Genomic DNA, 112,805 nt, shown 5'->3' on the forward strand with positions numbered 1-112,805 from the left:
CGTCCGGGCAGATCCAGCCCGCCGTCCACATCGTCCGCAGCGCCCGCTGCACGGTGCTCTTCGGCATCCGCAACCGGCGGGCGAGGTCGCCGACCCCGGCGGGCTGGGTGTGCGCGACCTCTTCGAGCACCCGGAAAGCGGAGAGCACGGTGCGCATTCCTTCGCTCATCCCGAAATCCTAGCCGGTCCGCCCCGCCGCTCCGGTGCTCACCGCGCCCGCCGATCACAGCACGCCGGGCAGCACGAACAGTGCGCAGGACACCACCGGGCCGACCGCGATCATGCTCAGCCCCCAGATCATCAGCCGCCGGAACACGGTGTCGCGCAGCTCCGCCGGAGCGCCCGCCACGACCAGCGCGCCGCTGGTGGAGAACGGCGAGGAGTCCACGACGGACGAGGACACCGTCAACGCGATGATCATTCCGATGGCGCCGACCTGACCGGTGAGCAGGAACGGCACCGCCAGCGGGATCAGCGCCCCGAGGATGCCGGTGGTGGAGGCGAACGCGGACACCGCGGCCCCGATCAGGCAGATCACGAAGGCCGCCAGCAGCGGGGCACCGATCCCGGCCACGCCTGCGCCGAGGAACTCGATGGTGCCGACCCGTTCCATCATGCTCACGTACGTCACCACGCCGCAGATCAACAGCACCGTCGGCCAGGCGACCTCGGCGACCGACGACTTCGCGGTGCCCGGGTGCAGCACGCACAGCACGGTGGCGATGCTCAGCGCCAGCAATCCCACGTCGAATTCGAGGGCGAGGGCGCCGACCGCGAGGAACAGCAATCCGGTGAGCGTGAGCACGCGCTGGGAGTCGAGCTGAAGATCGGTCTCGCTGGTCTCGGATTCGGATTCAGGATCGATTTTCCTGCCGAGCAGTTCACGTCCGCCGAACAGGAAGAACACCACCACGCTCAACATCAGGTTGAACCCGAATTGGCTCGCCCACAGCAGCGGTGGATTTCCGGGCAGGCCGCTGCGCTCGACGACGCCGTTGGTGATTCCGCCGAAGATGCTGATCGGCGAGAACCCGCCCGCGGTGGCGCCGTTGATGATGAGCAGCCCCATCAGCATCGGGTTGATCCGGTAGCGGGCGGCGAAGTTCAGCCCGATCGGAGCCATGATCGCCACCGCACCGGGCACCACCGCGCCGACCATCGTCAGCAGGCTCGTGACCAGGAACATCACCCACGGGACGAGGGCGATCCGGCCGCGCACGGCGCGGACTCCGGCGTGGATCAGCCAGTCGACGGTGCCGTTCGCCTTGGCGATGGCGAACAGCATGGTGACCCCGACGAGCACCGCGAACAGGTCGCCGGGGAATCCGCCGAACAGCTCGTCAGCGCTGTCGCCGACCAGGAAAGTGCCGATGAGGAATGTTCCGAGGAAAGCCACTGCTCCCATGTTCACCGAGCGCAGCGTGGCGAGGAGGAATATGAGGACGAGCCCGATGATGGACCAGATCTGTACGGACATGGTGCTCCTGAATTCGAGGCGGTCGTCGGCTCGGGAAGGGAGCTGAATTCATTTCCGTGAAGCGAGATCAACGTCTCGTGCCGGGAGAGTATGACCCCGCGCACATTTGACGGTCAAGAGTTCTGAATAGACCAGGGGAGAATCCGATGGCGCAGCCGATCGGCAGGCACTTCCTGCACGTTCCCGGCCCGACGAACGTTCCGGATCGCATTCTGCGGGCCATGTCCGCACCCACCATCGACCACCGCGGACCCGAGTTCGCCGCCCTCGCCGCCGAGGTGCTGGCGGGGTTGCGGCCGCTGTTCGGCACCACCGGCCCGGTGGTGGTCCACCCGTCCTCGGGCACCGGGGCGTGGGAGGCGGCGCTGGTGAACACGCTCAGCCCCGGCGACCGGGTGCTCGCCTTCGAGACCGGGCACTTCGCCGCGCTGTGGCGGGAGATGGCGGAGAAGCTCGGCCTGCGCGTCGACTTCGTCCCGGGCGACTGGCGGCGCGGCATCGACCCGGAGGTGGTGCGGGAGCGGCTGGCCGCCGACCCGGACGGCGAGATCCGCGCGGTGTGCGCCGTGCACAACGAGACCTCCACCGGCGTGACCAGCCGCATCGCCGAGGTGCGGCGGGCGCTCGACGCGGTGGGGCATCCGGCGCTGCTGCTGGTGGACGCGATCTCCTCGCTGGGTTCGGTGGACTACCGGCAGGACGAGTGGGGCGTGGACGTGACGATCGCCTGCTCGCAGAAGGGGTTGATGCTGCCGCCGGGGCTCGGCTTCAACGCGATCAGCGCGAAGGCGTTGCGCGCCACCGAATCCGCGGGGCTGCCGCGGTCCTACTGGGACTGGCGGCCGCAGCTGGCGGCGAACGAGCGCGGGTTCTTCCCGAGCACTCCGGCGACGAACCTGCTCTACGGCCTCCGCGAAGCGCTGGCGCTGCTCGACGAGGAGGGCTTGCCCGCGGTGTACCGGCGGCACCTGCGGCACGCCGCGGCGACGCGGGCGGCGGTGCGCGGCTGGGGGCTGGAGGTGCTGTGCCTGGACGAGCGGGAGCACTCCCCGGCGCTGACCGCGGTGCTGCTGCCGGACGGGTTCGACGCGGACGGGTTCCGGCGGGTGGTGCTGGAGCGGTGCAACACCTCGCTGGGCGCGGGCCTGGGCAGGCTCGCGGGGCGGGTGTTCCGCATCGGCCACCTCGGGCACCTCAACGACGCGGGGCTGGCCGGGGCGTTGTCCGCGGTGCAGCTGGGTTTGGCGGCGGCGGGCGTCCCGTTCGACGAGCGCGGCATCACCGCCGCGCTGGCGGCGCTGGGGGAGGCGTGATGGGCGACCTGGAGCGGCGGCTGAAGGCGGACGTGGCCGGGGAGGTGGAGTTCGACGACTACACCCGGCACCTGTTCTCCCGCGACGCCAGCATGTACTCGATCACCCCGCTGGGCGTGGTGTTCCCGCGCGAGGCGGCCGACGTGTCCGCGGTGGTGGCGGCCGCCGCCGAGCACGGCGTGCCGGTGGTGCCGCGCGGCGCGGGCACCAGCCTCGCCGGGCAGACCGTGGGGCCGGGCATCGTGCTCGACTTCTCCCGACACCTGCACCGCATCGTGGAGCTGGACCCGGAGGCGCGGGTCGCGCGGGTGCAGCCGGGCGTGGTGCAGGACCAGCTGAACCGGGCCGCGGCCCCGCACGGGCTGATGTTCGGGCCGGACACCTCGACCAGCAACCGCGCCACGCTCGGCGGCATGATCGGCAACAACTCGGCGGGCAGCGGTTCGGTGCGGCACGGCATGACGATCGACCACGTGCGGGAGCTGTCGGTGGTGCTCTCGGACGCCTCCACCGCCCGGTTCGGCCCGGTCGACGAGGCGGAGCGGCTGCGGCGCGCGGCGGGTTCCGGGCTGGCGGCGCGGCTGCACCGGGAGCTGCCGGACATCGTCGCGGACGGGGCGATCACCAGCGGTTTCCCCGAGTTCTGGCGCCGCGCCGGCGGCTACCGGCTGGACCGGCTGGCCGCCCCGGGCCCGTTCGACCTCGCCGAGTTCGTGGTGGGTTCGGAGGGCACGCTGGTGATCGCCACCGAGGCGGTGGTGGGGCTGGTGCCGAAACCGCGGCGCACGGTGATCGCCGTCGGCCACTTCACCTCCACGCAGGCCGCGATCGCCGCCACCGGCGACGCGCTGTCCTGCGACCCGTCCGGGGTGGAGCTGATGGACCGCACGATCCTGGACCTGTCCCGGCAGCGCATCGAGTACGCCTCGCTGGGCACCATCCTCGACGGCGATCCGGACGCGCTGCTGTTCGTCAGCTTCACCGGCGACGACGAGGACGAGCTGGTGGCGAGGCTGCGGCGGCTCAGCGCGCGGTGGCGCAGGCACGGGCACGGCTACCACACGCTGGAGGCGGTCACCCCGGCCCAGCAGGAGTCGCTGCTGAAGGTCCGCAAGTCCAGCCTGGGCCTGCTGATGGCCGCGGGCGAGGGCACCCGGCGGCCGCTGGCGTTCGTGGAGGACACCGCCGTCGCGCCCGAGCACCTGCCGGAGTACACCGCGAAGTTCGCGAAGATCCTCGACCGGCACGGCCTCACCGCCGGGTTCTACGGGCACTGCTCGGTGGGCTGCCTGCACATCCGGCCGTTCGTGGACCTCGCCGAACCCGGCCAGGTGGCGACGATGCGCGCGGTCGCCGAAGAGGTGAAGTCGCTGGTCGCCGAGTACGGCGGGGTGAACTCCAGCGAGCACGGCGACGGCCTGGCCCGCAGCGAGTTCAACCGCGAGCTGTTCGGCGAGGACCTGTACGCGGCGATGTGCCGGGTGAAGCACTTGTTCGACCCGGCGGGCACCCTCAACCCCGGCAAGATCGTCGAGGCGCCGCCGATGACCGAGCACCTGCGCGACGCCGAGCAACCGGTACCGGGCCCGTTCCGCACCCGGCTGTCCTTCGAGGTCGTCGGCGGGATGCGCGGCGCCGCGGACCGGTGCATGAACATCGGGTTGTGCCGGAAGAGCACCACCGGCGTGATGTGCCCGTCCTACATGGCCACCACCCGCGAGCAGGACGCCACCCGCGGCCGGGCGAACGCCCTGGTGAAGGCGCTGTCCGAACCCGATCCGAAGGCGGCGCTGGGCGACGAGCGGCTGCACGAGGTGCTCGACCTGTGCCTGATGTGCAAGGCGTGCAAGAGCGAGTGCCCGCTGGGCGTGGACATGGCCAAGCTCAAGAACGAGACCTTGTCGCACCACCACGACCTGCACGGGGTGCCGCTGCGCTCGCGGGTGTTCGGCTCGATCCGGGCGTTGAACCGGCTGGGTGCGGCGACGGCACCGCTGTCGAACCTGCCGGGCCGGATCCCGCTGCTGCGCAGGCTGGCGCGGCGCGCGCTGGGCATCACCGAGCACCGGCCGCTGCCGCGGTTCCACCGCCACCACCTCGCCTCCTGGTTCCGCGGCCGGGGTGCGGCGGGTCCGGCGCCGCGCGGGCCGGTGCTGTTCCTGGCGGATTCGTTCACCACGTTCACCGAGCCGGGCATCGGCCGGGCGGCGGTGGAGCTGCTGGAGCGCGCGGGCTACGAGGTGCACCTGGTCTCGGAGGGCTGCTGCGGGCGGTCCAGCCTGTCGAAGGGATTGGTGGACGACGCGAAGGCGAAGGCCCGCGATCTCGTCGCCCGGCTGTCCACTTCGGACGCGCCGATCGTCGGGTGCGAACCGTCCTGCGTGCTGACGCTGCGGGACGAGTCGCTGTCGCTGCTGCCGGACGATCCGGCCGCGCGGGCCGTCGCCGGCCGGGTGCGGCAGCTGGAGGAACTGCTGTCGGAGGCGATCGACGCGGGCGACCTGGTGCTCTCCGCCGACACCTGGCCCGCGGGCCGCCGGATGCTGTTCCACGGCCACTGCCACCAGAAGGCCGAGGTCGGCACCGCCGCCACCGTCGGACTGCTGCGCCGCATCCCCGGGGCGGAGGTGGTGGAGCTCGACGCCGGGTGCTGCGGCATGGCGGGCTCGTTCGGCTTCGAGGCCGAGCACTACGAGCTGTCCATGGCGGTCGGCGCCGACCGGCTGTTCCCCGCGGTGCGCGCCGAACCGGACACCACGCTCATCGCCGCCACCGGGGTGTCCTGCCGCCAGCAGATCGCCCACGGCACCCCGCGCGCCGCGCACCACCCGCTGGAACTCGTCCGCGCGGCGATCACCGGCGGCTAGGCTGTTCGAGTGATCGACCGGCGTTCCCGGCCATCGGGAAGATGCGCCTGCGACGCTGGTCGGCGAGCGGTGTCGAACGTGTCCGGAGGAGTGGCCGTGGCGATCGGAGTGGTCCAGCGATGAACGAGGACGTCCTCGACCCCGACGCCGCCCGCGAACGGCTCGCCGCGTGGCGGCAGCGCGCCGAGCAGGTCGCCGCGAACACGCAGGCGATGAGCGAGCGGATCGGCGAGATCCGGGTGACCGCGGGCGATCCGCAGGGCCTGGCGCAGGTCACCGTCGACTCCACCGGGTCGATGGTGGACCTGCGCTTGACCGACGAGATCAAGCGCAAGTCCCCGGACGTCGTGTCCCGGGCGGTGCTCGCCGCCCTCGCGGCCGCGCGCAACCAGGCGGCGGATCGCTCGCAGGAGATCGTCACCGACACCCTCGGCGCGGATTCCGCCGCCGGGCGGGAGATCGCGCAGCGGCTCGGCGACCGGCTGCGCAGCGGACCGGACCCGGCCGAGCCCGCCGAGCGGCCCGCCCGGCCCCCGCGCGACGACTACGACGACTACGACGTGACGAAGGACTTCCGGAGCTGACCATGGGGGACGGGTTCGGCGTTGAGGCCGATCAGTTGCGCGCGCACGCGCAGAAGATCGAGGCGATCCAGGCGCGGTTCGGGGCGGTGAAGTCGGCGAGCGCGAACATCGCGCAGGACGACCAGGCCTACGGCGTGCTGTGCTCCTGGATCCCCGCCGTGCTGGAGGGTCGGCACACCCAGCAGGACGAGCTGCTCGCGTTCGTGGAGGAGAACCTCGCGCAGGCCGCGCAGGCGCTGCGCGACACCGCCGAGGACTACGACCGCCGCGAAGCCGAGACCGGGGACGACCTGCGGGCCGCCGGAGGTGGCCTGTGAGCGACGATTCCCTGGTCGCGCCGGTCGAATCGACGCAGAAGGCGTGGACCGGGGCGAGCACCGCCGACAGCATCGAGGGCCTGGTCACCTCGATCCAGAGCGGCGACTGGACCAGCGGAGTGCTGTCGGGCGTCGGAGTCGGCCTGGAGGTCGCCTCCGCCGTGCTCGACCCGTTCGGCACCTTGCTGTCCAACGGCCTGGGCTGGGCGATGGAGCACTTCGAGCCCTTGCGGGAAATGCTCGACGAACTCACCGGCATGCCCGACGTCGTCGCCTCCCACGCCGGCACGTGGACGAACATGGCCGCGGAACTGGCCTCGATGTCCGAAGACCTGAAGGCGGACCTGGAACGCGACCTGCCCGGCTGGGAAGGGGAGGCCGCCGACGCCTACCGCGACATGATGGGCGCGAACGTGGACGCGGTCGGCGGCCTCGGCGCCACCTCCGCCGCGATGGCCGCCGCGACCGAGGGCGCCGGCGGCCTGGTCCAGATGACCCGCGACATGGTGCGGGACCTGATCGCGGACCTGGTGGCGCGGGTCATCGTGTGGGCGGCCGAGGCGATCTTCGTGGTGACCATCCCGGTCGTGGCCGCGCAGATCGCGTCCGCCGTGGTCAAGTGGGTCGGGAAGATCACCGGCTACATCGGCGACCTGATCGACAGCTTGACCAACCTCACCAAGCTCATCGACGGCTGACCGGGATTCGCACCGGACCTACGTTAAGGCGGGATTGTGGCCAGGAGACCTCGCGGTGGGAACGGCGATGGCGGTGGTGATGCGCCGAGCAGGCCGTCGCAGCGGCACGGGAACATCGACGCGAGCAGCAGCGTCTCCGGCGCGCAGGACAGCATCCGGCAGACGGCGCAGGCCGGGCGGCCGGGGGGCTCCGGCCCGGCGTCCACCGGCAGCGCCAGCGCACCGCCGTCGAGCAACGGGCACCAGACCGGCCCGGACCTCGGCGGTTCCGGCCCGGACAGCACCAAGCCGTCCGGCGCCGACACGCCCGGCGGTCCGAGCGGAACATCGCCGTCCGGCCGCACCGGCTCCCCCGGCGACTCGTCGATCCAGGGCAACAACCGCGGTGCCGACGCCGAACGCGTGCCGGACAAGGACAAGAACACCTGCGGCGACCCGATCGACGTGGCCAGCGGCGACATGGTGCTCGCGCAGACCGACGTGGAGCTGGCGGGCGTGCTGCCGCTGGTGCTGCACCGGACGCACCTGTCGTCGTACCGCGTGGGGCGGCACTTCGGCCCGAGCTGGTCGTCCACAGTGGACCAGCGGCTGGAGGTCGACGGGAACGAGGTGTCGCTCGCCGCCGACGACGGCACGCTGCTGTTCTACCCGCTGCCCGCCGACGACTCGCCGGTGCTGCCGCGCACCGGCCCGCGCCGCGCCCTGACCCGCACCGCGGACGGATTCACGATCACCGACGTCGAGCAGGGCCGCACGCTGCACTTCGGCGTCGGCGTCGGGCGCGCGGTGCTGCCGCTGCTGGCGATCACCGACCGCAACGGGCACCGCATCGACTTCGACCGCGACGCGGCCGGAACTCCGCTGGAGATCCGGCACAGCGGCGGCTACCGCATCCGCGTCGACTCCGAGGACGGCCTGATCACCGCGCTGCACCTGCGGGAGGCGGCCGACGGCGACGACCTCCAGCTGGTGCGCTACGGCTACACCGGCCGCAGGCTCACCGAGGTCACCAACGCCTCCGGCACGCCGCTGACGTTCACCTACGACGACACGGGCCGGATCACGAGCTGGACCGACCGCAACGGCGCCTGGTACCGCTACGGCTACGACCACGAAGGCCGCGTCGTGCAGGCCGACGGCTCCGGTGGTTTCTTCAGCGGCACCATGTCCTACGAGGACGGGGTGACGAGCTGGACGAACTCGCTGGGGCAGCGGACCACCTACCACCTCAACGAACGCGGCCAGACGATCCGCGAAGTGAACCCCGCGGGGCACGAGGTCCGCTCCGAGTGGGACGAGTTCGACCGGCTGCTGTCGCGGACCGATCCGCTCGGGCGCACCGTGCGCTACGAGTACGACGAGATCGGCAACCTGCTGGCCGCGACCCGCCCCGACGGTTCGCAGACCCGCTTCGAATACAACGAGCTGCGGCTGCCGACCACGGTGATCGCCCCGGACGGCACGGTGTCCCGCCGCGAGTACGACGAGCGCGGCAACCTGACGCGGCTGCTCGACCCGCTGGGCGCGGCGACGACCTACACCTACGACGAGCACGGCCACCTCACCGCGATCACCGATGCGCTGGGCGGAGTGCGCCGCATCGAAACGGACGCGGCCGGGCTGCCGCTGTCGATCATCGACGCCGCGGGGGCGACGACCCGGTACGAGCGGGACGGTTTCGGCCGGGCGTCGGCCGTGGTCGATCCGCTCGGCGGCACGACCCGGTTCGGCTGGACCATCGACGGCGAACCCGCGTGGCGCACCTTGCCGGACGGCGCCACGGAGCGGTGGCTCTACGACGGCGAAGGCAACCTCCGCACCCACGTCGACGCGCTCGGCCAGGCCACCCACACCGAAGTCACCCACTTCGACCTGCCCTCGGCGGAAGTGCGGCCCGACGGCACCCGGCTGGAGTTCGGCTACGACACCGAACTGCGGCTGACCAGCGTCACCAACGAGCAGGGGCTCGTCTGGCGCTACGACTACGACGAAGCCGGGAACCTCGTGCGCGAGACCGACTTCAACGGCCGCCAGGTCGGCTACCGGCACGACGCGGCCGGGCAGCTGCTGGAACGCACCAACGGCGTCGGCGAGACCACCACGTTCGTGCGCAACGTCCTCGGCGACGTCATCGAACGCCGCACCCCCGGCGCCACGACGACGTTCACCTACGACCTGGCCGGGCGACTCGCCGAGGCGATGGACTCCGACACCCAGATCCGCTTCCAGCGCGACGCCGCCGGGCGGGTGCTGGCGGAGAGCGTCAACGGACGCACCGTGCACTCCGCCTACGACGCGCTCGGTCGGCGCGTGCGGCGGAGGACGCCGTCCGGCGCGGAGAGCACCTGGGAGTTCAACACCGCCCACCAGCCCACCGCGCTGCACGCGGGCGGCCGGACGCTGCGCTTCGACTACGACGCCGCCGGGCACGAGACCTCCCGCGCGCTCGGCGCGAACGCCGTGCTCACCCAGCACTGGGACGCCAACCACCAGCTGCTGGCGCAGCACATCACCGGAGCCACCGGGCACCAGGTCCAGCAGCGCTCCTACCGCTACCGGGCAGACGGCCTGCTGACCGGCGTCGACGACACGCTCACCGGCCCCCGCACCTTCGAACTCGACCGCGCGGGCCGCGTCACCACCGTGCAGGCCGGCGGCTGGACCGAGCGCTACACCTACGACGCCGCCGGGAACGTCACCGATGCGGCGTGGCCGGTGCCCGCGGGTTCGCCCGACGCCGACGCCGTCGGAGACCGCGAGTACTCCGGCACGCTCGTGCGCCGGGCCGGTTCGGTGCGCTACGAGCACGACGACCAAGGCCGCATGATCCTGCGCCAGCGCCGGCGGTTGTCGCACAAGCCCGACACCTGGCGGTACTTCTGGGACGCCGACGACCGGCTGACCGGAGTGCTCACCCCCGACGGCTCGCGCTGGCGCTACCGCTACGACCCGCTGGGCCGCCGCGTCGCCAAGCAGCGCCTCGGCCCGGGCGACCGGGTGCTGGAACAGGTCGACTTCACCTGGGACGGCGTGGTGCTCGCCGAACAGGCCCGCAGCGGTGGAGCCGGTCCCGGTGGCGTCGGCGGCCCGGAGTTCGCCGACCTGCACGTGACGGTCTGGGACTACGAACCCGGCTCGTTCCGCCCGCTGGCCCAGCGGGAACGCGCGCCGTTGCGTCATGCGCCGCAGCAGTGGGTGGACCAGCAGTTCTACTCGATCGTCACGGACCTGGTCGGCTCTCCGGCGGAGCTGATCAACGATCAGGGTGGCGTGGCCTGGTTCCACCGGACCACGCTGTGGGGCCGCACCCTCGACCACAGCCGCACGGGCGCGTACACGCCGCTGCGCTTCCCCGGCCAGTACGCCGACCCGGAAACCGGCCTCAACTACAACTTCCACCGCCACTACGACCCGGCTACGGGGCGGTACGGGAGCATCGACCCGCTCGGGTTGGCGGCAGGGCCGAACCCGCACAGGTACGTCGAGAACCCGCACGAAGCCATGGATCCGCTTGGCCTAGCGGTCGACTGCAAGAAGGCTGGCAAGCGCGCGGATAAAATCAGTTCGAACGCGGAGCAAGGGACCGTTCGCCGTGCACCCAACTACCACGGCAGGCTTTCCGCGGAGCTGGAGCAACAGATTCTGGCTAGACCGGATGCTGTCTACGCTTCAACCGGAACGGGCAACCGATTCATCTTTCGGGGAGACGGAGATGTTGTCATCACAGAAGGCAGTGGTGCTCGAACTGGTCAGGTCGTGACCAGCTACGGCCCCTCAGGGCCACGAGGGGAAAGCGGGGCTAGCATTTACGGTGGAGAGCCGAGCGATCCAGGAATTCCGATCACGCACGAGGCGCTTGTGAACGGTAGCGTTCCACGACCTGATGGAGGAACGCTGGCTCCTGCTATCCAGATTCGTCCGGGGAGCTGACATGCTAATACTTCCAGGTGATGCCACGAATTCCATCGAGTTTCGGCTAGAGGGGCCGTTGCCTCAGTTGCCGAAGTTCTTTGTTTCCAGTCTTTCCGTTTCAGTGGGGCCGTATTATTCTGCGAGTGAACATGAGTCCCATTTCCTTGAAACTGCTGGGAGTGGGCAATGGTATCCGGGTGAAGGAGACGAGGTTCGCTTCGATCCGTCGACCGGAGTCTTGTCGAGCCTGATCCTCAGGTTGCCGGATAACAATTCTGCGGAAGGTTATTGCTGGAGCGGCAGCTCCGCTTCGCGGAGTTCCCAGGCTGATCTCTCGATTCCAGCTGAAGGGCGGGTATGTAATATGCCTTCTGCTTCCCTTCGTTGCATATCTCCCTCTGGTGATCTATTGGCGGGCTTGTGGCGGACTTCTCTCGAGTTCAAGAGTATTGATCAAGAACTGGTCGTCACTCCTTCGCTTTCCTTGGTTGCTTCGCGCGGAAGTGTCGTAGGCTGGTCGTTGTCCAATCCGGAGCGGTATATTGCTGATAGTTTTGAGTCGACCCCTGACGAGGGGCCTGATTCGACGCTGGCGAATGTTTTGGCCCGTTACCTCTCTTTGGTGGATGAGGCCGCTGCTGATCAAATGCTTGATGGGGATACCTTTATTCGGTCGGAGTTGCTTCGGATGATAGAAGATCTGGATGTCAGACAAGGCGCTGCAGGCCGAAGGTTGATATTGATCGATGCCATACAGGAGTTGCTTGATTTCTACTACTGAACATTGCGGAGAAAAATATCTTGATGTCCTCTCGAGCCGTCTAGGAATCATTGAGGTTTCGGCGGATCTCGGTTTCGGTGCGGGACTCGAAGGGATCGGCGGGGCCGGTCTTGCGCATCGATGTGTCCGCGTTCGCGGAGGCGGCGAAGCAGGGTTGCTTTGACCGGCATGATCGGAGTCGGGTGATTCGTGCGCCTGGAGTCCGCCTCGGTTTCCGAACGCCCCGACTCAGTCCGCCGGACTTCCCCCGGGAAAACAGGTGGTACGTGCCGGAGCCGCCCGGCTGCCGGTAGCGGAATGCCGTCCGTGTCGGAGGCGTTGCGCCGGGCGTGGCTGAATGGGATGCGGCTGCGGCCCTGTCCGAGGCCCGGGCCGAGGTGGAAGCCCGGATCGGCGCGTTGCGGCGGCAGCTGGGGGAGATCCGGGAGGTGTCGTCGTGGACCGGCGCCGATGACGAGCACGACCCGGAGGGGCAGACGATCGCGTTCGAGCGCGCCCAGGTGCAGGGGTTGCTCGACGACGCCCGGCGCGAGCTGGTGGAGCTGGACCGGGCGGCCGTGCGCGTCGAGGACGGCACCTACGGCTGCTGCGAGCGCTGCGGTGCCCCCATCGGCGACGAACGCCTCGCGGCCCTGCCCGCCGCCGCAACCTGCATCGGCTGCGCCTCCCGGGCGAGGAAGTAGCAGCGGATCGGGTTCGGTCGCGGCGACGGCGCGTATTCCACGGCAGGTGAGTGGCCCATTCGACCAACCGCGTTGGGCGGGTGGGCCACTCACCTGGAGGGGTCGTCGGGTGAGTAGGCCACTCGCCCAGTGCGGTGGGGCCGGTGGGCCACTCACCTGGGCCCGGCGGCGTCGTGGCCGGGCTCGCGGGTGAGGCGGGCGGTGGAACCTCGGCGGCCGCGTCGTGTCGAGTCGTGCGCGGTTCGTCGCTGGAATCGTTGCGAGCACAGGAGAGTTCGGTGATCCGCATCACTTGATCCGCACATTCCGCGGCGATGATGTGCTGTGTTGGCGGCATGGAATTCGACGAGATCCGTGCCGTGCTGGCCGGTTTCCCGGGGGCGAAGTTGCTGGCGGCGAACGGGGATCTGTTCGCCGTGCACGACCCGGACGGCGACTACGACGAGAACCCGACGTTCCCGTGGGCGACGCTGGTGACCTCGGACGCGTACGACTCGGCGTCGGAACTGGACCGGCCGGGCGTGCACCGGCTCAACATCGGGTTGCCGAAGGCGCGCTTCCGCGAACTGGTCGACGTCGACGCCGCGCACGACCTCACCGCGCTGGACGTGCTGCTGCCGCACCCGGTGTACGCGGGGCAGCACTGGCTGTGCGTGCTCAACCCGGACCGGACCTGGCCGGTGGTGCGGGGGCTGCTGGGCGAGGCGCACGAGTTCGCGGTCCGCAAGCACGCCAACATCGCGCGCCGCCGGGAGCGGTGAACGTTCGGCCGGGGCGGGGTGGCCGATCGGCCGAGGCCCGTGGACCGTCGGCTGCGGCAGGCTGATCCGCCGAGGGGGCCGGAACCGCGCGGCCCGCCGCCCGCTGGAGGATTCCCGTGCTGCGCAAGAGCTTCCGCACCGCCCTCGTCGTGCTCCTCGCCGGGGCGCTGCTGGTGGTGCTGGCGGTGGTCCTCATCGGACCGTCGTCGATCTCCTTGCACGAGCGGGTGCTGCACGAGGAGCGATCCCAGGATGCGGGGATCACCTACGAGTATGGCGGCGGGCGCTACTCCAGCGACCTGCGGTTGCTGCGGGTCGTGCGGCCCACCGGGGTGGTGCACGAGCTGCGCCTCGGACCGAACGCCACGGACTACTACTACCCGGTGGTGCTCGAACTCGGTGCCGGCCGGGAACCGCGGGTCCGCGCGGTGGACTGGCTGCCGGACCGGGTGGTGGTCCGGTTCGAATCGGGCGAGTCGCTGGACGTTCCCGCCGACAACTTCCGCAGCGTGCGTTAGGAACCCGCGGCGAGGAAGTCGCGCACCAGCCCGGACGCCGCCACGCGGAACTCGTCGAAGTAGGCGTGCCGCGCGCCGGGCAGCACGTGCAGGGTCGCGTCCGGGATGCGCTGCGCCAGCAGTTCCGCGTTGACGACCGGGGCCAGCAGGTCCTCGTCGCCGTGCAGCACGAGGGTCGGTGCCGCGATCTCCGGCAGCCGGTCCCACGCGTCGTGCCGCGCGCTGACCCGCAGGTGCCGCCGGGTGGCGGCGGCCGTCATGGTCGGGTCGCCGAGCACGGTGCTCTCCTCCGGTGAGCCGGTCCACGCGTCGGTGTACATCAGCTCGAACAGCGCGCGCCGCCGCTCCGCGGAATCCGGGTTCAGCAGCGAGCGCCGCACCTGCTGGTCCCGTTCCACGGCGTGCTCCCCGCCGGGCGTGGTGCAGCCGAGCACCAGGCGATCCACCAGCTCGGGCCGGTCGATGGCGAGCCACTGCGCGATCCGGCCGCCCATCGACGTGCCGTACACGTGCGCGCGGGAGAACCCGGCCGCCTGCACCACGGCGGCGGCGTCGGCGGCGAACGAGCGGGTCGTCCAGTCCGCATCCGCCGCGGTGCTGGACCCGGTTCCCCGGTAGTCGAAGGTGATCGTCCGGTAGACGTCCTCGAAGTCGGTGCGTACCCCGTCCCACCACCGCTGCGAGTTCGCCTGCCCCTGCAACAGGAGCAGTGCCGGTCCGTCGGGGTTCCCGCCGAGCCGGTAGTGCAGGCGGGCGTCGGCGAAGTCGAGTTCGGGCATGTCCGCAGTATCGTCCCCGGCTCGGCCGAAGCCGACGGTGGCCCGCGCGCGCCCGACGTCCGGGGTGCCGCGCACCGCGAGCCGCGCGGGGCCCCGGGCCGGCGGCGGAGTGCGGAAGTTCCCGATCCCGCGCGACTTCCCGGATTCTCCGCGCCGCTGCGGCGGGCGTCTTCCGGGCCGGGCTCGGTCAGCGGGCCGGGCCACCACTCGCGCAGGCGCTCGTCGAGGCCGGGCAGCGCCGTTGCTCCCGTCCGGCCCGAGGTGCCGGGCCGTTCCTCGGGGACACGGGCGGCGGTGGGGTCAGGCCTCGATCCAGTTGTGCCTGCGCGCGATGTCGGTCAGCTTGCGCCGCACCTGGACGATCTGCGCGGCCGTGAGGGTGGGGACGGCTTCGAGCAGCGCCTCGGTGAGTTCGGTGCGGAACTCCGGCACCGACAGCACGTCGCACAACCCGTCGTCCTCCTGCTCGCGGCGCGGGCCGCGGGGTTCGGCGTCGGTCGCCGCCTCCAGCAGCCGCACCTGCGAGGCCTTGAGCCCGCGGTCGCCCGCTTCGATCGCGAACTCGACGCGGGCACCCGGGCGGAACAGCTGCTTGGAGTCCTGGATGTCGTTCGCGTGCACGAAGACGTCCTCACCGCCGTCGTCGGGCGCGAGGAAGCCGTAGCCGCGATCGTCGTCGAACCGGACTACCTTGCCGTTCACCATCGAGTGGACCCCCGGGAGTCGAGAACTGAGCGGATCTGCTGCGGATCGCATAGTAATGACGAGGGCGCGAGCGGCGGGAACCGGCTCCGCCGATCGGCCGCCGCGGATGGTCCTGGTGGCAGCAGCGGGACCGTATCAGTCCACAGTAGACTTACGAGCGTGAGACGCGATCACTGATGATCAGCATTGCTGATTCGATATCAGGGTTCTCGATCGTGCGGGCGCCGCTGGACCCGCGCCGCGGAGGTGAGATCATGGCGCGCGTGAGCACCCGAGCAGAGCACTCCGGGCCGGCCGAGTCGGCCGACGCCGAGACCCCGCGTCCGCCGTTGACGTTGTACCTGGTCAAGCGCCTGGAGCTGGTGATCCGCGCACTGCTCGACGACGTGCTGCGCCCGCTCGGGCTCACCACGCTGCAGTACACCGCGCTGAGCGTGCTGCAGAACAAGGGCGCGCTGTCCTCGGCGCAGCTCGCGCGCCGCTCGTTCCTGCGGCCGCAGACCATGCACGAAATGGTGCTGACGCTGGAGAAGCGCGGGTTGATCACGCGCGGGCCGGGCGCGAGCAACAGGCGCGTGCTGCTGGCATCGCTCACCCAGTCCGGTTCGGATCTGCTGGCGACGTGCGCCCCTGCGGTGCAGGAGCTGGAGGACGAGTTGCTGGCCGACCTCAGCCCGGGGCAGCGCGAGACGTTCCGGGAAGGGCTGGAGCACGGCATCAGCGCGCTCGCGGCGGTGTCCGAGGTGCGCCGCTCCTGAGGCTGCGCGGGAGGTTGCGCCGACCGCGTCTTGTTCCGCGCGCTGCCGTGGTGGACGATCAGGAAACCTGACTGTCAAAGTGGACGGGAGTGGGATCATGGCACTGCTGCACGACGCGGACTGGACCGGCCGGATCTTCACCGGCGGCTGGACCACCGGCACCGGAGGGGAGCCGCGGCAGGCCGTCGAGCCCGCGACCGGCGACGTCCTCGGCGAAGTCGGCCAGGCCGGGCCGCGGGACGCCGCCGAAGCCGCGAGCCGCGCCGCCGCGGCCCAGCGCGACTGGGCCGCCGCCTCCCCGTTCGACCGCGCCGCGGTGCTGACCCGCGCCGCCGCCCTGTTCGAACGGCACGCCGCCGAGATCGGCGACTGGATCGTGCGCGAATCCGGCTCCACCCGGTTCAAGACCGGCATCGAGACCGCCGCCGCCACCGCCGAGTGCACCGAGGCCGCCGCGCTGGCCACCGCCCCGCACGGCGAACTGCTGCACTCGCCGATGCCGCGGGTCAGCGTGCAGCGCCGGGTGCCCGCCGGCGTCGTCACCGTCATCTCCCCGTTCAACTTCCCGCTGATCCTGTCCATCCGCTCCGTCGCGCCCGCGCTGGCGCTCGGCAACGCGGTGCTGCTCAAGCCCGACCCGCGCACCGCGGTCTGCGGCGGCGTCGTGATCGCTCGGATCTTCGAGGAAGCGGGGCTGCCACCCGGAGTGCTGCAGCTGCTGCCCGGGGGTGTGGACGTCGGCAGCGCCCTGATCGACGCGCCGGAAGTGCGGATCGTGTCGTTCACCGGGTCCACCCCGGCCGGCCGGGCGATCGGGGCGCAGGCCGCGCGCACCTTCACCCGCACCCACCTGGAGCTCGGCGGCAACAGCGCGCTCGTCGTGCTCGGCGACGTCGACGTGCCCGCGGCCGCCTCCTGCGGCGCGTTCGGGAACTTCATCCACTCCGGACAGGTGTGCATGGCGATCGGCAGGCACCTGGTGCACGAATCCGTCTACCCGGAGTACGTCGAAGCGCTCGCCGCGAAGGCCGACGCGCTGCGGGTCGGCGACGGCTACCGGGAGGACGTGCAGCTCGGGCCGATCATCGACCGCGGGCAGCTGGACCACGCCCAGGACCTGGTGCGGCGCAGCGCCGACTCCGGCGCGCGGCTCGTCGCGGGCGGCACGCACGAGGGGCTGTTCCACCGGCCCACGGTCCTCGCCGACTGCACCGACGACACGCCCGCCTACGCCGCCGAGGTGTTCGGGCCGGTGGCCTGCGTGCGCCCGTTCGCCGACGTGGACGAGGCGGTGGCGCTCGCCGCGGACAGCGAGTTCGGGTTGAGCCTCGGCGTGCTCGGCAACGACCTGGGCGAGGCGATGGCCCTCGCGGACCGGATCCCGTCCGGGCAGGTGCACATCAACGACCAGACGTTCAACGACGACGCCGGGGCTCCCTTCGGCGGTGTCGGCGCGTCCGGCTCGTCCCGGGTCGGCGGTGCGCGCGCCAACAGCGAGGCGTTCACCGAGACCCAGTGGCTCACCCTCCGCCGCCAGGCACCCGGCTACCCGTTCTGATCGGTCGGCCGGTCCGTTCGTCCCGGAGCGCGGGTGGACGGGCCGGTCAGCCGCCGTGCAGCTCGCGGACCTCCGCCTTGCGGATCTTGCCGGAGCCGGTGGTGGGCAGCGCGGCGGCGAAGCGCACCGAGCGCGGGACCTTGTACCCGGCGAGCCTGCCGCGCAGGTGCGCCAGCAGCTCCTCCGCGTCGACCGATGCGCCGTCCTCGGGGACGACCACGGCGCGGCCGACCTCGCCCCACCGCGCGTCCGGCACCCCGATCACCGCGCAGGCCGCGACGCCGGGGAAGCCGTGGATCTCGTTCTCCACCTCGGCCGGGTGCACGTTCTCCCCGCCGGAGATGAACATGTCCTTGATCCGGTCCACGATCCGCACGTAGCCGTCTCCGTCCACAGTGGCCACATCGCCGGAGTGGAACCAGCCGTCCCGCAGCACTTCGGCGGTCTCCGCGGGCAGTCCCCAGTACCCGGGCATCACGTTCGGCCCGCTCACCACGACCTCGCCGCGCTCGCCCGGCGCGACCTCGGTGCCGTCACCGTCGACGACGCGCACGTCGGTGAAGAACGACGGCACCCCGGCCGAGCCGATCTTGCCGGTCGCGTGCTCGCGGTCCAGCAGCAGCGCGCCGGGCGCGGCCTCGGTCATGCCGTAGCCCTGCACGAAGCTCAGTCCCCGCGCCAGGTACCGCTCGATCGTCCGGGTCGGCACCGGAGCTCCGCCGCACAGCAGCGTGCGCACGCGGGACAGGTCGGTCGCCGCCCACCGCTCGTGCGCGGCGAGCGCGTCGTACATGGCGGGCACCCCGAACATCAGCGTGATCCCGCCGCCGTCGACCGCGGCCAGCACCGCGCCCGGGTCGAACGCGGAGTGCAGCACCACCGTGCCGCCCTTGAGCAGCGTCGGCAGGCACACCATGCCGAGCGCGGCGGCGTGGAACAGGGGAGCGGTGACCAGCGCGCGCTCGTCGGCGGCCAGATCGGTCTCCACCAGCACGTTGACGCAGTTCCAGGTGAGGTTCCCGTGCGTGAGCACCACGCCCTTCGGGCGCCCGGTGGAACCGGAGGTGTACATGATCAGGCACGGGTCGTCCGGGTGCACCGGCTGGTCCACCCGGTCCGGTTCGCCCGCCAGCTGCACGCGGCCGGCGGGATCGACCGGAACGCGGCGGGCATCGGTGGCGAGCGCCGCGGCGGTGGCGGCGTGCTCGGCGGTGTGCACCAGCAGCACCGGCGCCGCGTCGGCGAGCACCACGTCCAGTTCCGGTGCGGTGAGCCGGAAGTTCAGCGGTACGAACACCGCGCCGATCCGGCCGCAGGCGAACAGGACCTCCAGGTACGCCGGATGGTTCGGCCCCAGGTAGGCCACCCGGTCGCCTTGCCGGACGCCGGCGCGGCGCAGCCCGTGCGCGAGCCGCCGCACCTGCTCGGCGAGTTCGGCGTAGCTGGTGGCGCGATCGCCGTGGCGCAGGGCGATGCGGTGCGGTGTCATCCTGGCCCGCCGATCGGGCCAGGAGCCGAGCCCCTGGTTTCGCAACGGTGCACCTTTCGCCGAGCGCCCGCCGGGCGCGTCAGGAGGATCTCGCGCCACGGCGGGCGAGTGCTACCTGCTGGAGTCGAACGAGCCCAGGCCCGGGCGGTGGGTCTTCTCGTCCAGGAACCTGCTCAGTCCTTGCGCGCGCGCCCCGGCCTGGTCGGCGAACTGGGACTGGTCGAGCTTGGCGTAGAGGTAGTCCTCGGACTGGTCCCACGGCATGTCCGCGGCGACCTTGTAGCCGACCTTCGCGGCGTGCAGCACCACCTGGTTCATCCCGGCGAGCTTGATCGCGAGTTCCCGGGTCCGCTCCCGCAGCCGTTCGGCGGGCACCGCTTCGTTGACCAGTCGCATCCGCGCGGCCTCGGTGCCGTCGAAGGGCTCGCCGGTGAGGATGTGGTAGAGCGCGTCGCGCTGGCTGACGGTGGCGGCGAGCGCCCTGCTGACGACGCCACCGGGCGGAATTCCCCAGTTCACCTCGGAAAGGCCGAACTTGGCCCGCTCGTCGGCGATGGCGAGGTCGCAGGCGACGAGCGGGGTGAAGGCGCCGCCGAAGCACCAGCCGTTGACCATCGCGATGGTCGGCTTGATCCAGTGCGCGAGCCGCTTCCACTGCCATTCGGCGCTGGCGCGGCGGACCTTGGTCTGCACGGCGGTGCTGCCGGTGGCGTCGACCTCGCGGAAGTACTCCTTGAGGTCCATGCCCGCGGAGAACGACTCACCGGCACCGGTCAGCACCAGCACCCGGCAGCGGTCGTCGCCTTCGAGGTGGTCGAGCACGCGGACCATCTCGTCGTTGAGCGCCGGGTTCATCGCGTTGCGCTTGTCCGGGCGGTTGAGCGTCACCCAGGCGATGCCCTCGTCGAACTCCACCAGGACGGTGTCGCCCCACGGTTCGGGTGCTCCGGGCCGCTGTTCGTGGTCCACCGCTGCGCTCATCCGCCACCTCACATGAATCAGGGTTCCTGATTAAGGTGTAGCAGCGCGGCGGAGCGGCGGTCAAGGTCGGCTCCGGCCTGCGCCGTGGTCAGGATCACGCTCGCGGGTCGGTGGCGCGGGTCCGCGGCCGCGATCGCGTCGTTTCGTGCAGAAATTGCTTTCCCGGAAGATGTCCGAATCGGGTCCACAATGGACATTCGGCCGCCGGTCGCCGCCGAGGCCTTGATCGACTGCCGGGCTGCGGCTGTAATCAGCCGCGAACTCGGGCCGCCGCACCGGCCCGGCGACCCCGGCCCCGCCGGGATCGCGCCCAGGTGCGGACACGCGTGCCCGCGCCCAGCGCTAAGGAAGCAGATGACGGTTCCCGACCAGCAGGCGGCCACCCGGCCGGACCCGGTGCAGACCGAGGTGCTCATCATCGGATCCGGCCCCGCGGGCGCGTCCGCGGCGCTGTTCCTGTCCACCCTCGGCGTGGACAACGTGATGGTCACCAAGCACCGGTGGACCGCGAACACCCCGCGCGCCCACATCACCAACCAGCGCACCATGGAGATCTTCCGCGACGTCGGCGTCGAGGAGCAGGTGATCGCCGAAGCCACGCCGCACGAGCTCATGGGCGACACCGTCTTCTGCACCGCCATCGCCGGGGAGGAGCTCGGCCGCATCCGCACCTGGGGCACCCATCCCGCGCGGCACGCCGACTACGAGCTCGCCTCCCCGTCGTGGAACTGCGACATCCCGCAGACCTACCTCGAACCGATCCTGGTCGAGAACGCCACCAAACGCGGGACCCAGACCCGGTTCGCCACCGAGTACCTGTCGCTGCGGCAGGACGCCGACGGCGTCACCGCGCGCGTCCGCGACCGGTTCACCGGCCAGGAGTACGACATCCGGGCGAAGTACCTGATCGGCGCCGACGGCGCGCGGTCCCGGGTCGCCGCCGACGTCGAGCTGCCGATGCGCGGCGAGCTCGACATCGCCGGGTCGCTGAACATCACCTTCACCGCCGACCTCGCCGAGCACGTCGCGCACCGCCCCTCGGTCCTGTACTGGGTGGTGCAGCCCGGCACCAACGTCGGCGGCATCGGCACCGGCGCGGTGCGGATGGTCCGGCCCTGGAACGAGTGGATGATCGTCAGCGGCTACGACGTGCGCGGCGAACCACCGGTGCTCGACGAGGCGGGTGCCACCGCCATCGTGCGCAAGCTGCTCGGGCTGCCCGAACTGGACGTCGAGATCACCGGAACCTCGTTGTGGGGCAACAACGAGCAGTACGCGACCCGGTTGCAGTCCGGCCGGGTGTTCTGCGCCGGGGACTCGGTGCACAAGCACCCGCCGAGCAACGGCCTCGGCTCCAACACCTCCGTGCAGGACTCCTACAACCTCGCCTGGAAGCTCGCCGCCGTGCTGCGCGGGCAAGCGGGGGAGCGGCTGCTGGACAGCTACACGGCCGAGCGCGCCCCCGTCGCCGAGCAGATCGTGCTGCGCGCCAACAAGTCCGGTCGCGAGTTCGCGCAGTTCTTCGAAGCGCTCGACATCGCCGAGCCCGGCCCGGAGGAGCAGCTGCTCGCCAACATGGAGCAGCGCAAGGACGCCACCCCGGACGGCGCCGCCAAGCGCGCGGCGCTGCAGCGCGCGATGGAGGTCAAGGACTACGAGTTCAACGCGCACGGCGTCGAGATGGGCCAGTTCTACGAATCCGGCGCCGTGGTCTCGGACGGTTCCACCCGGCCCGAGCCGGACCGCGATCCCGAGCTGTACTACCAGCCCTCGACCGTTCCCGGCTCGCGGCTGCCGCACGCGTGGGTCGGGGATCGCTCCCGCCGGTACTCCACCCACGACCTCGCGCCCGCCACCCGCTTCACGCTGCTCACCGGCATCACCGGGCAGGCGTGGAAGGACGCCGCGGACAAGGTCGGGCACGAACTGGGCGTGCCGGTCGAGGCGGTGGTGATCGGGCCGGGCCGCGAGGTCACCGACCTGTACTTCGACTGGGCGCGGCTGCGGGAGGTCGACGAGGACGGGGTGCTGCTGGTGCGGCCGGACAAGCACATCGGCTGGCGCGCGCACCGGTTGCCCGCCGATCCGGAGGCGGCGCTGCGCGACGCGCTGCGCGCCATCCTCGCCCGGTGAGCGCTCGTCCCGGCTGAGCGGGGCGCGGGAACCCGGTTCGCGCCGGATTCCCGCGCCACCGCGGGGAATCACTCCTGCATGGACTTGGCGAGCTCGCCCGCGATGCGCAGGTCCAGCCCCAGCTGCTCGCGCAGCAGCCGCACCACTTCGAGCTCCGCCTTGTGCTCGATCAGCGGCCGCAACCGCTCCGCCAGCTGCGGTTCGCGCTCGCGCAGGTCCCGTACCACCTCGGCGTAGCTCGTGGGGTGCTCGTGCTCGGCGAGCCGGTCCACCAGCAGCTTGCCCTGCAGCAGCGACACCGCGGGGATCGCTTCGCGCAGCACCTTCACCGCCTGCACCCGGTCGTCGGCGCGCACCAGCTCCCGCACCGCCTGCTGGATGTCCGCGGCCACCGGAATCGCCCACAGCAGCTCGCGCTGGCGCGGGGCGCTGAAGCCCTGCCGCCACCGCAGCCACTTGCTCAGCAGCACGAGCACCAGGGCGATTCCCAGCAGCACCAGCACGAGCACGAACACGACGCGCATCGGATCGGTCGGCGCGGCCTGCGCGACCGCGGGCGGCGCACCGGCGACGGCGCCGGACGCGAGGAAGATCGGCATGATCCGGATCATGCCCGAGCGCGTTCCACGGCGGCGGAACGGGTCCCGCCCGCTGGTCCGATCGCGCCGGGGTTCGACGACCGGACGGGGGAGCGCGGCGCCGTTGGACCGGGTGCGGCCGTTCCTCCCGGCTCGCGGTCGCCGAGCCGAGCGCTGCGCATGCCGCGGGCTCGCGGCGGTCTTCTCGCCCGGATGGTGTCATCTCCCTTGGTGGAATCGGGAAATCGGCCCCGGAGCGCGGAGGTCCCGGCTCCGTCGCAGCGCGAGCTGAGAGCGTCAGCGGTGCCCGAGTCCGTTGATGAGCAGGGTGATCGTGAAGTCGAACCGGTCGTGCCCGGCCCCGCCGGTGAGCTCCGCGGCGTGCCGCGTGGTGTGCGGGAAGTCCGCGGCGGGCAGCGCGGTGAGCCTGCGCCGCAGCTCCTCCCGGTCCAGCACCCACGCGGCGTCCTCGTGCACGGCCTTGCGCTGCGCGATCGACCTCTCCAAGCAGTAGGCCGCCACGTACAGCACCAGCGCGTCGACGGCCCAGGCCGCGTCCTGCGGGGACGCGCCACCGGCGAGCGCGAGGGCCAGCAGGCCTTCGCCGACCCGCGCCACCTGGCGGTCGGTGGGGGCCGCGGCGAGCGCGGCGCGGGAGAGCCCCGGGTACTTCAGGTACTGGTCGCGCAGCTGGGCGCAGACATCGCGCAACTGGTCCCGCCACGCGTCCGGGGCGGGTTCGGGGAGTGCGATCTCGGCGCACAGCCGTCCGATGAGCAGCTCGTCCAGGTCGGCCTTGTTGACCACGTGGGCGTAGAGCGAGGCGGGTCCGGTGTCGAGCGCGGCCGCCACCCGCCGCATGGTCAGCGCTTCGTAGCCGTCCGCGGCGACCAGGCCGAGCGCGGTGTCGACGACCTGCTCCACGGTGATCGGGAGCGCGCGGCGCCGGGGTGCGGGATCGGTGCCGCCCGGCTCGGACGGCTGGTGGCGCGCCGCGCGCCGGTCTCTCGGGTTCACCCGGTCACCCTAGCTTGACGCGAACACCGTTCGTCCGTAGAACGGTGTTCGTGACTGAACCTGATGCGGACGTCGTGGTGGTCGGAGCCGGACCGGTGGGACTGGTGCTCGCCGCGGAACTGGCGCTCGCCGGAGCCGCGGTGCTGGTGCTGGAGCGGCGCACCGAACCGGACGAGGCGATGAAGGCCGCCGCCATCAACGTGCCCACCGCCGAAGCCCTCGACCGCCGCGGCCTGCTCCCCGCCGCCCGGCAGGTGCAGCGGGAGGTGCGCGCGCGGACCGGCGCCCCGGTGCTGAGCGGCGCGCGGTTCACCGGGCACTTCGCCGGCGTCGTCCTCGAACCCGACCTGGTGGACTGGACGAGTCCCGGGCTCGCCGCGCACCGCGCCGCCGCGGACACCTGGCTGGTGCCGCAGCGCGAACTGGAACGGCTGCTGGCCGACCACCTGGCACGGATCGGCGTGCCGGTGCGCCGCGGCGTCGAGGTCACCGAACTCGCGGACACCGGAGGCGAAGTGCTCCTCGGCACCACCGCCGGGCCGGTCCGGAGCCGGTGGGCCGTCGGGTGCGATGGTGGTCGGAGCACGGTCCGCCGCCTCGCCGGCATCGATTTCCCCGGCACCGACCCGGAATTCACCGGATACCTGGCCGTCGCCGACATCGCCGAGCCCGACCTGCTCGCCGAGGGGTGGACCTGGACCGACCGCGGCGTGTACCGGTGCGGCCCGCAGCCCGGGCGGATCACCACCGCCGAGTTCGACGGCGGCCCCGCCGACCGCACCGCGCCGGTCGAGCTCGCGGACGTGCAGTCCTGCCTGCGGCGGATCTCCGGCACCGACGTCACGCTCACCGCGCTGCACGGCCCGGCGACCCGCTGGAGCGACAACGCCCGGCAGGCCGCGACCTACCGCTCCGGCCGGGTCCTGCTGGCGGGCGACGCCGCGCACGTGCACCCGCCGTTCGGCGGGCAGGGGCTCAACCTCGGGGTCGGGGACGCGATGAACCTCGGCTGGAAGCTCGGCGCCGTCGTCGCCGGGTGGGCGCCGGACGGGCTGCTGGACGGCTACGACGCGGAACGCCGCCCGCTCGGCGCCCGGGTGCTGGACTGGACGCGGGCGCAGACCGGGATGCTGCGCGGCGACCCGAAGTCCGCCGCGCTCCGCGAGGTCGTCACCGCGCTGCTGCGCACCCGCGACGGCGCGACCTGGGCCGTGGAGCGCAGCTCCGGCGTCGCGCAGCGCGTCGAGCTGCCGGGCGAGCACCCGCTGCTCGGCCGGTTCGCCCCGGACCTGCCGCTGGCGGACGGGACGCGGCTGGTCGACCACGGGCACGACGGTGGGTTCCTGCTGCTCGACCGCACCGCGGACGGCGAGTTCGCCGGGTTCGCCGAGCCGTGGGCCGGGCGGGTGCGCGCGGTCCCGGACGCGCCCGGCCGACCGGCTGGGCCCGACGCACCGGCTGGGCCCGACGCACCGGACGCGCCCGGCCGGCCGGTCGGGGTGCTGGTGCGGCCCGACGGGATCGTCGCCTGGGCCGCGGACGCCGCCGGTGCGCCCGGTCTGCCGGAAGCGCTGCACCGGTGGGCGGGCGACCCGGCGTAGCGGGAGCGCCCCGGGGCACGACGGAGAACGGGCCTGCCGCACACGTGCGGCAGGCCCGGTGTCGTGCGGCGGCTCACCAGTCCGCGTCGGTGTAGCGGACCAGGCCGCGCAGGTTCTTGCCCTCCCGCATGTCCTCGTAGCCCTTGTTGATCTCGTCGAGCGAGTAGGTGCGGGTCACCAGCTCGTCCAGCTTCAACCGGCCCTGCCGGTACAGCTCCAGCAGCCGCGGCACCTGGGTGCGCGGGCTCGCCCCGCCGAAGATCGCGCCCTGGATGCGCTTCTGCAGCAGCGTCAGCTCGAACATGCCGATCTTCGCGTCGGTGGCGGTCATGTCGGCGAGCGCGGTCACCACCACCTGCCCGCCCTTGCCGGTGATCGCCAGCGCCTCGGCCAGCTGATCGCCCTGGAGCTCGCCGACGGTGAGGATCGTGGTGTGCGCCAGGCTGCCCCAGGTGATGTCCCGCAGCGGTTCCAGCGCCGCCGCCATCGAGGCGAAGGTGTGCGTGGCGCCGAACTCGACGGCCTTCTGCCGCTTGAACTCCACCGGGTCGACCGCGACCACGAACCGCGCGCCCGCGGCGGCGGCGCCCTGCACGGCGTTGATGCCGATGCCGCCCGCGCCGACGATCACCACGGTGTCGCCGGGGCGCGTCGCGCCGATCTCCGTCGCCGACCCCCAGCCGGTGGACACGCCGCAGCCCAGCAGCGCCGCGGTCTCCAGCGGGATGTCGTCCTCGATCCGGATGACGCTGGACTGGTTGACCGTCACGTACGGCGCGAACGTGCCCAGCAGGCACATCGGCGCCACCGGCCGCCCGCGGTGCGTCACCCGGTGGGTGCCGTCGGAGATGGCCTGCCCGGTGAGCAGCCCGGCGCCCTGGTCGCAGAGGTTCTGCATGCCCGCCGAGCACGGACGGCACACCCCGCAGGCCGGGATGAACCCGAGCACCGCGTGGTCGCCCTCCTGCAGGCCGGTGACCCCGGCGCCGACCTTGGTGACCACGCCCGCCCCTTCGTGGCCGCCGAGCACCGGGTAGAGCGGTACCGGCATCGCGTTGGTTCGCAGGTGTTCGTCGGAGTGGCAGAGGCCGGTCGCGGCGAGCCGCAGCTGCACCTCCCCGGCGACCGGATCGCCCACGTCGATCTCGTCGATGGCCCAGTCCTGGCCCGGTTCGTGGAGAAGGGCGGCCTTGGTCTGCACGATTCGTTCCTCCCGCGAGGCGTCGGCGGACAGCGCTGGCCCGCCGCAATGCGATGGCGTCGTCGGCATCGGGCCGGGCGCAGGACCCTGCGCGCCGCGGCCACGGGTGACCTGAATCTCATGCAGACCGTGTCATGGGTCGTAGCGGCAGGTCAACCGGGCGGCGCGGACTCCGCTGGGTGAGTGGAACCCCGTCGTGGCAGGCGGAATCCGCCCGTTCGGCGCATTGCTGATCCGCGATCGGATGTGCTGGCCGGACCGGAGCGGCGGATCGTGCGCTGGTCCGAACAGCGTATGGCCGGGGGACCGCCGGTCGCGCTCCGCAACCGGCCGGTGGCACTTCGTCCCGGCCGCGGCGAACCCGGCCGATCGTGATCGCGCCCACGGCTGCGGGCGCCTGACCTCGGGTAGCTTGCTGCACATGCCCTTCAACGACCCGGACTCCCCGGCCCAGGCCCTCGATCTGCTGATCCAGGGCAATGCCCGCTTCGTGGACGGGGAGCGGCTGCACCCGAACCAGGACGCCGACCACCGGGCCGCGCTGGCGCCCGGGCAGACGCCGTTCGCCGTGATGTTCGGCTGCTCCGACTCCCGGCTCGCCGCCGAGATCATCTTCGACCGCGGACTGGGTGACCTGTTCGTGGTGCGCACCGCGGGGCACGTCGCGGGCGCCGAGGCGCTCGGCAGCATCGAGTACGGCGTCGGCGTGCTCGGCGCGCCGCTCGTCGTGGTGCTCGGCCACGACTCGTGCGGTGCCGTCACCGCCGCGTCGCAGGCCTACGTCGACGGGAACTCGCCGACCGGGTTCGTGCGCGACGTGGTGGAGCGCGTCTACCCGAGCGTGCTCAGCGCCCGTGCCGCGGGCACCACCGAGATCGACGACATCGTGGACGAGCACATCCGCAAGACCTGCGACTTCCTGGTGGAGCGCTCGGCGGTGCTGGCCGCGAAGGTCGCGGACGGCAGCTGCGCCGTCGCCGGGCTGTCCTACCGGCTGCAGGAGGGCACGGTCCGGCTGGTGGCCGCGCACGGCGAACTCGGCGAGCACCTGGTCGTGAACTAGTACCGGCGGGGCGCCGGGCCGGAACCGGCGCCCCGACCGCGCTGTCCCGCCCGGACGCCGATGCGGCATGATCGTCCCGGGAGGGGATCCTGATGAGCGAGAGCCGCGTCGTGCAGGCCGCCGACGGCACGTACCTGGTCCACGGGAGCAGCAGCAACTGGGTGATCCTCGTCGAGGACGACTCGGTCACGCTGATCGACGGCGGCTACCCGGACGACGCCGACGCGGTGGAGGCCTCCGTCCGCGAAGTCGGCCACCGGATGCGGGACGTGGAAGCGGTGCTCGTCACCCACGCGCACGTCGACCACATCGGCTCGCTGCCGCACCTGGCCGTCAAGTACGGCATCCCGGTGTACCTGGACCGGGTGGAGGTCGCGCACGCCAAGCGCGAGTACCTGCAGCAGGTCTCGCCGAAGCAGATCCTCGCGAACGCGTGGCGGCCCGGCGTGCTGCCGTGGGCGGCGCACGTGGTGCGGGCCGGGGCGTTGAAGTCGTGCGCGGTCCCGACCGCCGAACCGTTCCCCCGCGAGGGCGCGCTGGACCTGCCGGGACGACCGGTGCCGGTGCCGACGCACGGCCACACCTCCGGGCACAGCGCCTTCCACCTGCCGCAGCGCGGGGTGGTGATCAGCGGGGACGCCGTGATCACCGCGCACCCCACCTCGCGGGCCGAGGGGCCGCAGATGCTGCTGCCGATGTTCCACCACGACGGTGCCCGGGCCCTGCAATCGCTGGACGCGCTGGAAGGCTTGGGCGCGGACGTCCTGCTCCCCGGGCACGGCCCGCTGCGCACCGGCTCGCTGAACAAGGCCCTCGGCGCGGCCCGGGAGAACGCCGCCCGCACCTTCCGCTGACCGCGACCCCAGGTGAATGGCCCATTCGCCCGCTGTGATCGGCCCGATGGGCCATTCACCCGGGTGGGAATCAGGTGATGTAGCGCAGCACGGGGAGCATCGCGTAGTCGGCGCCCTCGACGGGGGAGCCCGTGGCGCACGCCGCCAAGCGGGCCCGCAGGTCGGGTTCGTCCAGGCCGGTGCCGATGAGGACCAGTGCGGTGCGGGGCGTTTCGCCCGCGGGCCACGGCGTCCGGTGGAAGCGCACGTAGTTGCCCACGGTCTGGAGCAGGTACCGCTGCCGGTACCCCGGGAGTCCGAAGTGGACAGGCCCCTTCATCCGGTACAGCCCGGCGGGCCGCGAGTCCAGGAACGCCAGCAGCGCCCGCGGATCCACCGGCTCATCGGATTCGAAAGCCACGCTCTGGTAGGCGGAATGCGCGTGCTCGGCGCAGTCGTGCTCGGCGAGCAGGTCGGTGAACGACAGCTGGCGCGGACCGGTGTCGGCGGGCCGTTCCGGGCGGTCGAACAGGAACGCCGGGTCGACCTGGCCGCGTTCGGCCTCCAGCAGCGGGATTCCCGGTGCCTCGGCGGTGATCCGGTCGCGCAGCGCGGCGAGCTCCGCCGCACCGACCCGGTCGACCTTGTTCAGCACCGCCACGTCGGCGAACCGCAGGTGGGTGGCGAACTCGGGGTGGCGCCGGACGGTGTCGTCGAACTCGGCGGCGTCGATCACGTCGACGAGCCCGCCGTAGCGGGTGTGCGGGTTCTCGCCGGCCAGCAGCATCCGGATCAGCGCGCGCGGATCGGCGAGGCCGCTACACTCCACGACGATCACGTCGATGCCCGCGCTCGGTTCGGCCAGCCGCTCCAGCATCGCGTCCAGCCCGCTCGCGTCGACCGCGCAGCACAGGCAGCCGTTGCCCAGCGACACCATCGAATCGACCTGCCCGGCCACGCTCATCGCGTCGATGCCGATGCTGCCGAAGTCGTTGACCACCACGCCGATGCGGGTGCCGCCCGCGGTCGCCAGCAGGTGGTTGAGCAGCGTCGTCTTGCCCGAGCCCAGGTATCCCGCGACCAGCACCACCGGGATGCTCCTGCCCGCCACCGGAATCGACCTCCTCCGCGTCCGCCCGCCGGGAAACCTACCGGCCCCGCGCGGCCCGGGTGCGGACGGTGCCGTTGTCAGCATGTGAGAACGGGCCTTGGGCGGGGGCGCCCGGTCCCGCAGCATTCGGGTCGCCGGGTCGAGTGACCTGGGACACGAACACGGAGGTCTTCACATGAGCGGGCAGGCAACGACGCCGCGGAACGCGCTGGTGACCGGCGCCGGGCAGGGCATCGGCAAGAGCATCGCGCTGCGGCTCGCCGCCGACGGGCTGGACGTCGCGATCAACGACATCCCGGCGAACGCCGAGGCCGCCCGGGCGGTCGCCGCGGAGGTCGAGTCCCTGGGCCGCCGTTCGACGGTCGCCCTCGCCGACGTGTCCGACGCGCAGGCCGTGGACGGCATGGTGGCGCAGGTCGCCGCCGATCTCGGGTCCCTCGACGTGATGATCGCCAACGCGGGCATCGCGCACGTCAAACCCCTGTTGGAGGTCACCCCGGAGGAGTTCGACCACCTGATGTCGATCAACCTGCGCGGGGTGCACCTGTGCTACGGCGCGGCCGCGCGGCGCATGATCGAGCAGGGCGGCGGTGGGAAGATCATCGGCGCGTGTTCGATCGTCGGCTACCGCCCGTTCCCGCTGCTCGGCCCGTATTCGGCGTCGAAGTGGGCGGTGCGCGGACTCACCCAGGCGGCGGCGATGGAGTGGGCGCAGTACGGCATCACCGTGAACGCCTACTGCCCGGGCATCGTGGGCACCGCGATGTGGGACCACATCGACGAGAAGCTCGCCGAGAACGAGGGGCTGCGCAAGGGCGCGGCGATCGAGAAGTACTCCGAGCTGATCCACCTGGGCCGGGTGTCGGTGCCGGAGGACGTGGCGAAGTTCGTGTCGTACCTGGCTTCCCCGGACTCGGACTACATGACCGGGCAGTCCGTGATGATCGACGGCGGCGTGCAGTTCTCCTGACCGCGCGGGTTCCGGCGGGCTCCCGGCGAGCCCGCCGGGATCAGGCCGTCCGGGCGATGCCGCGGCGCCGCGCCAGCCGGTCGATCCACCACGCGTAGACCACGGTCAGCGCGGTCGTCGGCAGCACGTCCCACGCCGCGAAGTCCCCGGACTGCTCCATGCTCGGCACGCCCTGCGTGCAGGCGATCAGCATGCCGAACGCGTTGTTCACCACGTGCAGCGCGATCGCCGCTTCGAGCCCGCCGGTGCGCACGGTCAGCCAGCTCGTCGCCAGCGCGAACACGAACAGGTCGGCCAGCACCAGCGGATCGTCGTACTCGTGCAACGCGACGAACAGCACCGCGGTGAGCACCGCGCCGGGCCACGGGGTGCGCCACCAGGAGGCGAAGGACTGCAGCAGGAATCCGCGGCACAGGTATTCCTCGGCGGCCGCCTGCATCGGCACCACGGCGAGCGTGATCAGCGCCGCCAACGCGTACCGGGCGATCCCAGGCCACTGCGCCGCGAGCCACGGCTCACCTCGGGTCAGGCCGAACGCCGTGACCACTGCGAACCCGGCGAGCGCCCAGCCGGTGCAACGCGCCAGCCATCCCCACCGCAGTCGTCCCTCCACACTGGACAGGGTTCCGGCCGGTCGGCGGTGCGCCCACTTCGCGGCGAGCAGCACGGCGGGCAGGAGCGCGGCGACGACCAGGAATCCGGCGGCGTACTCCCACATCGGGTCGGCGAAGGTGAAGTCCTGCTGCTCGACCCCGGCCAGCGCCGCCAGCCCGGCGAGCGCGCCCGCCGCCAGCGCCACGGACACGAGCGCGAGCAGCCCCAGCAGCGGGAAGCCGAGCAGGGTGCGCCACCAGCGGTGCCGCGAGGTGCGCTGCAGCAGGTGGTACGGAATTCCACCGCCGGGACGGGAAGTCCTGGTGTCGTGGTCGGTCTGGAGCATCCGGGTCCTCTCCTCGGGAACGTGCCGCCGAGTCTGGTGCCGTTCGCGTCCCGGATCGTCGGTCGACCGGCCCGGCGTGCTGGTCGATCGGACACGATGTCCTGGCCACCCGGTGCTTCCGCCGCCGGCCGTCCGGGACGATGATCGGATGGTGTTCTCGGGGATGGAACGGCCGTCGTTGCGCGGCCTGGCGGCGCGCGTCGCCGCGGAGCCGCGGCTCACGTGGGACGCGGTGCGGGCGGCGCCGCGGCGCGTGCGGCTGGCGGAATCGGCGTGCTGCGCGCTGCTGTTCGCCGCCGGGCTGGTGATCCAGCTGAACACGCCGCTCGAACTGGTGCCGGAACCGCGGCCGTCGGTGCCGCTGGCCGTGCTCTACGCGCTGTGGGCGGCGGTCCTCGTCCCGGCGCGGCGTCGTTGGCCCACGGTGGCCCTGCTGGCGCTGTCGTTCAGCCAGGCGGTGCTCAGCGTGCTGATCCTGCCCGTGCTGGCGTTCGCCGCGGGCAGGAGGACGCGCAGCGCGGCCCTGCTGTGGGCGGCGGTGCTGGTCACGGTCGTCCTGGGCGCGGTCGAGGAGGCCCTGCTGCGGCCGGTCGCCCCGATGAGCGGCGAGGACGCCCTGCTCCTGCTGTGCGGCATCGTGGTGCTGCTGGTGGTGCCCGTCGTCGCTGGGCGGCTGCTCGGCACCCGGCAGCCGCTGGTGCGGCTGCTGCAGGAGCGCAACGACTACCTGGAGGGCGTCCGGCACCTCACCGCCGAGCAGGCCCGCAGCGCCGAACGCGCCGACATCGCGGGCGAGATGCACGACATGCTCGGCCACCGGTTGTCGTTGCTGTCGCTGCACGCCGGGGCGCTGGAGCTGTCGGCGGCGAAGAAGGCTCCCGAGGTCAGCGAGCAGGCCGAGTTCGTGCGCGCCACCGCGGGAGAGGCGCTCGCCGAGCTGCGCGGCATCCTCGGCGTGCTGCGTTCCGGTGCCGCCGATCGCGACGACAGCAGCGGCCGCCGCGCCGACGTGGAACGGCTCGTCGCCGAATCGCGCACCGCCGGGATGCCGGTCGACCTGCACTGGCACGGCCCGGACCTGGACGAGGTGGACCCGCGCGTGCGGCACGCGGTCCACCGCATCGTCCGGGAGGCGCTCACCAATGCGCACAAGCACGCGCCGGGCGCCGCGGCGGTCGTGGAGGTGTCGGCCGCGGACCCCGTGTCGGTGCGGGTGCGCAACGCGCCGGTCGCCGCCCCGGACGCCCCGGCGCGCGGGCTGCGCAGCGGGCTCGCCGGGCTGGAGGAGCGCGCCCGGATGCTCGGCGGCACGTTCACCGGTGGGCCGGCCGCGGACGGCGGTTTCGCGGTGCACGCGGCACTGCCCGCGCATCCGCCCGCGGCGCCACCACCGGAACCGCCGGTGCGGGAACGGCCGCCGGTGCAGGAGGCGGAGGTGCTCACCACTCCGCGCATGTTCGGCGCCGGGGTGCTGCTGCTCGTGCTGGCGGTGCCGATGCTGCTGGTGGTGCTGGTGCTGCTGTTCGCGATGCTCTACGAGCTCTGACGGCGGGCGGCTACCGTGTGCGCATGATCAGAGTGCTCATCGCCGACGACGAAACGCTGATGCGCGCCGGAATCCGGCTGATCCTGGACAACGCCGACGACGTCGAGGTCGTCGCGGAGGTGTCCGACGGACCCGCCGCGGTCGCCGCCTGCCGCAGGCAGCAGGTCGACGTGGCGCTGCTGGACGTGCAGATGCCCGGGGGCGACGGCATCACCGCCGTCGCGGGCATCGCGCGGGAGTCGCCGCGCACCCGCAGCGTGGTGCTCACCGCGTTCGGCGACGACCGGAACGTGGCGCGGGCGTTGCGGTCGGGGGCGAGCGGGTTCCTGCTCAAGGACACCGGCCCGGCGCAGCTGATCCACGCGGTGCGCGAGGTCGCGGCGGGGGAGCCGATCCTCGCGCCGCAGATCACCCGCGGACTCATCGAACAGCACCTGCTCGCCCCGGACGCGGCGGAACCGGCGCGGCGGCGGCTCGCCGAGCTCACCGAGGCCGAGCTGGAAGTGCTGCGCGAGGTCGGTGCGGGCCTGTCCAACGCGGAGATCGCGCAGCGGCGGCACATGGCGATCGGCACCGTGAAGGCGCACCTGAGCCGGTTGCTGGCCAAGCTCGACTGCACCAACCGCGTCCAAGCCGCGATCATCGCGCACGAAGCGGGGCTCCTGGCCGGCCGCTGACCGGCAGGCCCGCGTCGAACCGGTAACCGGCCCAGAACCCGGCGATCCCGGCGGTGATCACGGCGGCGATTCCCACGAGGTGCGGCATGTCCGGTCCTCTCCGCGGAAGGGGTGGACGCCCAGTCTCGACCCGCCGCATGTCACCGCCGTGACGCGCCGGTTTCCCGCTCGGGTCAGCCGTGGACGCCGGTCTCGGTGACCCCGCGCACCAGGAAGCGCTGCAAGCCGACGAACAGCAGCACGATCGGCAGGATGGACAGCGCCGCCGCCGCGAACAGCAGGTTCAGCTGCGGGTTCTGCGCGGTGAGCAGCGCGGACAGCGCCACCTGCACCGTCCACGACGACGAGTCCTGCGCGATGACCAGCGGCCACAGGAACGAGTTCCAGCTGCCGATGAACGTGATTGCCGCGACGGCCGCCAGGAACCCGGTGGAGTTCGGCAGCACGATCCGCCGGAACACGCCCCACCGCCCGAGCCCGTCGATGCGGCCCGCGTCCTCCAGATCACCGGGGAAGTCGAGGAAGAACTGCCGGAACAGCACCGCGTTCAACGCGCTGAACAACCCGGGCACCACGAGCCCGCGCAGGTCGGAGAGCCAGCCGAGGCTGGACACCAGCACGAAGCTCGGCACGAACGTCACCGAGGTCGGCACCAGCAGCGTCGCCACCACCACGCCCAGCACCGTCCCCGAACGCCGGTAGGGGATGCGCGCCAGCCCGTACCCGGCGGCCGCGCACAGCACCAGCGACCCGGCGGTCTGCAGCACGGCGATCACCAGCGAGTTGAGCAGGCTGCGCGCGAACGGCACGTCGGTGCCGGACAGCAGGTCGGTGATGTTCTCCCAGCGCGGGTGGGCGGGCCAGAACGTCCAGTGCGGGGAGGTGATCTCCTCGCGGGTGGCGAGCCCGTTGCGCACCAGCAGGTAGAACGGCAGCAGGAACAGCACCGCCGCGAGCAGCAGTGCGCTCCAGCGGACGGCGGCGGCCGCGCCGCGCCTCACCGCTGCCGCCCGGTGCCGAAGCCGAACACCTTGCCCTGCACCAGCGTCACCACCGCGATCAGCACGGACAGGATCACCGCGCCCGCACTGCCGCGGCCGAGGTCCTGGCCACCGGAGCCGAGCGCCGTGTAGTACAGGTACACCAGCGGTGGCCGCCCGTACGGCGGGTAACCGCGGGCGTCGCCGAGGATGTTGTAGAACTCGTCGAACGCCTGGAACGCGCCGATGAGCAGCAGCAGGAGCACGGCGACGCTGGTGCCGCGCAGCTGCGGCAGCGTGATGTGCCGGAACACCTGCCAGCCCGGTTTCGCCCCGTCCAGCCACGCCGCCTCGTACAGGTGCCGCGGGATGCGCTGCAGCGCCGCGATGAACAGCAGCATGTAGAAGCCCAGTTGCAGCCACAGCCGCGCGGTGATGAGCACGATCCAGTACAGCGGCGGGTCGGCGGTCCCGGTCCACGCCACGGGGTCCACGCCGAACGCGCCGAGCGCGCTGTTGACCAGCCCGGAGCTCACGCCGGGGAACAGCGAGGTCTTCCAGATCAGCGCGGCCACCACGTAGGAGCAGGCGAACGGCAGGAAGAACACCGACCGGAAGAACGCCTTCGCGACCGGCACCCGGTCCACGGCGAGCGCGAGGGCGAGCGCGGCCGCGTAGGTGAGCGGCACGATGCCCGCGGCGAACGCGGTGAACGTGCCGAGGGAGGCGAGGAACGCCTCGTCGCTCAGCATCGCCGCGTAGTTGTCGACGCCGACGAACACCTCGGGCGTGACGGTGTTGCGGGCGTCGAAGAAGCTCAGGTACAGGCTCCACCCGATCGGCACGTAGGCGAACACGACGAGGCCGAGCAGCAGCGGCCCGACGAACAGCCAGAAGTCGCGGGCGTCGCGGCGGGTGCGGGCGCTCACCCGTGCAGGCGCTTCAACTCGGCGTCCGAAGTGGACACGATCTTCCGGGTCTCCGCGACGGGATCGGCGCCCTGGCGGGCGATGCGGAACAGCGCGTCGGACATCGCCGAGTTCGCCGCCGAAGTCCACATCGGACCGCCGACGAGGTGGGCGTGCTCGCGGGTGTAGCGCACCGCGTCGGCGGCCGGGCCGGTGCGCAGTTCCGCCGCCCGGCCGGTGAGGCCGTCGCGGGCGGGCAGGTGGAAGCCGAACGCGGTGGCGAACTCCAGCTGGTGGTCGGTGCGGTCGACCCACAGCCAGCGCACGAAGTCCTTCGCCGCCGCCACGTCCGAGCTCCGCGCGTTGACCGCCGCGCCGTACGCGCCGATCGGCACCGACGGCGCACCCTGGGAGTCGAGGCGCGGGAACGGCAGCACGCCGAAGTCGTCGCCGAGCGCGGCCGCGATCTTCGGCACGTTCCACAACCCGGTCCACTGCATGGCCGCGAGCCCGTCGATGAACGCGCTCGGATCGGACCAGTCGGCGGGCGCACCGAGCAGCAGGCCGCCGCCGTCGGCGAGCTCGGCGAGCTTCCCGAACGCGACCGCCGCCCGCGGATCGTCGAACCCGGTGCCGCGCTGGTCGGGGGTGAGGTAGTCCAGACCCGCCGACCACAGCAGCGGCCCGGCGAGCACGCCGACCCCACCGTCGTTCCCGACGAACAGGCCGCGGCCGGTGGGGGAGTCGAGGCGTTTCGCCGCGTCGATCAGCTCGTCCACGGTCTGCGGCGGGCGCACGCCCGCATCGGCGAGCCTGCTCTTGCGGTAGAACAGCACCTGCGTGTCCACGGCCTGCGGGATCGCGTACAGCCGCCCGTCGACGGTGGCGGTCGCCAGCACCTGCTCGGGGAAGTCGTCGCGGGCGTCGCCGAGCACGTCGTCCAGCGGGACCACCTGGTTCTGCCGCACCCAGTCGACCTTGACCTGCGCCTCGAACACGTCGGGGACCGCGCTGTTCTGCAACGCGGTGACGATCTTCGAGTCGTAGTCGCCGGGGTTCCACTGCACCGAGACCTCGCCCTGCGGGTACTCGGCGGCGTAGCGCTGCACCGCCTCGTGCACGCCGTCCTCGCCGTAGGCGTGGTACCACTGCTGCAACGAGCCGGGCGCCGAGCCGCCGCGCCCCGTGTTGGAGCCGCAGGCGGCGGCGGTCAACCCGACCGCGCCCAGGCCGATACCGGCCAGCAGCGACCGCCGGGACAACCCCGGTCCGCCGAGCCGCGCCGAGGACACCCGCGAAGTCGTTCTGCGCACGGCGGATGACGCTAAGACGCAAGATCGCGCAGGTCAACCGCTCCCACAGCGTGGTCGTCGGCGGGCGGGGCCCGAACGCGCCAGCGCAACCGCCCCGCCCGCCTTCAGCGTGATCACTCGATGGGGTGGCGGCCCGGCCGGATCTCGGGGCACGATTCCGGCCGGACCGCGGGGAGGGCGAGCGGGAGCGGGAAGACGCTCCCGCTCGCCCGTCGGCCCGTCCGGGCGCGCACCGCTGGGGGAGGGGTGGCGCGGCGCCCGTCAGGCCACGGCCCGCGACCGGTCGGGGTGCGGTGCGCGGACCGAGTTCAGGGAGCCGCGATCACGCGGCGTCGACCACGCCGCCCACCATCGGCGCGCCGTGCAGTGCGGGGACGGGCGTGACCAGGGACAGCAGTGCGGCGCACTTCATGCACGGCATGCCGTCGCGTTCCACCTCCACCTGGGACACCGGCAGCGGTTCACCGCACCGGACGAGGTACCGGGTGCCGTCCAGCACGGCCGGGTGCACCACCCGCCGCGACTCCCCGACGACCCCGACGCGGTAGCGGACGGGGACGGGGGATGCGGTTGGGGCGGTTTGTTCGGTGTCCATCGCGTTCTCCTCATCGGTGGGGTATTGACCTTGGCGCCGGAGTCATCATGTTGGCTCCGGAGCCAGCCCGGCAATAACTCTTTCGGGGAGTCGTATCGATGGGGCGCTGATTACAATCCGGCTCATGGTCGGAGCCAAAGATCGGAACACCCCGAAGGCCCGTTTGCTCGGTGCCGAACTTCGCGAGCTCCGGCAGCACGCGGGGTGGAATGCGCGAAAGCTGGCCGGTGAACTGGGCATCGCGCAGGGAACGGTGACCCGATACGAGCGTGGAGACCGAACTCCGCCCGTGGCCCACGTGTCGAGAGTGCTCGGAGTGCTCGGTGTGACAGGTCGGGCTTACGAAGAGCTCATCGAGTTCGCGGAGAACGCGAGCGAACCGAATCTCGTTGCTGACAGCGGATCCGGCCTTCACGGGCATCTGGTCGAATTGAGCGAGTACGACCGTTCCGCCACCTCGATCACGCACGTGGCGCCGTTGATCGTGCCAGGTCCTTTTCAGACGCGTGCCTACGCGCAGCAGATCATGGCATCCGTTCCGGCTTACGACCGTGAGGTCCGCATCGAGATGCGCATGGCCAGGCGCGAAGCGATCCGGTCGGAGCGCCGGTTCACGGTGATCCTTGCCGAGCGCGTGCTCAGGGAGACGATCGGAAGTCGTGCGGTGATGGCTGAGCAGCTGGACCACCTGTGCGCCACGGCTCGACGTGACAACGTCTCTGTTCAGGTCATCCCGGCCTCGGAAACGCGATGGACGTTGGCGCACAACGGTTCCTTCGTCCTGTTCGAGTTCGACAAGGCAGCGCCGACCATCCACCTCGAACACTTCCGCGGCCCGACCTTCCTGTACGAGAAGCGGGATGTGGAGGCCTACCGCGAAGAGTTGGCGAACCTGCGCGCCACGGCACTGGAGCCGCAAGATTCACTGGAACTGATCGAGTCCGTCTCAGCCCGAGTCAACGAGGAGAACCATGCAGACCTCGCCGGTCAACTGGCGTAAGTCCAGCCGTTCCAACCCGAACGACAACTGCGTCGAAGTCGGGCGGTTAGCGGGCGGTGCCGCGGTGCGGGACACGAAGGACCGGGCCGCCGGGCACTTCGCGGTGCCGGGGCCGCGGTGGTCGGAGTTCGTCGCGGCGCTCAAGTCCGGACACCTCGACCGCTGACGCCGCCAGGTGAATGGCCCATTCGACCAAGAGGACGGGGCGAGTGGGCCATTCACCTGCGGTGCATCAGCGGGAGGGGGACTTCTCCGGGCGGGCGCCGAGAGCTTCGCCCCGGCGGCAGGCCAGGTACCAGCGCTGCCCGTTGTCGTACCAGCGCATTCCCTTGCGCACGGCCGGAACCTGCGTCGCCTGGTGCATCCGGTACTGCCACGGCGACTGGGCACCGCCGCGCGCGGCCATCGCGTACGCCACGTCGACCGCCTCCCGGTCGAGGTAGCGGTCCGCCCGCTCGAACCAGGCCATGCTGGTGCGCCCGGCCGCCTGCAGCGGGCGCAGCGCGCTGCGGCCCTGCTGGTCGAAGTCGCGCAGCGCGGTGTCCAGGTGCTCGTGGTCGTGCAGCTTCTGCGCCAGGATCATCGCGTCCATGATGGCCAGCCGGGTGCCCGACCCGATGCTGAAGTGCGTGGTGTGCGCGGCGTCGCCGAGCAGCATCACGTTCTCGTAGCGCCAGCTCCGGTTGAGCACCTGGGTGAACCGCTGCCACCGCGCCGGTTCGCCCCGGGAGCGGCTGATCAGCGAGTGCCCTTCGAGGGGCTTCTCGAAGACCTTCTCCAGCAACCGCACCGCATCCTCGTCGCTGCGCTCGCCGAAGCCGAGAGCGTTCCAGGTCTGCTCGGTGGTCTCCACGATGCAGGTGCTGACGCCGGCGCTGGACGGGTAGGCGTGGAACCAGATCCACCCCGCCGAGGTCCGCTCGAACGCGAACGTGAACCGGTCGAACACCTTGTCCGTGCCCAGCCAGATGTACGGGTTGCTGCCCGTCTCCACCCGGGTGCCGAACTCGTCCTCGTGCAGCGAGCGCACCTTGCTGCCCGCCCCGTCCGCGCCGATGATCAGGTCGCTGTCGGCGAGCTCGTCGAGGCTCTGCACGTCCTGCTCGTAGCGGATGTCCACACCCAGGTCGGTCGCGCGTTCAGCCAGCACGTCCAGCAGCGTCGCCCGGTTCACGCTGAACCCGTAGCCGCCGAGGAAACCGACGTCGTCGCCGCCGAGGACGATCTGCTGCTCCTGCCACAACGTGGAGGCGGACCGGATCTGCTGCGCGCTCTCCGCATCGTTGGCGTACAGCGGATCCAGCAGGTTGTCCCAGTACACGACGCCCCACCCGTAGGTGGCGCCCGGCGGATCACGCTCGATGACGGTGATGTCGTGTCCGGCGTCGCGCAGCTTCGCGGAGATCGCGAAGTACAGCCCGGCCGGTCCAGCGCCGACGCACGTGATCTTCATGGGCACCTCCTGGACGAGGACGGCGGTGTGCCGCCCGGTTGTCGTTGCGCTGTCACGTGTGTTCCCGCGTGCCGCCGTTGCGCTGCGCGGGCGCGCCGTGCACCACTTCCTCCGACGGGTGGTGCAGGTGGTACAGGTGCGCGTAGCCGTTGTTGCCCGCCAGCAGCTCCGAATGCGTGCCGAGGCCGGTGACCCGCCCGTGGTCCAAGTAGAGGATCTTGTCCGCGTCGGTGACGGTGAGCAGGTTGTGCGAGATGACGATCGTGGTCCGCCCCGCCATCAACCGGTTCAACGGCCCGAGGATCCGTTGCCCCGCCTCGGCATCGAGGCTCGCCGTCGGCTCGTCCAGCAGCAGGATCGGCGCGTCCCGGATCATCGCGCGGGCGATCGCGATGCGCTGGCGCTGTCCACCGGAGAGCAACCGGCCGCGCTGCCCGACGCGCGTCTCGTAGCCGTCGGGGAGCGCGGCGATGAAGTCGTGCGCGTCCGCGGCGCGCGCCGCGTCGATCAGCTCCGCCCGCTCCGCATCCGGTTTGCCCGCCAGGATGTTCTCGCCGATCGTGCCGTCCAGCAGCAGCGTCTCCTGCAGCACGATTGCGATGTGCGAGCGCAGCTCCTTCGGGTCCAGCTCGCGCAGATCCGTGCCGTCCAACGAGATGCCGCCGCGATCCGGGTCGTAGAACCGCAGCAGCAGCTTCGTCAACGTCGACTTCCCCGCGCCGCTGGCGCCGACGATCGCGACGCGTTCTCCGGGATCCGCGGTGAGGTTCACGTCGTGCAGCACCTCGTCGGCGGTGCCCGGGTAGTGGAACCCGACGTCGTCCAGCCGCATCGCGCCGCGCACCCGGTCCAGCCGCTTCGGCTCGCGCGGCGCGGGGACGTGCGGGCGCTGGTCGAACAGCTCCAGGATGCGTTCCGCGCTCGCCGCCGCCCCGTAGATCACGTTCGAGAGCTGGCCGAGGTTGCTCACCGGCGAGTACAGCTGCGACAGGTACACCAGGAACGCCAGCAGCCCGCCCAGGGTGATCCGGCCGGACGCCAGTTCCCAGATGCCGACGCCGACGATCGCCATGATCGCGAGCACTTCCAGCAGGTCCACCAGCGGCTCGAACAGGCCGCCGATGCGGGCCGCGGACAACTCCGCGGAGAGGCTGGACCGGCTCTGCCGGGTGAACCGCCGCACCTCCGCCGACTCGCGGCCGTAGGCCTGGATCAGCGGGGCGTTGCCGAGGCTCTCCTCCGCGACGGTGCCGATCGAACCGGTGCGCCCGGCGACCTCCCGGGACGCCGACTTGATGCGCATCGCGAAGAACCGCGCCACCGCGAGGAACAGCGGCACCACCAGCAGCGCCACCACCGTCAGCCGCCAGTCCAGGTAGAACAGCACCCCGGCGAACAGCACGATCTTCACCAGCGAGGCCACCGTCTGCGTGATGCCCGACAGCACCAGGCTCTCGATCGAGGCCACGTCGGTGGTGAGCCTGCTCAACGTGTCGCCGAGCCTGCGCCGGTCGAAGAAGTCCACCGACAACGTGTGCAGGTGGGTGAACACCCGGATCCGCAAGCGGTTCAGGAAGTGCTCACCGATCCACACCGTCAGGTAGCTCTCGCCGAACCCGACGACCCCCATCACGATCGTGATCCCGGCGTAGGCGACCGCCACCACCGGGAACAGCGAGAAGTCCCGCGGTGTCAGCACATCGTCGATGAGGACCTTGAACAGCCAGATCGCCGCCGCATCCAGCAGCGGCGACACCAGCACCAACCCCAGGCTGAGCACCATGTACCAGCGGAACGGTCGCGCGTCCGGCCAGAACCGCCGGAACACCTCCCGCACCCCGATCGATGGCGCGGTCTCCACCAAACCCGCCTCTTCGGCGACCGGTGGGTCGAACAACCACCGAATCGGTCCCCGCACGACTTACCCCCTGTTGCCGACGGGCGTGACGCCCGCACCGGTGAAGGTGCGGGCGTCACCCGGACGTTGAGCCAAGCTGTTACTTGCAGCCGCAGCCGTGGCCCCAGCCGTGTCCCCAACCGTGGCCCCAGCCCCAGCCGTGACCCCAGCCCCAGCCGTGGCCCCAACCGTTGCCCCAGCCGTGCTTGCGGCGGCGGTTGTTGTTCACGTACACGAAAATGCTGCTGCCTTTGCCCATCGCCATGCACCTTTCCGCATTGCCGACTTCCCCCGGAGAAGAACGTCATCGTCGACATTCCGCTCGGCCGGTCGGTGTCGTCGTGGACATCGGACCGCTGGTGATGCCGCCCGGGCGCGGCCCGGAGATCGGCGCACTCCTCCAGTGGCTTTCCGAAAGGTAGGTGCCCCCCATGTGGCGGAACAACCCGACCTGACAACGAGTAAACGCCATGTCACGGAGCTTGCACAGAGGACTATCGTCCCGGATTTGCCGCTGAACCAACGGGTTCTGCTTTCCCGGGCGTGGCCGCGCCGGTCCGCGCGTGGTTCCTTGTGGACGGACGCGAGGAGGAGCCGATGGACCTGCGGGCGTGGACGGACCGGGCGGTGGCGGAGATCGCGGCGTGGCAACGGGAATTCGGCGAATTCGAGCCGCACCCGGACGCCGTCGTGCCCGACGGCGAGTTCGGCGCGGCGTTCGACGCGCTGCTCGGACGGCTGCGCGGCACCTACCCGTTCCACCACCCCCGCTACCTCGGACAGCTGATCAAACCGCCGCATCCGGCGGCCGTCGTCGGCTACCTGGCGGCGATGCTGCTGAACCCGAACAACCACGCGCTCGACGGCGGACCTGCCACCACGGAGCTGGAGCGGGAGGCGGTGGAGCGGCTCGCGGCGATGCTCGGGATGCCGGGAGCGCTCGGGCACCTCACCGCGAGCGGCACCATCGCCAACCTCGAATCCCTCTACGTGGCAAGGGAAACGCGTCCCGGTGCGGCCATCGCGCACAGCGCGGACGCGCACTACACGCACGCCCGGACCTGCCACCTGCTGGGCGTGCGGTCGGTGCCGATCCCGGTGGACGCGGCCGGGCGGATCGAGGTGGCGGCGCTGGACTCGCTGCTGGCCGAGCAGGACATCGGGACCGTGGTGCTCACCGCCGGGACCACCGGGCTCGGCGCCGTCGACCCGATCCACGAGGTGCTGGCGCTGCGGCGGCGGCACGACTTCCGCATCCACGTCGACGCGGCCTGCGGCGGGTTCTTCGCGCTCATCGCCGACGACGCGCCGGACGGGGTGGCGGCCGCGCCGTTCCGGGCGATCGCCGAGTGCGATTCGGTGGTGGTGGACCCGCACAAGCACGGCCTGCAGCCCTACGGGTGCGGCGCGGTGCTGTTCGCCGACCCGTCGGTGCAGCGGTACTACCGGCACGACTCGCCGTGGACCTACTACACCTCCGCGGAACCCCACCTGGGGGAGATCTCCCTGGAATGCTCCCGATCCGGGGCCGCGGCGGCCGCGCTGTGGCTGACGCTGCGGGTGCTGCCGCCCACGCCCGGCGGGCTCGGCCGGGTGCTGCGCGCGGGCAGGCGGGCCGCGCTGCGCTGGGCGGACCTGCTCGCCGACTCGCCGGTGCTGGCGGCCTACCAGCGGCCGGAACTCGACGTCCTGGGCCTCGTGCCCGCCGCGCCCGGCATGACCGCGCTCGACGAGCGCACCCAGCGGGTGCTGCACGCCGGGATGCGGGCCGATCCCGGCGAAGCCGTCCACCTGGCGGCCATGGAGGTCACCGCGGACGACCTGGCGCGGCGCGGCCACCGGATCGCGCCGGACCGGCCGACCGCTCGGGTGCTGCGCAGCGTGCTGCTGAAACCGGAGCACGAGCACTGGGTCCGCCGCTGCCACACCGATCTGGAGGCACTCGTCCGGCGCGCCGCGGAGTGACCGGTTTGCTCCGCCGGGTGACCGGGCATCCAGGTGGGGCGCTCGCCGGGTGACCGGACGGGCGCCGCACCGTGCCAAGCCGACATCGATATCGGGGGTCTCATGTCGACTCGTTCGTCCGTCCGCGCCAGAAGGGTTCGCCCGGAGTTCCTGCACACCATGTGGGACGAGTCCCGCCGGATCGCCGACGCGCGCCACCGCTTCCTGCACGGCGGGAACCCGGAGGCCCAGCGCGACCGCACCGTCCCCACCCCGCGCTGATCCCGCAGGTGAATGGCCCACTCGCCCACGTGTGCTGGTCGAGTGGGCCATTCACCTGCCGAGGCCCGGTGGGTGAGTGGCCCATTCGCCCAGCGATGTCGGGGGAGTGGGCCACTCACCTCGAGCGCCAGCGGGTGACGGCTGCGACCAGGGCGTCGGTCCAGCGGGCGAGGAGGGCTTCGCCCTCGGCGGGGGTGGCGCCCGCGGGGTCGCCGAGGACGCCGTTGGGGCTGACCGCGCGGACTCCACCGGTGCGCAGTCGATCGATGAGTTCCGGCAGCGGTTCGGTGTTGCCCGCGACGGCGTCCGGGAGAGCGACCTCGTCCGGGTGCAGGTGCAGCATCGCGGAGGTCTCGGTGCGCCCGGCGTGGCTGTCGTCGGCCGGGCCGTCGGGGCACCACGCCAGCACCCGCCTGCCCTCGCCGCGTAGCTGCTCGGCGGCCCGGCGCACGGTGGGCAGGTTGCCGCCGTGCCCGTTCACCAGCACCACCCCGGTGAACCGGTCCGCCGACCGCACCAGTTCGACCAGCAGCAGCCACAGCGCCTCGTGCCCGATGGAGAGCGTGCCGGGGAAGTCGGCGTGCTCCCCGCTGGCGCCGTAGGGCACGGCAGGGCCGACGACGACCTCCGGCAGCCGCCGGGCCAGCCGGGTGCACAGCGCTTCGGCGATGGCGGTGTCGGTGCGCAGCGGCAGGTGCGGCCCGTGCTGCTCGGTGGCGCCGAGCGGGATCGCCAGCACCCGTGCGGCGCCGTCGAGTTCGGTCCAGCGCAGCGCGCCCAGGCTCATCGCGTCGTCCTCCCGGTGAACTGCGGCAGCAGTGCCGCCGCGGACCGCTCCCGCGCGCACCCGGCCCACACCCCGCACCCGTAGGCGAGGTCGTCGAGCACCCGCAGCGCGAACCAGCGCGGTCCGCGCCGGTGCCGCAGCGCCTCCCACGCGCAGGGCAGTGCCGCCACCAGCAGCACCGCGCGGGTCCGCCGCGAGACCAGCAGCAGCGGGAACCAGGCGCGCCGCACCGCCTCCGCGAGCAGCCGCCCGGCGCCGAGGTGCCCGCGCACCGCCAGCCGCCACGACTCCCGGTCCGGCACGCCGTGCGCGCGCAGCTTCCGCGGCAGCACGGCGGCGCTGCCCGCCGCGAGCGCCCCGGCCAGCAGCGGACGTCCCGCCACCAGCGCCGCCCACGACACCGCGCTCCACGCCGACAGCCGGGCGCAGCTGAGCCTGCCCGGGTGCCTGCGGGCCAGCGGGGCGGCGGAGGTGCCGTAGTCGTAGCGCTGCCGCAACCAGGACCGGAGCCCGGCGCGCGGCCGGTGCCGCACCACCGAACCGGGGACGTAGCGCACCACCGCGCCGGTGCCGACGAGTCGCCACACCAGGTCCACGTCCTCGCCGAACCGCAGCGCCTCGTCGAACCCGCCGAGCTCGGCCAGCGCGGCGCGGCGCACGACCAGCGCCGCGGCCGGCACGTAGCTGACCCGGCTCATCGGCCGGACCCCGGCCGGGGCCGCGCCGAGGTCCAGGCCGCCGCGGTCCGCTTCGTAGCGGGCGATCGCGCCGCTGCCGGAGCCACTGCGGACGCGGGGTGCGGCCGCCTGCACGGCCGGATCGGCGAACTGCCGCAGCAGCGGGGCGAGCCAGCCCTGTTCGGGCAGCGCATCCGCGTCGACGAACGCGACCAGGTCGGTCTCCGCCCGCCGCCAGCCGGTGTTGCGGGCGGCCGCGGGCCCGCGGGTGACGGGGTGCCGGAGCTCGGCGGCGGGTTCCCGGGAGCCGTCGTCGACGACGATGCGGTGCGGCAGCTCCTCGGTGGCGGCCAGCAGCCGCGCCAGGCCGTCCGGATCGTCCTTCACCGGCACCACCAGCGTCACCTCGGCGAGCTCCGGCGAGCCCGCGGGCGGTTCCGGGTGGGCGAGCCCGGCGTCCAGCAGCCGTCGTGCCAGCGCACCGCCGTCCCGCACCGGTTCGCCCGCGAACCACCGGTCGACCAGCCGCGCCGCCCGCGCCCCCACCCGCAGCAGCCGCACCGGGGAGCCGCCGAGCAGCACCTGGCCGCCGCGGGCCCGCCGCAGCGAGGCGTCCGGCACCAACCGGGTGCCCGCGGGGACCGGCGCGGTCATGCGGTGAACCCGCCGTCGGCGTGCACCACGGTGCCGGTGATCGCGGACGATTCGGGGGAGCACAGGAACTCCACGACCGCCGCCACCTCATCGGGCTCCAGGATCCGCTCGGTGAGCTGGTGTTCCGCGAACTCGTCCACATCGGACAGTCCATACAGCTCGGCGGTGGCCCGCAGCATCTCGGTGCGGGTCGAGCCGGGGGAGACGGCGGTGGCGCAGATCCCGGTGCCGCGCAGGTCGGTCGCCAGCCCGCGCACCAGCCCCACCACGGCGTGCTTGGCCGCGTTGTAGGAGGTGAGCCGCCACAGACCGGTGTGCGCGGCCGCCGAGGCCAGCGCGACGAACCGCCCGGTGCGCGGTGCGGGGCGGCGCAGCAGCGCGGGCACGGCGGCGCGCGCCAGGTGCGCGGTGCCGTCGACGCCGACGGAGAACGACGCCGCCCACTCGGTCTCGTCGGCTTCCCAGAACGGGTGCCCGCCGGTCATGAGCGCGGCGGCGGCGACCGCGGCGTCCAGCCCGCCGAACCGCCGCTCGGCGAGGTCGACCGCGCCGCGCAGCGCGTCCGGGTCCTGCACGTCGACGGCCACGTCGAGCACGGCGCCGGGGTGCTCGGCGGCGAGCGCGGCCAGCTGCTCGGCGGTGCCCAGCGGGTACGGCACCCGCGGGTCGTCGGCGCAACGATCGGTCGCCACCACCCGCCAGCCGTGCCCGGCGAGCCGCCGCACGACCGCGGCGCCGATGCCGCGCGCGGCGCCGGTCACCACCGCCACCCGCTCAGCCATCGAGGTATCCCTTGTCCCGCAAGAAGGCCAGCAGCTCGTCGGCCGCTTCCGCGGGGTCGTCGGTGACCACCACGCGCGGCGGGTCCGAGCGCTGCTCGGCGCCGGTGAGCTCGCGCAGCCGCAGCAGCGGATCGGTCCCGGCGGGCGCGGGCAGTTCCCGGGCGCGCGGCCGGTAGCCGTGCGCGGCGGTGATCCGCGGCAGGTCCGGTTCGGCGCCGGCCGGGACGACCGGGATCGCGGTGGACCGGGCCGCGAGCACCGCGGGCAGCGCGGCGGTGCGCGGGCGCACCCCGGCGGCCTCCACCGAGCACACGGCGGGCAACGGCACCGCGAGCCGTTCCCGGCGGCCGCGGTCCAGCCTGCGCATCGCCCGCAACCGGCCGTCGGCGGCGAGCGCGGTGTCCAGCGAGACCAGGCCGAGCGCCTGCGCGCAGCCGAACTCGGCGGCCAGCAGCGCCGGGGTGGCGCCGGTGCCGCGGTCCGGGGAGTGGTCGCCGGTGAGCACCAGGTCCGGCGGGCCGAACCGGTCCCGGACGGCGGCGGCGAGCGCGCGTGCCGTGCCCGCACCGGAGTCGGCCGCCCGCGGATCGGGTGCTCCGGCGGGTTCGACGCGCAGCACCTCGTCCGCACCGGCGGCCAGCGCCGCGCGCAGCAACTCGTCCGCGCCCGCGGGCGCGAGGCTCACCGCCGCGCACCGTCCGCCGGTGGACTCCGCCAGCCGCAGTCCCAGCTCCAGCGCCGCCGCGTCCGCCGTCGATGTGCCCGCCGGGAGCTCCGCCGCCCGAACCCGGCCGGTCAACGGGTCCACCTCGGCGCGCTCGTCGACCCGGCGCAGCGCCACCACCACGAGCATCCCGCTCACCCCTTCCGGAACACGACGCCGTGCCCGCCGGCCGGGTACTCCCAGGTGATGGCACCGCTCTGGTCGCACACCAGGTAGCAGGTGCCGCACTCGAAGCACTGCTCGTGGTTGAACAGGATGCCGCCGTCGGCGGTGGGCACGAACAGGTTCGCCGGGCACGCGGTCACGCACGCTCGGGTCGTGCAGGAGCGGCACACCTCGGTGTCGACCGCGATGTGCGGTTGCTCGGACGCCCGGAAGTCCACTCGGGACATCCGCTCCTCGAAGGAGAGGTCGTGGTACTGGTCTGCCATCGCGGTGCCGTCCTCCCGTTCCGATCAGCCGAAGGTCCGCAAGCCGGTGAAGGCGTCCTTGGCGAGGTCCCGCATCCGCACCCCGTTGCGCTTCGCGGCCCGCCGCAGCAGCGCGCGGAACCCGGGCTTCGGCCGCGGGTTGTCCACTGTGAACACGGATTCGGCGAAGTCGCACAGCAGGCCGGGATACCGCTGCTGCATCCGTTCGGACAGCACCAGACCCGGCGCGTCGCGCAGCTTCTCGTGGTCGGCGAGCACGAAGGAGCTGCGCAGCGCGCTGCGGTACCCGGCGAGCCCGGCCGCCGAGGTGTCCCCGGCGGCCAGCGCGGTGGCCGCGGCACGGCCCGCGTACATGCCGGAGCCGAGCGCGAAGTTCACGCCCTCCAGCCAGATCCCCGCCGCCAGGCACATCCCCGCGGCGTCCCCCGCCAGCAGCAGCCCGTCGCCGATCAGCGGCGGCATCGTCCGGTGCCCGCCCTCCGGGATGAGGTGCGCCGAGTACTCGACGAGCTCGCCGCCGCGCACCAGCGGCGCGATCGACGGGTGCCGCTTCAGCTCGCCCAGCAGCGCTTCCGGCCGCACCTTCGCCTTCGCCAGCCCGCGCAGGCCGAGGACGAGGCCGATGCTGACCGATTCCGCGTTGGTGTAGAGGAATCCGCCGCCGGGCACCTGCCCGGTGCAGCCGAGCATCTCCACGTCGACGCCGCCGCTGCCGGTGACGCCGAACCGCTCGTCGATGGTGTCCTTCGGCAGCGCCAGCGTCTCCTTGACGCCGAGCGTGGTGTGCGAGGCCTGATCGCCGCCGAGCAGCCCGGCCTGCTTGGCCAGGAACGAGTTCACCCCGTCGCAGGCCAGCACGACGCGCGCGGTGAGGTCTCCGTCGGGCCGGTCGGTGCGCACGCCGTGCACGGCGCCGTCGGCGGTCCGCAGCAGCGCCACCGCCACCGTGGACGGCACCAGCACGGCTCCGGCGCGCTGCGCGTGCTCGGCGAGCCACGGGTCGAACTCGGCGCGGTGCGTGGTGGCGCCGTTGTGCGGTGCCCGGCCCCAGTTCTCGCTGCGGAAGTCGACGGTCAGCGACCGCTCGCCGGAGAAGACCATCGTCTGCCTGCGGGTGACCCACCGCTGCACCGGCATCTCCTGCTGCCAGCCGGGGATCAGCCCGTCGAGGACGCGCCCGTAGACGACGCCGCCGTAGACGTTCTTCGAACCGGGGAACGGTCCGCGCTCCAGCAGCGCGACGCTGCGCCCGGCGCGAGCCAGTTCCAGCGCGGCGGCCGAGCCGGCCGGTCCGGCGCCGACGACGATCGCGTCGAAGTCGTAGCGCTGCGGCCGCGGTACCGGTATCGCGGCGGTGGCCGGCCCGGCCCCCTGCTCAGACATGGTGGTCCTCCTCGATCCGGGCGAGCCTGCGCACCAGTTCGGCGAGCAGCAGCTGCGCGTCGGTGACCAGGCCGAGATCGGCCAGCGCGGTCATGGGGCAGCTGGCGTCGGTGTTCACCGACACCACGTGCCGGGGCGCGCCGAGCCCGCCGAGGTGCTGGGCGGCTCCGGACACGCCGAAGGCCAGGTAGAGCTCGGGGCCCACCACGGCGCCGGTGGTGCCGATCTGCCGTTCGTGCGGCGCCCATCCGGCGTCGGTGACGACGCGGGTGGCACCGACCGAGGCGCCGAGGGCGGTGGCGAGTTCTTCCAGCAGCGCCACCGATTCCGGCCCGGTCCGGTCGCCGTGGCCGAGTCCCGCACCGGCGCCGAGCAGCCGGTGCGCCTCGGAGAGGTCGGCGGTCGCCGGGTCCGGCTCCAGCACCTCCAGCACCTCCGCATCGGCGACCGCGGGCAGCCTGATGTCCACATCGGACACTTCGGCGGGAGCGCCGGCGGGGAGCGCGCCGCGCACGCCCGGCACCAGCGACACCACGCACCGCGGCGGGGTGCGCACCGCGACGCCGAGCCTGCCGTCCCAGCGCACCAGGTCCGTGCCGGACCCACCGGTGCGGGTCGCCCCGGCCAGCAGCGGCCGGTCCAGCGCGGCCGCCAGCCGGGGCGCCAGGTCCCGGCCGTCCGGGGAACCCGGCAGCACCAGCCGCGGCACCTCCGCCAGCAGCGGCGCGAGGGCGGCGGCGAACGCGCCCGGCGCGAAGTCCCCGGCCTCCGCGCACCACGCCTGCCGCAGCGGCGGCAGCGCCGGGACCGCCCGGCGGCAGCCGGTGCCGATCAGCACCGCGGCGCCACCCGCTTCCGCGACCGCCTCGTCGCCGCCGACCGGCGGCACGCCGTCCCGCACGACCACCACCGCGACCACGTCCTCCGTCACAGCGCCACCGCCGTCCGATGTCCCTCCAGCACCGCCGCGTGCGCCCGCCGCGGCGCTACGCAGTCGCCGATCCGGTGGACCGGCAGCTCGCCGGTGGCGGAGAGCTCCAGCCACAGCTCTTCTTCCGGTTCCTGGTGGGTCGCGCACACCACCCAGTCGAACACCGCCGCGCCGCTCGCGCCGGTGGTGTGCTTGAGCAGCTGTACCTCGACCCGGTCGTCGTCCGCGGTAGCGCCGAGCACCACCTCGTCGGTGGTCTGCTCGATGCGCTTCGCCGCGGCCCGCACCGCGAACGTCTCCAGGTCGAGCGTGCTGCCGAGGTCCTGGCCGACGACCATGCCGGGCGTGCTGATCCGCACCGCGCAGCCCCGGTCGGCGAGCAGTTCGGCCACCGACGTGGCCTGGTGGAACCCGAGGTCGTCGACCACGAGCACCGCACCGGACGGTGCCGCCCGGCCCTCCAGCACGTCCCGCACGTCCACCACCCGGGCCAGCTCGCCCGCCCAGTGCGGGCGCTGCGGACGCGCACCCGTCGCCAGGATCACCACGTCGGGCCGCAGCGCGCGCAGCGATGCGGCGGTGGCGTGCTCGCCGGTGCGGACCTCGACGCCGTACCGGCGGCACTCGGCGAGCGAATTCCGCACCACGTCGAGGAATTCGGCGCGCTGCGGCACGCTCGCCGCCACCGCGACCTGGCCGCCGGTGGTGGCCTGGCGCTCCAGCAGCGTCACCCGGTGCCCGCGCTGCGCCGCCGTCGCCGCGGCCTGCAGCCCACCGGGGCCACCGCCGACGACCACGACCCGCTTCGCGGCGCGCGGTGGCGGCAGCGGCACGGATTCCCGGCCGGTGCGGGGGTTCTCGATGCAGCCGAGCCAGCGGTTCAGGCCCATCCGACCCACGCACTCCTGGTTGCAGGACAGGCAGGTGCGGATGTCGGCGGCGTGCCCGGACCGGGCCTTCGCCGCGAAGTCCGCGTCGGCGATCTGCCCGCGCACCACGCCGATCAGGTCCGCGTGGCCCTCGGCCAGCGCCCGGTCCGCCTGCACCGGGTCCTTGAACCGGCCCACCCCGACCACCGGCAGGTCCACCGCCTTGCGCAGCGCGCTCGGGATGAACAGGGCGTAGCCGGGCGGCACGCTCATCGACGCCTCGATCAGGTACAGCGTGGCGGTGGCGACCCCGATCGAGGCGTTCACGTAGTCCACGGCGCCGGTGGCCTCGACGAGCCGCGCCACCGCCACCGCTTCGTCGATGGTGGTGCCGCCGTCGATGAGCTCGTCGCCGCACAACCGCACGCCCAGCGCCAGGTCGGGCCCGATCGCCGCGCGCACCGCCGCGACCAGCCGCAGCAGCAGCCGAGCCCGGTTCGGCAGCGCGCCGCCGTACTCGTCGGTGCGCGCGTTCGTGGCGAGGGACAGGAAGCCGCGCACGATCGACGAGTGCGAGCACTGCAGCTCCACCCCGTCGAAGCCGCCGTCCCGGCAGTGCCGCGCCACGGTCGCGTACCCGGCGACGATCTCGTCGATCTCGGCGTGGTCCACGGCCTTCGGCACTTCGCGGAACAGCGGGTCCGGGATCGGCGACGGCGCCCACACCGGCAGCCGCGAGTACATCCCGGAGGCCTGCCCGCCGTTGTGGTTGAGCTGCGCGAAGATCGGCACCCCGTGCGCGTGCACCGCGTCGGTGATCCGCCGGTAACCGGGCACGACCTCCGGGTGGAAGCCGTGGATCAGCTTCTCGTACGGCCAGTCGGTCGGATGGGTGGAGTGCTCCTCGGTGATGATCAGCCCGGCGCCGCCCGCGGCCCGCGCCGCGTAGTAGGCGGCGTGCTGCTCGGTGGGCAGCCCACCGGCCGCGTAGTTCGTCAGGTGGGCGGAGAACACGATGCGGTTGGCGACGGTGACCGGTCCGAGCCGCAGCGGTTGGAACAGGTGCCGGTACCGGCCGGTGGCGCTCATGCCGGTACCACCAGGTCGCGGACCAGGGCGAACGCGGCGCGCCGGCCTTCCCGGACGGCTTCGTGCGCGGTGCGCGGCGCCACCCGGTCGCCGACGGACGCGCCGAAGTCCGGCGGCGGAGCGGGGTCGGGCAGCCGGTGCCCGCAGTGCACGACGAGCTCGGCGGGCAGGGTCCGTTCGGCGCCGGTGAGCACGTCGGCCAGCAGCACCTCGCCGGGCCGCACCGCCCGCAGCGCGCTGCGCTTGGCGAGCACCACCCCGGCGCGCTGCAAGCGAGCGTTCGCGTCCGCCAGGTCGCCGGTGCGGGCGAGCTGGGTGCCGATCACCTGGTCCTGGCTGATGATCGAAACCTCCCGCCCGGTGGCGGCGAGGAGTTCGGCGACGGCGACGCCGGTGGCGTCGCCGACCGGGTCGAACACGGCGACCGGGCCGTCCGGCACCACCTCGCCGAGCCGCCGGTCCCGGACCGCGCGCAGCAGGTCGGCGGCCTCCAGCACGGGTGCGGTGCTCGCGTAGTGCCGCGGTCCGGGGGCGGAACCCGTTGCGGCGACGAGGAATTCCCCCGGCCCGGGCCGGGCTTCCGCGCCGGTGGTGATCGGGACGCCGAGCTCGCGGACCTCCGCGACCAGCCAGTCCACCAGCGCGCCGAGCCGTTCCCGGCCGGGCAGCAGCGCCGCGAGCGCGAGCATCCCGCCGAGCCGGTCGGTGCGCTCGACCAACCGCACCGGGTGCCCGCGCAGCGCCAGCACCCGCGCGGCCTCCAATCCGGCGGGACCGCCACCCGCGACGAGCACCGGCCGTCCGTCGCCGGTCCCGCCCGGGACCGGATCGGTGGTCTCGTGCCCGGTGCGCGGTTCGCCGAGGCAGCTCACCAGCGGGTTGCGCTCGTCGCGCACCCGGCACTGCTGGTTGGTGAGCGTGCACGGCCGAACCCGCCGTCCCGCCCGGACCTTCCGCACCAGCGCCGGGTCCGCGAGCTGGGCGCGCGTCATCTCCACCAGGTCCGCCGTCCCGTCGTCCAGCGCGGCCTGCGCCTGCGCCGGATCGACCACGGAACCCTGCAACACCACCGGGGCCGCCCCGGCCACGGCGTCGCGCACCGCCCGGCACAGCTCCCGGTTGAACCCGGGTTCGGCGTGCGCGTCGGGCGTGGTCGCGGCGGCGCCCATCGCGGAACCGCGCACCACGGCCAGGTAATCCACCTCGGGGGCGAGCGCGGCGGCGAGCTCGGCGCCCTGCTCCGGGGTGATGCCCGCCCACGGCGCGAGCTCGTCGCAGGACAACCGCAGCCCCAGCACCCGGCCGGCGCCGAGTTCGGCGCGGACCGCGGCGAGCACCTCGCGCAGCAGCCGGGCGCGGTCGGTGCCGTACTCGTCGCCGCGCTGGTTCGTCAGGCCGGACAGGAACTGGCGCAGCAGCGAGAACTGGCCCGCCCCGACCTCCACTCCGTCCACATCGGACTCGACTGCGGTTCGGGCCGCGGCCGCGAAACCCTCGACGAGGGAGCGGATCTCGCGGTGCTCCACCGCCATCGGCAGTTCCCGGCTTGCCACGTCCGCAACCCGCGACGGCGCCCACAGCGCCGCCTGCGACCGGGCCGACGAACCCTGCGAACCCGCGTGCCCGAGCCCGGCCAGCACCAGCGCACCGTGCGGGCGGCAGGCCGCCACGACCGCCGCCCAGCCCGGCCCGCACTCGGTGGCCAGCGGCGCGCGCTCGTACGGCCAATCCGATTCGTGCGCGCTCGCGACCTCGGTGACCACGATCCCGGCGCCGCCCGCGGCCCGCTCGGCGTAGTGGGCGGCGTGCGCACCGGACAGCGCGCGCCCGTCGCCCAGGTTCGTCTCGTGCGGCCCGAACAGCACCCGGGACGGTGCTTCGCGCCCGGCGAGCACCACCGGCTCGGTGAGACCCGCAGATCCGCTCATGTGGTGGGAGCCTTCCGTGGATGCGGCGGAACCGCCCGTCCGGTTCGGCCGAACGGGCCGTTCGCCCGGGTCAGGGGCGGAAACCGGCGAGCGGGCTGGTGTCGCAGGCCCGATCGGGCGGCGGCTGCTCGTCCGGTGGTCCCCAGCCGATGCCCACCGCCACTGGTTCCTCCCGGTGGCGGGGCGCGGTGCGGTGCGAGTGGTCCTTGTCCGGTTTCGGCACCGCGGCCCCGACCCCGGCCAGCGCGCGTTCCCCGTTGCCCAGCACGCACTCCGGGTCCGGCCCGTCCAGCGGCAGCCCGGTGAAGAACTTCGCCGCCATGCACCCGCCCTGGCACGCGTCGTAGGCGGCGCAGGACGTGCACGCGCCGCCGGTCTGCGGCGCCCGCAACCGCTCGAACAGCTCCGATTCCCGCCACACCGCCCCGAATCCGCCCTCATCGCGCACGTTGCCCGCGAGGAACTCGGAGTGGATCGCGAACGGGCAGGCGTAGACGTCGCCGATCGGGTCGATCAGGCACACCACCCGGCCCGCGCCGCACAGGTTCAGCCCCGGCAGCGGGGTGGAACCGAGCGCGTTGAGGTGGAAGAACGAATCTCCGGTGAGCACGCCTTCGCCGTGCGCGACGAGCCAGTCGTAGATCTCCCGCTGCTGCCCCGCGGTCGGGTGCAGCTCGTCCCACACGTCGGCGCCGCGTCCGGACGGCCGCAGCCGGGTGAGGCGCAGCTGTGCGCCGTGCTCGTCGGCGATCGCCTTGAACCGGTCCAGCTGGCCGACGTTCTCCCTGGTCAGCACCACGCTGATCTTGAAGTCGGCGAATCCGGCGTCGCGCAGGTTGCGCATCGCCGTCATCGCCGTGTCGAAGGAACCCGCTCCGCGCACCCGGTCGTTGACCTCCGCGGTCGCCCCGTCGAGGGACAGCTGCACGTCCACGTAGTCGGTGCCCGCCAGCCACCGCGCCCGCTCCGGTGTCAGCCGCACCCCGTTCGTGGAGAACTTCACCCCGACCTGGTGCTCGACGGCGTACTCGACGAGGTCCCAGAAATCGGCGCGCACGGTCGGTTCCCCGCCGCCGATGTTCACGTAGAACACCTGCATCCGCTGCAGCTCGTCGATCACCGCCTCGCACTCGGCGGTGGACAGCTCCCGCGGATCGCGCCGCCCGGACGCGGACAGGCAGTGCACGCAGGACAGGTTGCACGCGTAGGTGAGCTCCCAGGTGAGGCAGATCGGGGAGTCCAGGCCGTGCTGGAAGTGCTCGACTAGCCGCATGTGCGCCTCCTCGCGGGGCGGTTCAGTCGCGGGGCCGGATGGTGCCCGCCTCGCGCAGTCCGGCGAGAGCGGTCAGGTAGCGCGGGTGCTGCTCGACGGGCACGTCGGCGGCGGTGAGCGCGGCGTGCACGTCCGGCTGGTGTTCGAGTTCGCGGACCACGGCGACGAGCTCCGGCGTCTTCAGGAACGACAGCCGCCGCGTGGTGAAGTCGTAGACGAGCGCGCCGAAGCGCTCCGGGCGCAGCGAGACGGCCGGGCTCAGCCGGTGTGGGCGACCGGGGTCGAACCCGGCCGGCCCGCCCGGATCAGTAGACGCCGCACATGCCATCGATCGACACTTCCTCGACGAGCAGGTCGTCCTCCACCCCGTCGGCGGGGGCGGTGCCGCTCGCGTCGTGCTGGGATTCGCTCATGGGATGCTTCCTCCCGATCACTCACTGCGATGTGGTGGCCGCCACACGATATGGGCACCCGGTGTCACAATGGAAGAGGCGATGACCGGACCGACCCGCGACCACACTTCCGGACCAACCACGGGTCCCGGCAGGCGGCGCACCACCAGCCCCGCCGAGCTCGAACGCGTCGCGTTCGCGCTGTTCGACTCGGACGGGTTCGACCGCACCACCGTGGAGCACATCGCGCGCGCCGCGGGAATCGGGCGGCGCACCTTCTTCCGGTACTTCGGCTCGAAGAACGACGTGGTGTGGGGCGCGTTCACCGAGCGCCTCGACGTGATGCGCGCGGGGTTCCGCGCCCGACCCGCGGACGAGCCGCTGCTGGAGTCGATCCGCGCGGTCGTCGTCGACTTCAACCGGGTCGACCCGGGGGAGGGTGAACGGCACCGCCGCCGCCTCGAACTGATCCTGCGGGTGCCCGCGCTGCAGGCGCACTCGACGCTGCGCTACGCGGACTGGCGGGCCGTCGTCGCCGAGTTCGCCGCCGACCGGCTCGGCGAACCGGTCACCGCGCTGCGCCCGCAGGCCGTCGCGCACTCCACCCTCGGCGCGGCCCTCGCCGCCTACGAGCACTGGTTGTCGAACCCGGGAACGGACCTGTGCGCGGCCCTCGACGACGCCCTGCGCGATCTGGGGCGCGGGTTCGGCTAGCGGTCCAGGGACAGGGCGCGGCGGCTGGTGAAGCGGCGCGGCTCTCCGGTGATCGGATCGTCGAAGGCGAGCTCCTTCGCCAGCAGCCGCAGCGGATCGGTGAAGTCGTCCGCGGCCCGCTCCCGGACCGCCGGGTACAGCTCGTCGCCGAGGATCGGCACGCCCAGCGCGGCCAGGTGCACCCGCAGCTGGTGGGTGCGGCCGGTCGCGGGCCGCAGCCGGTAGCGGCCGAGCCCGTCGCGGTGTTCCACGAGCTCCACCCGCGTCTCGGCGTTCACCGGGCCCGGCACCTCGCGCGCCTGGAGCACGCCGCGTTCCTTCTCGATCCTGCTGCGCACCACCCGCGGCAGCGCGAGATCCGGGTCGTGCGGCGCGATCGCCTCGTATTCCTTGCGCACCGCCCGGTCCTGGAACAGCAGCTGGTAGGGCCGCCGCGCGGCCTCGTGCACGGTGAACAGCACCAGGCCCGCGGTCAGCCGGTCGAGCCGGTGCGCCGGGCTCAGCTCCGGCAGCTCCAGCCTGCGGCGCAACCGCACCAGCGCGGTCTCGGCGACGTGCCCGCCGCGCGGCGTGGTGGCCAGGAAGTGCGGCTTGTCCACCACCAGCAGGTGCTCGTCGCGGTGCAGCACCTCCGGTTCGAACGGCACCGGTACCTCCACCGGCGGTTCTCGCCGCAACCACAGGAGATCGCCCGGCGCGAACGGGGTGGTGGCGTCCACGAACCGGCCGTGCCGGTCGGCGACGCGCTCTTCGCGCAGCATCCGGTCCACCTCGTCCGCCGGGATCGGCAACCGGTCGACCAAGTGGTCGCGCATCGTCGCCCACGAACCCGCGTCCGGGGTGCGCAGCCGCGCGGCGTCCAGGCCGTCGCGCTGCGGCAGGGGGGATCGGAGCTTGCGTCGCATCACCGGCCAGCCTACGGCGCGGCCGGTGGCCTGCGGTTCCGGGCGAGCTCGTCCAGCCAGTGGGACGCGGCCCGAGTTCGTTGACGCTCCGGCCGGAACGGCGCCAGAATCGTGGCGTGGACATCGAGGCGCGGTTCTTCTTCGCTCGGCGGCACGTCGACCTCCGGCGGCACGCCAGCTCGATCTGTGCCCCCGCGCTGCCCTGAGCAGCACCCTCCCGGACCCTGACGTGGTCCGATGTGGACGATTCTGGTCACCCGATCTCCGGCAGGCGCCGCGGATCGGGTCGTGGCGGAGTGACCGAGAGGCCAGGTAAGGGCCTGCAAAGCCCTGCACGCGGGTTCGAATCCCGCCTCCGCCTCCACGATCCGCTGTGGACCGCCCGCTCCTCCGGCCGGGGAGAGCGGGCGTGCTGGAGGAAGCGATGACCGCGGTACCGCTCTCGATCCTCGACCTCGCACCCATCCCCACCGGCGGCACCGCGGGTGGCGCGCTGCGCGACACCGTCGAACTCGCCCGGCACGCCGAGCAGTGGGGGTACCGGCGGTTCTGGCTCGCCGAACACCACCTGGTGCCCGGTGTCGCCTCTTCCTCGCCCGCGGTGCTCATCGCCGCGGTGGCCGCCGCGACCGAGCGGATCCGCGTCGGATCCGGGGCGGTGCTGCTCGGCCAGCACAGCCCGCTGCAGGTCGCCGAGGACTTCGGCACCCTGGCCCAGCTGCACCCGGACCGCATCGACCTCGGCCTCGGCCGCTCCGGGCTCGCCAAGTACGTCGAATTCGCCAAGGCCGCCGCCGCGGCTCCCGCACCGGTCACCGTGCCGGAACCCGCGTACGTGGACGGACTTCCGGTGCCGCGCGCCGCCCGCGGCGGAGGCCTGTCGCGGTCCCGCGTCGACCAGCTCGAAGGGCACGCGCTGCTGCTCGGCGACATCGGGCGGTCCGACTACGCCGAGCAGGTCCGCGAAGTGCTCGCGTTCCTCGACGGCACCTTCCGCGACGGCGATGGCCGCGAGGCGCACGCGATCACCGCCGAGCACGCGGCGTTGCAGGTGTGGGTGCTCGGCGCCAGCGCGGGACCCAGCTCGCGGGCGGCCGGGGAGCTCGGGCTGCCGTTCGTGTCCAACTACCACGTCACCCCGGGCACCGTGCTCGATTCCGCCGCGTCCTACCGGGACGCGTTCACGCCCTCCGCACGGCTCGACCGGCCGCACCTCGTGGTGTCCGCGGACGTGCTCGTCGCCGAGGACGACGCGACCGCGCAGGAACTCGCCACCCCGTTCGCCGGGTGGGTGCACGACATCCGCCACGGCGACGGGGCACAGCCCTACCCGAGCCCGGACGAGGCGCGCCGCCGCCGGTGGACCGAGGCCGAACGGGCTCGCGTCGCCGACCGGCTGCAGACCCGGATCGTCGGTTCGCCGGAGACCGCGGTGGAACGGCTCGACGTGCTGCGGCGGGTCACCGGCGCGGACGAACTGCTCATCACCACCATCACCCACGACCCGAAGGACCGGCTGCGCTCCTACGAACTCCTCGCCGAGGCCTGGTCCCGATCCTGAACCGCCGGCTGACCGGCCCGTCGGCCCGCGCAGGCCGGGCGGGTGGGATCAGCGGCGGTGGTGGGCCGCGTCGGCGATGCGGGGGAGGAGGTGGTCGATCAGGTACGGCAGGGAGAGCACCCCGGGCTGGCGCAGCAGCGGCCAATCCGCCTGCGCCAGCGGCAGGTAGCCGCCGTCCCGGACCGCGCCCAGCGCACCGAACACCGGCAGCGATTCGATCTGCGGCCGCACCGCCGGGTTCGGGTACGCGGTGATGAGCACGTCGGTGTCGATCCGCGCCAGGTTCTCCGCGCTGACCTGCGCGTTGAACGCCTCACCCGGCAGGTCCGCCGCCGCGGGGGACAGCACCATCCCGAACTCGGTCAGCGTGCGCACCGTGACGTCCTGCCCGGACCGGATCACCCCGAGCCCGCCGGGGCTGTGCCCGAGGGTGACCGCGACCTCGGCGCCCGCCAGCTGCGGGTGCGCGGCGCCCGCCTCGCGGATGCGCCGCTCGGTGTCGGCGACGAGCCGGTCCGCCTCGGCGGGCTCGCCGAGCGCGCGCCCCACCTGGCGGGTGGTCGTCTGCCACGGCTCCTCGTCCGGCTTCGTCTCGAAGGCCGTGGTCGGGGCCAGCCGGGACAGCGCCGCGTACTCCCCGTCGATGTAGTAGTCGCTGCCCGCGAGGATCAGGTCCGGGTGCAGCTGGGCGATGGCCTCCGCGGAGTAGCCCTGGTCGGTGGGCCGCAACGTCACCGGGTCCCAGCCCGGCCGCCGCTGCCACGGCTGCACGTCCGCGCTCAGCGGCAGCCCGATGCCGACCGGTTCCACGCCGAGCGCGAGCGCGGCGTCGACGTCGGCGGGCCCCAGCGCGACCACCCGCGCCGGATGCGCGGGCGCGATCGTGGTGCCGAGCGCGTGCCGGACCTCCGCCCCGGTGCGCGCCGGGGCCTGCGGGGCCGACGAGCACCCGGCGACGAGGCCGAGCAGCAGGGCGACGATCGCGATCCGCTTCACCGCGCACCTCCGGAGAGCAGTTCGAGGATGCCGTCCTTGATCGGCGGCCGGGACGCGGCGACCAGGGTGAACGTCGCCTCCCGCACCAGCCGCTGCCCGTGCTCGCCGAGCAGCAGCGCCGAACTGCCCGCCGCGGCCACCAGCGCGCCGGCGGCGCGCAACGCCAGTTCCGCGGCCGCCGCCCGCGCCGGGGAGATGTCGGTGCCCGCGGCGAACGCCTCGTCCAGCCGGTCCCGCACCGCATCCCGCTCCGCTTCGAACCGGTCGGCGATCTCGGGCCGCCCCGCGTCCGCGATGAGGCGGGCGCAGCGTCCCGCGATCCCCAGCGGCATCGCCCCGTTCAACCGGGCCGCCCCGGCCTGCGCGGCGAGCAGGGCCACGTGCGGCACCACGCCCAGCACCCGTTCGGCGGGCAGGAAGTGGTCGTCGAACCGCAGCCGCACCGTCGCGGTGGCCTGCGCCGCGACCAGTTCGAGCGGCTCGACGCGGACACCGGAGGCGGGGCGCGCGTCGAGCAACCCGTTCACCACCGAGTCCCCGTCCCGCGCCGACACCTGCAGCACGTCCACCAGACCCCAACCGCTGACGAACGGCGCTTCGCCGTCGAGCCGGTAACCGCCGTCCACCGGTGTCGCGAGCAGCCGCGGCGGCTGCGGAATCGCCCCGGCGAACGACACGCCGCCGCGCAACCTCCCGCGCACCGCGTCCGCCAAGTGGCGATCGCGCAGCTCGGTCCGATCCGTCGTCAGCAGCCCGCGCACCACGCCGTGGTGCTGCGCCCAGACGAACGTGGTGCTCAGACATCCGCCGGAGAGCGCCTCCACGATCCGGCCCGCCTCGTCGAGCGGGAGCTCCGGGCCGCCGTGCTCGCGGGGCGCGACCGCGCCGTAGAAACCGTGCTCGGCCAGCAGGTCGAAGTGGGACGCCGGCACCGCTCCCGCGGCATCGACCTCGGCCGCCGCGGGGAACAGCACCTCGTCCGCCAGCGCCTGCGCGCGTTCGTAGGAGACCACCTGGTGAGGCTAGCCTGAGATCCACGAGCGGGTGAAGGAATCAGCCGGGTTCGGTGCCGGTCCGCACGACTTCCGCCTCGCCATTCCCGATGCGGCGCAGCACGGGTATGTCCTCGTCCACTCGATCGCCGCTCCTGCCGTCGATCTGAAAAGTTCCGCTCGCTCCGGGGACACTGTTGAGCAGGTAGAGGTTGGCCCGGACGCCCTCGGCCGTAGGAACCTTCTCCTCTTCGTTCTTCACCGCTCGCTGCGCGGCGAGCGTTGCGGTGAACGTGGCGTCGTGGCCCATCACGCTCCAGTTCGACACGTCGGTTTTCGTCCCGAACAGGTTTTTCAGCCGGCTTTCGAAGCCGGTGAATTGCGAGCGCTGCGGGTTGTCCGGCGATCCCAGCGCCGCCGGGTCGGCGGCCGATGCGTACACCACCGACACCGGTCCGTCACCCGGTTCGCGGGGGAGCGAGAGGTCGGTGGACTCGGACCCGGTGATGATCGTGATGGGGGTTTTGTTGTTGCAGCTGCGCTTGCGCACCTGATCGACGAACTCGCCCAGCAGGTTGCTGCGCCCTGCGTACAGCACCACGTTCGCCGCCTTCGTGGCGTCGTCCTCGCCGCACAACCGATCCGCGATGTACCCGAACTGGGTGCTCACACCGAACCTGTTCCGTCCTCCGGTGTAGGGCGGGTCGGACCTGCCGGTGCGCTCCCACTCCTCGCGGAACAGTTCCTCGAAGTTCCTTCGAAGGTCATCGGTGTAGTAGTCGTTAGGATTGTCATCGCGGACCAGCATCGCCCGTGGATCTTCAACCACTTGATCAAGGTGCTCGGCGACGGTGCTGAGCTCTTGTTTCAAGCTCGGCGACACCCGGGTCAAACCCGCGATCTTCGGACCGTACTCGTTGGGGAGGCTGTTGAAGCGGTCGGCGCTGAGGTAACCGACCATGGGGATCCCAGCTGCGGCGAGCTTGCTGGCGCCATAAACGGTTTCGGGAGAACTCAGCCCGAGTCCGGTGACGGCCACGAGTTGGTCCGATTCGACCATGTTGATCAGTCGGTTGGTCACATCGTCCCAGGAACGCTCGTACGATCCCTCGTTGGCCAATGCCAACCGGATCTTCAGCCCCGGTTCCTCCGCATTCGCGTTGAGCTGCGCGACGTGAGCACCTTCCAAATAGGCCTGGATCTGCTTGATCGAGAGGCTGTCGCCTTCTTCGGCGGTCATCGGCATCAGCACGGCGACAGTGACGACGTACGGGTCGTCCTCGACCTGAGCGTTCTCGTCGCGGATCCGACGTTCCACGTCGGCCAGTTCGGGCGAGAACACCTCGTCCCCGAAGGTGACGCCCACGCATTCGTTCCCGACCCGGGATGTCCCGCTCCCGCATTCGGAGAACGCCCAGCTCACGGTGACGACGCCGAGTGCCAGGACGAGCGCGCAGCCCGCGGCCAGTGCGATGCGGAGCCCCCATCGGGGGCGCGGTGGTTGTTCGAAAGTCACGCTGATCCTCTCCTCGCCGGGGTGCGGTTCAGTCGGTCAGTTCGGACCACCTGCGGTACTTCTCCGATTCGGCGCGGAGGGTGGCCAGTCCGCTGCCGGAGTGCGGGGCTATGTCGTCGAAGCAGGCGGCGATCTCCAGGAAGAGCGCGTGCCGCCTGCTGTCGCCGAGCGGATCGGTGTCGATCCACAGCGCCGCGACCAGCCGCGCGACCGAGGCCGCCGGGACGTCGCCGGGGTCGGTCCAGGAGGCGAGCGAGCGCACCTGGTCGGGCTGCGCCATCCGGTGGTCGAGGCGGTTCGGTGCCGAGGTGATCGTGCCGAGCAGGTAGAGCCAGGTGGACAGTTCGCTGAACGGCAGCAGCATCGCGAGGTGCCGCGCCACCGGCTCCACGTCGCCGACGGCGAGCGCGTGGTAGAACACGCCCGCTTCGTCGCCGTGCTCGGTGTGCTCCTGGCGGAACCAGGAGTGCACCGCCGTCCAGCTCGCGCGGTCGTCCTCGGGCCGGGCGGCGAGTTCCCGCAGCAGCACTCGGCGCAGCACCGGCGGCAGCACCTGCTGCCCGTCGGCGGCGGAGATCCACAGTTCCGGGGCGAACAGGGACCGCACGTCGTGGCCGAGCATCAGCCCGCTGCGCGCCACCAGCTGCTCCGCTTCGTCCCGGTGGCGCGCCGCCGAGCAGGTCACCAGGTCGTGCAGCGTCTCCTCGGTCAGCCCGGTGCGGAACGCTTCGGCGGGCCCGAACGAGCCGCGCGGTCCGAGCCGGGGCGCGTGGCCGAGCAGCGGGGTCAGGTCCACCGGATCGCCGGGGTGCGCCCGGATGCCTTCCAAGACCCTGCGGGTCGCGTCGGGATGTCCGCCGGTGAGCCGGAAGAGAGCGGCGGCGATCCGGTTCTTCTGGTTGCCCGCGTAGCGCCCGAGCTCGTCGACCGTGTTGGCGACCTCGTCGCGGGTGAGGTCGCGCATCCGCACCGGGTGCCAGGACTTGCCGCCGCAGTCCAGGAAATCGGTGTAGTACGGCGAGGGCCCGTTCGGGTCGAGCCGTTCGATGTCGCGCATCGGGGCGGCTTCGCCGGTGGCGATGACGGCGGCGGCGCGCTTGCCGTGGCTGGCGGCGACGACGGTCAGCGGGTCGTCGTCGCCGGGCTGGTGCGCGGCGTGCTGCCTGCGGGTCTGCACGAGCGCGTCGAGCAGTGGTTTCGAGGCGGGGGAGTCGACGTCGTCGAGCAGCAGCAGGTAGTTGAACCGGCGCTGCGCGTTCCAGGTGCCGCGGTCGAACTCGGCGCGCAGGTCGGCGAGGAGCGCGGCCCACAGCAGCTCCGCGGTCTCGCGCGCGTCGTCCTGGTTCAGCGGGGTGGCGGCCCGCCGGTTGAGCTCGACGAGCACGTCCAGCGCGTCGCGGCCGAGTTCGCGGTCCTGGTGCCCGAACCAGTCGGCGTCGAGGACCGCGCGGCGCCCGTGGCGCCAGGACGCGAGTCCGCGCAGCACCCCGTCGGCGAGCCGGCGCCCGCGGGGTTCGGCGTGCGGGAGGAGTTCGCCGAGCAGTGCGCGCAGCGGGTCGGCGCGGCGGTGCAGCGCGAGTGCGCTCGTGGCCTGGCCGCGGGCCAGCCCGGGCGCGGCGTCGAGCTGCTGGGCGGCCACCACCTGCCCGGCGATGAACCGGGGCAACGCGATCGGGACGTGGCTGTGCGCGTTGAGCTCGGCGGCGATGTGGGCGAGGGTGGCGCAGGTGGTGCCGAGCGCGGTGCAGTCCAGCCGGGCGTAGGGGACCTCGTTGTCGTGCAGCCGGTGTGCGAGCGCATCCAGGAACGCGGACTTGCCGCTGCCGCGCGGTCCGGTGAACAGCAGCACCGGCTGCGGTCTGCCGGTGCGCTCCGGCCGGTGGGCGAACTCCTGGACCAGCGTCATCGCGGATTCGCGGCCGAACAGGTGTCCCCCGCTGTTCGGCCCGTTCGCGGTTGCGTGCAGTGCCACGAGAAGCCCCCCGACTTCATTCAGTTGAACCGACTGCGTCCCCCGATCAGCCACACAGCGTAGCCACATGTGATCTACCCGTCAAACGAGTTCGTGGCGGTGTGGCGACGGGATGCCTGGTATCGCACGGTTTCCGGGACCGTCCACTGTGGTCTGGGGCAGGCGCCCGTGCACTACTGGCCGTAAGCCTTCCGGGCGTCATCCTGATAGCCGATCCGGCCTCGCTCGGCCGAGTTGCACCTGTCACGGTCGACGCCCGCCGCCGCACCGGAAAACCCTTGGTGCGGCTGGCAATCGGGTGGTCCCGCTCGCGCACCGCTGGGGCGGATCCGCACCCCGCCGCACCGGGAGCACCGCGCGTCCCCGGAGCGGATGAATCGCGCAGCCCTGCGCCTTCGCCGAATGGCCGTCGATCCACCCGGCTCGTACCGTCGGAACCGGCCGATCTGGGGGGAGCGGACATGGTTGACGGAGACGTGGAGACCGCGGTGCGCGCCGCGCGCAGCTGGTTGTTCACACCCAGCACCCGACCGGAGCAGTTCGACGTCGCGGCCCGCGAAGGTGCCGACGCGGTGCTGCTCGACCTGGAGGATTCGGTGCGGCCGCAGGACAAGTCCGCGGCGCGCCGCCTGGTCATCGAACACCTCGCCGCTGCGCTGCCCGGCGAACTGGTCACCGCGGTGCGGATCAACGCCGCCTCGACCGCCGTCGGCCTGGCCGACCTCACCGCGCTGCTCTCCGCCGATGCCGCGCCCGACGTGCTGGTGCTGCCGCGGACCGAATCCGCGGGCGCGCTCGGCGTCATCGAGAACCTGCTGTTCGAGGCGGGCAGCCGCACCATGTTGGTGCCGCTGATCGAAACCGCCCGCGGCCTGCGGAACCTGCCGCGCATCCTCGCCTCGCAGACCCGGGTGGTCGGCGTGCTCGTCGGTGCCGCCGACGTGGCAGCCGACCTCGGCACCGCGGGCGATCCGGAGGCCCTGCGCTCGGTGCGGGATTCCGCGGTGCTCGCCGCGGCCGCCGCCGACGTCGTCGTCATCGACTCGCCGCACTTCGGGGTCGGCGATCCGGAGGCGCTGGCGGCGGAGACGCTGGGCGCCGCGCGCGCCGGGTTCACCTCGAAGACCGCGGTCCACCCGGAGCAGATCGCCACCATCAACGACGCGTTCGCGCCCACCGAGCAGGAACTGTCCTGGGCGCACGCGATCCTCAAGGCGAGCGCGGTGCGCGCGGGCGACGCGGAAGCCCCGGTGGACGAGGCCGACGCCGCGCGCGCCCGCCGCTACCTGCAACGCGCCCGGCCCACCCGGTCGCCCGCTCCGGAACCCGCGGCGGCCCGGGCGATCTGACCGCGGAACGCACGAACGCACCGCCTCGGAGGAGAGCGGTGCGTTCGGCGTCCCCGCAGCGGCCGGCAGGTGGCGCCCGAGCGGCCGAGCGGGGTGGTCGTGCCGATCCGGCGGATCAGCGCTCGATGCGGTCCAGCTTCAGCATCCGGGTGATCACGGCGTCCAGCTGCTCGTCGTTGAAGATCTTCTTCCAGTCGTCCTTGATGATCGACTCGCGGCCGTAGTCCATCGCGATCAGGCACGCGTCGGAGAACGGGTTGTCGCCCTTGAGGGTGTTGGCCAGCGCCACCTGGGTGTGCCCGAGCAGCATCGCGCGCGCGGCGGCCTCCGGGACGCCCACGGTGTGCACGGTCTCGTGCAGCGCCTCCTTGAGCAGGTCGCCCACCATGCAGGCCACCGTCTCCACCAGCGTCGGCTCCAGGTAGGCCAGCTGCTTCACCGTCACCCAGTGCACGTCCACCACCGGCGCGTACATCGCGCGGATCACCGATTCGGCGACGGCGCGGCGCTCCTCGTCGCCGGACTCGATGGCGGCCACGACCTCCTGCGGGGCGGCGATGCCGCCGAAGGTGTCGGCCAGCTCCTCCGGGGTGCGGCGCTGCAGGAACACCGACGGGTGGCAGGGGTGCGCGACCACGTACTCCAGGTCCGCGCGCTTGGCCAGCAGGTTCGCGTACGCGGCGGCCGGGTCGAGGGTGACCACGACGGAACCGGCGCGCAGCTGCGGCACGACCTCCTCGGACACCTTGCCCAGCACGATGTCCGGGACGGCGAGGATGACCACGTCGGCGTCGGCGATCGCGGCCGAGGTCTCGGTGACCGCGCGACCGGCCTCGGTGACGCGCTCCTGCCCGGCGGGGGAGTTCTCGCTGTAGAACACGGTGTGCTCGGTGCGCTGCAGGTTGTCCGACACCCGCATGCCCATCTTGCCGCCCGCGCCGATGACCGCGATCGTCAGCTTCGCATCCGTCATGTCCGCTCGCTCCTCAGGTAGTCCAGGTTGTGCGCGGTCCACTCCCGTTCGACCGCGCAGGTCGTCGCCGCGTCGCCCTGCCAGGGCAGCCAGTGCTCGACGACCTCGTTGACGCCGCGTTCGGCGGCGCGCACCGCGCGCACCTCGTGCGCCCGGTCCAGCTGCCCGGTGCCCAGCCGGGCGCCGGTCAGCGCGAACCCCACCCACCCGGCGGAGCGGGTGAAGGCGAAGTCCTTGACGTGCACGTTCTTCACGTGCGGCGCGGTCAGGTCGATCACGTCGCCGGGAAGTTCCAGCGCGGCCACCACGTTCGCCGGGTCCAGGCAGATGCCCAGGTGCTCGTCACCGACGCGGTCCACCAGGTCGACGAGCGCGCGGGTGGGGACCTGCTCGTAGGTCTCCAGCGCGATCGTCACGCCCGCCGCCGCGTACTCCGGCACGACCTCCCGCAGGTAGGCCTCCGCTTCGCCGAGCGTCGGCCTGCTGTCGGCGGAGTAGAGCATCGACCGCACCAGCGAGGCGTCCAGCCGCCCGGCCAGCTCCAGGTAGCGGCGCAGGTGGTCCGGCCGCAGCCCGCGCGTGCCCAGTTCGAGGCGCACCCCCAGTCGCCGCGCCTCGTCCCGGACCTCGTCGAGCTCGGCGTCGCCCATCGACTCCAGCGGCGGGTAGTCGCAGATCTGGAACAGGTGCACGCCCTGCGCCGCGGTGTCCGCGAGCATCCCGGTCAGCGACAGCGGTTCCGGCACCTGGTCGGACCACTGCCAGAAGTAGGCGTAGGTGCTCAGCCCGATCATGCGGTCACCCCGCCGAGCGCGACGACCTCGTCGAGGATCTGCTCCAGCGCGGCCGGGTCGTGCGCGAAGCGGCCGAGGAACAACCCGTCCGCCGCGTCGCCGAGCGTGCTGAGCAGGCCCGGCCCCGCGCTGCCGCCGTAGATCACGCGGCTGCCCGCCAGCACCGGTTCCGCGTCCAGCGCGGAGCGCAGTTCGCCGCACACCGCGCCGATGAACTCGGGGTCGGCGGGTTCGGCGGCGCCGATCGCCCACTGCGGTTCGTAGGCCACCACGACCGCGCCGAGCCGGTCCGCTTCGCGGGCGCGGGACAGCGCCGAGTCCAGCTGCTCCAGGCAGGTGCGCACCGCGTCGGTGCTGCCGCCCGCCTGCTCCTCGCCGAGGCACAGCACCGGGGTCAGCCCGTTGCGCAGCGCCGCCGCCGTCTTCGCCGCGACCACCGGGTCGTCCTCGCCGAACAGCCTGCGCCGCTCGGCGTGCCCGACCTCGACGTGGCTGCAACCCAGTTCGCGCAGTTCCGCGCCGCTGACCTCGCCGGTGTAGGCGCCGTGGTCCGCCCAGAACAGGTCCTGGGCGCCGACCTCGACCGGGGTGTCCCGGAAGAGCTCCAGCGCGGGGGCCAGCCCGGGGAACGAGGGCAGCACGAACAGCTCCGCGCCGCCGCCGCGCACCGCGGGATGGCGGCGGGCGAGCTCGGCGACCTCCGCGCACCAGTCCAGCGTGCGCTGGTGCCCGAAGTACATCTTCAGGCTGACGCCGATGGTCCGGCTGGTCACCGCGGGCTCCCGTTCTCGTAGTCGCTGATCAGGCAGACCTTCTGCGCCGAGGCCGATTCCGGGTCGAAGCGGTGGGTGAGCCACTCGGCGGCGAGCTTGCGGGCCAGCTCGATGCCGACGACGCGCTGGCCGAAGGTGAGCACCTGCGCGTCGTTGCTCTTGATGGCCCGTTCCACGGAGAAGCCGTCGTGCGCGGTGACCGCCCGGATGCCCTCGACCTTGTTCGCGGCGATCGCCACGCCCAGCCCGGTGCCGCACACCAGCAGCGCCCGGTCGGCCTCCCCGGCCGCGACGAGTTCGGCGGCGGCGATGGCGACGGTGGGGTAGGGGGTGTGCCCGTCGGCGTGCACGCCGACGTCGCGCACGGAGGCGACGAGGTCGCTGTTCTCCAGGTCCTGCTTGAGGATCTCCTTGTAGTCGAACCCGGCGTCGTCCGAGCCGACCACGATGCGCAGCTTGTCGCTCACGCGCGTTCTCCTTTCACCGCAACGGGGTTCGGGTCATCACCTGGCGAGCACCGCGTGCACCGCGCGGGTGATCAGCGACAGCGAGACGGCGCCCGCGTCGGGGGTGCCGAGGCTCTTCTCGGCGAGGGGGCGGGCCCGGCCGCGCAGCGGGCGCAGCGAGGCGGTGGCCTCGGCGGCCTTCCCCGCGGCGGTGGCGGCGGCATCCCACGCGGTGGGGAGGTCGGATCCGGTGGCGATCGCGGATTCCAGCTCGTCGGCGAACGGCACCAGCGCGTCGACCATGGTCTTGTCGCCGAGTTCGGCCTTGCCCAGCCGCACCACGGCGTCGGCGGCGGCCCGCACCGCGGCGGCGGTGGTGCGCGGCCCGGGGGTGGTCTCGTCGCCGATCTCGGCGCCGACGGCGCGCAGCGCCACGCCCCACAGCGCGCCCGAGGTGCCGCCCGCCCGGTCGGCCCAGGCGTCGGCGGCGCGGTTGAACGTGCTGCCCGCGCCCGCGCCGCGTTCGACGGCCTCGCGGGCGGCGGTCACGGCCGCGTCCGCGCCGCGCTGCATGCCGATGCCGTGGTCGCCGTCGCCCGCGACCGCGTCGATCCGGCCCAGCTCCGCCGCGTTGTCGTCCACAGTGGACTTGATGGCTTCGAGCACGGCCAGCGCGCAGCGCGCGGATTCCTGCGATTCACCGGTGGCGGGCGGGATCACGTCCAGCGCCACGAAGTCCTCGCCCGCCTCGGCGTCCTCGGCGGCGACCGCAGGCGTCTTCCGGTAGGCGGCGGAGTCGGCGGGGGCGCGCCAGAACCGCTCCAGCTCGTCGTCCAGCCAGCACAGCGTGAGGGAGGCGCCCGCCATGTCGAAGCTGGTCACCAGTTCGCCCACCTCGGGTTCGACGACCTCCACCCCGGCTTCGGCGAGCAGCGCGGCGACCCGGCGGTACACCACGAACAGCTCCTCGTACTTCACCGAGCCGAGTCCGTTGAGCAGCACCACGACCCGCGATCCGGCGACCTCAACGCCTTCGGGAACCTCGGCGAGCAGGGTGCGCACGAACAACTCGGCGAGCTCGTCGGCGCTCGGCACGTCCTGCTCCGCGATGCCCGGTTCGCCGTGGATGCCCAGCCCCACGGCCATCTTCCCCTCCGGCACGGTGAACAGCGGTTCCTCGGCGCCGGGCAGCGTGCAGCCGCCGAAGGCGACGCCGAAGGAGCGGGTGCGGTCGTTGGCGCGGGCGGCGACCCGCACCACCTCGTCGAGGTCGTACCCGGCCGCGGCCGCCGCCGACGCTGCCTTGAACACCACCAGGTCGCCCGCGACGCCGCGCCGCTTGTCCCGCTCCTCGGCCGGGGCGCTGGAGACGTCGTCGGTGACGACCACGGTGCGGCAGTCGATGCCGTCGCCGCGCAGCCGCTGCTCGGCGAGGCCGAAGTGCAGCACGTCGCCCGCGTAGTTCCCGTAGCACAGCAGCACTCCGCCGCGGTTGTGCGCCGAGGTCGCGACCGAGCGCACCTGCTGCGCGGACGGCGAGGCGAACAGGTTGCCCATCGCCGCGCCGTGCGCGAGGCCGTCGCCGACCAGCCCGCTGAACGCGGGGTAGTGCCCGGAGCCGCCGCCGATCACGACGGCGACCTCGCCGGTGCGGGCGCGGTTGCGGCGGACCACTCCGCCGGGCACCCGGCGCACCCGGTGCGCCTGGGCGGCGGCGAAACCTTCCAGCATCTCCTCGGCGAACGAGCCGGGGTCGTTGAACAGGCGGGCCATGAGCTCTCCTACGGGAACGGGGGAACGGCGGTCACTCGGCGGCGGGCACGCGGCGGTCGGCCCGCTCGGTGCGCGCGAGCAGCACCATCAGCACGGCCGACAGCAGCAGGAACGCGCCCACGACGAACATCGGCACCACGTAGGAACCGGTCCAGTCGAACAGCGCGCCGGTGACGTACGGCGCGAGGAACCCGGCCAGGTTGCCGACCGTGTTGATCAGCGCGATGCCCGCGGCGGCGGCCACCCCGGTGAGGAACTTCGTCGGCAGCGTCCAGAAGTTCGGCAGCGCCGCGAAGATCGCGCAGGCGGTGACCGTGATGATCGCGATGGTCAGCTCGGGGGAGCCGGCGAACAGCGCCAGCGGCACGCTGACCGCGCCGACCACCGCGGGCACGGTGATGTGCCAGGAGCGCAGGCCGCGCCGGGTGGCGTCCCGGGACCACAGGTACAGCACGATCGCCGCGGGCAGGTACGGGACCGCGGTGATCAGGCCCTTCTCGAACACGCCGAACGTGGTGCCGAACCGCTGCTCGAAGTCGCCGATGATCGCGGGCAGGAAGAACGCGAGCGTGTAGAGCCCGTAGATGAACCCGAAGTACAGCATCGCCAGCGTCCACACCCGGCCGTTGCCGAACACCGACCGGATGCCGTGGTGCCCGGATTCGGCGGCCGTCTGCTGCTTCTCGGCGGCGAGCTCGCCGGTGAGCCAGTCCTTCTCGGCGGCGGTGAGCCACTTCGCGTCGCGCGGGTCGTCGGCGAGGTAGAACCAGGCGACGACGCCGAGCACGATGGCGGGGATCGCGACGCCGAAGAACATGAAGCGCCAGCCCTCCAGCCCGAACACGCCGTGCTGCTGGATGAGCCAGCCCGCCAGCGGGGCGCCGATCACGGTGGTCAGCGGCTGCGCGAGGTAGAACAGCGCGAGGATCTTGCCGCGGTGCCGGGCGGGCACCCACAGGCTCAGGAACAGCACGGCACCGGGGAAGAACCCGGCTTCGGCGACGCCGAGCAGGAAGCGCAGCACGGCGAGCTGGGTGAAGTCCTGCACCCAGGTGAACAGCAGCGCCACCACGCCCCAGCTGACCATGATCCGGGCGAGCCAGCGGCGGGCGCCGAACTTGTTCAGCGCGATGTTGCTGGGCACTTCCAGCAGCAGGTAGCCGACGAAGAACACGCCGGAGGCGAAGCCGAACTGGGCCGCGGACAGCGCCAGGTCGTCCTGCATCCCGTTCGGCGCGGCGAAGCTGATCGCCGTCCGGTCGAGGTAGTTGACGAAGAACATCAAGGCCACGAACGGCACGAGGCGGACGGCGACCTTGCGAATGGCCGACTTCTCCACCCCCGGACCGCGCTGCTGCGCGGCGGTCGAGGTGTCCACATTGACTCCTTTGAAGCGGGTGCGGGCGAGGACCGCGGCCGGGGCGGGCGGTCCTGGTCCGGGCGTGGCGCGGCCGCGGGCGTTCCGCGGCGGGGCTTCGCCGTTCGGCCTAGTATCGAGAGCAGCCCCCAACCTGTCAACCGGTTGACCAATTAGCGGCAACTTGAACGAGAAAGCACTCCGATCCGAGCCTGACGCGGCAGGTCCTGCTGTTCCTCGTCAGCGGCGAAGCCGCTGAGCGGCGACCCAGCACGCAACCGGACCACCCGCGGGTTCTCAGCGGCTTCCTCGCGAGGACAGCGCTTTCTCCTGTGGCGGAGCCACCGGTGAAAACGATCCCGCAGCGAGGGGACCGCTGAGGTTCCGCCACCCGACCCCCTACGCGACAAGAGTCGGCCAGACGGCGAGAAGTTAGGATGCGTGCCCATGCCTCCGTACCCGGAAAACCCCGATGCCGCGTTCGGCGCCGCCCTCGGCGCCGTGCCCGCGGGTACGGCCGTCTCCGCGGTCGCCAAGCGACTGCTGGACCTGTTCACCACCGGCGACCTGGAGCCCGGCACCCGGCTGCCGCCCGAGCGCAGCCTCGCCGCCTCGCTCGGTGTCGGCCGCTCCGCGATCCGGGAAGCGCTGGCGGCGCTGGAGATCCTCGGCATCGTCGACGTGCGGCCCGGCTCCGGCACCTACCTGCGCGGCAGCGCCTCCGAACTGCTGCCGCAGACGCTGAGCTGGGGCCTCATGCTCGGCGAGCCGCGCACCCGCGAACTCGTCGAGGTGCGCAACGGGCTGGAGGTGCTCGCCGTGCGCAGCGCCGCGGTCCGCCGCACCGACGACGACCTCGCCGACCTCGCCGCCCAGCTCGACGGGATGCGGGACAACCGCACCGAACTGGACAAGTTCGTCGAGGCCGACCGGCTGTTCCACCTGCGGATCGCGGTGGCCTCCGGGAACGTGGTGCTGCAGCAGCTGCTGCAGAACGTGCGCTCGCTGCTGCGGCTGTGGGTGGAGCGGGCGCTGGCCGACCAGGGCCACGCCGACCTCGCGCTCGCGGAGCACGAACTCGTCTACGCGGCACTGCGCGACGGCGACCCGGACGCGGCCGCCGAAGCGATGAGCGCCCACATGCACACCGCCGCGGGCCGCCTCGCCGAGCACTTCGGCCAGGAGGCATGACGGCCTAGGCTCGGCGCATGGTCACTCCGGGCGAGTCCGTTCCGCCGCACGAGCACCGCGAGATCGCCGAGTCGTTCGGCGCCGACGCGGACCGCTACGACCGCGCCCGGCCGCACTACCCGCGCGCCGTCGCCGACGCCGTGCTCACCGGGTTGTCCGGCCGCCGGGTCCTCGACGTCGGCATCGGCACCGGCATCTCGGCGCTGCAGTTCGGCGCGGCGGGAGCGGAGGTCACCGGGGTGGAAGTCGATCCGCGGATGGCCGAGCTCGCCCGCGCCCGCGGGTTCACGGTGGACGTGGCCCGGTTCGAGGACTGGGATGCCGGTGCGCGGACTTTCGACGCGGTGATCGCCGGTCAGACCTGGCACTGGATCGACCCGGAACTCGGCGCGGCGAAGGCGGCGCGTGTGCTGCGGCCCGGCGGCAGGCTCGCGCTGTTCTGGAACGTCGCCGAGCCAGAGCCCGGGATCGCGTCCGGGTTCGCCGACGTCTACCGCCGCAGCGACACCGGCCTGCCGTTCACCCCGTGGGCCACCCCGGCCCTCGCCTCCTACGACGCGATCACCGCGAGCGCGGTCGCCGGGATCGCCGCCACGGACGCGTTCGCGGATCCGGTGCGGTCGCGCTTCGACCGGCGGACCACGATGGGCCGCGCGGCCTGGCTGGACCAGGTGCCGACCCAGGGCGGCCACCACCGGATTCCGGCGGACCGGCTCGCCGCGCTGCTCGCCGAGCTCGGGCGGGTCGTCGACGAGCACGGCGGCTCGTTCACCTTGGATTGCGCCACGATCGTGCTCACCGCGGACCGCCTTCCCCGGTGATCAGCGGATTCTCCGTCCGTGCCAAGGGATTTCCGCGCGGAGACAACCGGGGAGGGAGCATCGGCGTCCCCGTTCCGGGAGGTCGTGCTCAGACGGCCTCCGGGGGAACGGAGTTCGGGCGGGTGCACCGCCCGTTCCAGAGGAGGATGTCGTGCGAGGAATCATGGCCGCGATGCTCGCGGCGCCGTTGCTGGTGGCCACCGCCGCCCTGCCCGCGCAGGCGGAGGCCGCGCCGTCGGACGGCGGGCTGGGTGGGGTCGTCTACCTCGACGCCAACGGGGACGGCGAGCGGCAGGCGGACGAGGCGGGGGTCGCCGGAATCACCGTCTCCTACAGCTGGGCCAGCGGGGACGTGCACGGGAAGCTGGTGACCGACGAGAACGGCCACTACGAGATCGCGGACCTGCCCTACGGCAAGTACTCGGTGCAGGTCTACGCCGACGGGTACACCAACACCACGCCGTGGGCGGTCGGCACGGCCGTGTGGGGCCCGGCGGACTCGGGCATCGACTTCGGCATCCAGTGAGCACCGGGTGCACGTCCCGCTCACCGCGGGACGTGCACCGGTCCGATCACCAGGTGATCGGGAGGGCCTTCACCCCGCCGGTCACCCGGTCCGAGCGGACGTCGAGGTCGTCGACGTCGACCGCCAGCCGCAGGCCCGGGAACCGCTGGAACAGCTCGGTGAACACCACCTTCAGCTCGGTGCGGGCCAGGCTCGCGCCGATGCAGAAGTGCATGCCGTGCCCGAAGGTCAGGTGCACGTTCGGCTTGCGCTCCGGGTCGAAGTGCTCCGGTTCGCCGTACACCGATTCGTCGCGGTTCGCCGCGCCGGTCGGGATGAGCACCGCGTCGCCGCGCGCGATGAGCTGCCCGCCGACCTCCACGTCCTCGTGGGCGTAGCGCAGCAGGCCGAGGCCGCTGGGGTCGGCGACCCGCAGGATCTCCTCCACCGTCTGCTGCACCCGCCCTGCCGGGTCGGCGGCGAACTCGTCCCGGCGCTCCAGGTCCGTCAACAGCAGCAGCACGCCGAGGTCGATGCGCGTCACCGTCGTCTCGTGCCCGGCGAACAGCAGGCCGGAGGCGAGCCTGGACATCTCGCCGTCGTCGAAGTCCGGGTCGGATTCCTGCGCCCGCACCAGGTCGGTGACCACGTCCTCACCGGGGGACTGCCGCTTCACCTCGGCGAGCCGCGCCATGTACTCGGCCAGCTCGACCCGCGCGTCCTGCGCGGCGTCGCCGGTGCCCATCCGGCTCATCCGGTCGGAGAGCCCGGCGAAGTACTCGCGGTCCTCGAACGGCACCCCGAGGAGTTCGCAGATCACCAGCACCGGCAACGGGAACGACAGGTGCTCGTGCAGGTCCACCGGGGAATCCGGGTTCGCGTCGTGCGCGGCCTGCAGCGAATCCAGGCAGCCCCGCACCAGGTCCTGCACGTGCTCGGTGAGCAGCCGCATCCGCTTCGCGGAGAACGCGGGGGTGAGCAGCTTGCGCATCCGGTGGTGCCGGGCCTGCTCGGTGTCGTAGTCGCCGTTCGGTCCGTTGAGGACACCCGCGTCGGAGATCTTCGAGGCCTGTTCCGGAGCCGGGTGCGAGCGGCCGAACCGCGCGTCGCCGAACACGGTGCGCGCCTCCTCGAACGAGGTGATCAGCCACGCCGGGTCCCCGGCTGGCGTGCGCACCCGGGTGATCGGCGACTGCTTGCGCAGCACCTCGTACAGCGGCGCGATCTCCAGCACGTTCGGCCGGTCGAACGGCAGCTGCGGCAGGGCTTCGGCCGTGGTGCTCATCAGTGCTCCTCCTGTGGTGGTGGGGAATCTGCGGCGGCCCGGGCGGCGATCCCGTCGAGCCAGTCCAGTTCGGCGCGCAGCCTGCGCAGCGATTCGTCCAGCGCCTCCTGGCCCCAGGTGCTCGCGCCGCGGCGGGTGAGCGCGGCGAGCCGGTCGCTGCGCTGCCGCAGCGCCCGCCTGCGCGCGTCGACGACGCCGAGCCGCTCCCCGGCGGTCAGCCAGTCGAAGTGCGCGAGGCGGGCCAGGAACTCCGGTGCGTCCGCGGCGAGCTCGGCCGGCAGGTCGGCGAGCATGTCGTGCAGCAGTTCCCGGCCGACCTCGGTGATCGTGTAGACGTTCCGCGGCGGCCGGCCCTCCTGCGGTTCGGCGGTGCGCGTGACGGCCGCGGCTTCGGTGAACCGGCGCAGCGCCGGGTACAGCGAGTTGTTCGAGAGGGCGAACCCGGTGCCCTCCTCCACCCGCTTCCGCAGCTCGTAGCCGTGCGAGGGCTCCTTGGCGAGGTGGGCCAGCAGCAGGACATCGATCCACACCTAAGTCACGATAACCTAGGTCACCCTGACGGTCGACCTCCCAGGCCCACCACCCCAGGCGAGCGACCCGCTCACGCCGCCGCCCGTCCCAGCGGCCCACGCACCCGCGAGGCCGCTCCAGGTGAGTGGCCCGTTCGCCCCGTCTCCCTGGTCGGGTGGCCCATTTACCTGTGGGATCGTTTCGGGTGGGTGGCCCGTTCGGCTTGTCCGGTCGGTCGGGTGGGGCACTCGGATTCGACGGTGGGGGTCGCGCGGTCGGCGGTGAACGTTGGGCCGTTCGGCGGCGTAGGGTCGAGCCCGAATCCGGCCGCAGCCGCAAGGGGGTCGCATCGTGGGAGCCGCGCAGTCCTCGACCGACGAGTTCGTCCGCGAACCGCTGGGGGTGCAGGAGCGGATCACCGCCGACGGCAGCTCCCCGTGGCCCGTCGAACCGCACCGCTACCGGCTCATCGGCGCCCGCGCCTGCCCGTGGGCGAACCGCGTCATCATCGTGCGCAGGCTGCTCGGCCTCGAACCGGTGCTGTCGCTGGGCATCGCCGGGCCGCTGCACGACGACCGCAGCTGGCGCTTCCACCTCGACCCCGGCGGCGTCGACCCGGTGCTCGGCGTCGAATGGCTGCGCGAGGCCTACGAGCGGGCGATCCCCGGCTACGACAAGGGCGTCACCGTCCCCGCGATCGTCGAGATCTCCACCGGGAAGGTCGTCACGAACGCCTACCAGGACCTCGAATTCGACCTCGCCACCCAGTGGAGCGCGCACCACCGCCCCGGCGCGCCCGACCTGTTCCCGGCCGAGCACCGCGACGAGATCGCCGAGATCTCCGACCTGCTGTTCCACGACGTCAACAACGGCGTCTACAAGTGCGGGTTCGCCAAGGCCCAAGGCGCGTACCAGAAGGCCTACGACGCGCTGTTCGCCCGGCTGGACCAGCTGTCCGAGCGGCTCGCCGGGCGGCGCTACCTCGTCGGCGACACCATCACCGAGGCCGACGTGCGGTTCTGGGTGACGCTGGTCCGCTTCGACGCCGCCTACCACGGGCACTTCAAGTGCAACCGGTCCACGCTCACCGACATGCCGGTGCTGTGGGCCTACGCGCGCGACCTGTTCCAGACGCCCGGGTTCGGCGACACCATCGACTTCGAGCAGATCAAGCAGCACTACTACGGGGTGCACAGCGAGATCAACCCGACCGGGATCGTGCCGAAGGGCCCGGACCCGTCGGGCTGGCTGACGCCGCACGGGCGCGAGGAGCTCGGCGGGCGCCCGTTCGGCGACGGCACTCCGCCCGGCCCGCCGCCGATCGCGGAACGGGTACCACCGATCGGCGAGTAGCGGACCGGATTGCGCGGAATTCGTGCGATCCGACGGATTCCGCTGCGCCGTTCGGCGCACCTGCGTCGATTCCGCTGATATTCGATCTTCATCGCGCTGAGCCATTCGTGAAAAGCGCTTGACCTCCGCGGACGATCTCAAGAAACTGATCTCGCGCGCCGGTTCCAGCAGGTCGCCAGCCGGGAAGGGGTCCCGGCCCTGTCCAGCGCGCGAAGGATCGGGGCTTCGCGGCTCCGTTCCGCCATTGGGGGAATGGTTTCTTCACCCGGCTCGGTTTCCGAGCCGAGCGCTTTTCGCGCGCTTTCGTTCCGCTGCCTTTCCCCCTGACCCCGTGCGCTTTCCTGCGTGCGGAGGAATGGGAGGGGCATGCCGACGAACACGTCCTATCCAGGTGTCCACGTCGAGGAGATCCCGAGCAGCGCGCGCACCATCTCCACCGTCACCACCTCGGTGACCGCGTTCGTCGGGCACACCCGCCGCGGACCGCTGAACGAGCCGGTGCGGGTGACCAGCTTCGCCGAGTTCGAGCGCCGCTTCGGCGGGCTGACCTCGCGCGGCGCGCTCGGCTACGCGGTGCACCAGTTCTTCGCCAACGGCGGCACGATCGCGGTCGTGGTGCGCGTCGCCGCCCGCGGCAGCGGCAAGGCCGCCTCGGTGGTGCTGCACGCCGGTGACCGGCGCAAGGACTGCCCGGTGCTCGCGGTGCACGCTAAAGAACCCGGTGCGTGGGGCAACGGCCTGCACGTCACCGTCGACCACGACACGACCTGCCCCGAGGAGACGTTCAACCTGCACGTCGCCGACGCGCGGGTCGGCGTCCGCGAATCCTTCGGCGGCCTGTCGCTGGATCCCGGGCACGGCCGGTACGCGGAGGCCGCGGTGAACTCGTCCTCGGCGCTGATCCGGGTCGAAGTGCTGGATTCGGGGCTGCCCGCCGCGAACGGCACCGTGTCCCGCCCGTTCGACGGCGAGCTGCCCGACCTGGGCGTGGAGCTCACCGCGAAGATCGGCGACGTGGAGCGGGACTTCACGCTCTACGAGGAGGACGTGGACGGCGAGGCACCGTGCAGCGTCGCCGAACTGGCGCTGCTGCTGGAGCGCAAGCTGCGCTCGCTGCCGGACGCGCCGGGCAAGCGCGCGTTCGCGGGGGCGACCGTCACCGCGTTCGGCGACCGGCTGCAGACCGTCGCCGGTTCCACCGATCCGGCGGACGAGGTCCGGTTCCGCGGCGAGTGCGCCGGGGACCTCGGGCTCGACGAGGTGGTGCGCCCGCCGGTGTTCCCGCTGGAGTGCGGGGAGGACGGCGACCCGCCGGGACCGCGCGACCTCATCGGCAGCGAGGCGCGCAAGACCGGGTTGCAGGCGTTGCGCGACGTGGACGACGTGAACCTGCTGGCGCTGCCCGAACTCGCCGGGTACGAGTCCACTGAGGACGTGCTGGCGGTGCTCACCGCCGCCGACCGGATCTGCCGCGAACGCCGGATCTTCCTGCTGGTGGACGCGCCGTCGGCGTGGTCCGGGGTGGACGCGGTGCGCGCCGGGATCGCCGCGTTCGACCCGGTGCGCAGCGACCACGCGGGCCTGTTCTTCCCGCACCTGCAACTCATCGACCCGCTGTCCGGGCGGCTGCGGTCCTTCCCGCCGTGCGGGGCGGTCGCCGGGGTCATCGCCCGCACCGACGCCGAACGCGGCGTGTGGAAGGCACCCGCGGGGACCGAGGCGAAGCTGCTCGGGGTGCGCTCGCCGTCGGTGCGGCTCACCGACCGGGAGAGCGGGCTGCTCAACCCGCTCGGGGTGAACTGCCTGCGCACGTTCCCCGTGGTGGGCGCGGTCGTGTGGGGCGCGCGGACCCTCGCGGGCTCGGATGCGGCCGACTCGGAGTGGAAGTACCTGCCGGTGCGGCGGCTGGCGCTGCACGTGGAGGAGAGCCTGCGCCGCGGTCTGCAGTGGGCGGTGTTCGAACCGAACACCGAGCAGCTGTGGCAGCAGATCCGGCTCAACGCCTCCGCCTACCTGCACACCCTGTTCCGGCAGGGCGCGTTCCAGGGCGGCACGCCCCGCGAGGCGTACTTCGTCAAGTGCGACGCCGACACCACCACGCAGGAGGACGTCGACCGCGGAGTCGTCAACGTCGTCGTCGGCATCGCGCCGACGAAACCAGCCGAGTTCGTGATCGTGACCATCCAGCAGTTCGCCGGCCTCCCGCAGGCGTAGCGAACCGGAGGAGTGAGCATGGCCGAGTTCCAGATCAACGCGCACCGCTTCGACCCGTACAAGAACTTCAAGTTCCTCGTCCTGTGGGACGGGCGCACGGTGGCGGGCGTCAGCAAGATCAGCCCGTTGAAGCGCACCACCGAGGTGGTCAAGCACCGCCACGGTGGCGACCCGAGCTCCCCGCGCAAGGCACCGGGTCGCTCCGAGTTCGAGGGCATCACCTTGGAGCGCGGGGTCACCCACGACCCCGAGTTCGACCGGTGGGCCAACAAGGTCTGGCAGGTCGGCGCCGGTCTCGGATCCGAGGTGTCGCTGGCCGACTTCCGCAAGGACATCGTCATCCAGCTGCTCAACGAGGCGGGCCAGGTCGCCGTCTCGCACAAGCTGTACCGCACCTGGCCCAGCGAGTACCAGGTGCTGGGCGAGCTGGACGCGAACGCGAACGCGGTGGCGATCCAGAGCCTGAAGCTGGAGTGCGAGGGCTGGGAGCGGGACTACGAGGTGCCGGAGCCGACGGAACCGGCGTTCACCAATCCCGTATAGCTCCACTGTGGACGGATGTTCGGGGGGAGGGGTGTCGGGTGGTGGTGACGGGACCGGCGGAGCTGCTGGCCGCCTGGGAAGCCGGGTTGGCGCAGCGCGCGCCCGGGCGGGCTGACCTGCTGCACCGGGCTTCGCGTCCGGAGGCCACGGTGGCGCAGCTCGACGCGGAACCGCTCGGGGCGCGGGTGGCGGACCTGCTGGAGCTGCGTCGCGCGCTGTTCGGCGAGCGGATGCAGGTGCTGCTGGAGTGCGCCGCGTGCGGCGAGGTCGTCGAGTTCGACCTGGACGCGCGCGGCCTCGCCGACCACCCACGGCCCACCGGTGATCCGCTGCGGGTGGTGGACGACGGCGTCGAGGTCGAGTTCCGGTTGCCGACGGCCGCCGACCTGGATGCGGCGGCCACCGCACCGGCCGAACAGCGCGGCGCGTGGTTGCTGGCCCGCTGCACGCTCTCCGCCGAGCAGGACGGCGAACCGGTCGACCCGGACCGGCTTCCGGAGCGGGTGCGGCGGCGGATGGGGGAGCTCGCCGAGCAGGCCGATCCGGCGGCGGACCTGGCGGTGACCGTGCACTGCCCGCACTGCGGCGGCGGCACGCCGACGGTGCTGGACGTGGCCGAATTCCTGTGGTCGGAACTGGATTCGTGGTCCCGGGACGTGCTGCTGGACGTGCACCTGCTCGCCGCCGCCTACGGGTGGAGCGAGCCGCAGATCCTGGCGCTCAGCCCGCTTCGGCGGCGTTACTACCTGGAGTTGTGCGCTGATGGCTGATTTCTTCGACCGGCTGGCCGCCCGGCACGATCCGGCGGCGGTGCGGCTGCAACCCCGGTTGCCGGGACCGTTCGAGCGGGTGGGCTCGCTGCCGGACCCGGCACCGGAGGCCGAATCTCCCGCAGCGGCGCGGGTTCCGGCTCCGGTGCTGCGGGAGCGCGAGGTGCGGCGGGTGGAGCGGGAGGTGCACCGCACCGACCGGATCACCGTGGTGCGCGCCGAATCCCCGGCCACCGAGCCGCCACCGCGAGCGGAAGCCGCACCGCGGCGGGACGCGGCCGAACCGGTGGCGAGGCTGGTGCCGCCGGCGGACGTCACCCCGGCGCCCGAACCGCCGCGCCCGGCCCGGGAGCACGCGCCGGGCGAGCCCGAACCGGTGCGGGAGCGCGGCGGCTCGCTGCGCCCGGCGGCCGCCACGCCGGCCCCGGCCGACTCCCCGCGCACCCGGATCGCGGCCGCCGCTGCCGCACCGCGCATCGCGCCCGCATCGCGCCGCCGCCCGCCCGCGCCCGCGGAACCGGTGGTGCGGGTGGAGATCGGGCGCCTCCAGGTCGGCGCCGCCGCACCGCAGCGACCACCGGACCGGCCGCGGGCGGGCCGCCGCGCGCCCGCGGTGAACCTGGCCGACTACCTCGACGAGCGGGCGGGTTCATGAGCAACGCACTGGCCATCGCCACGGTCACGCAGGCCCTCGCACTGCTGATCGAGAGCAACCTGCGACCCGAGATCGACTTCGCGGTGTCGGTGGAGACCCGCAAGCCACCGGCCGAACCACCGACCGACCCGACGATCACCGTGTTCCTGTACCAAGTGGCGCCGAACCCGTCGCTGCGCAACACCGAACTGCCCAGCCGCGCCTCCGGTGGCGGGCTGCTGGCGCGGCCCACGGCGGCGCTGGACCTGCACTACCTGATCAGCGCCTACGGCGAGGAGACCGAGCTGGTGGGGCAGCGGTTGATCGGCTGCGTGGTGCGGACCCTGCAGGAGATCCCGGTGCTGCCCCGCGAACTGCTGGTGGAGGCGGCGTCGCGGCCGTACTTGGCGGGCAGCGACCTGGCGGACTCGGCGCAGCGGGTGCGGTTCTCGCCGATCCAGATGGACACCGACGAGACCTCGAAGCTGTGGGGGATGCTGCACCAGACGCCGTACGCGCTGTCCACGACCTACCAGGGCTCGCTGGTACTCATCGAGGGCCGCGAGAAGCCGGTGCCGCCGAAACCGGTGGAGCGGGTGGTGCCGACCGCGCGGCCGTTCGCACCGGCGGGCCCGCCCGGTGCGGCGGCGGAGTCCACCGGTGATGAGGAGTCGGCCGGGCCACCGGCGGGGACCGGTCCGGAACCCGGGCAGGATTCGGAACCCGAGCAGGCATCCGCGTCCGGACCGGACTCCGAGCCCGAGCAGGCGCCGGAACCCGGGCAGGCATCCGAACCCGATGGAGAACCGGAATCCGGCGCGGCGAAGCCGAAGCGGCGCGCCAGCACGTCGAAGCGGACCGGCACCGCCCAGCGCGCCGATGGCACCACCGCGACGAAGCGCGCCGGCGGCACCACCGCGACCGGGCGCGCGAGCGGCGGTGCGAAGCGCGGCGGCCCGAGTGCGGCGCGCGGCACCCGCACCTCCCCGCCGGCAGAGCCGACCACCACCAAACCGTCCACTTCGGACGATTCACGTGACGGGCGGGGCTGATCCGGTGCGCGACGAGCGGGGAGGGGGCGCGGGATGACCGAGGAACACCAGGACGCGGATTCGGCGCTGGCCGGTGCGGTGCGCGCGGTGCTGGCCGCGCTCGACGCGCACGCCGGTGGCGAAGCCGCCGGTCACGTCGTTCCGCCGGTGCCGGAGCTGGAGGCGCTGGCCGGGTGCTTCGGCCTGAGCACCTTCGAACGCGAGGTCCTGCTGCTGTGCGCGGCGATGGAGCTGGACGCGGGCACGGCGGGCCGGTGCGCGGCGGCGAGCGGTTCGGCCCGCGCGCACCCCACGTTCTCCCTCGCGCTGGCCGCGTTGACCGAGCCGCACTGGAGCGCGTTGACACCGGTGTCGCCGCTGCGCCGCTGGCGGCTGGTGGAGCTGGACGAGCAGGCCGGGCTGACCACCGGCCGGTTGCGGATCGACGAGCGGGTGCTGCACTTCCTGCTCGGCTCCCCGTACCTGGACGCGCGGCTGCACGGCCTGCTGCGCCGCGTCCCGGACCCGGGGCGGCTGCCCGCCTCCTACCGGGACGCCGCGGAGCGGATCGCGTCGAGCTGGGCCGACGGTGGTGCGGAGACGGCGCTGCGCGTGGAGCTGGTCGGCGGGGACGCGCGCACCCGCGCGGACCTGGCGGCCGCCGCCGCAGACGCCTGCGACCTGGGCCTGTACGCGCTGTCCGCGGAGGACGTGCCGGACGATCCGGCCGAGCGGGACCTGCTGGCGCGGTTGTGGCAGCGGGAGGCGGTGCTGCTGCCCGCCGCGCTGCTGCTGGAGGTGGACGAGCCGAACCGCGAGCAGCTGGCGGCGGCCGAGGCGTTCGTGGAATCGGCGGCGGTGCCGCTGGTGATCGGCAGTGCGGAACCGCGCCCGAGCTCCCGGGCCCGGGGTGAGCGGATCACGGTGCCCGCGCTGGACGACGCCGAGCAGTTCGAGCTGTGGCGCGGCGCGTTCGGCGAGCTCGCCGACGCCGAGGTGGGGAACCTGGTCGCCCAGTTCTCGCTGCCGCCGCACGTAGTGGTCTCCGCGGCCGCGACCGTGCGCGGCACCGCGGACGGCGACCTGGCGCAGGCGGCGTGGCGGGCCGGTCTGGAGCAGGCTCGGATGGGGCTGGACGAGCTGGGCAGGCGCATCGAACCGGCCGCGGGCTGGGGAGATCTTGTGCTGCCGGAGCGGCAGCTGCGGGTGCTGCGCGAGCTCGTCGCGCACGTGCGCCAGCGCGCCACCGTGCACCACGACTGGGGCTTCTCCGCGACGCTGCGCCGCGGCCTGGGCGTGACGGCGCTGTTCGCGGGCGGTTCCGGCACCGGCAAGACGCTCACCGCCGAGGTGATGGCCCGCGAACTGGGCCTGGACCTGTTCGTCATCGACCTGTCGCAGGTGGTCAGCAAGTACATCGGCGAGACGGAGAAGAACCTGCGCAAGGTCTTCGACGCGGCCGAGCGCGGCGGGGCGCTGCTGCTGTTCGACGAGGCGGACGCGCTGTTCGGCAAGCGCAGCGAGGTCAAGGACAGCCACGACCGGTACGCGAACCTGGAGGTCAGCTACCTGCTGATGCGGATGGAGGCGTACCGGGGCCTGGCGATCCTCACCACGAACATGAAGAAGGCGCTGGACTCGGCGTTCCTGCGCCGCATCCGGTTCGTGGTGGACTTCCCGTTTCCCGGCGAGGCGGAGCGCGCCGAGATCTGGCGGCGCGTGGTGCCGGAGCGGGCGCCGGTGAAGGACCTCGATCCCGAGCTGCTGGCGCAGTTGACGGTGGCGGGCGGCTCGATCCGCAACATCGCGCTGTCCGGCGCGTTCCTCGCCGCCGAGGACGGCGAACCGGTGCAGATGCGGCACATGCTCGCCGCCGCGCACACCGAGTACCGCAAGTTGGAGCGGTCCCTGACGCCGTCGGAGGTGCGGGGATGGGTGTGAACGTGCACATCGGTGAGCTGGTGCTCGACGGGTTCGACGGCGTCGACCCGGACCGGGTGGCGGTCGCGTTCCAGGCGGAGCTGGCCCGGCTGGTGGAGCAGCGCGGCGTGCCGCTGGCCGCGTGGGGACCGCGCCGGGTGGACGGCATCGCCGACCTGCCGCCGCTGCCCGCGACCACCTCACCGGCCCGGTTGGGCGAGGCGCTGGCGCGGTCGGTGCACGCGGGCCTCAGCGGCAGGGGGCGGTCCGGATGAGCGCACCCGTCCCCGCCCGGCAGTCCCGTTCGACGCAGGATTCCCGGCGCCGCAAGCGGAAGAACCACACCGCGAACCGGGCCCCGGAGCCGAAGGAGATCGTCAGCGGCGCCGGCCAGCCCCTCGACGAGAGCACTCGGCGCGAACTGGAGGAGTCGCTCGGCCACGACTTCAGCCGCGTCCGCCTGCACACCGACCGCGATTCCGGGGAGCTCGCGCAGGACTTGGGCGCGGACGCGGTGGCGGTGGGGCAGGAGGTGCTGTTCGCGCCGGGGAAGTTCCGGCCCGGCACGGCCGAGGGAACCCGGCTGCTGGCGCACGAACTCCTGCACACCGTGCAGAACCCGCACGGGCTCGGCGCGCTGCGCGCGGGCCGCGAGCTGGGGGCGGTGAGCCTGCCGCAGCAGGCGATCGAACGCGAAGCCGAGTCCACTTCGGACCCTGCCGGAGTGCGCTCCGGGCAGGCCACGCCCGGTTGGTTGCGCTACGCGACGGTCGACGCCGACCGCCGCCGCGCCGAGGAATTGGACCCGGCGACGATGATCGACCGGCTCGCCAACGGCATCCAGCGCTCGCTGCGCGGTGATCCGGAGGACCGGTCGAAGCGCACTCGGAAGCGGCTCGCGCGGCTCCCCGAGGACGTCCTCGACGTGGTGCTGGACCGGCTGGAGTCGCGGTTGCTCAGCTCCGAGCACGAACGCGTCCTGGACCTGCTGGACGAGGTGGCGGCCGATCCGGACCTGGAACCCGGCGCGATGGCGACCCCGGCGGTCGAGCCGGACGCGAGCGCTGACGTGCTGGCCGAACGCGCAGAGCAGCAGCAGGAGACCGACCGGCAGCGCGAATCCGAGCAGCAGCCGCCCGAAGCCACCGGACCGGAGAAGGAGCAGGAGATTCCCGGCGGCGCCGACGGTGGGACGCCGGAGAACGCGGGGCCGGAGGCCGCGGCACCGGAGCAGCACGCTGCGCCGAGGGAGCAGGAGTCGGCGGATCCCGCTGCCGAGCAGGACTCGGAGGAATCCGCCGCGGACTCCGGGGAATCCGAGGAGCAGGGCGGGGAGCAGGACGCCGAGCAACAGCCGGGAGGCGAGCAGGCCGCTGACGAGAAGGGCGCCGACGAGAAAGCCGCTGACGAGAAGGACTCCGAGGACAAGGGCGAGGACGAGCAGGCCGAGCAGGACGAGAAGGCGGCGGGCGAGGAGGAGAGCGCCGAGCAGGACGCGGCGGCGAAGAACCGGCCCGACGCCATCGACCCCCTCGCGGCGAAGCCGAAGGACCGGCAGCAGGACGTCGATCCCTCCCCGGAGCAGGCGGGCAAGGACACCCAGCTCGCCGGTGCCGTCGATTCCCTGGACGGCGCCCGCAACCAGGACGTGCTCGGCCCGGAGGAGGAACCGGAGTCGGAGGCGCACGGCGGCGACTCCGAGGTCGAGGTCGGCGGCGAGGAGAAGAGCGCCTGGGACGTGAAGCTCGCCCCGGAGGACTTCCTGCCGGAACAGGACCTCGACGTCTCCGGCGTGCCCACGGCCGACAAGCTGGAACCGGGCGCCGCACCGCCGCCGATGCCGTCCTTCCCCGCGCCGCCGCCGACCAAAGCCGAACAGGTGCAGGCCGAGCGTGACGCGGAGGACGCCGAGGACGCGGCGGCCGAGGCCGAGCCGGAGGAAGCGGAACCGGAGCAGCAGCTTGAACCGGATCCGTCGATCACCACGGAGGGCACGCCGGGGGCGGCGGATCTGGCGACCCTCGCCGCGGACAAGGCCGCCGAGAAGCGACCCGGCGCGGCGGCGAAGCCCACCGATCCGAAGGCAGGCGCGGACCCCGAAGCGGGCCCCGCCGAGGCGCAACGCCTAGCCCAGGAGGCCCCGGGCAAGACCGAGGGCGCGAAGGACGAACCCGGTGGCGCCGTCAAGGAATCCGCGGCGAAGGAGGAGCAGGACGGCGCGGACAAGGGCGGCAAGGATTCGGGCGGCAAGGATTCGGCGGGCGGGGCCGAGAAGGGCGGCGAGCAGTCGGGCAAGGGCGAGAAGCCGGACCAGGACGCGCAGGGCGGGGGCACCGGGTCCGAGAAGTCCGAGTCCGGCGGCGAGGATTCCGGCGGCGTGGCAGGCGCGAAGAGCACCGACGACTCGGAATCACCTTCTGCAGCAAGGGATTCGCACACCACGGGCGGCACCGAGCAGACGAACGAGTCCAGCACCGGTACCGATCAGCCCCAGCAGGAGCAGCCCGCACCCGCGAAGCAGAACTCCACCCCCGCTCCGGTGGCGAACGGTGAAGCTCCGAAACCCACGTCGGAACCGACGGCCAGAGCGGCGAAACCGACTTCCGCGCCCGCCCAGAAGACCGAGCAGGCGGCCCCGAAACCCGAACAGCCCAAGCCGGCGCCCGCCGCGCCGAAGGCCGGACCTGCTCCGGCCGCCCCGCGCTCCGGCGGCGGTGGAAAGGCGAGCAAGGGCGGCGGCGCGAAGGCGAAGAAGCAGGCGCAGACCGCCCCGAACCTCTCCCAGGTGTCCCCGGAGGCGGGTCTGCGCACGGCTTCCGGCCTGAAACCGCACGTGGCGCTGCAGGCGATGGGCGGGGTGGACGGCGCGGTGGACCGCACGGTCGGCGACGAGCACCAGCAGCTCGCCGCCGATCCACCGTCGATGCAGCGCCCGTCCGGTGCTCCGCAGACCGCGAGCGGTGCCCCGGACACCGATGCCCCCGCCGAGTACTCCCAGGACGAGGCGGCGAAGTCCGACGCCCCGGAGAGCAAGGACGCCGAGGTCAAGGGCGAGAAGAAGCCGGAGGGCCCGATCCCCGCCGAGGAGGTGGAGGAGCCGAGCGGCTGGGACACGTTCCTGATGGGCGCGGGCTATGTCATCGGCTGGCTCGGCGAGAAGGTCGGGTTCGACGTCTCCCCGGAGGACCTGGCCGCCCAGTTCGCCGGGATGCCCACCGAGGACGAGGCGATGGAGCAGGCGAAGGCCGGCACCGCCCCCGGGGTGGAGATGCAGGGCGACGCCGGGGACAAGTCCCGCGAGCAGGACGACGCGGTCACCACGAAGGGCGAGCAGACCGCCGACACCGCTCGCGACGATGCGAGCCGCGGCATGGGCGAGGACCAGGTCTACCCGGACGCGCCGAAGGAGCAGTTGAAGGGCGAGGTCCCCGGCCGCGAGGGCGGGAAGGGCGGCGGCAAGGTCGACGCCGGAACCGGTGCCGTACCACCGGAAGCGGCCTCGGAAGTCGCCGAACACGAACGCGGCAAGGAGTTCAAGTCCGCGTTCGGCAAGGGCGAGCAGGGCCTGGCCGACGGCAAGCAGCAGAAGGAGCGCGACACCCGCACCTCCCGGCAGAAGCACGACCGCGAGGTCGACGCGGAGGTGAAGCGCAACACCGACCAGCAGACCGGCAAGCGGGAGTCGACGTTCGACGACGTGTCCGGCGAGCGGGAGAAGTGGCGCGCGGACCAGGACGCCGAGCTCGACAAGCTCGGCACCGGCAAGACGGAGAAGCGCGAGCAGGCCCGCAAGGACGTGGAGAAGGAGGAGCAGGACACCGACAAGAAGGTCGAGGAGCGCAAGAAGGACGACGACGAGGGCATCAAGAAGAAGCGGGAGTCCGCGAAGACCGAGGCGAAGACGAAGCGGGACGACACCTCGCGGGAGTCGAAGAACTGGGTCGAGAAGGCCTTCGACGAGATCAAGAAGTTCTTCCTCGACCTCCGCGACAAGATCGTGCAGATCCTCCGGGACGCGCGCGAGGCCATCATCGGCTTCATCGAGGACTTCAAGCGCGAGATGGAGAACCTCATCAAGACCATCCGCGACAAGATCGTGGGGCTGATCGAGGACCTGATCGACGCGCTCGTCGAACTGGCCGTGGCGCTGGTGAAGGCCGTCATCGAGCTGGCGCGCAAGATCCGGAAGTTCATCGAGGACCTGGTGGCGGCGGCGATCGCCTTCGTCACCGAGCTGGCCGCCAAGCTGAAGCAGCTCATCACCGACCTGCTCGAAGCGATCTCGAAGCTGCTCAGCGACATCCTCAACGTGCTGAAGAAGGCGCTCGCCGACGTGCTGAAGGCCGTCAAGGACGCCATCAAGTCGGTGCTGGACTTCGCCTCGAAGCTCCTGGCGGGCTTCGGCGAGTTCATGATGGTCGCCGTCGACTTCCTCGCCGACCCCGGCGGCTGGCTCTCCGGCGCGAAGAGCTCCGCGGAGGACGGCGCGAAGAACCACTTCTTCCGCGAGGTCAAGAGCGCCGTCAAGGACTGGTTCAACCAGAAGATCGAGGAGATCATCGGCCTGCCGAAGGCCATCATGGACCGGCTCATCAAGGGCGGCATCACCCTCCAGGAGATCGTCAAGGAGACCTGGGACGCCGTCGTCCCACAGCTGCCGTTCATCATCGGCGAGATCGTCATCACCAAGGTGATCGCGAAGCTCATCCCCGGAGCAGGCTGGGTCGCCGCCGTCATCGACGCCTTGCGCACCGCGATCGGAGCACTCGGCGAGATCCTCCGAGCCTTCGGCGCCGTCCTCGACTGGCTCAAATCAGTCGGCAAGGGCGGCAACGGAGTCCTCTTCGCCAAGGCCGTAGCCGCCGGCGTCGTCGCCCTCCTGGAACTGGCCTACCAGTTCCTCCTCGACGGAATCGGCAAGTACGTCAGCAAAGTCGGCGACCGCTTCAAAACCGTCGCGGCGTCCCTGGGCAAGAAGGACAAGGGCGGCAAGGGAGGCGGCGCAGCTCCGCCGGCGGACCGCGGCGGCAACGGCTCCGACAAGCAGCAGCAACAACCCGGAACCAGTGACAAGGCCTCCGGTGACAAGGGACCGTCGGGCGACAGAACAGACACTCCGGCCCCGAAACCCGGCCGTCCTGGTAGCGGCGAACCCGGTGGTCAGGCGGGTAAGACCGGCGGTCGCAGCGACAAGAAGGCCGACCAGGGCAAGACCGGAGACAAGGCCGACGCGCCGAAGAAGCCGGGCGACAAGTCCAAGAAGGACCCGGCGAAGGACGACAAACCTCGCAAGGACGACCACAAGGACGCGAAGAAGGACGACAAGCCCGACGGACGGCATCCGGACCCGAACCGCCGGAAAGACGAGGACGGACAGCAGCGCCGCGGCCCGGACCGTCGTGATGACGGGCGCGGCGACGGCGAACGCCGCGACGGCGACCGTGAATCCTCGGCCCAGAAGAAGCAGCAGGACGACGAGCGGGACCGCAAGCGGGACGACGACGAACAGGACCGCAAGCGCAAGGACGACGACGCGCAGCGCAAGCAGAAGGACGAAGCGGACCCGAACCGCAAGAAGGACGAGGACTCGGACCGCCCGAAGAAGGACGACGACGTCCCGGGACGCAGGGACGATCGGCGCAGCCAGGGTCGGGAGCGGAAGAAGGCCCGCGACGAGAAGCGGGACCGGGATCGCAAGAAGAACCGGGACAAGGCGGACAGCGGATCGAACAAGCGCAAGCGCGAGGGCGACCACGACCGGCGACGTCCGAAGGGCCGGGACCGCGATCCCTCCCGCGATCGCAGGCGCGAACGCGATCGAAACGAGAACAAGCAGAACAAGAAGGAGGATCGAAAGAAGGACGAGGAGTCCAAGAAGTCTAAGGATGATCAGCTGGACAAGATCGTGGCACGCTTGCGCCCCAAGCTGTACGCGAAGATGAAGGACGGTGTCCAGCGTCCTCGGTTCCTTGATCTGCTCGGTGCGCTGAAGGCGCACTACCGATTGACCGGGCTGGGTCCGGTCGGCGGTGATCCCTTCATCGTGGTCGCCACGCTGAACCCGTCCCGTCCGGTTTTGCGGGGCGAGTACACCGAGCCGCATTCTGAGCCTGATGCCTACAGCGTTCCTCCCGGAGAGCCGAAAGAGGAGGACGTGGTTCAGGACGGTTGGACCGGCCGTGCGAAGAAGGGGCAGTGGTACACCGGAAAGATCATGCGGGTTCGACGCAAGGGCGGACGCCAGGTCCAGTTCGACTTCTACGGTCACGGGCCTTCGGGGAAGGGCGAGTTCAGGGTTCCGGTGCGGGAGGCCAAGGAACGTTGGGAGCGGGTCGACTTCGATAAGAGGTGGTACGCGCTCGGCCCGGACTTCGAGGCGATTCGGCAGCGGGACTTGTGGAGTGAGTACAACCAGGCTCGGCAGGTCCTGAACTATCGGATGACTGCGAGGTTCACCAATCCGGACACGCCCACGAGTACTTCGAAATCAGGGAACCCGGTGAAGCCGCAGTGGCACCACATCGTCGAGCAGCGGCAGAACGGCCCCAACCATACGAAGAACTTGGTGCTCACTTCGGCCACTGCCAATCAGGACTTCAACACTTGGATGGATCACAGTCAGCCCGCCGCGAACCCGTCGAAGACGTCCAAGCGCGGTCTGCCTTCTACGAATGGGAAGCCGGTGTACCAGTACCTCCGAGGTGCTGGGTATTCGGAAAAGATGGAGTGGGGTGTGCGCTGCATGGAAGAGGTGCTCGGGCGGAATCCGCTCGGTATGCGAAGTGTGAGCAAGGGGCGTGGGATTTTCCTGAAGCTTCCGTAGTGGCGGCCTTGGGAGGGGAGTCTGTTGGGTGACGTCGTGTTGTTCGACGGTGTGGGCTCCGACGTAAGGTCGGAGTTGTCGGGTCGAGGAGCTGTGGAAATAGCTTCCGATCCGGAGGAGTGGCGAATTCCGGACGAGTCTTTCGACGAGGTGGTCGATGAATTGATCGGCAGGGGGTACGAGTTGCAGGTGACGTCGCCTCGGTTGGAAACGGGAGTTCCCCGGGAGGAGCAAGCTGCTTACTTGTGCCTTGTTCCCGAGTGGCAGGTGGATGAGCTTCCCGCTGGGCCGAAGCTGACTTATGCCGAGAGTGGTGACGTCATGGGTAATCGGGAGCTGGTGGATTTGGTCGCGCCGCTGGCTCCTGGTGTTCGATGGTCGTCGAGCGACCGTGCGGGGTTCTCAAGTGTTTCGGGTGCGCCTCATCTGCCTGATCCGATCGAGATAAAGTCACTTTTCAGGAAGTGGCCGCGAAGTGGCGGGCTGTGGGTTGTCTCGCATGATGGTCGCGAGTACTTCACCGATGCCAACGCCCGTGCGATCGCTGCTAGCGGAATCGCTTGGGTGTCCGGGTATCGGCATGGGGGTGCAACGTTGCCCAGTCCTCCGACCTTGATCTGGAGTGGAGTGGTGATCGATGTCCTCGTGTCCGAGGGGATTCAGTTCTCCGACAGTCCGGGTTATTACCTTCGTGAAGATCGTGACCGGTGACCGCGAGTTGATTGGACTGCCATGACCCGCTACGCCGACATCCCCAAACCCATCCGTTCCGGGATCGTGCTGGTCGATCCCGAGCGCGGGACCCCGCAGCGGGTGATCGTGTTGCAGTTCAACCCGGACACGCTCGAACGGTCGGTGTCGCCGCAGTCCGCCGGAGGCGAAGGCGATTCCGGCGGTGGTGGCAGCGGATCGGGGGACAAGAACGAGGCGCTGCGGCTCAAAGGCCCCGCGGAGGAGTCGTGGAAGTTCACGGCGGAGATCGACGCGACCGATCAGTTGGAGATCGCCGCGCCGGAGGGGATTCATCCGCAGCTCGCTGCGCTGGAGATGCTGGTGCAGCCGACGACGACTCAGCTTCGGGAGGCCACCCGCCTGGCGAAGAACGGCACCATCGAGATCAGCCCCATCGAGATGCCGCTGACCCTGTTCACCTGGGGCGGCAAGCGGGTGATCCCGGTGCGGCTCACCGAGATGTCCATCAACGAGTCGGCGTTCGACGTGAACCTGAACCCGATCCGGGCGAGCCTGAGCCTCGGCTTGAAGATCCTCACCGTCAGCGACCTGCCGCCCGGCCACCGGGGCGCGGAGCTGTACCTCGCGCACCTGTCGCAGAAGGAACGCCTCGCGGGCATCGGAACGCTGGGAACGCTGGGTTCGCTGGGCCTGAACGGCGTCGGGGCGGGGAGGTAAGCCGTGATCGAACCGTACGAGACCGCGCTGGACGACATCCCGGGCGCGCACCCGTATCCGCGCACGAGCCGGTACCACGACGTGGAGATCGGGGTGCACCGCACGGCCGACGGCACCGAGGTGCGGTACGCGAAGCGCCGGCTGCTGCCGAAGCTCCCGGAGCACGCCGACGAGCACGTGGTGAGCGCGGGCGAGCGCCCGGACCACCTGGGGCAGCGGTTCTTCGGCGATCCGGGCCAGTGGTGGCGGATCGCGGACGCGAACCCGGTGCTCGACCCGGCGGAGCTCACCGCCGAACCGGGCCGGGCGATCGACTTGCCGAGCCCGGGGAGCTTCGATGTCTGAGGTCCCGATCGGTTCCGGCCCGGTGCACCTGAGCCTGCACATGGGCCCCAAGCTCACGAGACCGGTTCCGGGCGAGGTGGCGCAGGCGTTGCTGTCCGCGCAGATCACCAGCACCGCGGGCGAACGCAGCGGGTTCCAGCTGGCGTTCGACCTCACGAAGAAGGGGCGGATCGTCGACCGCCTGCTGCCGGAGGGCTTCTTCGACCCGAAGACGCGGGTGGTCCTGGCGCTCACCATCAAGGGGACGCCGAGCGTCATCCTCGACGGGCTGATCGTGCGCAACGAGGTCGGCGCCAGCAACCAGCCGGGCCAGTCCACGCTCACCGTCACCGGCGAGGACCTCACCTTGCTGCTGGACCTGGAAGAGCGCACCGACCGGTACCCGAACCTGGCGCCCTCGCAACGCGTCGAGCGCATCCTGGGCAAGTACGCCGACTACGGCATCGACAGCCGCATCATCCGCGAGCAGGTCCACCAGCCGCCGCGGGAGGAACTGCGCGTCGACTACCAGTCGAGCACCGATCTGCAGTACGTCAACGACTTGGCCCGCGCCAACGGGTACACCTTCTACCTCGATCCCGGCCCGCGCCCGGGCCGCTCCACCGCCTACTGGGGGCCGGAGCAGCGGCTCGGGCAGCGCCAGCACGCGCTCACCGTCAACATGGACGCGCATTCCACTGTGGACCAGCTGACCTTCGCCTACGACGGCACCGCCCGCGAGCAGCCCGAGGCGCGCGTGCAGGACCCGGCGACCCGGCAGGTGACGCTGCTGCCGGACCCGGACATCGGCCCGCTGCGCCCGCCGCTGGCGCGTCGCGAATCCCCGGCGTTGAAGCGGAAACCGCTGTCCGGCACGGCGAAGATGGATCCGGAACGCGCCCGCGCGCAGGCGCTCGCGCGGGCGGCGACCTCCGCCGACGCGATCTCCGGTTCCGGCTCGCTGGACGTCAACCGGCACGGGTACGTGCTGCGGCCGCGCGAACTCGTCGGGGTGCGGGGCGCGGGCGTCACCTACGACGGCGACTACTACGTGAAATCGGTGACGCACAACCTGCGGGTCGGTTCGTACCAGCAGAACTTCACGCTCTCCCGCGAAGGGCTCGTGGCCCGCAGCGACACCGTCCGCCCCTAGCCCGAGGAAGGAACCGCATGGCCGACGCATCGAACAACCGCTTCCTCGGCAAGTTCCGCGGCCGGGTCGTGGACAACGCCGACCCGCTGCAGATCGGGCGGATCACCGCGCAGGTCCCCGACGTGCTCGGCGACGTGCCCTCCACCTGGGCGCTGCCGTGCCTGCCGTTCACCGGGCGCGGCGCCGGGCAGTACGTGGTGCCGCAGGTCGGCGCCGGCGTGTGGGTCGAGTTCGAGCAGGGCGATCCGAGCTTCCCGATCTGGACGGGCTGCTGGTACGGGGACCGCTCCGAGCTGCCGCCGGACGCGCTCGGCGAACGCCAGCCCGTCGTGATCCGGACGCCGGGCGACCACAAGCTGCTCATGTCCGACGTGCCCGGCGGTGAAGGGATCCTGCTGCGCGCACCGGGCGGGGCGTACGTCCAGATCGACGAGAAGGGCGTGACCGTCGGCAACGGCAAGGGCGCGTCCGTGGAACTCGTCGGCGACGAAGTGAACGTCAACCAGGGCCGGTTGATCGTGCCCAAGAGGCAGTAGGGGGAAGTCGTGACCGGAGGGAACCTCGTCACCGCCGCGACCGCGGTGCACTGCCCGCACGGCGGGCGGATCGTCGCCGCCACCGCGGCCGCCGCGATCCGCGCCGACGGGCAGGCCGTGCGCACCACCGGCGAGGCGTACGCGGTGCACGGGTGCCCGCACCTCGCGCGCCCGTGCCGCACCGCGCGCTTCACGCCGCGACCGGACGCGCTGCTCGTCGACGGCGTGCCCGCGCTGCTGGACGACACGGCGGGGCAGTGCTTCAGCGCCGACCTGCGCCCGCAAGGGCCGCCGGTGTTCCGCGGCGACTCGCGGGGGGTGCGGTGCCGGTGATGAGGACCCACATCGCGTTCCCGTTCCGCATCGACCGCCGCGGCCGCACCGCCGGCGCCGGGTACCACGAGCACCTCGCCGACCTCGTCGAGCAGGTGCTGTTCACCAGCCCCGGCGAGCGGGTGATGCGACCCGACTTCGGCTGCGGCCTGCTCGACCTGGTCTTCGCGCCGAACAGCCCGGAACTCGCGGCGACCGTGGAGCTGTCCGTGCACGCGGCGCTCCAGCGGTGGCTCGGCCACCTCGTCGAAGTCGACGCGCTGGACGTCACCGCCGAGGACGAGGTGGTGCGGGTGCGGCTGCGCTACCTGGTGCGCGCCACCGGAGAACACCGCGACGAGATCTTCGAGGGGAGGCGGGCATGAGCGAGCAGCACTGCCGCACCGACGGCAGGCGGGCCCGGGTCCGCGCGGCACGGCTCGGCGGGGTGGACGCGGTGGAGGCCGCCGACGGCGGGCGCACCCTCGTCGTCACGTTCATCGGCAAGGCCCCGCACGGGGTGCGACCGGAGAACGTGCGCATCGACGGCGGCCGCCGCATCACCGGCATCACCGCGCTCGACGTCACCGTGGAGCGGGAGAAGGACCCGGAGCTGGACGACCGCATGTTCGTCACCGTCGACCGCCCCGGCGACACCACCCGATATCGACTGTCCTTAGTGGACAGCGATCCGCACGGGAGGCCCGGTGCGGAACCGTTCCCCGGGTTCGACCAGCGCTATCACGGCGCCGAGTTCACCTTCCACCCCGGCGGACCCACCCCGTTCGACCACGCCGCGCCACCGCCGTGCGAACCGGAACCCGCACCCGCACCGCTGATCGACTACACCGCCCGCGACCACGACGCGCTGCAGCGGGTGCTGCTGGACCGGCTGGCGCTCACCACCCCGGGCTGGACCGAACGGCTCGCCCCGGACCTCGGCGTCACCCTCGTCGAACTGTTCGCGCACACCGCGGACCAGCTCGGCTACCAGCAGGACGCGGTCGCCACCGAGGCCTACCTGGAGACCGCGCGGCGCCGCGTGTCGGTGCGCAGGCACGTGCGGCTCATCGACTACCCGATGCACGACGGGTGCGCCGCCCGCGCCTTCGTCGTCGCCGAGACCGCCGCCGAACTGGACCTCGAACCGGGCGAATTCCGGTTCGCCGCGGTGGATCTGCGCCCGCGTGGACCGCACGACCCGGCCGCGCCCGGACCCGTCCTGGACGAGGACGAGCTGGCCGAGCTCGACGAGCAGGACGCGGTGGAGATCTTCGAGCCGCTCGCCGACGGCCCGTTCCGGTTGCGGCCCGCGCACAACCGCATCCGGTTCTGGACCTGGGGTGACGAGGACTGCACGCTGCCCGCTGGAGCCACCGCGGCGACGTTGCGCGACGACGAGCGGGCGCTGGACCTGCGGCCCGGCGACCTGCTGGTGCTGGAAGAGGTCCGCGGTCCCGTCACCGGCACCCCGTGCGACGCCGACCCGACGCGCAGGCAGGCGGTGCGGCTCACCGCCACCACTCCCGGCGAGGACGCGCTGCTGGCGCAACCGGTGCTGGAGGTGACCTGGGGGCGCGAGGACGCGCTGCGCTTCCCGCTCTGCCTGAGTTCCACCGGCGGCTACGACTGCGCACCGATCCCGGACGTGAGCGTGGCGCGCGGCAACGTCGCCCTCGTCGACCACGGTCGCACCCGGCGCACCCCGGACCGGGTCGTGGTGCCGCCCGAACCCGCGGTGCTCGGTTCCTGCGACGCATCGGGCTGCCGGGACCGCACCGACGGCAACGAGCCCGCCGAACTGCTCGGGTTCCTCTTGGACCGCACCCGCGGCGGCCGGAAGCTCACCGGCGACGACGTCCGCGAGCTGCACGCCGCGCTCGGCGAACCCGCCACCACTCGGGCGGGCATCGAGCTCGAACACGCCGGTCGCAGGCAGGAAGAGGTCGTGCCCAGCACCGCGCACGAGCAGGCCGGGGCGCTGCGGCGGCTGCTCGCCCACTCCGTCTACCCGGGAATCCGGCCCCGCTTCCGGCCCGTCCTGCACCGCACCCCGGTGGTGCAGGCCGTGCCGCACCCGCTTCCCGCGCACCTCGCCGCCGGCCAGGCCGCCCGGCTCGCCGCGATTCCCGGCGAGGTGCGCGAGCGGCTGGTGGAGCTGTGGCGCAGCGCCCGCGACTCCGACGGCCTCGCCGACGAGGAGGTCGACGAGCTGGCCGTGCTGTTCGACCGGGACCTGCTGGAACGCCTCGAACTGCGGCGGCACCCGGTGCGGGCGCTGCGCGACCTGCTGCACCGCGCCGACCACCTGCTCGCCACCAAGCGGCGCAGGCTCGCGGTGCTCACCGCCCGCGCCCACGCGGGCACCGTCCTCGGCCCCGACATCGCCTGGGAGATCGGGCAGAGCTGGGGCGAGCAGCACGCCACCGGGCTGCATCCCGGCGACCCGGTGCTGCACGGGCCCGCCACGCAGCAGCAGGACCCGCGGGCCGCGCTGCCCGCCGTGCGCGTCACCGACGGCGCACACCGGTGGGAACCGCGCCGCGACCTGCTCGGCAGCGGGCCGCGCGACCGCCACTTCGTCGGCGAGCTCGACGACGACGGGCGGCTCGCGCTGCGTTTCGGCGACGGGCGCTGCGGCGCGCCACCGGAACCCGGTGCCGCGCTGGACGTCCACTACCGGGTCGGTGGCGGCACGACGGGCAACGTCGGCGCCGAAGCCATCGATCGCCTGGTGCTGAACCGGAAACCGGACGGCGAACCGCTGCCGGGTGTGGTGGTGCGCAATCCGCTGCCCGCCACCGGTGGCACCGAACCGGAACCGGTGGAGCAGGTGCGCCAGCTCGCGCCGCTGGACCTGCGCCGCACCCGGCCGCGCGCCGTCACCGCCGCCGACTACGCCGAACTCGCCGGGGGAGTGCCCGGGGTGCAGCGCGCCGCCGCCGAGATCCGCTGGAGCGGCAGCTCCCGCGAGGTGCACGTCGCCGTCGACGCCGAGCGCACCGGCACCCCCGGCCCGGACCTGCTCGCCGAGGTCACCGACCTGCTGGAACGGCACCGCCGCATCGGCCACCAGCTGGTGGTGCGCCCGGCCCGGCAGGTGCCGCTGGAGATCGCGTTGCGGATCTGCGCCGCACCCGGCCACCAGCGCGGGCCGATCATCGCCGACCTGCTGCGCGCGTTCGGCAGGCGGCGGCTGCGCGGCGGGGCGCTCGGGTTCTTCCACCCCGACGCGCTGAGCTTCGGCGAACCGGTGCGGCTGAGCAGGCTCGTCGCCGCCGCCACCGCCGTGCCCGGGGTGCGCAGCGCGCAGGTCACCCGGCTGCGACGCGCCTTCCACGACGACGACGGCGAACTCGACGCGGGCCTGCTGCGGATCGCGCCGCTGGAGGTCGCCTGCTGCGACAACGACCCGGAGCGCCCCGAGAACGGCGTGCTCCACCTGGACTTCGGGGGTGCGCGGTGAGCGGATGCGGATGCGGCTGCGACCGCCACGACGAACGGCGCGCCCCGGACCGGCCGCACAACCCGCCGGGCCGGTCGGCGCTGGACCTGCGGGCGGGGGAGCACGGCACGTTCCTCGCCGCGATGCTCGACCGGCTCGCCTCACCCGCCTACCCGGAGCTGCGCGGGCTGACCGTGCGCACCACCGACGATCCGGCGATCGGGCTGCTCGACGCGTGGGCGGTGCTCGGTGATCTGCTCACGTTCCACTCCGAGCGGATCGCCGACGAGGGCTACCTGGGCACCGCCGACGACCACCGGTCGCTGGCGATGCTCGGCAGGCTCGTCGGGCACCGGCCGCGGCCCGGCGTCGCCGCGAGCACCTACCTGGCCTACGCCTTGGACCGGGACCCGCGGGACGCGGACGCCACCGTGCTCATCCCGCGCGGCGCGCGCAGCAACAGCGTGCCCGGCGCCGCCGAGGCCGAATCAGTGGTGTTCGAGACCGGCGAGGACCTCGTCGCCCGCTGGACGTGGAACCGGCTCGCGGTGCGGCGCAGGCGGCCGGCGCTGCTCACGGTCCCGGAACTGGCGCAGCGCTCGGAGATCTACGTCGCCGGGACCGCGATCTCGTTGCGCACCGGGGAGAACCTGCTGTTCGACTTCGGCGACCAGCAGCTGCTGCGGCCCGTCGGCGCGGTGCGGGTGGACCGGGACGAGGACGTCACCGCGATCTCGCTGCAGCAGGCGCCGCCGCCGACGCTGGCGGAGCTGCGCGCCGAACTCGGCGAGTGGCTCACCCCCGGCACCGGGGAACCGTCCCCACAGCTGCCGAACCCGCGGCCCGCCAGCACCCTCATCGAGGAGTTCGACGCCCAGGTCCTCGCCCCGCTGCGCGCCGAACTGCCCGCGATCGGCTCGCCCGCCCAGCTCGCGCTGCGGTTGGCCGAACCCCTGGACCGGCTCGCCGAAGCCGAAGTGCTCGCCGAATCCCGCGAACCGGTCGCCGACTGGTTCGGCAGGCTGCGGGCCGTCGTCGCCGAACTGCGGGACCGGGCGCTGGGCCTGGCACCGGCCGCCGGCGCGCCCGCCCGCACCGCCGCACCTGCCCGCACCGCCGCGCCCGCCCGCACCACCGCGCCCGCCCGCACCGCCGCGCCCGCCCGCACCGCCGCACCTGCCGGAGTGCTCCGCGAAATGGTCGCGATGCGGGTGACCGCCGCCCCGTTCGGCGCCACCGCCCCGCTGCAACCGGTGCAGGACCGGGCGGGACAGGTCGTGCGCCAGTCGGACTGGCCGCTGCCCGGCGGCACCCGCACCAGCGTGCGCATCGCGTTCGACGCGGGCGGCACCCGGCCGGTGCGCGCCGAGTTCGAGCGCACCGACCCGGGCGGCGGCAGCAGGCACGTCGAACAGCTGCCCGCCGAGGCCGACTTCGAGTTCGGCGGCGGCCGCGTCGAGCTCTCCGCGCCCGACCCGGCGCGGCCCAGCCCGAGCCCGCGCGCCGAGAACCCGGCGGGCGTCACCGTCCGGCTGCTGCCGGACCTGCCCGTCTGCACCCTGACGGTCTCCCGCCCGGACGAGCAGGGGCTGGTGCACGTCGGAGTGCGGAACGGGTCCCGGGAGGACTGGGACCTGGCGCCGCAGCAGGAGCGGACCGCGTTCGTCGGCCCGTACCGGCTCACCGCCCGCTACGGCGCCGGTGGGGAACCGGCGAACGTGGAGATCACCTTCACCACCGCGCCGTACCCGGGCGGCGAACGCCTCCTGGTGCTGGACGGGGTGCACGAGGAGATCACCACCGGCAGCCGCGTCGTCGTGCTGCGCCCCCGGAAGGGCGCGCCCGGCGGGATTCCGGGTGATCCGGCGCTGGCACGCGTCGTCACCCGCGTCACCGCGGTCCGCACCACCGCCGGCACCCGCTACGGCATCACCGGCCGCGCCACCGAGCTCACCCTCGCCGATCCGTGGCTGGACGACCAGGACCGGCAGCTCTCCGACATCCGCGACGCCACCGCCCTGGCAGGCGGCGAGCCGCTGCGGCCGGCGGACGAACCGCTGGACGAGGAGGTGCGCGGCAACACCCTCGAACTCGCCGACCTGCACGAAGGCCTGCGGCCCGGCAGGTACCTGGTCGTGTCCGGGGAACTGGCCGATCCGCCGGGGGAGACCGGCACCGAGGTCGCCGTCCTCGCCGCCGCGGACACCGCGCTGGACCCGGAGCTGCCGGGCGACCACCCGCACACGGTGCTCACCCTGACCGCCGACCTGCGGCACCGCTACCGGCGGGACACCGTGGTGGTGCACGGCAACGTCGTGCCCGCCACGCACGGCGAGAGCCGCGACGAGCCGATCGGCAGCGGCGACGCGGGCCGGGCGCACCAGACGTTCGCGCTGTGGCAGTCGCCGCTGACGTGGCTGCCCGCCGACACCCCGCTCGGCGCCACCCCGGCGCTGGAGGTCCGGGTGGACGGGCTGCGCTGGCACCCGGTGGACAGCCTCGCCGGGCGCGGACCGACCGAACGGGTCTACGTGGTCGGCGGCGACGCGTCCGGGCGCACCACGGTGACCTTCGGCGACGGCGTGCACGGCGCGCGGCTGCCCACCGGGCAGGAGAACGTGCGGGCCCGCTACCGGTTCGGCACCGGCCGCGCCGCGAACGTCGGCCCGGACCGCATCACCCAGCCCGTGACCCGGCCGCTGGGCGTCACCGGGGTCACCAACCCGCTGCCCGCGACCGGTGGTTCGGATGCGGACGGTCCGGCGCTGACCCGGCGCACGGTGCCGCTGGCGGTGTCGGCGCTGGACCGGCTGGTGTCGGTGCAGGACTACGAGGACTTCGCCCGCTCCCGCGCCGGAATCGGGCGGGCGGCGGCGCGGCGCGTCTTCGACGGCAGGCGGGAGCTGCTGCACCTGACCGTGGCCGGGATCGACGACCTGCCGCTCGCACCGGACGGCGACCTGCTGCGCGCGCTGCGGGCGGCGCTGGACGAGTACGGGGACCCGCGGCTGCCGGTGCGGGTGGAGCCGCGCGAGCCGGTGCCGCTGGAGGTCGCGGCGAACATCCGGCTGGAACGCGATCACGCGTGGGACGTGGTGGCCCCGCGGGTCCGGCGGGCGCTGCTGGCGGAACTCGGCTTCGCCGGGCGGGAGCTGGGGCAGCCCGCGCTGCGGTCGGAGGTGCTCGCCACCGCGCAATCCGTTCCCGGAGTGTCCTACGTGGACGTCGACGTGTTCCGGGGGAGCACCTCGGACGGCACCGCCGAAGTGGTGCCCGCGCGCCTCGCGGAGTACGTCGAGCAGCGCTACCGCGTCACCGAACCGGGCGGCGAGACGCTCACCGAGATCGCCACCCGCAACGGGATCGCGCTGCGCGACCTGCTGCGGCGCAACCCCGACATCACCGGCACCGCGCGGCTCGAACCGGGCCGCCGCGTGTTCGTGCATCGCGGGCTGCGCCCCGCCCAGCTGGCGCTGCTGTCGCCGGACTCGCTGATCCTCACGGAGGTCACCCGATGAGCAGGGAACCGGACGCGCTCGCGAACCTGCTGCCCGCCTGGCACCGGTTGCGCGACGATGAACAGGGCGAACCGCTGCGCGCACTGCTCGCCGTCGTCGGCGAACAGCTCGACCTGGTGCGCGATGCGGTGGAGCAGCAGTACGACGACTGGTTCGTGGAGACCGCCGCCGAGTGGGCGCTGCCGTACCTGGGCGAACTCGTCGGCTACCACCGGCTGCCCGGCTACGAGCGGGTCGGCACCGCCGGTCTCCGCGACGGCGGCGACCCGGCGGAGGCGCGACGGCGGCTCGCCGAAGCGCTCGCCCCGCGCCGCGACGTGGCGGCTACCGTCGCGCACCGGCGGCGCAAGGGAACGCTGCCGCTGCTGGAGGAACTCGCCGCCGGAACCGCCGGGTGGCCGGCTCGCGCCGTGGAACTGTCCCGGCTGGTCGCGCACCAGCAGCCGGTGCGGCTGCACGGCGCGGGCGACGCCGCCCGGTTGCGGCGCGGCAGGCTCGCGGACCTGCGCGAATCGACGGCGCTGGACCTGGCGGGCGGCCCGTTCGGCACCGTCGCCCGGTCCGCCGACGTGCGGCGCGCCGGATCGCGGCACCGGCGCGGCGGTCTCACCCCGGCGGGCGTGGCGCTGTTCGCGTGGCGGCTGCGGCCGCAGCCGGTGACGGGCGCTCCCGCGTACTGCATCGACCGCACCCGCAGCCTCTACACGTTCTCCATCCTGGGCAACGACGTGCCGCTGGTGACGAAACCGGTGCCGGAGCCGTCGGCGACGCACATCGCCACCTTGGACAACGTGCCCGCCCGGTTGCGGCGCAGGCAGGTCGCGGACCGGCTGGCGGACTACTACGGGCCGGGCAAGAGCTTCGCGATCCGGCTGGACGGGCAGGACGCGCCGGTGCCGCCGGCGGCGATCACGATCGCGGACCTGACGGGCAGGCGCTACCGGCCCGGGTACGGGCAGGTGGCGGTCGACCCGGTGCTGGGCCGGATCGCGTTCGGCTCGCGGTCGGCGCCGCGCGACGGGGTGTCGGTGGACTACCACCACGCGTTCTCCGCGGACATCGGCGGCGGCGAATACCCGCGCGACCCGGAGACCCCGCCGCACGCGCGGGTCCGGCGGGTCGGCCCGGGGGAGGAGCACGTGCTGATCCTCGACGCCTACCAGGCGTGGCGGGACGAGCGCGACTCCGGCGGTGCGCCCGACTGCGTCATCGAGATCGCGCACAACGGCGCGCACCAGGAGGAGCTGGACTTCGACCTGGGCCCGGACGAGCGGTTGCAGCTGCGCGCCGCCGACGGGAAGCGCCCGGTGATCCGGCTGCTCGACACCTACAGCAACCGCCCGGACGCGCTGAACATCCGCGTGCCGCAGGAGGTTCCGGAGGGGCGGCGACCGCGGGTGGTGCTGGACGGCCTGCTCGTCACCGGCCGCGGCATCAGCGTGACCGGGCCGCTGGCGGCGCTGGAGATCCGGCACTGCACGCTGGTGCCGGGCTGGTCGCTGGAGGCGGAGTGCGCGCCGCACGCCCCCGGCGAACCGAGCCTGCTGCTGGACCGCACCACCGCCTGCGTGGAGATCGACCGCAGCGTGCTCGGCTCGATCACGGTCATCGGCGACGAGGTGAGCACCGATCCGCTGCCGATCCACCTGCGCGACAGCGTCCTCGACGCCACCGGGCACGACCGGGAGGCGCTGTCCGCCCCGGACTGCCGGCACGCGCACGCGGAACTGCACGCGCACCGCAGCACCGTGTTCGGCGAGGTGCACGCGCACGCGGTGCGACTGGCGGAGAACACCCTGTTCACCGGCCGGATGCACGTGGCCCGCCGCGGCATCGGCGACCTGCGCTACAGCTTCGTGCCGCCCGGTTCCCGCACTCCGCGCAGGCACCGCTGCCCGGGGGACGTGGTGGCGGGGGTGCGGCCGGTGTTCGAGTCGGTCCGCTACGGCACGCCGGACTACGCGCGGCTGGCGGCGAACTGCCCGGCACCGATCCGCCGCGGCGCCGAGGACGGTTCGGAGCTCGGTGCGTTCCACGACCTGTACGAGCCGCAGCGGGAGGACGACCTGCGCGCGCGGCTGGCCGAGCACGTCCCGGCGGGCGCCGACGCGGGCCTGATCTTCGTCTCCTGATCTCCAGCACGAGAGGACGCTTCCGACATGCACGCAGACCTGTCCCGCATCAACTTCCGGCCGGAGCGCGGCTATTCCGCGGTGGTCGCCCAGCAGGGCCGCGTCCAGCTGGATTCGGACGCGAACGAGCAGGCGCTGATCCAGTTGCACGAGCAGCGGACGGTGCTCACCGACCTGATCGGCCCGCACGGCGGCCCGGTGGACGCGACCGGCTTCGGCATCGAGCGGATCGCCGGTCCGCACGGGTTGACGGACCTGGCGATCGGCGGTGGCCGCTACTACGTGGGCGGCATCCGCTGCGACGCCTACCGCCCGGCGCCGGGCGAGGCGGTGCCGGACGAGGACGAGCCGGTGCCGGCGGTGGAGCAGCCGTCCAGCTGGACGTACTGGGACCAGCCGGACGGGTTCCGGGACGTGGAATCGCCCGCGGATCGGCTGCCGGACGAGCCGTACCTGGTGTACCTCAAGGTGTGGGAGCGGATCGTGACCGCCGCCGAGGACCCGCAGCTGCGGGAGGTGGCGCTGGGCACCGCGGCCCCCGACACCTCGGCGCGGGTGAAGGTGGTGTGGCAGGTGCTGGCGCTGCCCGCCGCCGAACTCGGCGTCACGAACGCGGATGCGCCCGCGGAAGCCGTGCGCGAGGCGTTCGACGAGTGGTCCCGGCAGCAGCGCGCCCAGCGCCCGTTGCTGGCGGCGCGCAGCAAGCGGCCCGCCGACGCGGACACCGATCCGTGCCTGGTGCACCCGGAGGCCCGCTACCGCGGCCCGGAGAACCAGCTGTACCGGGTGGAGATCCACGAGGGCGGTGCGGAATCCGGCGCCACCTTCAAGTGGTCCCGGGAGAACGGGTCGGTCGTCTTCCCGATCGAGGAGGTCGACGGCACCTGGGTGGCGCTGGCCTCGCTGGGCGGGGACGAGAAGCTGGACCTGGACGTCGGCGACCTGGTGGAGGTCGTGGACACCGCGTACACGAGCCGGTCGGAGCCGGAACCGCTGCTGCAGGTGGAAGAGCTGGACCTGCCGGAGCGCCGGGTGCGGCTCTCGGCGGAACCCGAGGTCGGCCGGGACCCGCTGCTGCACCCGTTCCTGCGCCGCTGGGACCAGCGCGAAGGCAGCAGGCAGCCCGGCGCCCCGACCCGCCCGATGCGCGGCGGTGCGATCCCGGTGGAGGAAGGGCGGTGGCTGCGGTTGGAGGACGGCGTGGAGGTGCACTTCAAGCGCACCGACCCGAACCGGCCCGCGTACCGCACCGGCGACCACTGGCTCGTCCCCGCCCGCACCGCCACCGGCGACGTGGAGTGGCCGACCGACGCCGGGAGCCGCCCGCTGCTGCGCGAACCGACCGGCATCGTCGTGCAGCACGCGCCGCTGGCGTGGGTGGCGGGCGAGCAGCAGATCGTGGACCTGCGGTTGACGTTCGGGCTCACCTGAGCCCGGTGCGGTGCGGTCGAGATGGGGCACGCCGCAACTGAAAGCCGATTCGGTGCGGACGAAAACCGTTGCATCCCTGTCGAAATCCGATTCGGTGCGGTCGAAGATCGGTGCGGTGCAGCCGGAACCCGTTGCTGCGCGACCGGAACCGGTTCCAGCGCGACCGGAGCCGTTAGCGGGGAAGCCCGGCCGGGATGTGGGGGAGTGCCCGGCCGGGCTCCTTCCTGCTCGGCCGGGCGGTCGGGGAGGGACCGCGCCCGGCCTGACCTCGCCGGAGTGGCGAGGCCCCGGCCCGCGGCTGGTCGGGGAGTCAGCGCGGCGGGCCGAGGATCTCTTGCTGTGGCGGTGGGTTGTGCCGTGCGAGCGCGTCGAGGACTAGCCGGTTCCGGTGCGTCCCCCTGCTAGTGGGATCTCCGACGACGAGGGTTCCCGTGATCGCCGGTGTCAAACCCCGGTGCCGCGCGCCGCGTGCAGCACGGCGTTGCAGTCGGTGCAGGACGGCGCCCGCACCCAGTCCTCTTCGGACGGTTCCGCGGGCATCGTGGTGCGCACGCCGCACACCGAGGTGGCTTCAGGGCCTCCGTTCCACCGCGGGCCGGGGAACGCGTGCCGCACCCCGTCCGCCGCGGGCCGCCAGAAGTGCCGGGAACTCATGCGGACCGCCGTGCGCAGGCCTGGCACATCGCCCGATCCGCCACCCCGTCCGGAATCCACGGGGACCGCCGCAGGTGCACCGGTCCGTAGACGTAGGTCCCGCACTCCGCGGCCAGCGCCCCGCCACCGGCCCGGCCCACCGCGTGCCACCGCGTGTCCACCGGACCGCGGGAGGCCGCCCACGCCGAGATGGATGCGTCGGAGAATCGGTCCTCCCGATTGTGGGTAATTCCGAAGTGGAACTGTCCGATCGGGCTGTCATCGGGTCGGAGCGGAGTTCCCGCCGCGCTGCTCTGGAACGAATTCATCGTTGCACTCCTTCGGATTTTCGCTGCCCCCGGTTCCGCTGTCGGGGTGGGCTGGCATCATGCCCGGATCGGCTCGCCGATGTCCGAGAACCATGGACCGCAGGCGGTTTCGCCGACAACGGCGCGGTACTAGCCGCATCGGGTGATCAGATAGGTGGGCCCGCGACGGATGCGATCTCGCGGGAGCGACGACACGGAGCGCGAATGGCGAGAACTCCGAAGAACCAGGCATTGGGAAAGGCGCTGCGACAGGCCCGCGAGGAGAACGGGTTGACGTTGCGCGCGCTCGCGAAACGACTCGAACGCGACCCCGGGGTGCTTTCGCGCTGGGAGACGGGTGATCGGACACCGCGCCCCGAACAGGTGGCGCAGGTGCTGACCTCGCTGGGCGTCAACGGCGCGCGGTACGACGAGGTCGTCGACCTCGCGCACGGAGCCGACGCCCCCAACTGGGTGGCGACGACCCTTCCGGCGCAGCGGCAGCAGTTGGAGGCTCTGATCGACTTGGAGCGGCGGGCAGATCAGATCATCGAAGTAGCTCCGTTGGTGATACCTGGGCTGCTGCAAACGAGTGATTACATCGCCGCAGTCATGGAAGGCGGCGGCGTGGCCAAGTCTGAAATCGATGATCGAATCTCGCGTCGGATCACTCGAAGGGACGCGATAACCGGGCCGCAGCCCGCCGAGGTCGTCGTCTTCATCGGTGAGGCTGCGCTGCGTCAAGTCGTCGGAAGCAAGGCCATCATGCTGGATCAGCTCCGTTTTCTGGGGCATATGGCGGCCAAACCGAACGTCGAGGTCCGGATCGTTCCGTTCGCCAGCGGTTGGCACCCAGGGCTTGAGGGACTCTTTTTGATCACCCGATCCGGGCTAGAGGAGGTCGTCCATTTGGAGAATCGTAAGTCCGGACTCTTCCTGCACGAGCAGGCCGATGTGAAGATCTATCGGGAAGCCGTCGGCATGGTCGAGCGAGTGTCGCGGAACGCGCACGAGTCTCGAGCCATCATCGCGGACCTCGTCAGGAGGATGGAGGAGCGCCGATGAGTGCGGAACGCACCTGGATCAAGTCCACCCGCAGTCAGAACACGGCGTCGTGCGTCGAGGTGACGACGACGTTCGACGAGATCAGAGATTCCAAGGACCCGACAGGCCCGACGCTGAAGGCCGCCGTCGCCCCGTTGGTCCGGGCGATCAAGTCCGGCCGCTTCGACGTCTGAAGTCCCGTCCAGATCACCAGGTGAATGGCCCATCAGCCCAGAGACGTCGGTCCGATGGGCCATTCACCTGATGCGGTGCCCGCCGGACGACACCCCGAGGGAGTACCCCGTGCCGACCACTCCGCGCTGGATCAAATCGACCCGCAGTCAGAACACCTCGACGTGCGTCGAGGTGGCCACGACGTTCGACGAGATCAGAGATTCCAAGGACCCGACCGGCCCGACCCTGAAGGCCGCCGTCGCGCCCTTGGTGCAGGCCATCAAGTCCGGCTGCTTCGACGGCTGACGCCGGCGCGGCCCGCCGGGAGGAGCAGCATGTCGCATCGCCAGGACATCACGCATCCGCGGGCGATGCCTGCCCACCACAAGACCTGCGCCGAGCTCGCCCGCTCGATCGACACCGGCGATCCGGGTGCGGAGCACCTACGAGGTTGGGCGCGCGTCGGAACGACCGCCACCCTCCGCACGAACGCCATCGCGGTGTTGTCGAAGAGGGCGCACCGCGACGACGTGCCAGTGATCATCGAGGTCTTGGAAGAGGACGAGAAGGTGCGAGTCCTGAGCTTGGCATCCGAGGTCTCGAAACTGATGCAGCACGACTGGCGGACCTGCCTGCGCGTGGCGAAGGACCCGAGCACGGCACCGGAACCGACCCCGCAAGCTTGCCAAGGCGCTGGCTGAGGAAGCGCTGTTGGAGGACGACGCCGAGTCGCGCTGGTGCGGCGCTCGTCTGCTGCGGGAGCTGGTCCCGTGCTCGGCCGCTGACAGGTCCGGATCGGCACCGACCCACGAGGAGGGCAACTCCATGACCGCCACTTCGAGATGGATCAAATCGACCCGCAGCCAGAACACCGCGACGTGCGTCGAAGTGACGACGACCCTCGACGAGATCAGAGACTCCAAGGACCCGACCGGCCCAACGCTGAAGGCCGCCGTCGCGCCCTTGGTACAGGCGATCAAGTCCGGCCGCTTCGACGCCTGACGCCGAGCAGATCACCAGGTGGACGACCGATTCGCCCAGGAAGGCTCGTCAACGGGCCGTTCACTCGATGCGGCGGCGTCCGAGGGGCTACAGCGAAGGGAGCATTCGGTGACCACCACCCAGGTCTGGATCAAGTCGACCCGCAGCCAGAACACCTCGACGTGCGTCGAGGTGACGACGACCCTCGACGAGATCAGAGACTCCAAGAACCCGACCGGCCCGACGCTGAGGGCCGCCGTCACCCCGTTGGTGCGGGCGATCAGATCCGGCCGCTTCGACGGCTGAGTCCCCGTCCAGATCACCAGGTGAATGACCCATTGGCCCAGCCGGACTGGGCGAAGGGGTCATTCACCTGGTCGGATCGGCGCCCGGTCGCGGCGGTCGGCGCTTCGCGGCCGGGTCGGTGTTTCTTCCGTATGGTGATCGTGTGGCGGCAGTCCACGACGGCATCCGGGAGGACGGGGCGACATGCGTGCGGTCAGGTACCACCAGTACGGCGGCGTGGAGAACTTGGTGGTCGACGAGGTGCCCGAACCGCACCCCGGCCCCGGTGAGGTCCGCATCCGGGTCGCGGCGGCCGGGGTGAACCCGGTCGACTGGAAGGTGCGTTCCGGTGCGGTCCGCGACTTCCTGCCGCTGGAACTGCCCGCGATCCCGGGCCGCGACGCCGCGGGCGTCGTCGACGAGATCGGCCCCGACGTGTCCGGTGTGGACCTGGGCGACCGCGTGTTCGGGCTGGGCGGTGTCACCGGTGCGACGGCGGAGTTCGCGGTCCTGTCGGCGTGGGCGCCCGCGCCCGACGAGTGGGACGACGCGCAGGCCGCCGGCGCGGGCCTGGCCTCGGTCACCGCGATCGGCGGGCTGAACCCGCTCGGCCCGCTGCACGGCCGGACGCTGCTGGTGGAAGGCGGTGCCGGGGGAGTGGGGAGCGCGGCGGTGGAGATCGCCGTCGCCCGCGGCGCCACCGTGATCGCCACGGCGAGCGAGCGCAACCACGCCTACCTCGCGTCGCTGGGCGCCGCGCCCACCACCTACGGGCCGGGGCTCGCCGAACGCGTCGCCCGCCTCGCGCCGAACGGCGTGGACGTCGCGCTGGACACCGCCGCTTCCGGTTCGCTGGCGGACCTCGTGGCGATCGTCGGGGAGCCCGGCCGCGTGTCCACGGTCGCCGATCACGCGGGCGCCGCGAGCCTGGGCGTGCACTTGGCGAACGCCGAGAACAACCCCGCGTACCTGGCGGAAGCAGCGGAACTGGGCCGGGAAGGCCGCTACACGCCGCAGATCGAGCGGACCTTCCCCTTCGCGGAAACCGCCGACGCCCACACCTACGTCGAACGCGGCCACGTCCGCGGCAAGGTCACGATCTCCTTGTAGGCGTGGAGATCAGGTGCCGAGCAGGCGGGCGCGGGCGCGCAGCGAAGCCGGGTCGGTGAACCCGGTGAGCAGCTCCGCGGCCTCCTGCCGGGCCTGCTCGGCTTCGTCCCCGACCCAGCCGAGGGCGGTGGCGAGGTGGTCCAGGACGGTGGCGAGCCACCACGGGTCGTCGAGCTCGCGGAACGACTTCGCCGCCGTCCGGTGAAACCGGGCGGCTTCGTCGGCGCGGTCCAGGGCCCGGTAAGCGGTGCCCACCGCGTCGATCGCCTCCGCTTCCCGGGCGTGGTCGGCGGGCCTGCGCTGCATCGCGGCCGACCGGTGGAACGACTCCAGGGCTTCGGACGGATGGCCGAGATCGACCTGCACCCGCCCGAGTTCGAGCGACCAGTACGCCTCCCACGCCCGGTTCTCGTGCTCGTGCGCGGTCACCAGCGCCGCCTCGACGAACCGCAGCGCGTCGTCCGGGCGCCCGAGACCCCGGTGGGCGTGGCTGAGTCCGCGCAACGCGTCGCCGCGGCCGCCGGGGGAACCGAGCCGGGTGTAGCGGTGCACCGCGTCCCGGAGCAGCTCGGCCGCCTCCTCGAACGATTCGAGTCCTAAATGGACGTTCGCGGTGCCGTTGGTGGACACCGCGATCCAGTACTCGTCCCCGGCTTCGGTCGCCAGCCGCCGCGTCTGCTCGAACATGCGCAGCGCCCGCTCCAGCTCGTGCCCGCGCAGGTGTGCCATGCCCACCGCGTTGGTGGAGGCCAGTTCGCCCACCCGATCACCGAGCTCCCGGCGCAGTTCGAGCGCGGCCAGCTGGAACCGGATTCCCTCGCCTCGCCGCGCCGCCTGGGTGTGCGCCTTGCCCAAGCTCTCCAGCATGTCGGCCTCGGCGTGGCGATCCCCGCAGGCGCGCGCCGCCCCGAGCCCGATGGTGCTGGTGGCGAACCAGTCGTCGAACTGGTTCCGGCCCGCGTAGATGCCGCGCAGCACCGCGGGGAGCCGGCACGCCGCCTCGTGCAGGCCCGCGTCCGCGGCGGCCCGCGTGGCGGCGACCAGGTTCACCCGCTCCCGCTCGTACCAGCGCGCCGCCTCGTCCGGGGTGCCGAACTCCGGGACCGGCGCACCGGAATCCTCGCCCGCCGGTCGCCGGTGCCCCGGGGCGAGCATCCGCACCGCCCGGTCGGCGCCCGCCGCGTACCAGCGCACCGCCCGCTCCAGCGCGGCGCGGGCGGTGTCGACGGATTCCTCGGTGCGCGCCTGGTCGGTGGCGTAGGCGCGGAGCAGGTCGTGGAACTCGTACCGGTCCGGCCGCGGCTGCTCCAGCAGGTGTGCGCCCGCCAGGTCGTCCAGCAGCCGGCGCGCGCGGCTCACCGGCACGTCGGCCAGCGCGGACGCCGCGGCCGACCCGAAGTCCTTGCCGGGGTGCAGTCCGAGCAGCCGGAACAGGCGGCTCGCATCCTTCGACAGCGCCCGGTAGGACCAGGCGAACACGGAGCGCACCGCGTCGGCGTCGTCGTCATCGCCCGCGGTCAACGCGTCCCACAGCGCGGATTCGTCCCGCAACTCCTCGATGAGGTCGCGCAGCGGCGCGGTCGGCCTGCTGATCGCGCGTTCCGCCGCGATCCGCAGCGCGAGCGGCAGCCGCGCGCACAACCGGGCCAGTTCGTCCAGCTCCGCGTCGTCGTCCGGCCCGCGATGCCCGGCGGCGAGGCTCCGCAGCAACCGGACCGCCTCCTGCTCGGGCAGGACGCCGAGCGTCACCCGCCGCGCACCGTCCCGCGCGACCAGCCCGGAAAGCCTGCTGCGACTGGTGATCAGCGTGAGGCACGCACCGCTGCCCGGCAGCAGCGGGCGCACCTGCCCGACGGTCGCCGCGTTGTCCAGCACCACCAGCATCCGTCGCCCGGCCAGCAGCGAGCGGAACAGGGCCGCCCGCGACTCCAGGTCCGCCGGGATCTGCGCGCCGGGCACGTTCAGCGCGCGCAGGAAGCGGTCCAACGCCTGATCGGGCGTGACCAGCGGACCCGGGTCGTAGCCGTGCAGGTCGACGTACAGCTGCCCGTCCGGGAAGCGCGGCGCCATCCGGTGCGCCCAGTGCACGGCCAGCGACGTCTTGCCCACTCCGGCGGTGCCGACCACCACGCACGGCGCCGTCGT

General features: G+C 72.5%; 102 protein-coding genes and 1 tRNA gene (2 of these 103 cut by a window edge). 57 read left to right on the top strand and 46 right to left on the bottom strand.

The features are described from left to right. Together ABZ805_RS02570 and ABZ805_RS02575 are read right to left on the bottom strand one after the other, a co-directional pair. On the bottom strand, window positions 1–169 hold the beginning of the coding sequence (locus ABZ805_RS02570; RefSeq protein WP_358433190.1) for an IclR family transcriptional regulator. Its footprint begins 605 nt before the window's first position; 169 of the gene's 774 nt are visible here — the first part of the coding sequence; it begins with the start codon at window positions 167–169; its stop codon lies off the left edge, out of view. A 54-nt stretch (window positions 170–223) separates the two neighbouring features. Next, window positions 224–1,477 (bottom strand): SLC13 family permease, encoded by a 1,254-nt coding sequence (locus ABZ805_RS02575; RefSeq protein ID WP_358433193.1) that lies wholly within the window; start codon window positions 1,475–1,477, stop codon window positions 224–226. Window positions 1,478–1,623: 146 nt separating this feature from the next. On the opposite strand from ABZ805_RS02575, the gene ABZ805_RS02580 reads away from it, so the two are divergent. The 10 genes from ABZ805_RS02580 (at window position 1,624) to ABZ805_RS02625 (ending at window position 13,911) form a co-directional block, all read left to right on the top strand. Continuing rightward, window positions 1,624–2,790 (top strand): aminotransferase class V-fold PLP-dependent enzyme, encoded by a 1,167-nt coding sequence (locus ABZ805_RS02580; RefSeq protein ID WP_358433195.1) that lies wholly within the window; start codon window positions 1,624–1,626, stop codon window positions 2,788–2,790. Beyond that, window positions 2,790–5,657 carry an FAD-linked oxidase C-terminal domain-containing protein gene (locus tag ABZ805_RS02585; RefSeq protein ID WP_358433198.1) on the top strand — a complete coding sequence of 956 codons (2,868 nt, stop codon included), beginning with the start codon at window positions 2,790–2,792 and terminating at the stop codon, window positions 5,655–5,657. The genes ABZ805_RS02580 and ABZ805_RS02585 overlap by 1 nt, the downstream gene beginning before the upstream one ends. A 119-nt stretch (window positions 5,658–5,776) precedes the next feature. Beyond that, window positions 5,777–6,241, top strand: a complete 465-nt coding sequence (locus ABZ805_RS02590; RefSeq protein ID WP_358433200.1) for a YbaB/EbfC family nucleoid-associated protein — start codon at window positions 5,777–5,779, stop codon at window positions 6,239–6,241. Between the two features lie 2 nt (window positions 6,242–6,243). Next, window positions 6,244–6,558 (top strand): type VII secretion target, encoded by a 315-nt coding sequence (locus tag ABZ805_RS02595; protein WP_358433203.1) that lies wholly within the window; start codon window positions 6,244–6,246, stop codon window positions 6,556–6,558. Then, window positions 6,555–7,256, top strand: a complete 702-nt coding sequence (locus ABZ805_RS02600) for a hypothetical protein (protein ID WP_358433205.1) — start codon at window positions 6,555–6,557, stop codon at window positions 7,254–7,256. Before ABZ805_RS02595 ends, ABZ805_RS02600 begins: the two co-directional genes overlap by 4 nt. A 36-nt stretch (window positions 7,257–7,292) precedes the next feature. Further along, on the top strand, window positions 7,293–11,186 hold the full coding sequence (locus ABZ805_RS02605; protein WP_358433207.1) for a DUF6531 domain-containing protein: 3,894 nt from the start codon (window positions 7,293–7,295) through the stop codon (window positions 11,184–11,186). A gap of 1 nt (window position 11,187) precedes the next feature. Then, on the top strand, window positions 11,188–11,949 hold the full coding sequence (locus tag ABZ805_RS02610; protein ID WP_358433209.1) for a hypothetical protein: 762 nt from the start codon (window positions 11,188–11,190) through the stop codon (window positions 11,947–11,949). A gap of 329 nt (window positions 11,950–12,278) precedes the next feature. After that, window positions 12,279–12,632: a TraR/DksA C4-type zinc finger protein gene (locus tag ABZ805_RS02615; RefSeq protein WP_358433212.1), complete on the top strand. Its 354-nt coding sequence runs from the start codon at window positions 12,279–12,281 to the stop codon at window positions 12,630–12,632. 335 nt (window positions 12,633–12,967) lie between these two features. Then, the gene (locus ABZ805_RS02620) at window positions 12,968–13,393 is read left to right on the top strand and encodes a DUF6194 family protein (protein ID WP_358433214.1); all 426 of its coding nucleotides are present in this window, start codon (window positions 12,968–12,970) and stop codon (window positions 13,391–13,393) included. 116 nt (window positions 13,394–13,509) lie between these two features. Next, window positions 13,510–13,911 carry a hypothetical protein gene (locus ABZ805_RS02625; protein ID WP_358433217.1) on the top strand — a complete coding sequence of 134 codons (402 nt, stop codon included), beginning with the start codon at window positions 13,510–13,512 and terminating at the stop codon, window positions 13,909–13,911. Here the strand turns inward: ABZ805_RS02625 and ABZ805_RS02630 are convergent. Together ABZ805_RS02630 and ABZ805_RS02635 are read right to left on the bottom strand one after the other, a co-directional pair. Further along, window positions 13,908–14,690 carry an alpha/beta fold hydrolase gene (locus tag ABZ805_RS02630; RefSeq protein ID WP_358433219.1) on the bottom strand — a complete coding sequence of 261 codons (783 nt, stop codon included), beginning with the start codon at window positions 14,688–14,690 and terminating at the stop codon, window positions 13,908–13,910. The genes ABZ805_RS02625 and ABZ805_RS02630 overlap by 4 nt on opposite strands. Before the next feature lie 300 nt (window positions 14,691–14,990). Then, window positions 14,991–15,395, bottom strand: a complete 405-nt coding sequence (locus tag ABZ805_RS02635; protein WP_358433222.1) for a cold shock domain-containing protein — start codon at window positions 15,393–15,395, stop codon at window positions 14,991–14,993. 329 nt (window positions 15,396–15,724) lie between these two features. On the opposite strand from ABZ805_RS02635, the gene ABZ805_RS02640 reads away from it, so the two are divergent. Both ABZ805_RS02640 and ABZ805_RS02645 read left to right on the top strand, forming a co-directional pair. Next, complete coding sequence (locus tag ABZ805_RS02640; protein ID WP_358433517.1) at window positions 15,725–16,153, top strand: MarR family transcriptional regulator; 429 nt, start codon at window positions 15,725–15,727, stop codon at window positions 16,151–16,153. Between the two features lie 97 nt (window positions 16,154–16,250). Next, window positions 16,251–17,711 (top strand): aldehyde dehydrogenase family protein, encoded by a 1,461-nt coding sequence (locus ABZ805_RS02645; RefSeq protein ID WP_358433225.1) that lies wholly within the window; start codon window positions 16,251–16,253, stop codon window positions 17,709–17,711. Window positions 17,712–17,757: 46 nt separating this feature from the next. Here ABZ805_RS02645 and ABZ805_RS02650 read toward each other — a convergent pair whose 3' ends face one another. Together ABZ805_RS02650 and ABZ805_RS02655 are read right to left on the bottom strand one after the other, a co-directional pair. After that, on the bottom strand, window positions 17,758–19,245 hold the full coding sequence (locus tag ABZ805_RS02650) for a long-chain fatty acid--CoA ligase (protein ID WP_358433228.1): 1,488 nt from the start codon (window positions 19,243–19,245) through the stop codon (window positions 17,758–17,760). Between the two features lie 66 nt (window positions 19,246–19,311). Continuing rightward, window positions 19,312–20,181: a p-hydroxycinnamoyl CoA hydratase/lyase gene (locus tag ABZ805_RS02655; RefSeq protein WP_358433231.1), complete on the bottom strand. Its 870-nt coding sequence runs from the start codon at window positions 20,179–20,181 to the stop codon at window positions 19,312–19,314. Window positions 20,182–20,535: 354 nt separating this feature from the next. Here ABZ805_RS02655 and ABZ805_RS02660 point away from each other — a divergent pair, with 354 nt between their 5' ends. Further along, window positions 20,536–22,314, top strand: coding sequence for an FAD-dependent monooxygenase (locus ABZ805_RS02660; RefSeq protein WP_358433233.1), 1,779 nt, complete (start codon window positions 20,536–20,538; stop codon window positions 22,312–22,314). A 68-nt stretch (window positions 22,315–22,382) separates the two neighbouring features. On the opposite strand, the gene ABZ805_RS02665 is transcribed toward ABZ805_RS02660, so the two are convergent. Then, window positions 22,383–22,913 (bottom strand): hypothetical protein, encoded by a 531-nt coding sequence (locus ABZ805_RS02665; RefSeq protein WP_358433236.1) that lies wholly within the window; start codon window positions 22,911–22,913, stop codon window positions 22,383–22,385. A 276-nt stretch (window positions 22,914–23,189) separates the two neighbouring features. After that, window positions 23,190–23,909, bottom strand: a complete 720-nt coding sequence (locus ABZ805_RS02670) for a TetR/AcrR family transcriptional regulator C-terminal domain-containing protein (RefSeq protein ID WP_358433238.1) — start codon at window positions 23,907–23,909, stop codon at window positions 23,190–23,192. Window positions 23,910–23,959: 50 nt separating this feature from the next. Here ABZ805_RS02670 and ABZ805_RS02675 point away from each other — a divergent pair, with 50 nt between their 5' ends. Beyond that, window positions 23,960–25,510 carry an FAD-dependent monooxygenase gene (locus tag ABZ805_RS02675; protein WP_358433241.1) on the top strand — a complete coding sequence of 517 codons (1,551 nt, stop codon included), beginning with the start codon at window positions 23,960–23,962 and terminating at the stop codon, window positions 25,508–25,510. Between the two features lie 73 nt (window positions 25,511–25,583). On the opposite strand, the gene ABZ805_RS02680 is transcribed toward ABZ805_RS02675, so the two are convergent. Then, the gene (locus ABZ805_RS02680) at window positions 25,584–26,711 is read right to left on the bottom strand and encodes an NDMA-dependent alcohol dehydrogenase (protein WP_358433244.1); all 1,128 of its coding nucleotides are present in this window, start codon (window positions 26,709–26,711) and stop codon (window positions 25,584–25,586) included. 421 nt (window positions 26,712–27,132) lie between these two features. Between ABZ805_RS02680 and ABZ805_RS02685 the strand changes: the two genes are divergently transcribed. Next, window positions 27,133–27,774, top strand: coding sequence for a carbonic anhydrase (locus ABZ805_RS02685; protein ID WP_358433247.1), 642 nt, complete (start codon window positions 27,133–27,135; stop codon window positions 27,772–27,774). 92 nt (window positions 27,775–27,866) lie between these two features. Further along, window positions 27,867–28,628, top strand: coding sequence for an MBL fold metallo-hydrolase (locus ABZ805_RS02690; RefSeq protein ID WP_358433250.1), 762 nt, complete (start codon window positions 27,867–27,869; stop codon window positions 28,626–28,628). Window positions 28,629–28,698: 70 nt separating this feature from the next. On the opposite strand, the gene ABZ805_RS02695 is transcribed toward ABZ805_RS02690, so the two are convergent. Continuing rightward, on the bottom strand, window positions 28,699–29,718 hold the full coding sequence (locus tag ABZ805_RS02695) for a GTP-binding protein (protein WP_358433253.1): 1,020 nt from the start codon (window positions 29,716–29,718) through the stop codon (window positions 28,699–28,701). Window positions 29,719–29,893: 175 nt separating this feature from the next. Here ABZ805_RS02695 and ABZ805_RS02700 point away from each other — a divergent pair, with 175 nt between their 5' ends. Continuing rightward, the gene (locus ABZ805_RS02700) at window positions 29,894–30,688 is read left to right on the top strand and encodes an acetoin reductase (protein ID WP_358433256.1); all 795 of its coding nucleotides are present in this window, start codon (window positions 29,894–29,896) and stop codon (window positions 30,686–30,688) included. A gap of 40 nt (window positions 30,689–30,728) precedes the next feature. On the opposite strand, the gene ABZ805_RS02705 is transcribed toward ABZ805_RS02700, so the two are convergent. Continuing rightward, a complete protein-coding gene (locus ABZ805_RS02705; protein ID WP_358433258.1) occupies window positions 30,729–31,628 on the bottom strand; it encodes a CPBP family intramembrane glutamic endopeptidase in 900 nt (299 codons plus the stop codon). A gap of 148 nt (window positions 31,629–31,776) precedes the next feature. Here ABZ805_RS02705 and ABZ805_RS02710 point away from each other — a divergent pair, with 148 nt between their 5' ends. Together ABZ805_RS02710 and ABZ805_RS02715 are read left to right on the top strand one after the other, a co-directional pair. Beyond that, window positions 31,777–33,174, top strand: a complete 1,398-nt coding sequence (locus ABZ805_RS02710) for a histidine kinase (protein ID WP_358433261.1) — start codon at window positions 31,777–31,779, stop codon at window positions 33,172–33,174. 23 nt (window positions 33,175–33,197) lie between these two features. Beyond that, window positions 33,198–33,851: a response regulator transcription factor gene (locus tag ABZ805_RS02715; RefSeq protein ID WP_358433263.1), complete on the top strand. Its 654-nt coding sequence runs from the start codon at window positions 33,198–33,200 to the stop codon at window positions 33,849–33,851. A gap of 173 nt (window positions 33,852–34,024) precedes the next feature. On the opposite strand, the gene ABZ805_RS02720 is transcribed toward ABZ805_RS02715, so the two are convergent. The 4 genes from ABZ805_RS02720 to ABZ805_RS02735 form a co-directional block, all read right to left on the bottom strand. Further along, a complete protein-coding gene (locus ABZ805_RS02720) occupies window positions 34,025–34,852 on the bottom strand; it encodes a carbohydrate ABC transporter permease (RefSeq protein ID WP_358433266.1) in 828 nt (275 codons plus the stop codon). Beyond that, window positions 34,849–35,760 carry a sugar ABC transporter permease gene (locus ABZ805_RS02725; protein WP_358433269.1) on the bottom strand — a complete coding sequence of 304 codons (912 nt, stop codon included), beginning with the start codon at window positions 35,758–35,760 and terminating at the stop codon, window positions 34,849–34,851. The genes ABZ805_RS02720 and ABZ805_RS02725 overlap by 4 nt, the downstream gene beginning before the upstream one ends. Next, the gene (locus ABZ805_RS02730) at window positions 35,757–36,983 is read right to left on the bottom strand and encodes an extracellular solute-binding protein (protein WP_358433520.1); all 1,227 of its coding nucleotides are present in this window, start codon (window positions 36,981–36,983) and stop codon (window positions 35,757–35,759) included. Before ABZ805_RS02730 ends, ABZ805_RS02725 begins: the two co-directional genes overlap by 4 nt. 391 nt (window positions 36,984–37,374) lie before the next feature. Continuing rightward, the gene (locus tag ABZ805_RS02735) at window positions 37,375–37,647 is read right to left on the bottom strand and encodes a hypothetical protein (protein WP_358433271.1); all 273 of its coding nucleotides are present in this window, start codon (window positions 37,645–37,647) and stop codon (window positions 37,375–37,377) included. A gap of 124 nt (window positions 37,648–37,771) precedes the next feature. On the opposite strand from ABZ805_RS02735, the gene ABZ805_RS02740 reads away from it, so the two are divergent. Beyond that, complete coding sequence (locus ABZ805_RS02740; protein ID WP_358433274.1) at window positions 37,772–38,647, top strand: helix-turn-helix transcriptional regulator; 876 nt, start codon at window positions 37,772–37,774, stop codon at window positions 38,645–38,647. Next, complete coding sequence (locus ABZ805_RS02745; RefSeq protein WP_358433277.1) at window positions 38,619–38,813, top strand: DUF397 domain-containing protein; 195 nt, start codon at window positions 38,619–38,621, stop codon at window positions 38,811–38,813. The genes ABZ805_RS02740 and ABZ805_RS02745 overlap by 29 nt, the downstream gene beginning before the upstream one ends. Window positions 38,814–38,879: 66 nt before the next feature. On the opposite strand, the gene ABZ805_RS02750 is transcribed toward ABZ805_RS02745, so the two are convergent. From ABZ805_RS02750 to ABZ805_RS02760, 3 genes are all read right to left on the bottom strand, one after another. Beyond that, on the bottom strand, window positions 38,880–40,100 hold the full coding sequence (locus ABZ805_RS02750) for an FAD-dependent monooxygenase (RefSeq protein ID WP_358433280.1): 1,221 nt from the start codon (window positions 40,098–40,100) through the stop codon (window positions 38,880–38,882). A gap of 52 nt (window positions 40,101–40,152) precedes the next feature. Next, window positions 40,153–41,961 carry an ABC transporter ATP-binding protein gene (locus ABZ805_RS02755; protein ID WP_358433283.1) on the bottom strand — a complete coding sequence of 603 codons (1,809 nt, stop codon included), beginning with the start codon at window positions 41,959–41,961 and terminating at the stop codon, window positions 40,153–40,155. A gap of 136 nt (window positions 41,962–42,097) precedes the next feature. Further along, the gene (locus ABZ805_RS02760; protein ID WP_358433286.1) at window positions 42,098–42,226 is read right to left on the bottom strand and encodes a hypothetical protein; all 129 of its coding nucleotides are present in this window, start codon (window positions 42,224–42,226) and stop codon (window positions 42,098–42,100) included. 368 nt (window positions 42,227–42,594) lie between these two features. Between ABZ805_RS02760 and ABZ805_RS02765 the strand changes: the two genes are divergently transcribed. Together ABZ805_RS02765 and ABZ805_RS02770 are read left to right on the top strand one after the other, a co-directional pair. After that, window positions 42,595–43,962, top strand: coding sequence for an aminotransferase class V-fold PLP-dependent enzyme (locus tag ABZ805_RS02765; RefSeq protein ID WP_358433288.1), 1,368 nt, complete (start codon window positions 42,595–42,597; stop codon window positions 43,960–43,962). Window positions 43,963–44,064: 102 nt separating this feature from the next. After that, window positions 44,065–44,223, top strand: coding sequence for a hypothetical protein (locus tag ABZ805_RS02770; protein WP_358433290.1), 159 nt, complete (start codon window positions 44,065–44,067; stop codon window positions 44,221–44,223). A gap of 115 nt (window positions 44,224–44,338) precedes the next feature. Here ABZ805_RS02770 and mftE read toward each other — a convergent pair whose 3' ends face one another. The 12 genes from mftE to mftA form a co-directional block, all read right to left on the bottom strand. Next, window positions 44,339–45,010, bottom strand: coding sequence for a mycofactocin biosynthesis peptidyl-dipeptidase MftE (mftE, locus tag ABZ805_RS02775; RefSeq protein ID WP_358433292.1), 672 nt, complete (start codon window positions 45,008–45,010; stop codon window positions 44,339–44,341). Further along, window positions 45,007–46,341, bottom strand: a complete 1,335-nt coding sequence (gene mftF, locus ABZ805_RS02780) for a mycofactocin biosynthesis glycosyltransferase MftF (protein ID WP_358433295.1) — start codon at window positions 46,339–46,341, stop codon at window positions 45,007–45,009. The genes mftE and mftF overlap by 4 nt, the downstream gene beginning before the upstream one ends. Further along, window positions 46,338–47,123, bottom strand: a complete 786-nt coding sequence (locus ABZ805_RS02785) for a mycofactocin-coupled SDR family oxidoreductase (protein ID WP_358433298.1) — start codon at window positions 47,121–47,123, stop codon at window positions 46,338–46,340. The genes mftF and ABZ805_RS02785 overlap by 4 nt, the downstream gene beginning before the upstream one ends. Next, window positions 47,116–47,976, bottom strand: a complete 861-nt coding sequence (locus ABZ805_RS02790; RefSeq protein WP_358433301.1) for a mycofactocin-associated electron transfer flavoprotein beta subunit — start codon at window positions 47,974–47,976, stop codon at window positions 47,116–47,118. The genes ABZ805_RS02785 and ABZ805_RS02790 overlap by 8 nt, the downstream gene beginning before the upstream one ends. A 5-nt stretch (window positions 47,977–47,981) precedes the next feature. Then, on the bottom strand, window positions 47,982–48,278 hold the full coding sequence (locus ABZ805_RS02795; protein WP_358433303.1) for a 4Fe-4S dicluster domain-containing protein: 297 nt from the start codon (window positions 48,276–48,278) through the stop codon (window positions 47,982–47,984). A 24-nt stretch (window positions 48,279–48,302) separates the two neighbouring features. Next, a complete protein-coding gene (locus tag ABZ805_RS02800) occupies window positions 48,303–49,661 on the bottom strand; it encodes an FAD-dependent oxidoreductase (protein WP_358433306.1) in 1,359 nt (452 codons plus the stop codon). Then, window positions 49,654–50,592: a mycofactocin-associated electron transfer flavoprotein alpha subunit gene (locus ABZ805_RS02805; protein WP_358433309.1), complete on the bottom strand. Its 939-nt coding sequence runs from the start codon at window positions 50,590–50,592 to the stop codon at window positions 49,654–49,656. Before ABZ805_RS02805 ends, ABZ805_RS02800 begins: the two co-directional genes overlap by 8 nt. Beyond that, the gene (locus tag ABZ805_RS02810; protein WP_358433312.1) at window positions 50,589–52,550 is read right to left on the bottom strand and encodes a mycofactocin system FadH/OYE family oxidoreductase 2; all 1,962 of its coding nucleotides are present in this window, start codon (window positions 52,548–52,550) and stop codon (window positions 50,589–50,591) included. Before ABZ805_RS02810 ends, ABZ805_RS02805 begins: the two co-directional genes overlap by 4 nt. Then, window positions 52,547–54,478, bottom strand: a complete 1,932-nt coding sequence (locus ABZ805_RS02815) for a mycofactocin system FadH/OYE family oxidoreductase 1 (protein WP_358433315.1) — start codon at window positions 54,476–54,478, stop codon at window positions 52,547–52,549. Before ABZ805_RS02815 ends, ABZ805_RS02810 begins: the two co-directional genes overlap by 4 nt. Window positions 54,479–54,548: 70 nt before the next feature. After that, complete coding sequence (gene mftC, locus ABZ805_RS02820; RefSeq protein ID WP_358433318.1) at window positions 54,549–55,751, bottom strand: mycofactocin radical SAM maturase; 1,203 nt, start codon at window positions 55,749–55,751, stop codon at window positions 54,549–54,551. Between the two features lie 22 nt (window positions 55,752–55,773). Continuing rightward, window positions 55,774–56,079 carry a mycofactocin biosynthesis chaperone MftB gene (mftB, locus tag ABZ805_RS02825; RefSeq protein WP_358433321.1) on the bottom strand — a complete coding sequence of 102 codons (306 nt, stop codon included), beginning with the start codon at window positions 56,077–56,079 and terminating at the stop codon, window positions 55,774–55,776. Further along, a complete protein-coding gene (gene mftA / locus ABZ805_RS02830) occupies window positions 56,057–56,164 on the bottom strand; it encodes a mycofactocin precursor MftA (RefSeq protein WP_358433324.1) in 108 nt (35 codons plus the stop codon). The genes mftB and mftA overlap by 23 nt, the downstream gene beginning before the upstream one ends. An 81-nt stretch (window positions 56,165–56,245) precedes the next feature. Here mftA and mftR point away from each other — a divergent pair, with 81 nt between their 5' ends. After that, the gene (mftR, locus tag ABZ805_RS02835; protein WP_358433326.1) at window positions 56,246–56,857 is read left to right on the top strand and encodes a mycofactocin system transcriptional regulator; all 612 of its coding nucleotides are present in this window, start codon (window positions 56,246–56,248) and stop codon (window positions 56,855–56,857) included. Here mftR and ABZ805_RS02840 read toward each other — a convergent pair. After that, on the bottom strand, window positions 56,854–57,762 hold the full coding sequence (locus tag ABZ805_RS02840; protein WP_358433329.1) for a pseudouridine synthase: 909 nt from the start codon (window positions 57,760–57,762) through the stop codon (window positions 56,854–56,856). The two genes, mftR and ABZ805_RS02840, sit on opposite strands and share 4 nt — an antisense overlap. A 290-nt stretch (window positions 57,763–58,052) precedes the next feature. On the opposite strand from ABZ805_RS02840, the gene ABZ805_RS02845 reads away from it, so the two are divergent. Both ABZ805_RS02845 and ABZ805_RS02850 read left to right on the top strand, forming a co-directional pair. Next, window positions 58,053–58,126 (top strand) — tRNA-Cys (locus tag ABZ805_RS02845). A 60-nt stretch (window positions 58,127–58,186) separates the two neighbouring features. Beyond that, the gene (locus ABZ805_RS02850; RefSeq protein ID WP_358433331.1) at window positions 58,187–59,323 is read left to right on the top strand and encodes an MsnO8 family LLM class oxidoreductase; all 1,137 of its coding nucleotides are present in this window, start codon (window positions 58,187–58,189) and stop codon (window positions 59,321–59,323) included. A gap of 48 nt (window positions 59,324–59,371) precedes the next feature. Here the strand turns inward: ABZ805_RS02850 and ABZ805_RS02855 are convergent, their stop codons facing one another. From ABZ805_RS02855 to ABZ805_RS02870, 4 genes are read right to left on the bottom strand one after another with little or no spacing between them, the layout of a single operon-like run. Beyond that, a complete protein-coding gene (locus ABZ805_RS02855; protein WP_358433333.1) occupies window positions 59,372–60,319 on the bottom strand; it encodes an ABC transporter substrate-binding protein in 948 nt (315 codons plus the stop codon). Then, window positions 60,316–61,332: an acyl-CoA dehydrogenase family protein gene (locus ABZ805_RS02860; RefSeq protein WP_358433336.1), complete on the bottom strand. Its 1,017-nt coding sequence runs from the start codon at window positions 61,330–61,332 to the stop codon at window positions 60,316–60,318. Before ABZ805_RS02860 ends, ABZ805_RS02855 begins: the two co-directional genes overlap by 4 nt. 40 nt (window positions 61,333–61,372) lie before the next feature. Continuing rightward, a complete protein-coding gene (locus ABZ805_RS02865; RefSeq protein WP_358433339.1) occupies window positions 61,373–62,827 on the bottom strand; it encodes a hypothetical protein in 1,455 nt (484 codons plus the stop codon). A 28-nt stretch (window positions 62,828–62,855) separates the two neighbouring features. Further along, window positions 62,856–64,799, bottom strand: a complete 1,944-nt coding sequence (locus tag ABZ805_RS02870; protein WP_358433342.1) for an ATP-binding protein — start codon at window positions 64,797–64,799, stop codon at window positions 62,856–62,858. Window positions 64,800–65,260: 461 nt separating this feature from the next. On the opposite strand from ABZ805_RS02870, the gene ABZ805_RS02875 reads away from it, so the two are divergent. Beyond that, a complete protein-coding gene (locus tag ABZ805_RS02875) occupies window positions 65,261–66,148 on the top strand; it encodes an aldolase/citrate lyase family protein (RefSeq protein WP_358433344.1) in 888 nt (295 codons plus the stop codon). A 115-nt stretch (window positions 66,149–66,263) separates the two neighbouring features. Here the strand turns inward: ABZ805_RS02875 and ABZ805_RS02880 are convergent, their stop codons facing one another. From ABZ805_RS02880 to ABZ805_RS02905, 6 genes are read right to left on the bottom strand one after another with little or no spacing between them, the layout of a single operon-like run. After that, window positions 66,264–67,121, bottom strand: a complete 858-nt coding sequence (locus ABZ805_RS02880) for a phosphogluconate dehydrogenase C-terminal domain-containing protein (RefSeq protein WP_358433347.1) — start codon at window positions 67,119–67,121, stop codon at window positions 66,264–66,266. Next, a complete protein-coding gene (locus ABZ805_RS02885) occupies window positions 67,118–67,915 on the bottom strand; it encodes a sugar phosphate isomerase/epimerase (protein ID WP_358433350.1) in 798 nt (265 codons plus the stop codon). The genes ABZ805_RS02880 and ABZ805_RS02885 overlap by 4 nt, the downstream gene beginning before the upstream one ends. Further along, window positions 67,912–68,688, bottom strand: a complete 777-nt coding sequence (locus ABZ805_RS02890; RefSeq protein ID WP_358433353.1) for a triose-phosphate isomerase family protein — start codon at window positions 68,686–68,688, stop codon at window positions 67,912–67,914. The genes ABZ805_RS02885 and ABZ805_RS02890 overlap by 4 nt, the downstream gene beginning before the upstream one ends. Next, window positions 68,685–69,155 (bottom strand): ribose-5-phosphate isomerase, encoded by a 471-nt coding sequence (locus ABZ805_RS02895; RefSeq protein ID WP_358433355.1) that lies wholly within the window; start codon window positions 69,153–69,155, stop codon window positions 68,685–68,687. The genes ABZ805_RS02890 and ABZ805_RS02895 overlap by 4 nt, the downstream gene beginning before the upstream one ends. Window positions 69,156–69,191: 36 nt before the next feature. Next, the gene (locus tag ABZ805_RS02900) at window positions 69,192–70,907 is read right to left on the bottom strand and encodes a dihydroxyacetone kinase family protein (protein WP_358433358.1); all 1,716 of its coding nucleotides are present in this window, start codon (window positions 70,905–70,907) and stop codon (window positions 69,192–69,194) included. A 31-nt stretch (window positions 70,908–70,938) separates the two neighbouring features. Then, window positions 70,939–72,285 carry an MFS transporter gene (locus ABZ805_RS02905; RefSeq protein ID WP_358433361.1) on the bottom strand — a complete coding sequence of 449 codons (1,347 nt, stop codon included), beginning with the start codon at window positions 72,283–72,285 and terminating at the stop codon, window positions 70,939–70,941. A gap of 426 nt (window positions 72,286–72,711) precedes the next feature. Between ABZ805_RS02905 and ABZ805_RS02910 the strand changes: the two genes are divergently transcribed. The 3 genes from ABZ805_RS02910 (at window position 72,712) to ABZ805_RS02920 (ending at window position 74,802) form a co-directional block, all read left to right on the top strand. Then, the gene (locus tag ABZ805_RS02910; RefSeq protein WP_358433364.1) at window positions 72,712–73,455 is read left to right on the top strand and encodes a FadR/GntR family transcriptional regulator; all 744 of its coding nucleotides are present in this window, start codon (window positions 72,712–72,714) and stop codon (window positions 73,453–73,455) included. A gap of 17 nt (window positions 73,456–73,472) precedes the next feature. After that, window positions 73,473–74,276: a class I SAM-dependent methyltransferase gene (locus ABZ805_RS02915; protein ID WP_358433366.1), complete on the top strand. Its 804-nt coding sequence runs from the start codon at window positions 73,473–73,475 to the stop codon at window positions 74,274–74,276. A gap of 151 nt (window positions 74,277–74,427) precedes the next feature. Beyond that, on the top strand, window positions 74,428–74,802 hold the full coding sequence (locus ABZ805_RS02920) for an SdrD B-like domain-containing protein (RefSeq protein ID WP_358433369.1): 375 nt from the start codon (window positions 74,428–74,430) through the stop codon (window positions 74,800–74,802). A gap of 46 nt (window positions 74,803–74,848) precedes the next feature. Here the strand turns inward: ABZ805_RS02920 and ABZ805_RS02925 are convergent, their stop codons facing one another. Then, complete coding sequence (locus tag ABZ805_RS02925) at window positions 74,849–76,066, bottom strand: cytochrome P450 (protein WP_358433372.1); 1,218 nt, start codon at window positions 76,064–76,066, stop codon at window positions 74,849–74,851. After that, entirely contained in the window at window positions 76,066–76,596 is a 531-nt protein-coding gene (locus ABZ805_RS02930; RefSeq protein WP_358433374.1) for a PadR family transcriptional regulator, read from the bottom strand. The genes ABZ805_RS02925 and ABZ805_RS02930 overlap by 1 nt, the downstream gene beginning before the upstream one ends. A 331-nt stretch (window positions 76,597–76,927) precedes the next feature. Here ABZ805_RS02930 and ABZ805_RS02935 point away from each other — a divergent pair, with 331 nt between their 5' ends. The 20 genes from ABZ805_RS02935 (at window position 76,928) to ABZ805_RS03030 (ending at window position 106,125) form a co-directional block, all read left to right on the top strand. Continuing rightward, window positions 76,928–77,929, top strand: a complete 1,002-nt coding sequence (locus ABZ805_RS02935) for a glutathione S-transferase C-terminal domain-containing protein (RefSeq protein WP_358433376.1) — start codon at window positions 76,928–76,930, stop codon at window positions 77,927–77,929. Between the two features lie 366 nt (window positions 77,930–78,295). Then, window positions 78,296–80,143 carry a phage tail sheath C-terminal domain-containing protein gene (locus tag ABZ805_RS02940; RefSeq protein WP_358433378.1) on the top strand — a complete coding sequence of 616 codons (1,848 nt, stop codon included), beginning with the start codon at window positions 78,296–78,298 and terminating at the stop codon, window positions 80,141–80,143. Window positions 80,144–80,161: 18 nt separating this feature from the next. Beyond that, window positions 80,162–80,686, top strand: a complete 525-nt coding sequence (locus ABZ805_RS02945; RefSeq protein ID WP_358433380.1) for a phage tail protein — start codon at window positions 80,162–80,164, stop codon at window positions 80,684–80,686. Window positions 80,687–80,727: 41 nt separating this feature from the next. After that, window positions 80,728–81,456, top strand: a complete 729-nt coding sequence (locus tag ABZ805_RS02950) for a hypothetical protein (protein ID WP_358433383.1) — start codon at window positions 80,728–80,730, stop codon at window positions 81,454–81,456. Further along, the gene (locus tag ABZ805_RS02955; protein ID WP_358433386.1) at window positions 81,449–82,111 is read left to right on the top strand and encodes a hypothetical protein; all 663 of its coding nucleotides are present in this window, start codon (window positions 81,449–81,451) and stop codon (window positions 82,109–82,111) included. The genes ABZ805_RS02950 and ABZ805_RS02955 overlap by 8 nt, the downstream gene beginning before the upstream one ends. Further along, complete coding sequence (locus ABZ805_RS02960) at window positions 82,108–83,142, top strand: Pvc16 family protein (protein WP_358433389.1); 1,035 nt, start codon at window positions 82,108–82,110, stop codon at window positions 83,140–83,142. Before ABZ805_RS02955 ends, ABZ805_RS02960 begins: the two co-directional genes overlap by 4 nt. Before the next feature lie 33 nt (window positions 83,143–83,175). Next, entirely contained in the window at window positions 83,176–85,062 is a 1,887-nt protein-coding gene (locus ABZ805_RS02965) for an ATP-binding protein (RefSeq protein WP_358433392.1), read from the top strand. Then, window positions 85,053–85,316, top strand: coding sequence for a hypothetical protein (locus ABZ805_RS02970; protein WP_358433395.1), 264 nt, complete (start codon window positions 85,053–85,055; stop codon window positions 85,314–85,316). Before ABZ805_RS02965 ends, ABZ805_RS02970 begins: the two co-directional genes overlap by 10 nt. Next, window positions 85,313–91,864, top strand: a complete 6,552-nt coding sequence (locus ABZ805_RS02975) for a DUF4157 domain-containing protein (protein ID WP_358433398.1) — start codon at window positions 85,313–85,315, stop codon at window positions 91,862–91,864. Before ABZ805_RS02970 ends, ABZ805_RS02975 begins: the two co-directional genes overlap by 4 nt. Window positions 91,865–91,888: 24 nt before the next feature. Continuing rightward, window positions 91,889–92,575: a hypothetical protein gene (locus tag ABZ805_RS02980; RefSeq protein ID WP_358433400.1), complete on the top strand. Its 687-nt coding sequence runs from the start codon at window positions 91,889–91,891 to the stop codon at window positions 92,573–92,575. Between the two features lie 21 nt (window positions 92,576–92,596). Beyond that, the gene (locus tag ABZ805_RS02985; protein WP_358433403.1) at window positions 92,597–93,274 is read left to right on the top strand and encodes a hypothetical protein; all 678 of its coding nucleotides are present in this window, start codon (window positions 92,597–92,599) and stop codon (window positions 93,272–93,274) included. A 3-nt stretch (window positions 93,275–93,277) separates the two neighbouring features. Then, window positions 93,278–93,619: a LysM domain-containing protein gene (locus tag ABZ805_RS02990; protein WP_358433406.1), complete on the top strand. Its 342-nt coding sequence runs from the start codon at window positions 93,278–93,280 to the stop codon at window positions 93,617–93,619. Then, window positions 93,612–94,751 carry a hypothetical protein gene (locus ABZ805_RS02995; protein WP_224966076.1) on the top strand — a complete coding sequence of 380 codons (1,140 nt, stop codon included), beginning with the start codon at window positions 93,612–93,614 and terminating at the stop codon, window positions 94,749–94,751. The genes ABZ805_RS02990 and ABZ805_RS02995 overlap by 8 nt, the downstream gene beginning before the upstream one ends. Window positions 94,752–94,768: 17 nt before the next feature. After that, window positions 94,769–95,287, top strand: a complete 519-nt coding sequence (locus ABZ805_RS03000; RefSeq protein WP_358433409.1) for a phage baseplate assembly protein V — start codon at window positions 94,769–94,771, stop codon at window positions 95,285–95,287. A 9-nt stretch (window positions 95,288–95,296) separates the two neighbouring features. After that, window positions 95,297–95,620, top strand: coding sequence for a hypothetical protein (locus tag ABZ805_RS03005; RefSeq protein WP_358433412.1), 324 nt, complete (start codon window positions 95,297–95,299; stop codon window positions 95,618–95,620). Further along, window positions 95,620–95,985, top strand: a complete 366-nt coding sequence (locus ABZ805_RS03010) for a GPW/gp25 family protein (RefSeq protein WP_358433414.1) — start codon at window positions 95,620–95,622, stop codon at window positions 95,983–95,985. The genes ABZ805_RS03005 and ABZ805_RS03010 overlap by 1 nt, the downstream gene beginning before the upstream one ends. Further along, the gene (locus tag ABZ805_RS03015) at window positions 95,982–99,065 is read left to right on the top strand and encodes a putative baseplate assembly protein (protein ID WP_358433417.1); all 3,084 of its coding nucleotides are present in this window, start codon (window positions 95,982–95,984) and stop codon (window positions 99,063–99,065) included. Before ABZ805_RS03010 ends, ABZ805_RS03015 begins: the two co-directional genes overlap by 4 nt. After that, window positions 99,062–102,562 carry a putative baseplate assembly protein gene (locus tag ABZ805_RS03020; protein ID WP_358433420.1) on the top strand — a complete coding sequence of 1,167 codons (3,501 nt, stop codon included), beginning with the start codon at window positions 99,062–99,064 and terminating at the stop codon, window positions 102,560–102,562. The genes ABZ805_RS03015 and ABZ805_RS03020 overlap by 4 nt, the downstream gene beginning before the upstream one ends. Then, on the top strand, window positions 102,559–104,694 hold the full coding sequence (locus ABZ805_RS03025; protein ID WP_358433423.1) for a hypothetical protein: 2,136 nt from the start codon (window positions 102,559–102,561) through the stop codon (window positions 104,692–104,694). Before ABZ805_RS03020 ends, ABZ805_RS03025 begins: the two co-directional genes overlap by 4 nt. Window positions 104,695–104,721: 27 nt before the next feature. Further along, window positions 104,722–106,125, top strand: a complete 1,404-nt coding sequence (locus ABZ805_RS03030) for a DUF6519 domain-containing protein (RefSeq protein ID WP_358433426.1) — start codon at window positions 104,722–104,724, stop codon at window positions 106,123–106,125. A gap of 444 nt (window positions 106,126–106,569) precedes the next feature. Here the strand turns inward: ABZ805_RS03030 and ABZ805_RS03035 are convergent, their stop codons facing one another. Beyond that, window positions 106,570–106,779 (bottom strand): zinc finger protein, encoded by a 210-nt coding sequence (locus tag ABZ805_RS03035; RefSeq protein WP_358433429.1) that lies wholly within the window; start codon window positions 106,777–106,779, stop codon window positions 106,570–106,572. Then, window positions 106,776–106,940, bottom strand: a complete 165-nt coding sequence (locus ABZ805_RS03040; RefSeq protein ID WP_358433432.1) for a hypothetical protein — start codon at window positions 106,938–106,940, stop codon at window positions 106,776–106,778. The genes ABZ805_RS03035 and ABZ805_RS03040 overlap by 4 nt, the downstream gene beginning before the upstream one ends. 351 nt (window positions 106,941–107,291) lie before the next feature. Here ABZ805_RS03040 and ABZ805_RS03045 point away from each other — a divergent pair, with 351 nt between their 5' ends. From ABZ805_RS03045 to ABZ805_RS03075, 7 genes are all read left to right on the top strand, one after another. Further along, window positions 107,292–108,131: a helix-turn-helix transcriptional regulator gene (locus ABZ805_RS03045; RefSeq protein WP_358433434.1), complete on the top strand. Its 840-nt coding sequence runs from the start codon at window positions 107,292–107,294 to the stop codon at window positions 108,129–108,131. After that, window positions 108,128–108,304 carry a DUF397 domain-containing protein gene (locus ABZ805_RS03050; protein WP_358433437.1) on the top strand — a complete coding sequence of 59 codons (177 nt, stop codon included), beginning with the start codon at window positions 108,128–108,130 and terminating at the stop codon, window positions 108,302–108,304. The genes ABZ805_RS03045 and ABZ805_RS03050 overlap by 4 nt, the downstream gene beginning before the upstream one ends. Window positions 108,305–108,413: 109 nt before the next feature. Next, on the top strand, window positions 108,414–108,590 hold the full coding sequence (locus ABZ805_RS03055; RefSeq protein ID WP_358433440.1) for a DUF397 domain-containing protein: 177 nt from the start codon (window positions 108,414–108,416) through the stop codon (window positions 108,588–108,590). A 29-nt stretch (window positions 108,591–108,619) separates the two neighbouring features. Further along, window positions 108,620–108,985 carry a hypothetical protein gene (locus ABZ805_RS03060; protein ID WP_358433443.1) on the top strand — a complete coding sequence of 122 codons (366 nt, stop codon included), beginning with the start codon at window positions 108,620–108,622 and terminating at the stop codon, window positions 108,983–108,985. Between the two features lie 10 nt (window positions 108,986–108,995). Then, complete coding sequence (locus ABZ805_RS03065; RefSeq protein WP_358433445.1) at window positions 108,996–109,286, top strand: DUF397 domain-containing protein; 291 nt, start codon at window positions 108,996–108,998, stop codon at window positions 109,284–109,286. A 108-nt stretch (window positions 109,287–109,394) separates the two neighbouring features. Next, complete coding sequence (locus ABZ805_RS03070) at window positions 109,395–109,571, top strand: DUF397 domain-containing protein (protein WP_358433448.1); 177 nt, start codon at window positions 109,395–109,397, stop codon at window positions 109,569–109,571. Window positions 109,572–109,754: 183 nt separating this feature from the next. Further along, on the top strand, window positions 109,755–110,660 hold the full coding sequence (locus ABZ805_RS03075) for an NADP-dependent oxidoreductase (protein WP_358433451.1): 906 nt from the start codon (window positions 109,755–109,757) through the stop codon (window positions 110,658–110,660). Between the two features lie 9 nt (window positions 110,661–110,669). On the opposite strand, the gene ABZ805_RS03080 is transcribed toward ABZ805_RS03075, so the two are convergent. Continuing rightward, window positions 110,670–112,805 carry the 3' portion of a hypothetical protein gene (locus tag ABZ805_RS03080; protein ID WP_358433453.1) on the bottom strand. The gene runs 222 nt beyond the window's last position, so 2,136 of the gene's 2,358 nt are visible here — the last part of the coding sequence; its start codon lies off the right edge, out of view; it ends in the stop codon at window positions 110,670–110,672.

This window comes from Saccharopolyspora sp. NPDC047091 (assembly GCF_040643635.1).
Classification (GTDB): domain Bacteria; phylum Actinomycetota; class Actinomycetes; order Mycobacteriales; family Pseudonocardiaceae; genus Saccharopolyspora_C.

What these genes read in the sequence shown, in the direction of transcription:
- ABZ805_RS02575 (WP_358433193.1), bottom strand. Translation starts at nt 1,477, where the DNA reads ATGTCCGTACAGATCTGGTCCATCATCGGGCTCGTCCTCATATTCCTC.
- ABZ805_RS02580 (WP_358433195.1), top strand. Translation starts at nt 1,624, where the DNA reads ATGGCGCAGCCGATCGGCAGGCACTTCCTGCACGTTCCCGGCCCGACG.
- ABZ805_RS02585 (WP_358433198.1), top strand. Translation starts at nt 2,790, where the DNA reads ATGGGCGACCTGGAGCGGCGGCTGAAGGCGGACGTGGCCGGGGAGGTG.
- ABZ805_RS02590 (WP_358433200.1), top strand. Translation starts at nt 5,777, where the DNA reads ATGAACGAGGACGTCCTCGACCCCGACGCCGCCCGCGAACGGCTCGCC.
- ABZ805_RS02595 (WP_358433203.1), top strand. Translation starts at nt 6,244, where the DNA reads ATGGGGGACGGGTTCGGCGTTGAGGCCGATCAGTTGCGCGCGCACGCG.
- ABZ805_RS02610 (WP_358433209.1), top strand. Translation starts at nt 11,188, where the DNA reads ATGCTAATACTTCCAGGTGATGCCACGAATTCCATCGAGTTTCGGCTA.
- ABZ805_RS02620 (WP_358433214.1), top strand. Translation starts at nt 12,968, where the DNA reads ATGGAATTCGACGAGATCCGTGCCGTGCTGGCCGGTTTCCCGGGGGCG.
- ABZ805_RS02630 (WP_358433219.1), bottom strand. Translation starts at nt 14,690, where the DNA reads ATGCCCGAACTCGACTTCGCCGACGCCCGCCTGCACTACCGGCTCGGC.
- ABZ805_RS02635 (WP_358433222.1), bottom strand. Translation starts at nt 15,395, where the DNA reads ATGGTGAACGGCAAGGTAGTCCGGTTCGACGACGATCGCGGCTACGGC.
- ABZ805_RS02645 (WP_358433225.1), top strand. Translation starts at nt 16,251, where the DNA reads ATGGCACTGCTGCACGACGCGGACTGGACCGGCCGGATCTTCACCGGC.
- ABZ805_RS02655 (WP_358433231.1), bottom strand. Translation starts at nt 20,181, where the DNA reads ATGAGCGCAGCGGTGGACCACGAACAGCGGCCCGGAGCACCCGAACCG.
- ABZ805_RS02660 (WP_358433233.1), top strand. Translation starts at nt 20,536, where the DNA reads ATGACGGTTCCCGACCAGCAGGCGGCCACCCGGCCGGACCCGGTGCAG.
- ABZ805_RS02665 (WP_358433236.1), bottom strand. Translation starts at nt 22,913, where the DNA reads ATGCCGATCTTCCTCGCGTCCGGCGCCGTCGCCGGTGCGCCGCCCGCG.
- ABZ805_RS02685 (WP_358433247.1), top strand. Translation starts at nt 27,133, where the DNA reads ATGCCCTTCAACGACCCGGACTCCCCGGCCCAGGCCCTCGATCTGCTG.
- ABZ805_RS02690 (WP_358433250.1), top strand. Translation starts at nt 27,867, where the DNA reads ATGAGCGAGAGCCGCGTCGTGCAGGCCGCCGACGGCACGTACCTGGTC.
- ABZ805_RS02700 (WP_358433256.1), top strand. Translation starts at nt 29,894, where the DNA reads ATGAGCGGGCAGGCAACGACGCCGCGGAACGCGCTGGTGACCGGCGCC.
- ABZ805_RS02705 (WP_358433258.1), bottom strand. Translation starts at nt 31,628, where the DNA reads ATGCTCCAGACCGACCACGACACCAGGACTTCCCGTCCCGGCGGTGGA.
- ABZ805_RS02710 (WP_358433261.1), top strand. Translation starts at nt 31,777, where the DNA reads ATGGTGTTCTCGGGGATGGAACGGCCGTCGTTGCGCGGCCTGGCGGCG.
- ABZ805_RS02715 (WP_358433263.1), top strand. Translation starts at nt 33,198, where the DNA reads ATGATCAGAGTGCTCATCGCCGACGACGAAACGCTGATGCGCGCCGGA.
- ABZ805_RS02735 (WP_358433271.1), bottom strand. Translation starts at nt 37,647, where the DNA reads ATGGACACCGAACAAACCGCCCCAACCGCATCCCCCGTCCCCGTCCGC.
- ABZ805_RS02740 (WP_358433274.1), top strand. Translation starts at nt 37,772, where the DNA reads ATGGTCGGAGCCAAAGATCGGAACACCCCGAAGGCCCGTTTGCTCGGT.
- ABZ805_RS02745 (WP_358433277.1), top strand. Translation starts at nt 38,619, where the DNA reads ATGCAGACCTCGCCGGTCAACTGGCGTAAGTCCAGCCGTTCCAACCCG.
- ABZ805_RS02750 (WP_358433280.1), bottom strand. Translation starts at nt 40,100, where the DNA reads ATGAAGATCACGTGCGTCGGCGCTGGACCGGCCGGGCTGTACTTCGCG.
- ABZ805_RS02765 (WP_358433288.1), top strand. Translation starts at nt 42,595, where the DNA reads ATGGACCTGCGGGCGTGGACGGACCGGGCGGTGGCGGAGATCGCGGCG.
- ABZ805_RS02770 (WP_358433290.1), top strand. Translation starts at nt 44,065, where the DNA reads ATGTCGACTCGTTCGTCCGTCCGCGCCAGAAGGGTTCGCCCGGAGTTC.
- mftE (WP_358433292.1), bottom strand. Translation starts at nt 45,010, where the DNA reads ATGAGCCTGGGCGCGCTGCGCTGGACCGAACTCGACGGCGCCGCACGG.
- mftF (WP_358433295.1), bottom strand. Translation starts at nt 46,341, where the DNA reads ATGACCGCGCCGGTCCCCGCGGGCACCCGGTTGGTGCCGGACGCCTCG.
- ABZ805_RS02785 (WP_358433298.1), bottom strand. Translation starts at nt 47,123, where the DNA reads ATGGCTGAGCGGGTGGCGGTGGTGACCGGCGCCGCGCGCGGCATCGGC.
- ABZ805_RS02790 (WP_358433301.1), bottom strand. Translation starts at nt 47,976, where the DNA reads ATGCTCGTGGTGGTGGCGCTGCGCCGGGTCGACGAGCGCGCCGAGGTG.
- ABZ805_RS02795 (WP_358433303.1), bottom strand. Translation starts at nt 48,278, where the DNA reads ATGGCAGACCAGTACCACGACCTCTCCTTCGAGGAGCGGATGTCCCGA.
- ABZ805_RS02800 (WP_358433306.1), bottom strand. Translation starts at nt 49,661, where the DNA reads ATGTCTGAGCAGGGGGCCGGGCCGGCCACCGCCGCGATACCGGTACCG.
- ABZ805_RS02810 (WP_358433312.1), bottom strand. Translation starts at nt 52,550, where the DNA reads ATGAGCGCCACCGGCCGGTACCGGCACCTGTTCCAACCGCTGCGGCTC.
- ABZ805_RS02815 (WP_358433315.1), bottom strand. Translation starts at nt 54,478, where the DNA reads ATGAGCGGATCTGCGGGTCTCACCGAGCCGGTGGTGCTCGCCGGGCGC.
- mftC (WP_358433318.1), bottom strand. Translation starts at nt 55,751, where the DNA reads ATGCGGCTAGTCGAGCACTTCCAGCACGGCCTGGACTCCCCGATCTGC.
- mftB (WP_358433321.1), bottom strand. Translation starts at nt 56,079, where the DNA reads ATGGCATGTGCGGCGTCTACTGATCCGGGCGGGCCGGCCGGGTTCGAC.
- mftA (WP_358433324.1), bottom strand. Translation starts at nt 56,164, where the DNA reads ATGAGCGAATCCCAGCACGACGCGAGCGGCACCGCCCCCGCCGACGGG.
- mftR (WP_358433326.1), top strand. Translation starts at nt 56,246, where the DNA reads ATGACCGGACCGACCCGCGACCACACTTCCGGACCAACCACGGGTCCC.
- ABZ805_RS02840 (WP_358433329.1), bottom strand. Translation starts at nt 57,762, where the DNA reads ATGCGACGCAAGCTCCGATCCCCCCTGCCGCAGCGCGACGGCCTGGAC.
- ABZ805_RS02850 (WP_358433331.1), top strand. Translation starts at nt 58,187, where the DNA reads ATGACCGCGGTACCGCTCTCGATCCTCGACCTCGCACCCATCCCCACC.
- ABZ805_RS02875 (WP_358433344.1), top strand. Translation starts at nt 65,261, where the DNA reads ATGGTTGACGGAGACGTGGAGACCGCGGTGCGCGCCGCGCGCAGCTGG.
- ABZ805_RS02880 (WP_358433347.1), bottom strand. Translation starts at nt 67,121, where the DNA reads ATGACGGATGCGAAGCTGACGATCGCGGTCATCGGCGCGGGCGGCAAG.
- ABZ805_RS02885 (WP_358433350.1), bottom strand. Translation starts at nt 67,915, where the DNA reads ATGATCGGGCTGAGCACCTACGCCTACTTCTGGCAGTGGTCCGACCAG.
- ABZ805_RS02900 (WP_358433358.1), bottom strand. Translation starts at nt 70,907, where the DNA reads ATGGCCCGCCTGTTCAACGACCCCGGCTCGTTCGCCGAGGAGATGCTG.
- ABZ805_RS02910 (WP_358433364.1), top strand. Translation starts at nt 72,712, where the DNA reads ATGCCTCCGTACCCGGAAAACCCCGATGCCGCGTTCGGCGCCGCCCTC.
- ABZ805_RS02915 (WP_358433366.1), top strand. Translation starts at nt 73,473, where the DNA reads ATGGTCACTCCGGGCGAGTCCGTTCCGCCGCACGAGCACCGCGAGATC.
- ABZ805_RS02925 (WP_358433372.1), bottom strand. Translation starts at nt 76,066, where the DNA reads ATGAGCACCACGGCCGAAGCCCTGCCGCAGCTGCCGTTCGACCGGCCG.
- ABZ805_RS02940 (WP_358433378.1), top strand. Translation starts at nt 78,296, where the DNA reads ATGCCGACGAACACGTCCTATCCAGGTGTCCACGTCGAGGAGATCCCG.
- ABZ805_RS02945 (WP_358433380.1), top strand. Translation starts at nt 80,162, where the DNA reads ATGGCCGAGTTCCAGATCAACGCGCACCGCTTCGACCCGTACAAGAAC.
- ABZ805_RS02955 (WP_358433386.1), top strand. Translation starts at nt 81,449, where the DNA reads ATGGCTGATTTCTTCGACCGGCTGGCCGCCCGGCACGATCCGGCGGCG.
- ABZ805_RS02960 (WP_358433389.1), top strand. Translation starts at nt 82,108, where the DNA reads ATGAGCAACGCACTGGCCATCGCCACGGTCACGCAGGCCCTCGCACTG.
- ABZ805_RS02965 (WP_358433392.1), top strand. Translation starts at nt 83,176, where the DNA reads ATGACCGAGGAACACCAGGACGCGGATTCGGCGCTGGCCGGTGCGGTG.
- ABZ805_RS02970 (WP_358433395.1), top strand. Translation starts at nt 85,053, where the DNA reads ATGGGTGTGAACGTGCACATCGGTGAGCTGGTGCTCGACGGGTTCGAC.
- ABZ805_RS02975 (WP_358433398.1), top strand. Translation starts at nt 85,313, where the DNA reads ATGAGCGCACCCGTCCCCGCCCGGCAGTCCCGTTCGACGCAGGATTCC.
- ABZ805_RS02985 (WP_358433403.1), top strand. Translation starts at nt 92,597, where the DNA reads ATGACCCGCTACGCCGACATCCCCAAACCCATCCGTTCCGGGATCGTG.
- ABZ805_RS02995 (WP_224966076.1), top strand. Translation starts at nt 93,612, where the DNA reads ATGTCTGAGGTCCCGATCGGTTCCGGCCCGGTGCACCTGAGCCTGCAC.
- ABZ805_RS03000 (WP_358433409.1), top strand. Translation starts at nt 94,769, where the DNA reads ATGGCCGACGCATCGAACAACCGCTTCCTCGGCAAGTTCCGCGGCCGG.
- ABZ805_RS03010 (WP_358433414.1), top strand. Translation starts at nt 95,620, where the DNA reads ATGAGGACCCACATCGCGTTCCCGTTCCGCATCGACCGCCGCGGCCGC.
- ABZ805_RS03015 (WP_358433417.1), top strand. Translation starts at nt 95,982, where the DNA reads ATGAGCGAGCAGCACTGCCGCACCGACGGCAGGCGGGCCCGGGTCCGC.
- ABZ805_RS03025 (WP_358433423.1), top strand. Translation starts at nt 102,559, where the DNA reads ATGAGCAGGGAACCGGACGCGCTCGCGAACCTGCTGCCCGCCTGGCAC.
- ABZ805_RS03030 (WP_358433426.1), top strand. Translation starts at nt 104,722, where the DNA reads ATGCACGCAGACCTGTCCCGCATCAACTTCCGGCCGGAGCGCGGCTAT.
- ABZ805_RS03035 (WP_358433429.1), bottom strand. Translation starts at nt 106,779, where the DNA reads ATGAGTTCCCGGCACTTCTGGCGGCCCGCGGCGGACGGGGTGCGGCAC.
- ABZ805_RS03045 (WP_358433434.1), top strand. Translation starts at nt 107,292, where the DNA reads ATGGCGAGAACTCCGAAGAACCAGGCATTGGGAAAGGCGCTGCGACAG.
- ABZ805_RS03050 (WP_358433437.1), top strand. Translation starts at nt 108,128, where the DNA reads ATGAGTGCGGAACGCACCTGGATCAAGTCCACCCGCAGTCAGAACACG.
- ABZ805_RS03060 (WP_358433443.1), top strand. Translation starts at nt 108,620, where the DNA reads ATGTCGCATCGCCAGGACATCACGCATCCGCGGGCGATGCCTGCCCAC.
- ABZ805_RS03075 (WP_358433451.1), top strand. Translation starts at nt 109,755, where the DNA reads ATGCGTGCGGTCAGGTACCACCAGTACGGCGGCGTGGAGAACTTGGTG.